106 protein-coding genes, 1 pseudogene and 1 riboswitch (2 of these 108 only partly in view) are annotated in these 111,791 nt (G+C 67.0%); of the genes and pseudogenes, 65 read left to right on the top strand and 42 right to left on the bottom strand.

From position 1 onward, the window contains the following. Positions 1-1,184, bottom strand: the 5' portion of a protein-coding gene (locus ACI2KI_RS04885) for a DNA polymerase IV (RefSeq protein WP_404618934.1). It extends 73 nt beyond the left edge of the window; the window shows 1,184 of its 1,257 coding nt (coding positions 1-1,184); the start codon lies at positions 1,182-1,184; the stop codon falls past the left edge of the window. Between the two features lie 165 nt (positions 1,185-1,349). Here ACI2KI_RS04885 and ACI2KI_RS04880 point away from each other — a divergent pair, with 165 nt between their 5' ends. After that, the gene (locus tag ACI2KI_RS04880; protein ID WP_184273318.1) at positions 1,350-1,715 is read left to right on the top strand and encodes a response regulator; all 366 of its coding nucleotides are present in this window, start codon (positions 1,350-1,352) and stop codon (positions 1,713-1,715) included. 6 nt (positions 1,716-1,721) lie between these two features. Further along, positions 1,722-3,086: a PleD family two-component system response regulator gene (locus tag ACI2KI_RS04875; RefSeq protein WP_292083268.1), complete on the top strand. Its 1,365-nt coding sequence runs from the start codon at positions 1,722-1,724 to the stop codon at positions 3,084-3,086. A gap of 103 nt (positions 3,087-3,189) precedes the next feature. Here the strand turns inward: ACI2KI_RS04875 and rpmG are convergent, their stop codons facing one another. Beyond that, entirely contained in the window at positions 3,190-3,357 is a 168-nt protein-coding gene (gene rpmG / locus ACI2KI_RS04870) for a 50S ribosomal protein L33 (RefSeq protein WP_003164451.1), read from the bottom strand. 126 nt (positions 3,358-3,483) lie between these two features. Between rpmG and ACI2KI_RS04865 the strand changes: the two genes are divergently transcribed. After that, on the top strand, positions 3,484-4,050 hold the full coding sequence (locus tag ACI2KI_RS04865; RefSeq protein ID WP_404618229.1) for a hypothetical protein: 567 nt from the start codon (positions 3,484-3,486) through the stop codon (positions 4,048-4,050). Positions 4,051-4,068: 18 nt separating this feature from the next. Here the strand turns inward: ACI2KI_RS04865 and ACI2KI_RS04860 are convergent, their stop codons facing one another. Beyond that, on the bottom strand, positions 4,069-4,779 hold the full coding sequence (locus ACI2KI_RS04860; RefSeq protein WP_404618227.1) for an NUDIX hydrolase: 711 nt from the start codon (positions 4,777-4,779) through the stop codon (positions 4,069-4,071). Beyond that, a complete protein-coding gene (gene rnr / locus ACI2KI_RS04855) occupies positions 4,776-7,091 on the bottom strand; it encodes a ribonuclease R (protein ID WP_404618225.1) in 2,316 nt (771 codons plus the stop codon). Before rnr ends, ACI2KI_RS04860 begins: the two co-directional genes overlap by 4 nt. A 114-nt stretch (positions 7,092-7,205) precedes the next feature. On the opposite strand from rnr, the gene ACI2KI_RS04850 reads away from it, so the two are divergent. The 3 genes from ACI2KI_RS04850 to ACI2KI_RS04840 are packed head-to-tail and all read left to right on the top strand — an operon-like array spanning position 7,206 to position 10,541. Beyond that, positions 7,206-8,609 (top strand): pyridoxal-phosphate dependent enzyme, encoded by a 1,404-nt coding sequence (locus ACI2KI_RS04850; RefSeq protein ID WP_404618223.1) that lies wholly within the window; start codon positions 7,206-7,208, stop codon positions 8,607-8,609. A 4-nt stretch (positions 8,610-8,613) separates the two neighbouring features. Then, positions 8,614-9,366, top strand: a complete 753-nt coding sequence (locus ACI2KI_RS04845) for an alpha/beta hydrolase family protein (protein ID WP_404618221.1) — start codon at positions 8,614-8,616, stop codon at positions 9,364-9,366. Then, positions 9,363-10,541 (top strand): trans-sulfuration enzyme family protein, encoded by a 1,179-nt coding sequence (locus ACI2KI_RS04840; RefSeq protein ID WP_404618219.1) that lies wholly within the window; start codon positions 9,363-9,365, stop codon positions 10,539-10,541. The genes ACI2KI_RS04845 and ACI2KI_RS04840 overlap by 4 nt, the downstream gene beginning before the upstream one ends. A 15-nt stretch (positions 10,542-10,556) precedes the next feature. Here the strand turns inward: ACI2KI_RS04840 and ACI2KI_RS04835 are convergent, their stop codons facing one another. From ACI2KI_RS04835 to ACI2KI_RS04810, 6 genes are all read right to left on the bottom strand, one after another. Continuing rightward, positions 10,557-10,817, bottom strand: coding sequence for a hypothetical protein (locus tag ACI2KI_RS04835; protein ID WP_404618217.1), 261 nt, complete (start codon positions 10,815-10,817; stop codon positions 10,557-10,559). Between the two features lie 101 nt (positions 10,818-10,918). Further along, positions 10,919-11,131, bottom strand: coding sequence for a cold-shock protein (locus tag ACI2KI_RS04830; RefSeq protein ID WP_114816421.1), 213 nt, complete (start codon positions 11,129-11,131; stop codon positions 10,919-10,921). 268 nt (positions 11,132-11,399) lie between these two features. Next, positions 11,400-11,612 carry a cold-shock protein gene (locus ACI2KI_RS04825; protein ID WP_003164457.1) on the bottom strand — a complete coding sequence of 71 codons (213 nt, stop codon included), beginning with the start codon at positions 11,610-11,612 and terminating at the stop codon, positions 11,400-11,402. Positions 11,613-11,784: 172 nt separating this feature from the next. Further along, a complete protein-coding gene (locus tag ACI2KI_RS04820; RefSeq protein WP_404618214.1) occupies positions 11,785-12,006 on the bottom strand; it encodes a hypothetical protein in 222 nt (73 codons plus the stop codon). Between the two features lie 53 nt (positions 12,007-12,059). Beyond that, a complete protein-coding gene (locus ACI2KI_RS04815; RefSeq protein WP_404618212.1) occupies positions 12,060-12,755 on the bottom strand; it encodes a TorF family putative porin in 696 nt (231 codons plus the stop codon). A 29-nt stretch (positions 12,756-12,784) separates the two neighbouring features. Next, a complete protein-coding gene (locus tag ACI2KI_RS04810) occupies positions 12,785-13,711 on the bottom strand; it encodes an NAD(P)H-dependent flavin oxidoreductase (RefSeq protein WP_404618210.1) in 927 nt (308 codons plus the stop codon). Positions 13,712-14,138: 427 nt separating this feature from the next. Here ACI2KI_RS04810 and queF point away from each other — a divergent pair, with 427 nt between their 5' ends. The 3 genes from queF to ACI2KI_RS04795 all read left to right on the top strand — a co-directional run bounded on the left by queF (position 14,139) and on the right by ACI2KI_RS04795 (position 17,051). After that, entirely contained in the window at positions 14,139-14,600 is a 462-nt protein-coding gene (gene queF, locus ACI2KI_RS04805) for a preQ(1) synthase (RefSeq protein ID WP_312065083.1), read from the top strand. A gap of 65 nt (positions 14,601-14,665) precedes the next feature. After that, positions 14,666-16,132, top strand: a complete 1,467-nt coding sequence (locus ACI2KI_RS04800) for a P-loop ATPase, Sll1717 family (RefSeq protein ID WP_404618208.1) — start codon at positions 14,666-14,668, stop codon at positions 16,130-16,132. An 85-nt stretch (positions 16,133-16,217) separates the two neighbouring features. Further along, on the top strand, positions 16,218-17,051 hold the full coding sequence (locus ACI2KI_RS04795; RefSeq protein WP_404618932.1) for a DUF817 domain-containing protein: 834 nt from the start codon (positions 16,218-16,220) through the stop codon (positions 17,049-17,051). On the opposite strand, the gene ACI2KI_RS04790 is transcribed toward ACI2KI_RS04795, so the two are convergent. Then, a complete protein-coding gene (locus ACI2KI_RS04790; RefSeq protein WP_404618206.1) occupies positions 17,048-17,644 on the bottom strand; it encodes a nitroreductase in 597 nt (198 codons plus the stop codon). The two genes, ACI2KI_RS04795 and ACI2KI_RS04790, sit on opposite strands and share 4 nt — an antisense overlap. 45 nt (positions 17,645-17,689) lie before the next feature. On the opposite strand from ACI2KI_RS04790, the gene ACI2KI_RS04785 reads away from it, so the two are divergent. The 3 genes from ACI2KI_RS04785 (at position 17,690) to ACI2KI_RS04775 (ending at position 19,470) form a co-directional block, all read left to right on the top strand. Next, entirely contained in the window at positions 17,690-18,319 is a 630-nt protein-coding gene (locus ACI2KI_RS04785) for an NUDIX domain-containing protein (protein WP_404618204.1), read from the top strand. Positions 18,320-18,345: 26 nt separating this feature from the next. Beyond that, positions 18,346-19,167 carry a serine O-acetyltransferase gene (gene cysE, locus ACI2KI_RS04780; RefSeq protein ID WP_404618202.1) on the top strand — a complete coding sequence of 274 codons (822 nt, stop codon included), beginning with the start codon at positions 18,346-18,348 and terminating at the stop codon, positions 19,165-19,167. Positions 19,168-19,260: 93 nt separating this feature from the next. Continuing rightward, positions 19,261-19,470 (top strand): DUF3126 family protein, encoded by a 210-nt coding sequence (locus ACI2KI_RS04775; RefSeq protein ID WP_105564438.1) that lies wholly within the window; start codon positions 19,261-19,263, stop codon positions 19,468-19,470. A gap of 86 nt (positions 19,471-19,556) precedes the next feature. Here ACI2KI_RS04775 and ACI2KI_RS04770 read toward each other — a convergent pair whose 3' ends face one another. Further along, positions 19,557-20,114, bottom strand: coding sequence for a hypothetical protein (locus tag ACI2KI_RS04770; RefSeq protein WP_404618200.1), 558 nt, complete (start codon positions 20,112-20,114; stop codon positions 19,557-19,559). A gap of 82 nt (positions 20,115-20,196) precedes the next feature. Between ACI2KI_RS04770 and ACI2KI_RS04765 the strand changes: the two genes are divergently transcribed. From ACI2KI_RS04765 to ACI2KI_RS04750, 4 genes and pseudogenes are all read left to right on the top strand, one after another. Continuing rightward, on the top strand, positions 20,197-21,063 hold the full coding sequence (locus ACI2KI_RS04765) for a 50S ribosomal protein L11 methyltransferase (protein WP_404618198.1): 867 nt from the start codon (positions 20,197-20,199) through the stop codon (positions 21,061-21,063). A gap of 175 nt (positions 21,064-21,238) precedes the next feature. Continuing rightward, entirely contained in the window at positions 21,239-23,062 is a 1,824-nt protein-coding gene (locus tag ACI2KI_RS04760; protein WP_404618196.1) for an aminopeptidase P family protein, read from the top strand. A 4-nt stretch (positions 23,063-23,066) separates the two neighbouring features. Beyond that, positions 23,067-23,432 (top strand): annotated as a pseudogene (locus ACI2KI_RS04755) (CidA/LrgA family protein). Beyond that, positions 23,429-24,121: an LrgB family protein gene (locus tag ACI2KI_RS04750; RefSeq protein ID WP_404618194.1), complete on the top strand. Its 693-nt coding sequence runs from the start codon at positions 23,429-23,431 to the stop codon at positions 24,119-24,121. Before ACI2KI_RS04755 ends, ACI2KI_RS04750 begins: the two are co-directional and overlap by 4 nt. Before the next feature lie 4 nt (positions 24,122-24,125). Here ACI2KI_RS04750 and ACI2KI_RS04745 read toward each other — a convergent pair whose 3' ends face one another. From ACI2KI_RS04745 to ligA, 3 genes are all read right to left on the bottom strand, one after another. Further along, positions 24,126-24,545, bottom strand: coding sequence for a DUF2147 domain-containing protein (locus ACI2KI_RS04745; RefSeq protein WP_404618192.1), 420 nt, complete (start codon positions 24,543-24,545; stop codon positions 24,126-24,128). A gap of 296 nt (positions 24,546-24,841) precedes the next feature. Next, positions 24,842-25,453, bottom strand: coding sequence for a 3'-5' exonuclease (locus tag ACI2KI_RS04740; RefSeq protein ID WP_404618190.1), 612 nt, complete (start codon positions 25,451-25,453; stop codon positions 24,842-24,844). Continuing rightward, positions 25,453-27,771: an NAD-dependent DNA ligase LigA gene (gene ligA, locus ACI2KI_RS04735; protein WP_404618188.1), complete on the bottom strand. Its 2,319-nt coding sequence runs from the start codon at positions 27,769-27,771 to the stop codon at positions 25,453-25,455. The genes ACI2KI_RS04740 and ligA overlap by 1 nt, the downstream gene beginning before the upstream one ends. Positions 27,772-27,912: 141 nt before the next feature. Between ligA and ACI2KI_RS04730 the strand changes: the two genes are divergently transcribed. The 3 genes from ACI2KI_RS04730 (at position 27,913) to ACI2KI_RS04720 (ending at position 30,155) form a co-directional block, all read left to right on the top strand. Further along, a complete protein-coding gene (locus ACI2KI_RS04730) occupies positions 27,913-28,875 on the top strand; it encodes a M28 family peptidase (protein ID WP_404618186.1) in 963 nt (320 codons plus the stop codon). Positions 28,876-28,968: 93 nt separating this feature from the next. Then, on the top strand, positions 28,969-29,592 hold the full coding sequence (locus tag ACI2KI_RS04725; RefSeq protein ID WP_404618184.1) for a methyltransferase family protein: 624 nt from the start codon (positions 28,969-28,971) through the stop codon (positions 29,590-29,592). Next, on the top strand, positions 29,589-30,155 hold the full coding sequence (locus tag ACI2KI_RS04720) for a hypothetical protein (RefSeq protein ID WP_404618182.1): 567 nt from the start codon (positions 29,589-29,591) through the stop codon (positions 30,153-30,155). Before ACI2KI_RS04725 ends, ACI2KI_RS04720 begins: the two co-directional genes overlap by 4 nt. Before the next feature lie 23 nt (positions 30,156-30,178). On the opposite strand, the gene ACI2KI_RS04715 is transcribed toward ACI2KI_RS04720, so the two are convergent. After that, complete coding sequence (locus tag ACI2KI_RS04715) at positions 30,179-30,643, bottom strand: peptidylprolyl isomerase (RefSeq protein ID WP_292083234.1); 465 nt, start codon at positions 30,641-30,643, stop codon at positions 30,179-30,181. Between the two features lie 79 nt (positions 30,644-30,722). Here ACI2KI_RS04715 and ACI2KI_RS04710 point away from each other — a divergent pair, with 79 nt between their 5' ends. Then, positions 30,723-31,445: an RlmE family RNA methyltransferase gene (locus ACI2KI_RS04710; protein WP_404618180.1), complete on the top strand. Its 723-nt coding sequence runs from the start codon at positions 30,723-30,725 to the stop codon at positions 31,443-31,445. Positions 31,446-31,515: 70 nt separating this feature from the next. Continuing rightward, entirely contained in the window at positions 31,516-32,544 is a 1,029-nt protein-coding gene (locus ACI2KI_RS04705; RefSeq protein ID WP_404618178.1) for a hypothetical protein, read from the top strand. Positions 32,545-32,568: 24 nt separating this feature from the next. Here ACI2KI_RS04705 and ACI2KI_RS04700 read toward each other — a convergent pair whose 3' ends face one another. Further along, positions 32,569-33,114 carry a DUF2061 domain-containing protein gene (locus ACI2KI_RS04700; protein ID WP_404618176.1) on the bottom strand — a complete coding sequence of 182 codons (546 nt, stop codon included), beginning with the start codon at positions 33,112-33,114 and terminating at the stop codon, positions 32,569-32,571. Between the two features lie 141 nt (positions 33,115-33,255). On the opposite strand from ACI2KI_RS04700, the gene guaB reads away from it, so the two are divergent. From guaB to ACI2KI_RS04655, 9 genes are all read left to right on the top strand, one after another. Beyond that, complete coding sequence (guaB, locus tag ACI2KI_RS04695; RefSeq protein WP_292083230.1) at positions 33,256-34,713, top strand: IMP dehydrogenase; 1,458 nt, start codon at positions 33,256-33,258, stop codon at positions 34,711-34,713. A gap of 67 nt (positions 34,714-34,780) precedes the next feature. After that, entirely contained in the window at positions 34,781-35,173 is a 393-nt protein-coding gene (locus ACI2KI_RS04690; protein ID WP_292083229.1) for an MAPEG family protein, read from the top strand. Positions 35,174-35,185: 12 nt separating this feature from the next. Then, positions 35,186-36,616, top strand: coding sequence for an RsmB/NOP family class I SAM-dependent RNA methyltransferase (locus tag ACI2KI_RS04685; RefSeq protein ID WP_404618173.1), 1,431 nt, complete (start codon positions 35,186-35,188; stop codon positions 36,614-36,616). Further along, complete coding sequence (locus ACI2KI_RS04680) at positions 36,613-37,347, top strand: 5'-methylthioadenosine/S-adenosylhomocysteine nucleosidase (RefSeq protein WP_404618171.1); 735 nt, start codon at positions 36,613-36,615, stop codon at positions 37,345-37,347. The genes ACI2KI_RS04685 and ACI2KI_RS04680 overlap by 4 nt, the downstream gene beginning before the upstream one ends. After that, on the top strand, positions 37,344-38,918 hold the full coding sequence (gene guaA / locus ACI2KI_RS04675; RefSeq protein ID WP_404618169.1) for a glutamine-hydrolyzing GMP synthase: 1,575 nt from the start codon (positions 37,344-37,346) through the stop codon (positions 38,916-38,918). Before ACI2KI_RS04680 ends, guaA begins: the two co-directional genes overlap by 4 nt. Positions 38,919-39,248: 330 nt before the next feature. Then, positions 39,249-39,755 carry an RNA polymerase sigma factor gene (locus tag ACI2KI_RS04670; RefSeq protein WP_404618167.1) on the top strand — a complete coding sequence of 169 codons (507 nt, stop codon included), beginning with the start codon at positions 39,249-39,251 and terminating at the stop codon, positions 39,753-39,755. Further along, on the top strand, positions 39,748-40,713 hold the full coding sequence (locus ACI2KI_RS04665) for a FecR family protein (RefSeq protein ID WP_404618165.1): 966 nt from the start codon (positions 39,748-39,750) through the stop codon (positions 40,711-40,713). The genes ACI2KI_RS04670 and ACI2KI_RS04665 overlap by 8 nt, the downstream gene beginning before the upstream one ends. A gap of 97 nt (positions 40,714-40,810) precedes the next feature. Beyond that, positions 40,811-43,963: a TonB-dependent receptor gene (locus ACI2KI_RS04660; protein WP_404618163.1), complete on the top strand. Its 3,153-nt coding sequence runs from the start codon at positions 40,811-40,813 to the stop codon at positions 43,961-43,963. Between the two features lie 14 nt (positions 43,964-43,977). Further along, positions 43,978-45,324 carry a fibronectin type III domain-containing protein gene (locus ACI2KI_RS04655; RefSeq protein WP_404618161.1) on the top strand — a complete coding sequence of 449 codons (1,347 nt, stop codon included), beginning with the start codon at positions 43,978-43,980 and terminating at the stop codon, positions 45,322-45,324. Between the two features lie 315 nt (positions 45,325-45,639). Here ACI2KI_RS04655 and ACI2KI_RS04650 read toward each other — a convergent pair whose 3' ends face one another. Next, positions 45,640-46,056 (bottom strand): TonB family protein, encoded by a 417-nt coding sequence (locus ACI2KI_RS04650; protein ID WP_404618930.1) that lies wholly within the window; start codon positions 46,054-46,056, stop codon positions 45,640-45,642. A 444-nt stretch (positions 46,057-46,500) separates the two neighbouring features. On the opposite strand from ACI2KI_RS04650, the gene ACI2KI_RS04645 reads away from it, so the two are divergent. From ACI2KI_RS04645 to ACI2KI_RS04625, 5 genes are all read left to right on the top strand, one after another. Beyond that, positions 46,501-49,068: a hypothetical protein gene (locus tag ACI2KI_RS04645; RefSeq protein ID WP_404618159.1), complete on the top strand. Its 2,568-nt coding sequence runs from the start codon at positions 46,501-46,503 to the stop codon at positions 49,066-49,068. Beyond that, the gene (locus ACI2KI_RS04640) at positions 49,065-50,168 is read left to right on the top strand and encodes a cytochrome-c peroxidase (protein WP_404618157.1); all 1,104 of its coding nucleotides are present in this window, start codon (positions 49,065-49,067) and stop codon (positions 50,166-50,168) included. Before ACI2KI_RS04645 ends, ACI2KI_RS04640 begins: the two co-directional genes overlap by 4 nt. A 159-nt stretch (positions 50,169-50,327) precedes the next feature. Then, entirely contained in the window at positions 50,328-52,496 is a 2,169-nt protein-coding gene (locus tag ACI2KI_RS04635; protein ID WP_404618155.1) for a TonB-dependent receptor, read from the top strand. Next, the gene (locus tag ACI2KI_RS04630) at positions 52,496-53,626 is read left to right on the top strand and encodes a PepSY-associated TM helix domain-containing protein (protein WP_404618153.1); all 1,131 of its coding nucleotides are present in this window, start codon (positions 52,496-52,498) and stop codon (positions 53,624-53,626) included. Before ACI2KI_RS04635 ends, ACI2KI_RS04630 begins: the two co-directional genes overlap by 1 nt. A gap of 269 nt (positions 53,627-53,895) precedes the next feature. Beyond that, on the top strand, positions 53,896-54,102 hold the full coding sequence (locus ACI2KI_RS04625; RefSeq protein ID WP_404618151.1) for a hypothetical protein: 207 nt from the start codon (positions 53,896-53,898) through the stop codon (positions 54,100-54,102). Between the two features lie 86 nt (positions 54,103-54,188). On the opposite strand, the gene chrA is transcribed toward ACI2KI_RS04625, so the two are convergent. Then, positions 54,189-55,304 (bottom strand): chromate efflux transporter, encoded by a 1,116-nt coding sequence (gene chrA / locus ACI2KI_RS04620; protein ID WP_404618149.1) that lies wholly within the window; start codon positions 55,302-55,304, stop codon positions 54,189-54,191. Continuing rightward, positions 55,276-55,563 carry a hypothetical protein gene (locus tag ACI2KI_RS04615; RefSeq protein WP_404618147.1) on the bottom strand — a complete coding sequence of 96 codons (288 nt, stop codon included), beginning with the start codon at positions 55,561-55,563 and terminating at the stop codon, positions 55,276-55,278. Before ACI2KI_RS04615 ends, chrA begins: the two co-directional genes overlap by 29 nt. 240 nt (positions 55,564-55,803) lie before the next feature. Between ACI2KI_RS04615 and ACI2KI_RS04610 the strand changes: the two genes are divergently transcribed. The 7 genes from ACI2KI_RS04610 (at position 55,804) to adhP (ending at position 66,228) form a co-directional block, all read left to right on the top strand. Then, entirely contained in the window at positions 55,804-56,466 is a 663-nt protein-coding gene (locus tag ACI2KI_RS04610; RefSeq protein WP_404618145.1) for an RNA polymerase sigma factor, read from the top strand. Beyond that, positions 56,378-57,340: a FecR family protein gene (locus tag ACI2KI_RS04605; protein WP_404618143.1), complete on the top strand. Its 963-nt coding sequence runs from the start codon at positions 56,378-56,380 to the stop codon at positions 57,338-57,340. The genes ACI2KI_RS04610 and ACI2KI_RS04605 overlap by 89 nt, the downstream gene beginning before the upstream one ends. Positions 57,341-57,432: 92 nt before the next feature. Beyond that, positions 57,433-60,705 carry a TonB-dependent receptor domain-containing protein gene (locus ACI2KI_RS04600; protein WP_404618141.1) on the top strand — a complete coding sequence of 1,091 codons (3,273 nt, stop codon included), beginning with the start codon at positions 57,433-57,435 and terminating at the stop codon, positions 60,703-60,705. Next, positions 60,705-62,282 (top strand): alkaline phosphatase D family protein, encoded by a 1,578-nt coding sequence (locus ACI2KI_RS04595; protein ID WP_404618139.1) that lies wholly within the window; start codon positions 60,705-60,707, stop codon positions 62,280-62,282. The genes ACI2KI_RS04600 and ACI2KI_RS04595 overlap by 1 nt, the downstream gene beginning before the upstream one ends. 226 nt (positions 62,283-62,508) lie before the next feature. Then, positions 62,509-63,477, top strand: a complete 969-nt coding sequence (locus ACI2KI_RS04590) for a GAF domain-containing protein (protein ID WP_404618137.1) — start codon at positions 62,509-62,511, stop codon at positions 63,475-63,477. A gap of 132 nt (positions 63,478-63,609) precedes the next feature. Beyond that, on the top strand, positions 63,610-65,127 hold the full coding sequence (locus tag ACI2KI_RS04585) for an aldehyde dehydrogenase family protein (RefSeq protein WP_404618135.1): 1,518 nt from the start codon (positions 63,610-63,612) through the stop codon (positions 65,125-65,127). Positions 65,128-65,196: 69 nt separating this feature from the next. Then, positions 65,197-66,228 carry an alcohol dehydrogenase AdhP gene (gene adhP, locus ACI2KI_RS04580; RefSeq protein WP_404618133.1) on the top strand — a complete coding sequence of 344 codons (1,032 nt, stop codon included), beginning with the start codon at positions 65,197-65,199 and terminating at the stop codon, positions 66,226-66,228. Between the two features lie 46 nt (positions 66,229-66,274). On the opposite strand, the gene arsH is transcribed toward adhP, so the two are convergent. The 5 genes from arsH to ACI2KI_RS04555 form a co-directional block, all read right to left on the bottom strand. Then, complete coding sequence (gene arsH / locus ACI2KI_RS04575; RefSeq protein WP_404618131.1) at positions 66,275-67,021, bottom strand: arsenical resistance protein ArsH; 747 nt, start codon at positions 67,019-67,021, stop codon at positions 66,275-66,277. After that, positions 67,021-68,106, bottom strand: coding sequence for an ACR3 family arsenite efflux transporter (gene arsB / locus ACI2KI_RS04570; protein ID WP_404618129.1), 1,086 nt, complete (start codon positions 68,104-68,106; stop codon positions 67,021-67,023). Before arsB ends, arsH begins: the two co-directional genes overlap by 1 nt. After that, complete coding sequence (arsC, locus tag ACI2KI_RS04565) at positions 68,106-68,528, bottom strand: arsenate reductase (glutaredoxin) (RefSeq protein WP_404618127.1); 423 nt, start codon at positions 68,526-68,528, stop codon at positions 68,106-68,108. Before arsC ends, arsB begins: the two co-directional genes overlap by 1 nt. Before the next feature lie 7 nt (positions 68,529-68,535). Further along, positions 68,536-68,871 carry an ArsR/SmtB family transcription factor gene (locus tag ACI2KI_RS04560; RefSeq protein ID WP_404618125.1) on the bottom strand — a complete coding sequence of 112 codons (336 nt, stop codon included), beginning with the start codon at positions 68,869-68,871 and terminating at the stop codon, positions 68,536-68,538. Positions 68,872-69,249: 378 nt separating this feature from the next. Next, complete coding sequence (locus ACI2KI_RS04555) at positions 69,250-71,682, bottom strand: TonB-dependent receptor (RefSeq protein WP_404618123.1); 2,433 nt, start codon at positions 71,680-71,682, stop codon at positions 69,250-69,252. Positions 71,683-71,826: 144 nt separating this feature from the next. Between ACI2KI_RS04555 and ACI2KI_RS04550 the strand changes: the two genes are divergently transcribed. Continuing rightward, entirely contained in the window at positions 71,827-72,480 is a 654-nt protein-coding gene (locus ACI2KI_RS04550; RefSeq protein ID WP_404618121.1) for a TetR/AcrR family transcriptional regulator, read from the top strand. A 19-nt stretch (positions 72,481-72,499) separates the two neighbouring features. On the opposite strand, the gene ACI2KI_RS04545 is transcribed toward ACI2KI_RS04550, so the two are convergent. The 4 genes from ACI2KI_RS04545 to cobU form a co-directional block, all read right to left on the bottom strand. Beyond that, the gene (locus ACI2KI_RS04545; protein WP_404618120.1) at positions 72,500-73,933 is read right to left on the bottom strand and encodes an aldehyde dehydrogenase family protein; all 1,434 of its coding nucleotides are present in this window, start codon (positions 73,931-73,933) and stop codon (positions 72,500-72,502) included. Continuing rightward, on the bottom strand, positions 73,924-75,072 hold the full coding sequence (locus tag ACI2KI_RS04540) for an SO2930 family diheme c-type cytochrome (RefSeq protein WP_404618118.1): 1,149 nt from the start codon (positions 75,070-75,072) through the stop codon (positions 73,924-73,926). The genes ACI2KI_RS04545 and ACI2KI_RS04540 overlap by 10 nt, the downstream gene beginning before the upstream one ends. A 9-nt stretch (positions 75,073-75,081) precedes the next feature. Next, on the bottom strand, positions 75,082-76,320 hold the full coding sequence (locus tag ACI2KI_RS04535) for a parallel beta-helix domain-containing protein (RefSeq protein ID WP_404618116.1): 1,239 nt from the start codon (positions 76,318-76,320) through the stop codon (positions 75,082-75,084). Between the two features lie 112 nt (positions 76,321-76,432). Then, positions 76,433-76,954 (bottom strand): bifunctional adenosylcobinamide kinase/adenosylcobinamide-phosphate guanylyltransferase, encoded by a 522-nt coding sequence (cobU, locus tag ACI2KI_RS04530; protein ID WP_404618114.1) that lies wholly within the window; start codon positions 76,952-76,954, stop codon positions 76,433-76,435. A 39-nt stretch (positions 76,955-76,993) separates the two neighbouring features. Then, positions 76,994-77,204: riboswitch (cobalamin riboswitch) on the top strand. Between the two features lie 131 nt (positions 77,205-77,335). Here cobU and ACI2KI_RS04525 point away from each other — a divergent pair. The 12 genes from ACI2KI_RS04525 (at position 77,336) to ACI2KI_RS04470 (ending at position 88,294) form a co-directional block, all read left to right on the top strand. Further along, positions 77,336-79,294 (top strand): TonB-dependent receptor plug domain-containing protein, encoded by a 1,959-nt coding sequence (locus tag ACI2KI_RS04525; RefSeq protein ID WP_404618112.1) that lies wholly within the window; start codon positions 77,336-77,338, stop codon positions 79,292-79,294. A gap of 4 nt (positions 79,295-79,298) precedes the next feature. Continuing rightward, positions 79,299-80,309, top strand: a complete 1,011-nt coding sequence (gene cobD / locus ACI2KI_RS04520; RefSeq protein WP_404618110.1) for a threonine-phosphate decarboxylase CobD — start codon at positions 79,299-79,301, stop codon at positions 80,307-80,309. Next, positions 80,306-81,166, top strand: coding sequence for an ABC transporter substrate-binding protein (locus ACI2KI_RS04515; RefSeq protein WP_404618108.1), 861 nt, complete (start codon positions 80,306-80,308; stop codon positions 81,164-81,166). The genes cobD and ACI2KI_RS04515 overlap by 4 nt, the downstream gene beginning before the upstream one ends. Next, positions 81,163-82,149: a FecCD family ABC transporter permease gene (locus tag ACI2KI_RS04510; RefSeq protein ID WP_404618106.1), complete on the top strand. Its 987-nt coding sequence runs from the start codon at positions 81,163-81,165 to the stop codon at positions 82,147-82,149. Before ACI2KI_RS04515 ends, ACI2KI_RS04510 begins: the two co-directional genes overlap by 4 nt. Continuing rightward, positions 82,146-82,922, top strand: coding sequence for an ABC transporter ATP-binding protein (locus tag ACI2KI_RS04505; RefSeq protein ID WP_404618104.1), 777 nt, complete (start codon positions 82,146-82,148; stop codon positions 82,920-82,922). Before ACI2KI_RS04510 ends, ACI2KI_RS04505 begins: the two co-directional genes overlap by 4 nt. After that, positions 82,912-83,856, top strand: coding sequence for an adenosylcobinamide-phosphate synthase CbiB (gene cbiB, locus ACI2KI_RS04500; RefSeq protein ID WP_404618102.1), 945 nt, complete (start codon positions 82,912-82,914; stop codon positions 83,854-83,856). Before ACI2KI_RS04505 ends, cbiB begins: the two co-directional genes overlap by 11 nt. Beyond that, positions 83,844-84,893: a nicotinate-nucleotide--dimethylbenzimidazole phosphoribosyltransferase gene (gene cobT / locus ACI2KI_RS04495; protein WP_404618100.1), complete on the top strand. Its 1,050-nt coding sequence runs from the start codon at positions 83,844-83,846 to the stop codon at positions 84,891-84,893. The genes cbiB and cobT overlap by 13 nt, the downstream gene beginning before the upstream one ends. Next, positions 84,890-85,657, top strand: a complete 768-nt coding sequence (locus ACI2KI_RS04490) for an adenosylcobinamide-GDP ribazoletransferase (RefSeq protein WP_404618098.1) — start codon at positions 84,890-84,892, stop codon at positions 85,655-85,657. Before cobT ends, ACI2KI_RS04490 begins: the two co-directional genes overlap by 4 nt. Further along, positions 85,654-86,178, top strand: a complete 525-nt coding sequence (locus tag ACI2KI_RS04485; RefSeq protein ID WP_404618096.1) for a tyrosine phosphatase family protein — start codon at positions 85,654-85,656, stop codon at positions 86,176-86,178. The genes ACI2KI_RS04490 and ACI2KI_RS04485 overlap by 4 nt, the downstream gene beginning before the upstream one ends. Then, on the top strand, positions 86,178-86,786 hold the full coding sequence (cobO, locus tag ACI2KI_RS04480) for a cob(I)yrinic acid a,c-diamide adenosyltransferase (protein ID WP_404618094.1): 609 nt from the start codon (positions 86,178-86,180) through the stop codon (positions 86,784-86,786). The genes ACI2KI_RS04485 and cobO overlap by 1 nt, the downstream gene beginning before the upstream one ends. Further along, positions 86,786-87,163: a DUF1636 family protein gene (locus ACI2KI_RS04475; protein WP_404618092.1), complete on the top strand. Its 378-nt coding sequence runs from the start codon at positions 86,786-86,788 to the stop codon at positions 87,161-87,163. The genes cobO and ACI2KI_RS04475 overlap by 1 nt, the downstream gene beginning before the upstream one ends. Before the next feature lie 246 nt (positions 87,164-87,409). Beyond that, on the top strand, positions 87,410-88,294 hold the full coding sequence (locus tag ACI2KI_RS04470; protein ID WP_404618090.1) for a glycosyltransferase family 2 protein: 885 nt from the start codon (positions 87,410-87,412) through the stop codon (positions 88,292-88,294). Here ACI2KI_RS04470 and ACI2KI_RS04465 read toward each other — a convergent pair. Next, positions 88,291-89,304, bottom strand: a complete 1,014-nt coding sequence (locus tag ACI2KI_RS04465) for a glycosyltransferase (protein WP_404618088.1) — start codon at positions 89,302-89,304, stop codon at positions 88,291-88,293. The genes ACI2KI_RS04470 and ACI2KI_RS04465 overlap by 4 nt on opposite strands. Then, on the bottom strand, positions 89,297-90,508 hold the full coding sequence (locus ACI2KI_RS04460) for an O-antigen ligase family protein (protein ID WP_404618086.1): 1,212 nt from the start codon (positions 90,506-90,508) through the stop codon (positions 89,297-89,299). Before ACI2KI_RS04460 ends, ACI2KI_RS04465 begins: the two co-directional genes overlap by 8 nt. A gap of 276 nt (positions 90,509-90,784) precedes the next feature. Between ACI2KI_RS04460 and ACI2KI_RS04455 the strand changes: the two genes are divergently transcribed. From ACI2KI_RS04455 to ACI2KI_RS04445, 3 genes are read left to right on the top strand one after another with little or no spacing between them, the layout of a single operon-like run. Continuing rightward, positions 90,785-91,705, top strand: coding sequence for a glycosyltransferase family 2 protein (locus ACI2KI_RS04455; RefSeq protein ID WP_404618084.1), 921 nt, complete (start codon positions 90,785-90,787; stop codon positions 91,703-91,705). Then, the gene (locus ACI2KI_RS04450) at positions 91,702-92,823 is read left to right on the top strand and encodes a glycosyltransferase (protein ID WP_404618082.1); all 1,122 of its coding nucleotides are present in this window, start codon (positions 91,702-91,704) and stop codon (positions 92,821-92,823) included. Before ACI2KI_RS04455 ends, ACI2KI_RS04450 begins: the two co-directional genes overlap by 4 nt. Next, complete coding sequence (locus ACI2KI_RS04445) at positions 92,820-93,863, top strand: glycosyltransferase family 2 protein (protein WP_404618080.1); 1,044 nt, start codon at positions 92,820-92,822, stop codon at positions 93,861-93,863. Before ACI2KI_RS04450 ends, ACI2KI_RS04445 begins: the two co-directional genes overlap by 4 nt. Here ACI2KI_RS04445 and ACI2KI_RS04440 read toward each other — a convergent pair. The 7 genes from ACI2KI_RS04440 to ACI2KI_RS04410 form a co-directional block, all read right to left on the bottom strand. Further along, the gene (locus tag ACI2KI_RS04440; protein ID WP_404618078.1) at positions 93,757-94,710 is read right to left on the bottom strand and encodes a glycosyltransferase family 2 protein; all 954 of its coding nucleotides are present in this window, start codon (positions 94,708-94,710) and stop codon (positions 93,757-93,759) included. The two genes, ACI2KI_RS04445 and ACI2KI_RS04440, sit on opposite strands and share 107 nt — an antisense overlap. Next, positions 94,707-95,963 (bottom strand): O-antigen ligase family protein, encoded by a 1,257-nt coding sequence (locus ACI2KI_RS04435; protein WP_404618076.1) that lies wholly within the window; start codon positions 95,961-95,963, stop codon positions 94,707-94,709. The genes ACI2KI_RS04440 and ACI2KI_RS04435 overlap by 4 nt, the downstream gene beginning before the upstream one ends. Positions 95,964-96,045: 82 nt before the next feature. After that, positions 96,046-98,262, bottom strand: a complete 2,217-nt coding sequence (locus ACI2KI_RS04430) for a GumC family protein (protein ID WP_404618074.1) — start codon at positions 98,260-98,262, stop codon at positions 96,046-96,048. 33 nt (positions 98,263-98,295) lie between these two features. Further along, complete coding sequence (locus ACI2KI_RS04425; RefSeq protein ID WP_404618072.1) at positions 98,296-99,564, bottom strand: outer membrane beta-barrel protein; 1,269 nt, start codon at positions 99,562-99,564, stop codon at positions 98,296-98,298. 31 nt (positions 99,565-99,595) lie between these two features. Next, positions 99,596-100,081 carry a hypothetical protein gene (locus ACI2KI_RS04420; RefSeq protein ID WP_404618070.1) on the bottom strand — a complete coding sequence of 162 codons (486 nt, stop codon included), beginning with the start codon at positions 100,079-100,081 and terminating at the stop codon, positions 99,596-99,598. Between the two features lie 464 nt (positions 100,082-100,545). Continuing rightward, positions 100,546-101,106, bottom strand: coding sequence for a hypothetical protein (locus ACI2KI_RS04415; protein WP_404618068.1), 561 nt, complete (start codon positions 101,104-101,106; stop codon positions 100,546-100,548). Beyond that, complete coding sequence (locus ACI2KI_RS04410; protein ID WP_404618066.1) at positions 101,103-101,867, bottom strand: transglutaminase-like cysteine peptidase; 765 nt, start codon at positions 101,865-101,867, stop codon at positions 101,103-101,105. Before ACI2KI_RS04410 ends, ACI2KI_RS04415 begins: the two co-directional genes overlap by 4 nt. A gap of 141 nt (positions 101,868-102,008) precedes the next feature. Here ACI2KI_RS04410 and ACI2KI_RS04405 point away from each other — a divergent pair, with 141 nt between their 5' ends. From ACI2KI_RS04405 to ACI2KI_RS04385, 5 genes are all read left to right on the top strand, one after another. After that, positions 102,009-102,590 (top strand): polysaccharide biosynthesis/export family protein, encoded by a 582-nt coding sequence (locus ACI2KI_RS04405; protein WP_292083171.1) that lies wholly within the window; start codon positions 102,009-102,011, stop codon positions 102,588-102,590. Positions 102,591-102,593: 3 nt separating this feature from the next. Then, on the top strand, positions 102,594-103,406 hold the full coding sequence (locus tag ACI2KI_RS04400; RefSeq protein WP_292083170.1) for a metallophosphoesterase: 813 nt from the start codon (positions 102,594-102,596) through the stop codon (positions 103,404-103,406). A gap of 63 nt (positions 103,407-103,469) precedes the next feature. Further along, the gene (locus tag ACI2KI_RS04395) at positions 103,470-104,522 is read left to right on the top strand and encodes a cell wall hydrolase (RefSeq protein WP_404618063.1); all 1,053 of its coding nucleotides are present in this window, start codon (positions 103,470-103,472) and stop codon (positions 104,520-104,522) included. A 361-nt stretch (positions 104,523-104,883) separates the two neighbouring features. Further along, a complete protein-coding gene (locus ACI2KI_RS04390) occupies positions 104,884-105,804 on the top strand; it encodes a glycosyltransferase family 2 protein (protein WP_404618061.1) in 921 nt (306 codons plus the stop codon). A gap of 1 nt (position 105,805) precedes the next feature. Next, positions 105,806-107,320: an oligosaccharide flippase family protein gene (locus ACI2KI_RS04385; RefSeq protein WP_404618059.1), complete on the top strand. Its 1,515-nt coding sequence runs from the start codon at positions 105,806-105,808 to the stop codon at positions 107,318-107,320. Here the strand turns inward: ACI2KI_RS04385 and ACI2KI_RS04380 are convergent. Then, complete coding sequence (locus ACI2KI_RS04380) at positions 107,274-108,278, bottom strand: glycosyltransferase family 2 protein (protein ID WP_404618057.1); 1,005 nt, start codon at positions 108,276-108,278, stop codon at positions 107,274-107,276. The two genes, ACI2KI_RS04385 and ACI2KI_RS04380, sit on opposite strands and share 47 nt — an antisense overlap. Before the next feature lie 113 nt (positions 108,279-108,391). Between ACI2KI_RS04380 and ACI2KI_RS04375 the strand changes: the two genes are divergently transcribed. Both ACI2KI_RS04375 and ACI2KI_RS04370 read left to right on the top strand, forming a co-directional pair. Continuing rightward, positions 108,392-109,213 (top strand): hypothetical protein, encoded by an 822-nt coding sequence (locus tag ACI2KI_RS04375; protein WP_404618055.1) that lies wholly within the window; start codon positions 108,392-108,394, stop codon positions 109,211-109,213. A 96-nt stretch (positions 109,214-109,309) separates the two neighbouring features. Further along, positions 109,310-109,507: a hypothetical protein gene (locus tag ACI2KI_RS04370; protein WP_292083163.1), complete on the top strand. Its 198-nt coding sequence runs from the start codon at positions 109,310-109,312 to the stop codon at positions 109,505-109,507. Between the two features lie 8 nt (positions 109,508-109,515). Here the strand turns inward: ACI2KI_RS04370 and ACI2KI_RS04365 are convergent, their stop codons facing one another. The 3 genes in view from ACI2KI_RS04365 to ACI2KI_RS04355 are tightly spaced (at most 4 nt apart) and all read right to left on the bottom strand, a layout consistent with a single transcriptional unit that may run on beyond the window. Further along, positions 109,516-110,103, bottom strand: a complete 588-nt coding sequence (locus ACI2KI_RS04365; protein ID WP_404618053.1) for an acyltransferase — start codon at positions 110,101-110,103, stop codon at positions 109,516-109,518. Positions 110,104-110,105: 2 nt separating this feature from the next. Next, positions 110,106-111,068, bottom strand: a complete 963-nt coding sequence (locus ACI2KI_RS04360) for an NAD-dependent epimerase/dehydratase family protein (protein ID WP_404618051.1) — start codon at positions 111,066-111,068, stop codon at positions 110,106-110,108. A 4-nt stretch (positions 111,069-111,072) separates the two neighbouring features. Continuing rightward, on the bottom strand, positions 111,073-111,791 hold the 3' portion of the coding sequence (locus tag ACI2KI_RS04355) for a methyltransferase domain-containing protein (protein WP_404618049.1). Its footprint extends 505 nt past the window's final position; only the last 719 of its 1,224 coding nucleotides appear in the window; its start codon lies beyond the right edge, outside the window; the stop codon is at positions 111,073-111,075.

The raw sequence follows: 111,791 nt of genomic DNA, 5'->3' as shown, positions 1-111,791 counted from the left end.
GCGGTCTCGGTCTTCAGGGCGCGGGTCTCAGGCGTCGCGAACAGGCCGGCGGGGGCGGCGGCGGCTTCTGCGATCTCGGCCAGGCCGATGCCGATCAGGCGATAGGGCTCGCCCAGTTCAGGTTTCAGCAGGTCGCGCCCGGCGGAAAACAGCGCCCGCGCCGTCTGCACCGGCTCGGCCAGGGTGATGCGGCGGGTGACGATTTTGAAGTCGGCCTTGCGCAGTTTCAGCACCACCACGCGGCTAGCCACGCCGTCGCGCCGGGCCTTGGACGCCAGCTTCTCGCATAGGGGCCACAACTCGGCCTCCAGGTCCTCGGCGCTGGTCAGATCGTCGTTAAACGTGGTCTCGGCGCTCATGCCGCGCCGGTCGTGGTCGGGTCTGACGGGGCGGGCGTCGCGCGCGTGGCTGAGGTCGTAGAGCCGCAGGCCCGTCTCGCCGTAGCGGCGGATCAGATCCTTGACGTCGGCGGCGGCCAGATCGCCGACCACAGCGAAGCCGTCCGAGCGCAGGGTGCGCCCGAACACGGGGCCGACGCCGGGCAGGATGTTGACCGGGCGCGAGGCCAGCAGGTCTTTCGCCTCCGTCGCGCCGATGATGGAGAAGCCGCGCGGCTTGTCCAGTTCCGAGGCGATCTTGGCCAGGAAGCGGTTGGGGGCCAGTCCGATGGAGACGGTCAGGCCGGTCTCGTCCTCGATCCATTTCTGCAGGCGGATCAGCTGGAAGGCGGGTGGGCCGCCGTTAAGGCGTTCTGTGCCCGACAGGTCGATCCAGGCCTCGTCCAGCGACAGGGTCTGGACCAGGGGCGTCAGCTTGCCGACGGCGCCGAAGATGCGCTCGCTCTCGGCCACGTATTTGCGAAAGTCAGGCTTGATGACGACGGCGTCGGGACAGGCCTTCAGCGCCTTATACATGGGCATGGCCGATCCGACGCCGTGCAGGCGGGCCACATAGCAGGCGGTCGAGACCACGCCGCGCTTGCCGCCGCCGATGATGACCGGCTTGTCGCGCAACTCAGGCCGGTCGCGCTTTTCCACCGACGCGTAGAAGGCGTCGCAGTCCAGGTGGGCGATGGTCAACTCACCGAGTTTCTCGTGGGCGATCACCCGGCGCGAGGCGCACGACGGACACCGTTCGACCTTGCGGTCGCCGGTCCACAGGCAGTCGCGGCAGACAGCCTTCAGGGGCAAATTGAACTCCGTCGGCGCTCAAGCAGTGCGAAGCACGATGGCGCAATGAGAAATGTCAGCTTCATCTCAACTTAAGACTGCGCGCGCCACAGTGCATCCGAAGAAGGCGAAAAGCCCTGCGCAGCGGCGCGAATTATTGGCGAAACAGCCGGGTGGCGGATGTCCAAGAAAGTCCTCATCGTCGAGGATAACGAGCTGAACATGAAGCTCTTTCATGATCTGCTCGATTCCCAGGGCTACGAGACCCTGCAGACCCGCGAAGGGCTGCAGGCGCTCGCCATCGCGCGCCAGCATCGTCCCGACCTGATCTTGATGGATATCCAGTTGCCGGAGATTTCGGGCCTGGAAGTGACCAAGTGGCTCAAGGACGACGAAGAGCTGAACCATATCCCCGTCATCGCCGTTACCGCCTTCGCCATGAAGGGCGATGAGGAGCGGATCAGACAGGGTGGTTGCGAGGCCTATATCTCCAAACCCATTTCGGTGGTGTCGTTCCTCGAGACCATCCGCAAGCATCTGGGGTAGGGCCGCATGAGCGCGCGCATCCTGGTGGTGGACGACGTCGAGACCAATGTTCGACTGCTCGAAGCCAAGCTGACGATTGAATATTACGACGCCCTGACCTGCGGTGACGGGCTTTCGGCGATCGCCTTGGCGACGTCCGAGCAGCCCGACCTGATCCTGCTGGACGTCATGATGCCGGGCATGGACGGGTTCGAGACTTGTCGGCGCCTGAAGGACGATCCCCGGACGCGGCATATTCCGGTGGTTCTGGTGACGGCGCTGGACGGACGGCATGACCGGATTCGCGGACTTGAGGCCGGCGCCGACGACTTCCTGACCAAGCCGCTGGACGACGTGATCCTGATGGCGCGGGTCAAGAGCCTGACCCGGCTGAAGATGGTCATGGACGAACTGCGCGAGCGCGAGGAGAGCGGGCGGCGCGTCGGCGTCGATACGGCGGGCGTAGCGCGGCTCAAGGGTTCCGGCGGGCGGGTTCTGGTCGTCGATGACAATGAGCTTCAGGCCGCCAAGGTGGCGCAGGAACTGGCGATCGAGCACAGGCCGTTGGTGGAGGCGGATCCCGTCGCGGCTCTGGAGGCGGCGCGCGGCTCGGTCGATCTGATGATCGTCAATGTGACGTCCGAAGGGTTTGACGGTCTGAGGCTGATCGCCCAAGCCCGTTCCAAGGAGCCGACGCGGCGGTTGCCGATCCTGGCTCTCGTCGATTCGCAGGACCGGCCCCGGCTGCTCAAGGCGCTGGAGCTCGGCGCCAACGACATCCTGACACGCCCGGTCGATCCCGAGGAACTGTCGGCGCGAGTGCGCACCCAGGTGCGGCGTAAGCGTTACGGCGACTTCCTGCGCGAAAAGCTGGACCACAGCCTGGAGATGGCCGTCACCGACGCCCTGACCGGTCTGCACAATCGTCGCTACATGACGAATCAGCTTCAGCCGCTGGTGGCGCGGACCAATCGCGGCGGCGAGCCGGTGGCGGTGCTGGTGCTGGACATCGACCACTTCAAGGCGGTCAACGACGGCTTTGGCCATGACGCCGGGGACGAGGTGCTGCGCGAGTTTTCCGTGCGGCTGGCGACCAATGTTCGCGCGGTGGACCTGCCGTGCCGCTTCGGCGGCGAGGAATTCGTGGTGGTCATGCCTGGCACGACGCTGGAGGACGCGCACCGCATCGCCGAACGGATACGGCGGGATGTCGGCGCCGCGCCGTTCCGCGTCATGGACGGAAACGCGCATCTGAACATCACCGTCTCGGTCGGTGTGGCCGCGACCATGGGAACGGAAGACACGCCGGAAGCCCTGCTGAAGCGGGCGGACGAGGGCGTCTATGAGGCCAAGGCCTCGGGCCGCAACAAGGTCGTGGCCCGCGCGGCCTGAGCGGTTCTTCCTGTTGCACGCACGACGAAAAACGCCCGGCTGAAAAGCCGGGCGTTTCGAATTCTGCAGTCAAGCGAGCCCTGAGGCTCGGGCGGTTAAGCCCTTACTTGATCTTGCCTTCCTTGAACTCGACGTGCTTGCGGACGACCGGGTCGTACTTCTTGACGACCATCTTTTCGGTCATCGTACGGGCGTTCTTCTTGGTCACGTAGAAGAAGCCGGTGTCAGCGGTGGAGTTCAGGCGGATCTTGATGGAAGCCGGTTTGGCCATCGGAATTACCTTTGCGACGGCGAAAGCCGCATGAAACGAGAGGCGCGGAACATACTCAGGCGCTGACCAAAGTCAACGCCCGCGATGTCGCGTTGAGGAAAGCCTCCTAACGGTTAGGGTGATGAAATGAAAGCCCTGACTTCGATCGCCCTCGCGGCCGCCGCCCTGACCCTGACGTCCTTGCCCGCCGCCGCCCGTGCGGACACGCCCCAGGACGCCTTCTTCAAGAATCTGAGCGCCCTGTGCGGCCAGAATTTCGAGGGTCGGGTGGTCACGACCGACGCCGCCGATTCGGATTTCGCCAGTCAGCGCCTGCTGATGCATGTGCGCGACTGCTCTGCCGAAGAGATTCGCATTCCCTTCTGGGTCGGCGCGGACCGCTCGCGCACCTGGGTGGTGACGCGCACGGCGACAGGGCTGCGGCTGAAGCATGATCACCGCCACGACGACGGCACGACCGACACGCTGCACTGGTACGGCGGCGACACGGCGGGCGCGGGCACGTCTGAGCGGCAGGAGTTCCCGGTCGATCAGGAATCCATCGATCTGTTCAACGCCAACAACGCTACGGTCTCGACCACCAACACCTGGGCGATGGAGGTCCATCCGGGCCAGATGTTCGCCTATGAGCTGCGTCGTCCCAACCGCCACTTCCGCGTCGAGTTCGACCTGAAGAAGCCGGTCGCCCAGTAGCAAGGCTTCTGCGGGCCGTCAGGGCCTGTGTTCGACCACATGACGGCCGCGCACCATGCGCACGAAGGGCAGGGGGCGGTCGGGGTGGGCCAGGCGCTCGGCCATCTCGCCCAGGACGAAGCGCGTGATGGCGGGCAGGTCCAGGGCGCGGGCTTCGTCTAGCGGGAGCCAGGCGATCTCGTCCAGTTCGCCGGAGCCCTCGATCCGGTCGGGATCGCGCAGAGCCTCGACCGGAGCCATGAAGAAGCGGGCGTCGAACCGGCGTGAGCGGCCCGGCGGCGTGATGGCGCGGGCGATGTATGAGAGGACCGACAGATCGGGCAGGGCGCCTGCCTGACGATACTCGCGCCACGGGCCTGCGACCGAGGCCGGCGCGGCGGGGCGACCCAGGATCAGGCCGGTTTCCTCGAAGGTTTCGCGCACCGCCGTCAGAGCCAGTGCGCGAGCGCGGCGGGCGGGCATTTCCGCCTCCAGCCGTCGGGCCGCGTCCGATGACAGTTCGCCAGTCGAGGCGGCGGTGAAGTCGGAGCGGTCGATGCGCCCGCCGGGAAAGACCCACTTCGACGCCATGAAGACATGGCCGGGGGCGCGACGACCCATCAACACTTCAGGCCGGTCTCCGCCGCGTGTCAGGATCAGGGTGGCGGCGTCCTTGGGCTTCTGGGCCACGCCCGTGCGCGGGGCGTCGGCCAGGTCTTGAGCGGAATCGAAGGGGGCGGCGGGCTTCACCGCCGCTTGCCCTTACGCACCCCCTTCAGGCCGCCGGAGGGCTTGGCGCCGTTGCGGGGCTTGGGACCGCCGGGGCGGCCTTTTCCGCGTGTCGGCGGACGGTCGCCGCCGCGTCCGCGCAAGCCGTAGCGCGGGGCCGGAGCATTGGGATCGCGCGGTTCCGGGTCGGACAGCATCTCCAGCACCAGACCGCCGGTGACCGGCGTGGCCTCCATCAACTTGACCTCGACCCGGCGGCCCAGGGTGAAGCGTTTGCCGGTGCGTTCGCCGACCAGGGCGTGGGCGCGGTCATCGTGAGTGAAATACTCGCTGCCCAGTGTTGAAACCGGCACCAGGCCGTCGGCGCCCGTCTCGTCCAGCCGCACGAAAAGGCCGAAGCGGGTGACGCCGGTGATCCGTCCGTCGAAGGTTGCGCCGACGTGGTCTTCCAGGAAGGCGGCGATGTAGCGGTCCATGGCGTCGCGCTCTGCGGCCATGGAGCGGCGCTCGGTTTCGGTGACGTGTTCGGCGATGCCGCCCAGTTCGGCGATCTCACGATCCGTCAGGCCGTCTGAGCCCAGGTTCAGGCCGCGGATCAGGCCGCGGTGCACGATTAGGTCGGAATAGCGCCGGATCGGCGAGGTGAAGTGGGCGTAGCGGTCCAGGTGCAGACCGAAGTGGCCGACGTTGTCCGGGGAATAGACGGCCTGCATCTGGGTGCGCAGAACGACCTCGTTGACCACCTCGGCGTGGGGGCCGTCGCGGGTTTCGTCCAGCAGCTTGTTGAACCGCTTGGTATTGGCCGGCTCGCCCTTGTTCCAGGGCTTGCCGATGGTATGCAGGAAGTCAGCCAGGTTGAAGATCTTCTCCTGGCTGGGCGCTTCGTGGACGCGATAGATCAGCGGCGTGCGCGTCTTCTCCAGCGTCTCGGCGGCGCAGACATTGGCCTGGATCATCATTTCTTCGATCAGGCGGTGGGCCTCCAGCGACTTGCGCGGCTCGATGGCGGCGATGCCGCCGCCCGGGGCCATGATGACGCGGCGCTCGGGGCTTTCGATGGCCAGGGGGCTGCGGCGCTCGCGGCCCTTCAGCATGGTCGAATAGGCGTTCCACAAGGGATAGAGGATGGCGTCCATGATCGGGCCCGTCACATCATCCTGCTGACCGTCGATGGCGGCCTGGGCCTGTTCGTAGCTGAGCTTGGCGTGGGACCGCATCAGGCCGCGCATGAACTTGTGCCCGGTTTTCTTGCCGTCATTGTCGAAGATCATGCGCACGGCCATGCAGGCGCGGTTCTCGCCCTGCTTCAGGCTGCACAGGCCGTTGGACAGGATCTCCGGCAGCATGGGCTCGACGCGGTCGGGGAAGTAGGTCGAGTTGCCCTTGTCGCGGGCCTCGCGGTCCAGCGCCGAGCCGGGACGGACGTAGGCGGCGACGTCGGCGATGGCGACCCAGACGATCCAGCCGCCCTCGTTCTTCGGATCGGTGTCGCGTTCGGCATAGACGGCGTCGTCGTGGTCGCGCGCGTCAGCCGGGTCGATGGTGATGAAGGGCACCTCGCGCAGGTCCTCGCGCCCCTTGAGCGTCGGCAGGGCCTGATCTTCGGCTTCGCGCTCGACCAGTTCCGAGAAGCCGGTCGGCAGGCCGTGGGCGTGGATGGCGATGATCGAGGCGGCGCGGGGATCATCCTCGCGGCCGATGGTCTCGAGGATCTTTCCGCGCTTGGGACCGTAACGGTGGTCGCCCTTTTCGATCGACGCCAGCACCAGGTCGCCGTCGCGCAGGTCGCCCGCCACCGCCGAGGGGATCAGCAGGACGTCCTTGGAGCGCTTGTCGACCGGCTCGACGCGGGTTTCGCGCGCCGACTTGCGGATCACGCCCAGGACGCGGTTGGTTCCGGCGTCCAGACGCTTGACCAGGCGCGCCTCCCAGCCCTCGGCGCCACGCGCGAACTTGACCAGCAGGCGATCGCCCAGGCCGGGCGCCGGCGCCTTGCCCTCTCGGTCCGGCAACAAAAGGGCGCGCGGCGCGTCCTCGCCGCCCTTGACCAACTCGACGTACAGCTCGCCGTCCGCGTCGCGGTCAACCACGTCGACCACGCCGACGGGGGGCAGGGCGCCGGCCTCGGAAAAGCCCTTGCGGCCGCGTTTGCCCAGTGCGCCTTCGGCCTCCAGCGTTTTCAGCATCTCGCGCAGCTGGCGGCGTTCCACGCCCTTCAATCCGAAGGCGCGGGCGATGTCGGCCTTTTGGGCCTCGCCGGCTTCCCGCAGGAAGGCGATCAGGGTGTCTTTGTCGGGCAGGCCCGCAGCGGGGCGTTTCGGCGTCTTGGTCATTGCGCCCTATGTAATGCGCTTCGGGCCAAATGGGTGAAAACTTGCGTGAGTTGACCATGAAGCCGACGACGCCCAGCTTCCGCATCTGAACACGCCTTCTCCGGAGCCTTCCGCATGTCCATGTCCGACGCCCCCGTCCTGTTTCGTCCTGTCGGCACGCTGCTGGACCTGATCGGCAAGACGCCCATGGTCGAGGTGACGCGGATCGACACCGGCCCCTGCCGTCTGTTCCTGAAGCTGGAGAGCCAGAACCCGGGCGGCTCCATCAAGGACCGCATCGCCCTGTCGATGATCGAGGCGGCTGAGAAGGCCGGCTGGCTGAAGCCGGGTGGAACCATCGTGGAAGCCACCGCAGGCAATACGGGTCTGGCCCTGACGCTGGTCGGCAAGCAGAAGGGCTACAAGGTCCTGCTGGTCATCCCCGACAAGATGTCGAAGGAGAAGATCCAGCACCTGCGCGCCATGGGCGCAGACGTGCGCCTGACCCGTTCGGACGTGCCGCACGGCCACCCCGAATACTACACCGACATGGCCGAACGCCTGGCCCAGCAGATTCCAGGCGGCTACTTCGTCAACCAGTTCGCCAACGACGCCAACACCGCGGCCCACTTCAAGACGACCGGCCCTGAAATCTACGAGCAGATGGACGGCCAGATCGACGCCTTCGTCGCCGGCATCGGCTCGGGCGGGACGATCACGGGGAATGCGCAATACTTCAAGTCGCAGGGCTCGAACGCCAAGATCATTTTGGCCGATCCGGTCGGCTCGGCCCTGGCGGGCCTGGTCAACGAGGGTGTGGCGGGGCCCGACGGCAGCTATGCCGTTGAAGGCATCGGCCAGAACTTCATGCCGGACACCGCCGATCCCGAACTGATCGACATGGCCTATTCCATCCCTGACAGCGAGGCGATCGCCACGGTTCGCGAGCTGCTGTTGAAGGAAGGCATCCTGGCGGGCTCGTCCTCGGGCACCCTGATCGCCACGGCCCTGCGCTGGTGCCGCGAGCAGACCGAGCCGAAGCGGGTCGTGACCTTCGTCTGCGACACGGGCGCCAAGTATCTGTCCAAGGTCTACAATGACGCCTGGCTGGCCGATCAGGGTCTGACCCAGCGCGAGCTGCACGGCGACCTGTCGGACCTGATCACCCGCAAATACGCCAACGGCGACGTGGTGGTGATCGGCCCCGACGACACCCTGGACACCGCCTTCAGGCGGATGAAGGGCGACGGCGTGTCGCAACTGCCGGTCATTCAGGACGGCCGCCTGGTCGGCATCCTGGATGAGAGCGACATCGTCCACATCATGAACACCGATGAGATCACCCGGAAGGAACGCTTCGCCAAGCCGGTGTCCTCGGCCATGACGCGCGATCTGGACACCCTGCAGGTCAGCGAGACGCTGGACGCTCTGATCCCGATCTTCGACCGCGACCGTGTGGCCATCGTCCTGGACGGCGAGACCTTCGTCGGCCTGATCGCCCGCACCGACCTGATCAACCACCTCAGCCTGAACCGGTAGGCCCGTGGAGACCCGTCGCGCAGCGGTGGGCGGACTAGGCGGCGTCGCGCTGGCGGCGTTTGCGGGAGGCGCGGTCGCTCAGCCGACGTTGTTCGAGGGCGTAACCTTCGACAGCAGGGGCGAGGCGATCCGGGCCATCTACTACCCCGCACAGGGGGATGTGCGGGGTTCAGGGGTCGTCATGATGCACGGATCCGGCGCTCGGATCCGAAGCGCCGGTCCCTGGCATGAACTGGCGTTGCGGTTCGCCGGAGACGGCTACGCCGTGTTGACTCCCCTGTACGTCGATGCAGCGCCCGATGACGGCCGCCGTCCCCCGACGGTCATGGCGGCCTGGCGACGGGTCGGACTGGACGGAGCCGACTGGCTGGCTGAGCGAGCGCCCGTGGAGCCTGAACGGATCGGCCTGTTCGGCTATTCTCTGGGCTCCTACGTCGCAGTGGACGGGGCCCTGGGCGCCGGCCATGCAGGCGCGGCGATTGGATTGGCGGGGGGCGTGGACGTCTATACGCCGCGCAATCCCCGACGACATATCCCGGTTCTGGTCATCCGGGCTGAGAACGACACCCATGTGAAGCCGGCCAATACGGCGGCCTGGGTCGATTTCATGCGCGATCACGACGTGCCGGTGCGGGTTCAGGTGCTGCGCGACGCCGACCATATCTTGAATACACAGCAATGGGCCGAGGTCTTCACCCGGTCCGCCGAATTTTTCGACGGCAACATCGGCCGTCGTCGAGACAGGATACGATCATGAGTTCGCTGAAAAACAGCCAGGGTTTCTCGACCCGCGCCATCCATGCCGGCCAGAAGCCCGACCCGACCACGGGCGCGGTGATGACGCCGATCTACGCCACTTCGACCTATGCCCAGGAAAGCCCGGGCGTGAACAAGGGTTATGAGTATGCGCGCGGCAAGAACCCGACGCGCGAGGCCTTCGAGGCCTGCATCGCTGACCTGGAGGGCGGGGTTCAGGCCTTCGGCTTCGGTTCGGGCATGGCGGCGACCTCGACGGCGCTGGAACTGCTGGACGCCGGGGCGCACATCGTCACCGGCGACGACCTCTACGGCGGTTCGTGGCGGCTGTTCGAGCGGGTGCGGCGGCGCTCGATGGGGCTGGACTTCAGCTATATCGACCTAACCGACCTCAAGGCAGTCGAGGCGGCCATCACCGACAAGACGCGGATGCTGTGGGTCGAGACGCCGACCAATCCGCTGATGAAGCTGGCCGACATCGAGGTCCTGTCGAAGATCGCCAAGGCCTACAAGCTGATCCTGGTGGTCGACAACACCTTCGCCACGCCGTGGAGCCAGCAGCCGCTGGCGCTCGGCGCTGACGTGGTCATGCACTCGGCGACCAAGTACCTGAACGGTCACTCCGACATCGTCGGCGGGGTTCTGGTGGCCAAGGACGCCCAGATGGCAGCCCAGCTGAAGTTCCTGCAGAACTCCATCGGCGGCGTCATGGGGCCGTTCGACGCCTTCCTGGCCAACCGGGGGCTGAAGACCCTGGGCCTGCGCATGGAGGCGCACAACGAGAACGCCCTGGCCGTGGCCCGCTGGCTGGAAGATCGGGCCGGTCAGAAGAATGGCGGCGTCGCCAAGGTCATCTATCCGGGCCTGATCAGCCACCCGCAGCACGAACTGGCCGCGCGCCAGATGAACGGCCGTTTCGGCGGCATGGTCACGGTGTTGATCGACGGCGACCTGGAGCGCACCAAGCGGGTGCTGGAGCGGGTGGAGGTCTTCACCCTGGCGGAGTCGCTGGGCGGGGTCGAAAGCCTGGTGAACCACCCGGCCATCATGACCCACGCATCCGTGCCCAAAGAGGTCCGCGAGGCGGGCGGAGTCACCGATAACCTGATCCGGCTGTCAGTGGGCGTCGAGGACGTGGAAGACCTGATCGCTGATCTGGATCAGGCCCTCAGCTGAAGCGTCTGACCTGAGTCAGGCCGTCTTGTCGGGCAGGGCGGTCTGATGGCCCGTGACGGGCGCCAGCTTCTTCTTGGGGGCTGCGCGCTTGCGCACGACAACGGGTTTGGGCGTGGCGGCGATTTCGGCCAAGCGGGCGTCGATCAGCGGAATGATGTCGGAAGCGGTGGTGACCTGAACGGGCGAGCCATGCTCGACCAGGCGGGCGGCGTTGGCGCGCAGGGCCTTGAGGTCGGCTTCGTTCAGGGTGGGGATTCTATCGGCCAGGGAAGTCATAGGCGTCTCCAGATGGCGTCAGGGCCGGCGCGCATGCGGCCGGCCCCTCAGCGAATAGAAAGCGATGTCGGCGGCCTGACGGTCGCCGATCAGGGCTGAGATTAGTCAGCAGCCTGAAGACGGCCGGCGGATTCTTTACCGCTGCGGCTGTCGCGTTCGATTTCGTAGGAGATCTTTTGACCTTCGTTCAGCATGCCGAGCGAGGACGCTTCGACGGCCGTGGCGTGGACGAAGACGTCCTTGCCGCCATCATCGGGCTGGACGAAGCCATAGCCCTTGGTGGAGTTGTACCATTTGACAGTGCCGGTAGCCATTTTCAGGACTCCCCGTTTGAGTAGCCGCAGGAAGGATATCCTGATGGCCTGTCGGGTCTGAATGGGATCGGCTTTGGACCTCGGTGCGCGATGCAAAGGGGCAGCAGCGTTTCGCAGAGAGATCGACAACCTAGAGGTGGGCGATTTGCCGCCCATTAGCAAGGGCAGGGCCTCAAAAGCCTCAAAGGATATTACATACGAAAACGGCGGCGACGACCGAAGCCGTCGCCGCCGTTCGAAATCCGCGCCGAATGAACGGCGCGAGAAATCAGCCTTCGGTCTTCAGTTGACCGGCCGATTCCTTGCCCGAGCGACGGTCGCGCTCGATTTCGTACGAGACCTTTTGGTTCTCGTCGAGGCCACGCAGGCCGGCTTGCTCGACGGCCGAGATGTGGACGAAGACGTCCTTGCCGCCGTCATCCGGTTGGATGAAGCCGTAGCCCTTGGTGGAGTTGAACCATTTCACAGTGCCGGTAGCCATTTTCAGGACCTCCGCTAGTCGTTGGCCTCAGGGAAGAGCCCCTTGGGCCTGTCGGGTCTGAATGGATCGGCCTAGTCCTCGGTGCGCAGAGCAAAGGGTCAGCAGCGTTACGCAGAGAGATCGACGGCGATAAAATGGACGGCATTCGCGTCCAAAGCAAGACCCCTTGGATTCAGGCGTCCTGTTCTTCCTCGGCGGGGGTGTCCGACCCGCCAAGGAAACTCTCCTGGCAGCGCTTGCGCAGGGCGGCGGTGATGGTGCCGCCGTACAGGCTGTCCTGAATGCGGTCGTAGCCCTCGCTCTGGAGGGCCTGTTTGACGTCGCTGACCGTGCGACAGGCGCCGCTCTCAGCCAGTTGATAAGCCCGTTCAAGGGTCGTGGGGCGGAAAGTCATGGCCTTAACCTAGGGACTTTCCGCCGAATGGCCACCTTTCAGCGGTCAGGAAATCAGAACGAGAAGTTGATCCCGGCCACCAAGGCGCCCTTGTACTGCTCGCCCGGGACGTCGGCGTCGGTGTCGTACCAGCGCAGCTCCAGCTCGGTCTTGGGCGTCAGGGCGTAGGCGCCGCCGATGTTCCAGCCGGTGTAGTCGATGCTGTTGTCCTGATCGCGACGGCCGACCTCGGCCGAGACGTTCAGCTTGTCGGTGAAGTCCCAGCCGCCGCGCAGCGCCACCCAGGTCCAGGCCTTGGTCGAGCCCGTGCCGTCGGGCGAGTGCTGCAGCCGCAGGCGGGCGCTGGCCGGGCCGACCGAGCGCTTCATGTCGGCGGTGAATTCCCAGGCGTCGTTGTCATAGCCGGGATCGGCGTCGAAGCGGTTCTTGTGGGCGACGTTCAGGTCAAAGTCGAAGCCGGCGAACTCGGGGCGGACGCCCGCCACCAGCTCGGACTCCAGCTTGGAGCCGCCGCCGTCGATGGTCTCCAGACCGCCCGAACCATAGAAGAGGCCGCTGGCGCTCTCCCATTCAGCCGCCCCATAGACGAAGGGGTTGCCGTCGGACTTGGACGCGTCCTTGGAGCGGTTGTCGGTCGCAGCGCCGGCCGAGAAGGACCATTTGCCCGCATCCTGGGCGTGGGCCCCGGAGGCCAGCAGGACCAGGGGGGCGGCGGCGAGAAGAGCGGCGTTCGTCAGGGTGCGGAGCATGAGGGGCCTCGTTAAGCGACGGCCCGCCTCTAAAGCCGCTTCTTATCGAATTTGTCACAGGCTTGCGAAAATTCATCCGTCAACCGCGCCACAAGCTGGGCCGTTGTGGGGCTGTCGTGGATCGAGCCGGAGCCTTGGCCAGCGGACCAGATGGTCTTCCACGCCTTGGCTTCCTCGCCCATGTCCAGCTTGTGCGCGGGCAGGGCGGCGGGGTCGATCTTGTTCTCGACCAGGGACGGGGTCAGGAAGTTGGCGGGGATGCCCGAGACGGCGGGCGTATAGGTGATGTCGGCCGAGCCCGAGGCGACGATCAGGTCCTTGTAATGCGGCTGGGCCGCGCTTTCCGCCGTGGCGATGAAGCGGGTGCCCATATAGGCGAAGTCGGCGCCCATCATCAGGGCTGCGGCCACGTCCTGACCGGTGGAGAGACAGCCCGCCAGGATGATGGTCCCGTCGTAGAAGCTGCGGACCTCGTTGATCAGGGCGAAGGGGTTGACCACGCCTGCGTGACCGCCCGCGCCGTTGGCGACCAGGATCAGGCCGTCCACGCCCGCCTCGGCGGCTTTGCGCGCATGGCGGACGTTGGCGATGTCATGGAAGACCACGCCGCCGTAGCCGTGGACCGCGTCCACCACGTCGCGCACCGCGCCGAGCGAGGTGATGATCAGCGGCACCTTTTCCTCCACCGAGACCATCATGTCGGCCATCAGGCGCGGATTGGTCGGGTGGACGATGTGGTTGACGCCAAAGGCGGCGGCGTCGGGCTTCAGCCGCGACTTGATCTCCTGCACCCAGTCCCGATAGCCCTCGGTCGTGCGCTGGTTCAGCGAGGGGAAGGTGCCGATCACGCCCGCATTGCAGGCCTCGACCACCAGATCCGGGCCGGACACCAGGAACATGGGCGAGGCGATGACCGGCAGCTTCAGGCCGGACTGCAGGGAAGCGGGAATGGCCACGGATCGTTTCCTGGGATGGTTTCTGCGGGTTGTTTTAAGGGACGCTAACCGGGTGTCGCGGGGGAAGGCAAACGTTCAACTTCCTTCTCCCCTTGTGGGAGAAGGTGGCAGGCGGAGCCTGACGGATGAGGGGTGTGAGCGCCCCGGCGTCTAGTCAGGTCTCTGGTCCAGCTGGGGGCCAAGTGTCGCGCCGCCACCCCTCATCCGAGCGCCTTCGGCGCCCACCTTCTCCCACAAGGGGAGAAGGGAGGGGTTCGGCGCGCCAAAAAAAGAGTCCAATTCGTCTGAATCGTCTGAAATCCCCCTCAAGGCCCATCCGTCCGCGAGCCGCATCCTACCACGGCGGGCAGGGGCGCCAGGTCGATTGTCGAAAGGCCCGCGCGGCGGCAGGATTTTCTTTGGCGGGCCAAACGCCTAAATGGCGGGCATGACGCACTATACCGACAGCCTGTCCCAGCTCGGCGCCCAGACCGCCGCCCCGACCAATCCCGAAGAGGCGGTGCTGGAACGCGTGCCCAATCCGCACGCTGACACCAACTATGTGGCGCGCTTCACCGCGCCCGAGTTCACCAGCCTGTGCCCGGTGACGGGCCAGCCGGACTTCGCCCACATCGTCATCGACTATGTGCCGGGCGACTGGCTGGTCGAGAGCAAGAGCCTGAAGCTGTACCTGACCAGCTTCCGCAACCACGGCGCCTTCCACGAGGACTGCACCGTCGCCATCGGCAAGCGCCTGGCCGACCTGCTGCAACCGAAATGGCTGCGCATCGGCGGCTACTGGTACCCGCGCGGCGGCATCCCCATCGACGTCTTCTGGCAGACGGGGGCGCCCATCGAGGGGGTCTGGCTGCCGGATCAGGGCGTCGCGACTTATCGCGGGCGGGGGTGAGGGGCGGGTTTGCTTGTCGGTTGCCTGCCTGCAAGTATAAGTTAGTCTAAAGATGTGGGGGCTCAATGAGCGGAAAAATTGTTAGTCTTAGTGGGTTCGATAGCTTCGGCGACGTTGCTGCCGAGGATGATGCTGTCTTAAATTACTTCCTGTCTACAAAAGCTGTTGAAAACATTGAGAAAAATTCAGTGTTTATGGCTCTGGGGCGCAAGGGGACGGGAAAGACGGCGTTGGTGCGGTACTTTACGGAGGGGCCGGGTGTTGGGCAGGCTTCCAAATCTCTTAACCTTCGGGGTTATCCTTGGAATGTTCATGCTGCCCGAATGGATCATGGTGCCTCCCCCATAGAAGCCTATGTTTCTTCGTGGAAGTACTTGATTGCGGTCGAGTTGGCCTCTTTGGTTTTGTCCCATAAAGACAGTTGGAAGAGCCTGCATTCTAAAACGCTAACTCAATTTTTGAACGACAACTACGGAGGGACAAGTCCTGCTCTCGCTGAGATATTGCGTCCTCAACGTCTCACGCTCAGCAAGCTGTCGTTTAATCCATCTGTGATGGGGAATGCTCTCGGTGGGGTGGATTTGGAGCGTTCGGGTAAGGATCATAGATTTGGCTTGGAATTAAATGCCCTGAGTAGTTCTATTATGAGCGCTGTTGTAGAAGTGGCTAGGGACACAGGGCAGAGACATATTAAGCTTCACTTCGATGAGCTCGATCAGGGTATGTCGAAGCTGGAAGATGACCGAGCGCATATGTTGATTGGGTTGGTTCTTGCGGCACGGGAGGTCCGGCGAGGTAGCGGCGAGGGGGGTGTCGAAGTCACGCCGATCGTATACCTGCGCACCGATCTTTGGGATGAGCTGCAATTTTCTGACAAAAACAAAATCAGCCAAACCGTGGCGCTTAATATCGTTTGGAATAGTAACAACCTTTTGGAGCTCGTGGAGGCTCGACTTCAATCAAAGCTGGGGTCTGGCGTTGCCTGGACTGATATTGCAGAAGCCGACCTTATGCGTGGTTCGCAGAAGAAGTGGGATCATATATTAGCTAGAACCTTCCTTCGACCTCGCGATGTTATTCAGTTTCTGAATATCATATTGGCAGAATCTAAGAAGCGCTCTGTAGAGCCAACGCACTTTACAAATCAAGATATCATAAATTCTCGAGATGAATATTCTCAATACCTTAAGCGTGAACTTGACGACGAAATAGGTTCTCACTGGCCTCAGTGGGAGGAGGCTGTTCAAGCATTGTCTGCAATTAGCACTATTACATTTGGGCGGAGTGAGTTCGAAAAAGAATACTCAAGCCGAAAATCAAAAGTGAACGATGTTTCATCTGATGATGCTTTAGCACTTTTGTACAGATTTTCTGTAATAGGTTATCAGCGCAGGAGTGGATATGGAGGATCGTCTTGGGCTTTTCAATACACCGATCCTGAGGCGGGGTGGGATAACGGGGCAAATCGATTTAAAGTTCACCCGGGACTTAAGGAATACGCCAAATTGAGAGAGAAGCGCGGCAACGACTGATGGAGTCGAGGCTAGGATTTGGATTGTACACGCGCCCATGACCCCATCCCCCCGTCTCCCGCTCGAAGCCTGGGGCCGACGCTTGATGACCCGCGCGGAGGCGTGGGCGGATCGGGGGCGGTGGCGGGGGTATGCCTATGAGTTCCTGTGGTTCGGGCTGAAGCAGGGGTGGGCCTGTCTGTTCGGCGGGGCCATGCTGGTGCTGTTGGTCGGGACGCATCTGTTGTGGCCGGTATTCTGGCCTGAGGGCGGGGCGCCGGTGGCGCGCTATGACGTGCTGGTGATCGGGGCGCTGATCATTCAGGGGCTGATGCTGGCCTTCCGGCTGGAGAGCTGGGAGGAGGCGCGGGTCATCTTCCTGTTCCATGTCGCCGGGACGATCATGGAGCTGTTCAAGACCTATCACGGGTCGTGGTTGTACCCTGAGGACTCGCTGTTGCGGATCGGGGCGGTGCCGCTGTTCTCGGGCTTCATGTATGCGGCGGTGGGCAGCTATATCGCGCGGGTGCAGCGCATCTTCCATATCCGGGTGAGGCGCTATCCGCCGCTGTGGACGACCTGGGTTCTGGCGGCGGCCATCTACGTCAACTTCTTCGCCCACCACTGGCTGCCGGACGTGCGGATCGCGCTGTTTGCGGCGACGGTGCTGCTGTTCGGGCGAGGCTGGTTCTGGTTCACGACGGACCGGCGGCGGCGGGGGATGCCGCTGCTGCTGGGCTATGGGCTGGTGGCGCTGTTCATCTGGTTCGCCGAGAACCTGGGCACGTTCGCGCGGGCCTGGGTCTATCCGGGGCAGGCGGACGGCTGGGAGATGGTCAGCCTGAACAAGCTGGGGGCGTGGTTCCTGCTGATGATCATCTCGGTGGTGCTGGTGTCGCTGGTGCACCGGCCGGAGGAGGAGCCCCGCGCTTCGGCCTAGGGCCTGCGTTCGACCTTGTGCGCCATGACAGGGCGGGGGCGTTCCAGGGGGGCTTCGGTCAGAGTTCCGAGGTGGATAAAGCCGGCGATGGTCTCGCCGTCCCGGACGCCGAACAGGGCGACGGCGGCGGGGTCATAGGCATACCAGTCGGTGATCCAGCTGGCCGAATAGCCCATGGCGTCGGCGGCGTGTTCCAGGTTCATGCAGACGGCGCCGGCGGACAGCTGCTGTTCCCAGACCGGGACCTTGTGGCCCTGAACGGGGGTCGAGACGACCATGATGGTCAGGGGCGGGTTGGCCAGCTTGGCCAGGACGGCCAGATCCTTGTCGACGCGGCCTTGGGTTTCGGCCAGGACGGCGAGGACCTCGGACAGTTCGGTGCGGCTCTGCGGGCCCAGGACCACGAAGCGCCAGGGGAAGAGCTTGCCGTGGTCGGGGGTGCGGGCGCCGAGATGCAGGATCTGCTCGATCTCGGCCTCGGACGGGCCGGGAGCGTTCAGCAGTTGGGCCGAGGCCGAGCGGCGGTTCGCCAGACGGGTCAGCATGGCGTCGGAGCGGACGGGCAGGGGCAGGGCGGCGTTCAGATCGGTCATGCCGTCTAGCTAGGATTTCGCAGCGCCCGGCGCCATAGCGGAAGCATGCACGATATTCCCGACATCAAGCCGCGCTGGGCCGTAGACCTGCCGGAGACGCCGAAATGGGTCAGTCACGGCGACAGCGTCCTGATCGACACGCCGTGGATGTCGGTGACGCGCCATCCGGCGACGGCCCCGACCGGGGCGCCCGCCGACTATGTGGCCATGCGGCCCAAGAATGTCGGGACCGGGGTGCTGCCGCTGCACGAGGACGGGACGGTGACCCTGGTAGGGCAGCACCGCTTCACCCTGATGCGCTATTCCTGGGAAATGCCCGAGGGCGGGGCGCCGATGGACGAGGACCCGTTCGACGCCGTGCGCCGCGAACTGGCTGAGGAGGCCGGGCTGGCGGCGGAGCACTGGCGCGCGGCGCTGGACATGGACCTGTCCAACTCGATCACCGACGAACGGGCCATGACCTGGGTGGCCTGGGGGCTGAGCGCGGTGCCGGTGGACCCTGACCCGACCGAGGTGATCGTGGTGGTGCGGGCGCCTTTCCGCGAGCTGTTGCGCGAAATCGAGCGCGGGGCGGTGCGGGACAGCCTGACGGTGGCGACGGCCTACAAGGCCTACCATATGGCGCACGAAGGCGTGCTGCCCGCCGCGCTGGCGCAGGCCATGCTGGGGGCGTAGGATCGCCGCCAGAGAACGGAGGGCCGATGGCCAAGCTGGAAATCGTGCCGCAACAGCCGGACCTGTGGACGCAACTGCGCGCCGCGGCCGAGGACGCCGCGCGCGAAGAGCCGAGGCTGGCCTCGCAGCTGAACGCCGTGGTGCTGGCGCATGATGATTTCGCAGGCGCGTTGAGTTTCCAGATCGCGCGCAAGCTGGGCGACGCCGAACTGGGGGCCATGTCGCTGCGCGAGGTGGCCCTGTCGGCCTTCGCCGCCGATCCCGGCATCCTGGCGGCGGCGGAAGCCGACCTGAAGGCGGTGCAGGACCGTGACCCGGCGATCCGGTCCCTGTTGCAGCCCTTCATGTATTTCAAGGGGTTCCAGGCGCTTCAGGCCTGGCGCGTGGCCCATTGGCTGTGGGGGCAGGGGCGCGACACCCTAGCGTTTCACTTCCAGAGCCGGATTTCAGAACTGTTCCAACTGGACATCCACCCGGCGGCGCGGATCGGCTCGGGGGTCTTTCTCGACCACGGCACCGGGATCGTCATCGGCGAGACGGCCGTGGTCGGCGACGAGGTGTCCATGTTGCACGCCGTGACCCTGGGCGGGACCGGGGCCGAGCGCGGCGACCGTCACCCCAAGATCGGGCGCGGCGTCCTGCTGGGGGCCGGGGCCAAGGTCCTGGGCAATATCCAGGTCGGCGACTACGCTAAGGTGGCCTCGGGCTCGGTGGTGCTGAAGCCGGTTCCGGCCGGCTGCACCGTGGCCGGGGTGCCGGCGAAGGTGGTGGCCTGTCCGACCGACGCGGCGCCCGCGCGGACGATGGACCATACCCTGGCCGACATCGCCTATGACTATGTGATCTGAGGCTGCTGCCTGTGGACGCCCGATACGCGGGCTTCCCATCAGGGGGCGGCTTCTCTAGGTTCCGCCGTCAACGACACCAACGAGGCTACCCCCGTGAAAGAATCTGATCTGAAGCGCGTCGAGACGCACCTGAAGCGCACCTTCAACCACGGCGGCATCAAGGTGAAGGCCCGCAAGGTCGCCGACTCCGCCGAAGTCTATGTCGATGACGAGTTCATCGGCGTGGTGTTCGAGGACGAGGACGAGGCCGGCTCGTTCATGTTCGAGATGGCGATCCTGGCCGAAGACCTGCCGCAGGACTAAGGCCGCGCCTCCAGGGTTTTCTCTGGCAAGCACGCACGAAAAAGGCCGGAGGGGCGAACCCTCCGGCCTTTTGTCGTTTCAGGCGATCACCAGCCGAACAGGCGAGCGAAGAAGCCCTTTTTCTTTTCGGGCTGGGGCGCAGCGGCGGCGGGCGCCGGTTGCGGAGCCGGAGCGGGCTTGGGCGCTTCGACCGGCTTGGGCGCCGGTGCGGGAGCGGCGGCGGCCGGAGCGGGCGTCGGAGCCGGGGCGGGAGCAGCCGGAGCGGCGGCCACGGGAGCGACGGCGGGCTTGGGCGCCTCGACCGGCTTTGCGGCGGCCTTCGGAGCCGCGGCCTTCTTCGGCGCGGCGGGCTTGGCGGCGGCCTTCGGAGCGGCCTTGGGCGCTGCAGCCTTTGTCGCCGGTTTTGCAGCGGCCTTTACAGCCGGAGCCTTGGCGGCGGGTTTCGCCGCAGCCTTCGGAGCGGCCGTCTTGGCGGCAGCGGGCTTGGCGGCGGTCGCCTTGGGCGCGGCGGTTTTCGGCGCGGCCTTCGGTTTTGCAGCGGCCTTGGGCGCCGCAGCGCTCGACTTTGCCGCCGGTTTCGGCTTGGAAGCGGCAGGCGCCGCTTTCGGTGCAGCAGATTTCGACTCAGACGGTGCTTTAGCCATGGATACCCCGACCCCTAGATGGACACGGGCATTCCGTACGCCCGCACGCGTTGCGATTCGTCATAATAACGGTGTTTGAGAAATGTCCGAGTCCGCAGTTCAGGTGATCGCACGCGGCGATCGCGCCCCGGCCGAAGCCGCCGCCGCCTTGATCGACGCCAACCCCATGCTGGAAAACGCGACCTACTCGATCCTGGAAGAGGATGAGGACAAGGGAATCTGGCGCATCGACGCCTTCCCGACGACCGACGATGAGGCCGAAGGCATCGCCGAGATCCTGCGCGCGACGCCGGGTCTGGAGGTCATTGTCGAGAAGCTGGCCGACGCCGACTGGCTGGCCATGAGCCTGTCGGGTCTGCCGCCGGTCGAGGCGGGACGCTTCTTCGTCTACGGCGCGCACGACCAGGGCAAGATCCCCGAGGGCCGGGTCAATCTGAAGATCGACGCGGGCGCCGCCTTCGGCACCGGCCACCACGGCACGACGGTCGGCTGCCTGGAGGCCTTCGACAAGCTGCTGGCGACCGAGCGCTTCGAGAAGGTGCTGGACGTCGGCTGCGGCACGGGCGTGCTGGCCATCGCCGCCGCCAAGACGGGCTCGCCCATCGCCGTCGGCACTGACATCGACGAGCCCTCGGCCCGCATCGCCAACGAGAACGCCCAGATCAACGACGCCAAATGCGAGTTCTATTTCGCCGACGGCCTGAGCGATGCGCGCATCGCCCAGCATGCGCCCTATGATCTCGTGTTCGCCAACATCCTGGCCGCGCCCCTGGTGTTTCTGGCGCCCGAGATCGCGGCTGCACTGAAGACGGGCGGGGTCGCCATCCTGTCGGGCCTGCTGCGCACACAGGAGGAGCGGATTCTGGAGGCCTATCTGCCGCTGGGCTTCGTGGTCGAGCAGACGATCCAGCACGACGCGTGGAGCGCGCTGCAACTGCGCAAGAAGTAGGCGGCGCAAAATTCTCCCTCCCCGTTCTGGGGAGGGTGGCCGAGCCGATAGGCGAGGTCGGGTGGGGGCGCTTCGGCTGATCAAGCGTCACGCCCGGCATCGCCTGGCCCTCCCCACCCGGTCGCTGCGCGACCACCCTCCCCATGAAGGGGAGGGAGATGATACGGATGCTTTCATGCGCCAGACATTCGACGAAACGACCGATCCGTCCTTCGGGGCCAAGCACCTGCCTCTGCTGCGCGCCGAGATGGCCAAGCAGGGCCTCGACGGCCTGCTGGTCCCGCACGAGGACGAGCATCAGAACGAATACCTGCCCGACGCCAGCGAGCGTCTGGCCTGGATCAGCGGCTTCACCGGCTCGGCCGGGGCGGGCGTGGTCCTGATGGACAAGGCGGCGGTCTTCGTCGACGGCCGCTATACGGTTCAGGCCAAGGCCCAGACGGATGCGGCCCTGTTCGAGCGGGTCGAACTGAACAAGCTGGCCGCCTGGCTAGAGACGCTGAGCGCCGGTTCGGTCATCGGCTATGACCCGCGCCTGCACAGCCCCGACGCCCTGGCGACCCTGCGCGCGGCGGTCGAGAAGGCGGGCGCGACCCTGAAAGCCGTGGAGCCCAATCCCATCGATCTGGCCTGGGGCGACGCCCGCCCGGCCCAGCCGCAGGCGCCGGTGGTCCCGCACGAGGACCGCTATTCCGGCGAGAACGCCGCGCTGAAGCGCGTCCGCATCGGTCAGGCGATCGCCGCCAAGGGCGCCGAGGTGGCGGTGCTGACCTCGCCGTCGTCGCTGGCCTGGCTGTTCAACATTCGCGGCGGCGACGTGATCCGCACGCCCCTGCCGCTGGGGCAGGCGGTGGTGAAGGCCGACGGGACGGCCAAGGTCTTCCTCGATCCCGTCAAGATCACCAACGAACTGCCCGGCTGGCTGGGCGACGCCGTGACGCTGGAGCCGCCCGAGGCGCTGCCCGCGGCCCTGGACGCCCTGTCGGGCTGCAAGGTGCTGATCGACCCCGCCGTGTCCTCAGCCTGGTATTTCGATCGTCTGGAGGCGGCGGGCGCCGCCATCGTGCGCGGCATGGACCCCTGCGCCCTGCCGCGCGCCCAGAAGAACGACGTCGAGATCGAGGGCAGCCGCCAGGCCCACATCCGCGACGGCGCGGCCCTGACCCGCTTCCTGCACTGGGTCGATACGGTCGCGCAGAGGGAGTTGCCGGACGAGCGGGCGGTGGTCGAGGCGCTGGAGGGCTTCCGCGAGGCGACCGGGATGCTGAAGGATCTGTCCTTCGACACCATCGCCGGGGTCGGTCCGAACGGCGCCCTTCCGCACTACAAGCCGGTCGGGGCCAAGATCCGGCCGATGGAAGCGGGTTCGCTCCTGTTGGTGGACGGCGGCGGTCAGTATCTGGACGGGACCACGGACGTGACCCGCACCATGGCCATCGGCGAGGGGACAGCGGACCAGCGCCGGATGTTCACCCTGGTCCTGAAAGGCCACATCGCCATGGCGGTGATCCGCTTCCCCGCCGGGACCAGCGGGCGCCAGTTGGACGCCATCGCGCGCCAGCCTCTGTGGAACGCCGGCTTCGATTTCGACCATGGCACGGGCCACGGCGTGGGGTCGTATCTGGGCGTCCACGAGGGGCCGCAGCGCATCGCGGGCTGGGGCACGGACCAGCCGCTTTTGACGGGCATGATCCTGTCGAACGAGCCGGGCTATTACCGCGAAGGCGAGTGGGGCATTCGCATCGAGACGCTTCAGGTCGTGACCGCCCCGGCCCAGGTTCCGGGCGGCGAGCGGCCCATGCACGGTTTCGAGCAACTGACTCTGGCGCCGCTGGATCGTCGTCTGATCGACGTGGAACTGCTGACGGCGGACGAGCGGGCCTATGTGGACGCCTATCACGCCGAGGTTCTGGCCAAGGTCGGGCCTCTGCTGGCCGAAGGTGTGCAGAAGGATGAGGCGGCGCTGCAATGGCTGAAGGCGCAGACGGCGCCGCTCTGATCCGATGATCGGCGCCATCGCCCTGCTGCTCGTCTGCCAACTGGCGGGCGAGGTGATCCACCGGCTGACGAGTCTGCCCCTGCCGGGATCGGTGATCGGCATGGTGCTGCTGCTGGGCTGGCTGGGCCTTGTGCCGAGGGAGCGGCTGACGCTGACCCAGGTGACGGGCTGGCTGACGGCGCATCTGTAGATCATGTTCGTGCCCGCCGCCGTCGGCCTGATGGAGGAGGGGGCGATCCTGTCGCGCTACGGCCTCGGCATTGTCGTGGCGGTGGTGGTCTCGACCCTGCTGACCCTGGCGGTGACGGCCCTGGTGTTTCGCGCCGTGGCGGGGCGTGAGCCGGACAGCGACGCGGAGAGTGCGTCGTGAGCGATCTGATCGCGACGCCCCTGTTGTGGCTGGCGGGAACGCTGATGGTGTTCGAGGCGGCGGATATCCTGTCGCGGCGTAGCGGGAGGCATCCGCTGTGCCATCCGGTCTTGCTGGCGACGCCGGCGCTGATCGGCGTTCTGCTGGCGACGAAGACGCCCTATGCGACATACGCCGAGGCGACGCAGGTGCTGGGCTTCCTGCTGGGACCGGCGGTGGTGGGGTTGGCCGTGCCCATCTGGGCGCAGCGGGCGACGATCCGGCGTCTAGCCAGGCCGCTGACCTGCGCCCTGCTGGCCGGGGCTGTGACGGCCATCGTCAGCGCCGTGGGCATCGTCTGGCTGTTCGGCGCGCCGGCCGAGATCATGGCCTCCATCGCCCCGCGCGCCACGACGACGCCGGTCGGCATGGCCGTGGCCTCTCAGTTGGGCGGCATCCCGGCCCTGGCGGCGGTGATCGTGCTGATGTCGGGCGTGATCGGGGCGATGACGGCGACGCCGGTGCTCAACCTGCTCAAGATCAGGGACTGGCGGGCGCGGGGCTTCGCGGTCGGTGTGTCGGCGCACGGTTTCGGCGCGGCGCGGGCCTTTCAGGTGGACCAGACAGCTGGCGCCTTCGCCAGCCTCGGCATGGCGCTGAACGCCGTGGCGACGGCGACCATCCTGTCCATTGTGGCCGCCGTCGTCTGAGGGCCTACTGGATGCGGGTCCAGGTCTGGGTCTTGCACAGGGGGGCGACGATGCAGCCGCGCAGGCGCAGGGCGTTGTCGCCGGTCATGGTGATGGTGCCGCGATAGGTGCCGCCGTCCGCCGGATTATAGACCGAGCCGCCGCGCCATTCGGTCGGGCCGCCGGTGAAGCCGCTGAGCATGGTCAGGCCGCGCAGGGTGCGGTTGCGCTGGCTGGCGTCCTTGTTGTGCTCGTCGCGGGCGTTGGGCTCGCGTCGGATATGATCCGAGGTGACGAGCGTCCCGCACAAGGCCTGGCCGCAGCGGGCGATGCGGACCTGACCGCCATTGGTCGGGGTCTGCCACAGGCCGGTCGGGTCGCTGGCCACGGCGGGCGAGGCCAGCGCGGCGACGACGGCTGCGGCCGCCAGGACGGAGAACTTCATCGGGCGTATTCCTTCAGACGGATCGTTGGGCCGATCCTTGTCGATGAAGGGTGACCCCGGTTTCGGTCCGAAACAAGGCCCGAATTTGTGACGTTCGATCAATGATTACATGACCTTAGGTCAATGTTTGGGCGTGGTGAGCGACTAAGCGGTGGATTTGGGCGGCATTTTCCTCCCCATTTCATGGGGAGGTGGATCGGACGCGTAGCCGACGAGACGGAGGGGCTGCTTGTTTTGGCCGCTCTAGCCCCTCCACCGCTGCGCGGTCCCCCTCCCCACAGAGTGGGGAGGAAAAGTCAGCTGCGCGGACGGCGCGGGCGCGAACCGGCGGAGGAGCAGGGGCTGTAGCCGCCTGTGTGCAGCCGTCCGAGGCTGATCCCCGTCGCGCTTGCGAGTGTGTCGGCGCAGGTCGCCTCATGCATCCGCAGCGTCTCAAGCGCCACCGAGGCGCAGGCGAAGGCGTCTTCGGCGGCGTCGTGGTGTTTGAACCGGATGCCCAGCTCGGCGCAGACGTTGTTCAGCTTGTGCGAGGCGAACTCGGGCCAGGTGATCTGGGCCAGCTTGACGGTGCAGAGGTAGTCGAATTCGGGATAGGTCAGGCCGTAGTGGTCGCAGGTCCCGCGGATGACGCTGACGTCGAAGGCGGCGTTGTGGGCCAGGACCGTCCGGCCTTGCAGGCGCGGGGCGATGGCGGCCAGGACGGCCGGGAACTCCTCGGCGTCCTCGACCTGTTCGGGACCGATGCCGTGGAAGGCGATGTTGAAGCTGGCGAAGCGCATGCCGGGCGGACGGATGTAGTGGTGCTCGACGGACTCGATGACGCCGTCGTTGATCCAGGCCAGGCCGATCGAGCAGGGGCTGGAACGCTGCTCATTGGCGGTTTCGAAGTCGATGGCGACGGCGTGCATCAGGCGATCAGCTCCAGCCACTCGTCCTCGGTCAGGACTGTGACGCCGTGCTTCTCGGCGTCCTTCAGCTTGGACCCGGCGCCGGGGCCGGCGACGACGTAGTCGGTCTTTTTCGACACCGAGCCCGAGACCTTGGCGCCCAGGCTTTCGGCGCGGGCCTTGGCTTCGTCGCGGGTGAAGCGTTCCAGCGAGCCGGTGAAGACCACGGTCTTGCCAGCCACGGGGCTGTCGGTCACGGGGGCGGCGACGTCCTCGACCGCATCCAGTTCGGCCAGCAGGGCCTCCATGACGGCGCGGTTGTGCGGCTCATGGAAGAAGTGGGCCAGGGCCTCGGCGGCGACGGGGCCGACGCCGGAGACGCCCGCGATCTGGTTCAGCATCTCGGACGGGCCTTCTGTGCGGGCGACCTTGGCCCAGCGGGTCAGGTCGGCCCAGCCGCTTGAAATCTCGGCCAGCGAGCGGCGGGCGGGCGCGGCCATGCCGGGGAAGGCGAGGGCGATCTTCTGATCCATGGGCGCCTCGGGCCAGGGATCGTCGGCGGGCGGGCTCGCCTCGGCCATCAGGGTCAGGACGCGGGTCGAGATGGCGTGGGTGGCGGCCAGCCGCTTCCAGTCGTCGCCGGCCAGACCGTTGGAGGCGGCCATGCAGGCGTCGCGGAAGGCGGTCCAGCTGCCGAAGGCGCGCGACAGGACCAGCGAGGTCTGTTCGCCGATGTCGGGCACGCCGAGGCCGAAGATCAGGCGGTCCAGGCTGATGGTCCGCCGGGCGTTGATCCCGGTGATCAGGTTGCGGACGCTGGTCTCGCCATAGCCGTCCTCGTTGCGCAGCAGGGCCAGCTTTTCCTCGTCGCGGGCCAGGCGGAAGATGTCCGCCGGCTCCTTGATCCAGCCGCGCGCGTGGAAGGCGATCAGCTGCTTTTCACCAAGCCCTTCAATGTCGAAGGCGCGGCGGCTGACAAAGTGCTTTAACCGTTCGACGATCTGGGCGTCGCAGATCAGGCCGCCGGTGCAGCGGCGCTTGACCTCGTCGCCCTCGCGCACGGCTTCCGAGCCGCAGACCGGGCAGACGTGGGGGAAGGCGAAGGGGACGGCGTCCGCGGGGCGCAGGTTTTCGACCACGCCGACGATCTGCGGGATGACGTCGCCGGCGCGTTGCAGGATGACCGTGTCGCCGATGCGCACGTCCTTGCGGGCGATCTCGTCCTCGTTGTGCAGGGTGGCGTTGCGCACCACGACGCCGCCGACGGTGACGGGATGCAGGCGGGCGACGGGGGTCAGGGAGCCGGTGCGGCCGACCTGGATGTCGATGCCTTCCAGAATGGTGGTAGCTTGCTGCGCCGGGAACTTGTGGGCGATGGCCCAGCGGGGGCTGCGGGCGATGAAGCCGAGGCGCTGCTGCCAGTCCAGCCGGTCGACCTTATAGACCACGCCGTCGATGTCGTAGCCGAGGCCGCTGCGGTCGGTTTCCAGTCCGCGATAGACCGCGATCAGCCCTTCGGCGCCCTCGACGCGGGTGGAGCGCTCGTTGACCTGAAAGCCCCAGGCGCGGAAGGCCTCAAGCGCGCCGTGCTGCGTCTCCGCGAACGGCGCCGAGGTCTCGCCCCAGGCGTAGGCGAAGAAGGTCAGGGGGCGCAGGGCGGTGATCTTGGGGTCCTTCTGACGCAGCGAGCCGGCGGCGAAGTTGCGCGGGTTGGCGTAGGTGCGGCGGCCCTCGGCCTCGGCGGCGGCGTTGAAGGCGTCGAAGGCGTCGTTGGGGGCGTAAACCTCGCCCCGGATCTCGATGACGTCGGGCCAGCCCGAGCCGGTCAGGGTCTGGGGGATGCTGTCGAGCGTGCGCAGGTTGGCGGTCACGTCCTCGCCGGTCTTGCCGTCGCCGCGCGTGGCACCCTGGACCAGAACGCCCTTTTCATAGCGCAGGCTGGCGGACAGGCCGTCGATCTTGGGCTCGGCGACGAAGGCGATGGGCTCATCGCCCGGCAGTTTCAGGAAACGGGCGATGCGGGCCACGAAGTCGCGCACCTCGCCCTCGTCGAAGGCGTTGTCCAGCGACAGCATGGGCACGCCGTGGCGGACCTCGGCGAACTGGCTGGAGACGGGGGCGCCGACGCGCTGGGACGGCGAGACGGGGCTGGTCAGGGCGGGGAAGGCGGCCTCGATGGCCAGGGCGCGTTGCTTGAGCTCATCGTAGTCGGCGTCGGAAATCTCGGGCGCGGCGTCGGCGTAGTAGAGGGCGTCGTGGCGGGCCAGTTCGGCCGACAGATGCGCCAACTCCTCGCGGGCCTGGTCTTCGGTCAGGGTTTCGACGGGAGTTTCGGACATGGGAATCGCGCGGTCAGCCTTCATCAGTCGCGCTGTTTAGCACCGGCGGCGGCGGGATCGCAGCGTCCATGACAGAAACGTAATCTGACGCGACAAGCTTGGCCCGCTAGCGTCCCGCCGACTGATATTCTGGAGCCCTCCATGCGTCCTGTTCTCGCCAGCCTGACCGCCATCGCCGCCGCCCTGACGCTGGCCGGCTGTGAGACCATGACGCCCGAGGCGGCTGCGACGGCGCCCGTAGCGGCGACCGCCGCTGACTACACTCAACTGATGGACGACCTGCGCATCCTGTCGGCGGACGACATGCAGGGGCGCGACACGGGGTCGGAAGGCGGGGCCAGGGCGCGTGAATACATCGTAGCGCGGTTGGAGGCGCTGGGTGTTCAGCCGTCGCCGATGGGGCGGCTGCAGCCGTGGGAAATGCAGGGCCGCACGCGCGAGGGCGTAAAGACCTTCAACGGGACCAACATCATCGGCGTCATTCCCGGCACGCGCGTGTCGGATAAGTACATCGTGGTGACCGCCCACTACGACCACGTCGGGGTCAACAACGGCGAGATCTACAACGGCGCCGACGACAACGCCTCGGGCGTGGCGACCATGCTGGAGTTGGCCAAGCGGCTGAAGGCCAACCCGCCGGAGCACAGCGTCCTGATCGTCGCCCTGGACGGCGAGGAGCGCAGCCTGCTGGGGGCCAAGCATTTCGTCGAGGCGCCGCCGGTGCCGCTGTCGTCGATCTCGATGAACCTGAACTTCGACATGACGGCGCGGGCCGACAGCGACGGGAAGCTGTGGGTCACGGGCACCTATCAGCATCCCTATTTCCGCCCGCTGCTGGAACGCATCGCGCCGCGCGGGGCCGTATCGCTCGCCTTCGGCAAGGATACGCCGGAGGACAAGGGCGCCGACAACTGGGTCGAGGCGTCCGACCACGCCGCCTTCCACCGCGCGGGGCTGCCCTTCCTCTATTTCGGCGTGAACTATCACCCCGATTATCACCGCCCGAGCGATGACTTTGAAAAGGTGGTTCCCGCCACCTTCCAGTCCTCGACCGAACTGGCGATCGAAGGCTTCCGCGCGCTGGATCAGTGGCTGGATCAGTGAAGTTTTGCGAGCGCGAAACGCTTGCAAACATAGGTCTTGAAACCGCCTTCGGAGCGGCGTTCTGTCGCACCCTCATCAGTCGAGGAAATACAGATGTCGGCGGTTCAGGGTTTTGATCTTCAACGGGTGCAGAAGCTGCGCAAGCTGGCGCTGCTGGTCGGCATCCTCGGCGTGGTGGCCCTGGCCTTCTTCACGCAGTCGATGGGCGGCGAGACGGCGCTGCACGAGGGGCTGGAGGCCTTCGGCCTGGCGCTGATCGCCGTCTGCATCGTCGGGCGGGCCTGGTGTTCGCTCTATATCGGCGGGCGCAAGAAGGCCGAGATCGTGGATCGCGGGCCCTATTCGATCAGCCGCAACCCGCTCTATGTCTTCAGCTTCATGGGAGCCTTCGGCGTCGGCGCCCAGACGGGCAGCGTGACCCTGGCGTGCCTGTTCCTGCTGCTGACTTTCGCCGTCTTCTACTTCACGGTGAAGCGCGAGGAGGCCTGGCTGGCGGAGGCCTTCGGCCAGACCTATCTGGACTATTACGCGCGGACGCCGCGCTTCGGGCCGGACTTTTCCAAGTGGCGCGACGCCGAGTCGCTGGACGTGCGGCCGCGCTTCTTCCTGACGACGCTGCGCGACGGTCTGGTCTTCCTGCTGGCGGCGCCGCTGTTCGAGTCGATCGAGAAGCTGCAGAATATCGGCTGGCTGGCCGCCTTGATCCATCTGCCGTGAGCCGAGGTTTCGTGAAGAATTCGGGTTTGGCCGCCGTTGCGGCCCTGACGGGATTGCTGGCGCTTACGGCCTGCGATCGAGCGGCGCAGTCGCCGGAGGCTCCGGCGGCGTCCAAGTCGGCGGCTTTCAAGCATGACCTGCCCGAGGACGTGTCCGGCTACTATCTGCCGACCGAAGAGGTGCGGATCGACAACTGGCGGCTGCACCATGTCTTCATGGGGCAGGTCCCGGACTTCATCGCCTGGCAGGGCGGCGAGCGGCCCGCAGGCTTTGCGCCAGTGATGATCGAGTTCGAGGACATGGTCGGGCCGCCGCTGGAAAGCGGGAACCGGCGTCGGCTGCGCCTGATTCCGGCCACCTATGACGTGACCGAGAGCCGTGTGCGCGTTCAGGCCCTGTCGGGAGGCCTGGGGGCGGTGTCATTCGATGGAAAGCTCGACCAGGGCGCGCTGGCGACGGCGCGGCGCAATCTGGGAGATCAGGGTGTCGTCCTGAAGGGGACGCTCAAGGTCGGAAACCGGACCTTCAATAACGTGTCGATGCGGTGGTGGGCGGGGGACTGATCCCCCGCCGCTGATACCGATCCTTAGGCGACGGTCGCCTTGACGATCTTGCCCGGAGCACGGGGCGGCTCGCCCTTGGGCAGGGCGTCGACGTGTTCCATGCCTTCGATCACCTCGCCCCAGACCGTGTACTGCTTGTCCAGGAAGCGGGCGTCGTCGAAGCAGATGAAGAACTGCGAGTTGGCGCTGTCCGGGTTGGCGGTGCGGGCCATCGAGCAGACGCCGCGGACGTGGGGTTCAGCCGAGAACTCCTGCTTCAGGTTCGGCTTCTTGGAGCCCGAGGTGCCGGTGCCGGTCGGGTCGCCGCCCTGGGCCATGAAGCCCGGGATCACGCGGTGGAAGACGACGCCGTCGTAGAAGCCTTCCGAGGCCAGGTCGGTGATCTGCTTGACGTGGTTCGGCGCCAGGTCGGGGCGCAGCTTGATCACGACGTTGCGCTCTTCGCCGTCGCCGGTGTCGAGGGTGAAGGTCAGGGTTTGGTCGGCCATGAGGCTCTCCTTGGGGTGTGCGGACTAGAATTGTGCGCGGGTCATAGCGGCTGAACGCTGTCACGGCTATGTGGGAAGCATGACTGACGACGAAAAGCCCTCCGACAAGCCGCCGGAACGCCGCCGGATGGTGCGCCCGCCTACGGGCGGCACCGCCGCGGGGCGCGGCATGGGCCAGAAGATCAAGACCGCCGACAAGAAGACCCTCTCCAGCCAGGCCTGGATCAAGCGCCAGCTGTCGGACAAGTGGTCCGAGCGTGCGCGCGCCGAGGGCTGGCGCAGCCGCGCGGCCTTCAAGCTGATCGAGATCGACGATCGCTTCCGCCTGATCAAGAAGGGCTCGCGGGTCATCGACCTGGGCGCGGCGCCGGGCGGTTGGGTGCAGGTGGCGCTGGATCGCGGCGCGGCGGCGGTGGCGGGCGTGGACCTGCTGATGATCGAGCCGATTCCCGGCGCGACGCTGATCCAGGCCGACTTCACCCATCCCGGCGTGGACCAGCAACTGATCGACGCCATCGGCGGACGGCCGGACCTGGTCCTGTCGGACATGGCGCACAACACCGTGGGCCACCGCCAGACGGACCACCTGAAGATCATCGCCCTGATCGAGATCGCCGCCGACTTCGCCATCCGCACGCTGAAGCCGGGCGGGGCCTTCGTGTCCAAGAACTTCCAGGGCGGCGACGCCGGGGGCGTGCTGGCGCGTCTGCGCGAAGAGTTCGAAACGGTGAAGTACGTGAAGCCGGAATCGAGCCGCAAGGGCAGCGCCGAGGTCTTTCTGGTGGCGCTCAACAAGCGGTAGGCTTTGCCTTTCCGTTCCGTCGTGATCTTCTAGCCGCGCGTCGCGCCGCCGCGACGGGACGGAGCCGGACATGATCGCCCATGTGATCGCCGCCGTGATCTGGACGGGCGCCGCGAACGGGCCGGCGGCTTCGGCTGTTCCTGTCGCGGATCTGCACGGGTTGAGCGTATCCGATGCGGCCAGGCGGCTGGGGGCGACGCGCGATCCGGCGCCGGCCATCAGCATGACCGGACCGCATGGGCGGGTTGATGTCTATCCGGTGCAGGCATTGACGCCGATCGCGCCGCACGGCGAGGTCTGCGACGTTCGACTGGTTCCGCCCGAACGGGCCGATGATCCTGTTCAACTCTATGGACCGAACGCCTGGGCCGGGGCCTATCCGCGCACGGCCGCCGTCTATGTGGTCGCGCGCGAGGGCAGGGTGGTCGAAGTGCTCAATCCGCCGATGCGCGCGCAGCCGCCGCGCGTCGAGGGCGAAAGCGCCGAACGCTACACCGGACGACTGATGCTGGAGGGTCGTGATCCCTGGCTGTCCGTCGCGCCCGGTCGTCTGCCGCTGTCGGATCTGGACAGCTTTCTGGAGCGGCGTCCTGATCTTGCGGCGCCCGCCGAGGCCGTGGTGAAGCGGGCCTGTCGCCCGGCGCCGATCATCTTGGCGGAACCCAGGTTGGATAAGACGGGCGTGCTGCAAGGTCTGGCCCTGCTGCCTTTCGCCTGGCGTCTGCCGGCCCTGAACGAGCAGCGACGCGAGGCTCAGGTCCGGGGTTCGGCCCTGTTCGCGCGAATGAGGTTGGGGGAGGTCGTCCCGGGCGGCGGCGCCCGTTTCGCGGCCGAGAACCCCGGCGTGCGTCGCTATGTCGATGCCGAAGACCCGACCTATGAGGTGCTGTCGATCGACATGGGGGCGGAGGCCAGTAACAACCTGGCGCGCATGAACGCCGCCGCCCTGGTCGGTCTGCGCGACGGGCGGGTGGTGTGGCTGGCCGACGGCGGGGCTGCCGCCGGCCTGGGCCTGTTGGCCGCGATGTGCGTGGATCGGTCGGCACGGGCAGGCGAGCATCGTCCGGGCTGCACCGATACGGGGTACTTCTATCCTTGAGCCGAGGCCGGACGCTGCGGATGATCAGGCGGTCGCCGCTTCCGCCGCCCGACGGGCCTTGTTTGCCTCGATGCGGGTCCAGATACGGTCGTGCAGGGTGAAGAAGACCGTCTGAACCAGAGGCTCGACCGTGCCGATGGCCAGGGCGATGCGCCAGTCGCGGGTCAGGGCGAAGGCGACCAGGACCGCCACGGTGAAGTGCATGACGCCATAGGTCATGGTCTTCAGCGCCACCTGTTTCAGGCTGCGGGGCAGGGCGTGGCTGTGGCCGTGACAGCCGTGGTGGTTGTGGGCGCGGTTCTGCTCGTGGGCGTTCATCAACTCGAGGCGGGCAGTGACGGCCTCGGCGGTTTCCTCGAAGCCCGACAGCACCCGGCGCTGCTCGATGCGATGCCAGACGCGGTCGTGGATCGAATAGGCCAGGGTCTGAACGATCGGCTCGGCCACCCCGACCGCCAGGGCGATGCGCCAGTCGCGGGTCAGGGCGAAGGCCACCAGAATCGCGACGATCAGGTGCATGACGCCATAGCTCGCGATCTTGAGCGCGAGACGACGGGCCGTGCTGATCAATATGCGAACCATTCGCAGAATGTGGGTCTGGACGCGCCGAAGCGCAAGGCAATTCCTCTTATCCTGTCCATAGGTCCGTCTTGGGGTTGCGGTTCCCCGGCATGGGGCGTTATACGCGGCCCGCAAAACGGAGACTCCCCCATGGAGATACGCGAAGGCCTTACCTTCGACGATGTTTTGCTCGAACCCGGCGCGTCCGAGATCATGCCAGCGATGGCGGATGTCTCGACCCAGCTGACGCGCAACATCAAACTGAACATCCCCCTGCTGTCGTCCGCCATGGACACGGTGACCGAAAGCCGTCTGGCGATCGCCATGGCCCAGGCCGGCGGTCTGGGCGTGCTTCACCGCAATATGACCATCGAGGAGCAGGCCGAGCAGGTCCGCACCGTCAAGCGCTATGAAAGCGGCATGGTCATCAACCCGGTGACCGTCTCGCCCGACACGACCCTGGGCGAGGTTCGCCAGATCGTCGCCGCCAAGAAGATCACCGGCTTCCCGGTGGTCGATCCGGCGACGGGCAAGCTGGTCGGCATGCTGACCAACCGCGACATGCGCTTCGAAGGCGATCCGTCGATCAAAGCCTCGGCCCTGATGACGACCGGCGACCTGATCACCGTGCGCGAAGGCGCAGGTCGTGAAGAGGCGTGGAACCTGCTGCGCACCCGCAAGATCGAACGCGTCATCGTCGTGGACGAGGACTATCGCGCGGTCGGCCTGATCACCATGAAGGACATCGAGAAGGCCCAGGCCTTCCCGAACGCCGCCAAGGACGAGCAGGGTCGCCTGCTGGTCGGCGCCGCCTCGACCGTCGGCGACGCCGGTTATGAGCGCGCCATGGCCCTGGCCGAAGCCGGCGCCGACGTGGTGGTGATCGACACCGCCCACGGCCACTCAGCTTCGGTGGCCCAGGTGGTCGAGCGCATCAAGCGCGAGAACAACCGCCTGCAGATCATCGCCGGCAACGTCGCCACCTATGACGCCACCCGCGCCCTGATCGACGCGGGCGCTGACGCCGTGAAGGTCGGCATCGGCCCGGGCTCAATCTGCACCACCCGCATCGTGGCGGGCGTGGGCGTGCCGCAGCTGACGGCCATCATGGATTCAGCTCGCGCCGCCAAGGGCACGGGCGCCACGGTCATCGCTGACGGCGGCATCAAGTATTCGGGCGACATGGCCAAGGCCATCGCGGCCGGCGCCAGCGTCGCCATGATGGGCTCGATGTTCGCCGGGACGGATGAATCGCCGGGCGAGGTCTTCCTGTACCAGGGTCGCAGCTACAAGTCGTACCGCGGCATGGGCTCGGTCGGCGCCATGGGCGCGGGCTCGGCGGACCGCTACTTCCAGAAGGAAGTCTCGTCCGAGAAGCTGGTGCCGGAAGGCATCGAGGGCCAGACCGCCTACAAGGGGCCGATCGCACCGGTCATCCACCAGATGGTCGGCGGCCTGCGCGCCTCCATGGGCTACGTCGGCGGCGCGACCATCAAGGACTTCCAGGAACGCGCCCGTTTCGTGCGCATCACCAATGCGGGCCTGCGCGAAAGCCATGTCCACGACGTGATGATCACGCGCGAGGCGCCGAACTATCGTCAGGGCTGATCCTGATCCGCTCCCGATCTTCGGATCGGGAGCGGTTTCGTTTTGACTGGATGTGGAGGGCTGGAACGTGACGACTGAACTGACCTATCTGGCGGCGACCCTGGTCCTGGCCCTGGTGCAGATTTTTCTGCCCGCCGGGGCGCGGACGATGGAGTTCGGCTCCAAGTGGAACGCCGGCGCTCGCGATCAGACGCCTGTTTCGCAAAACCCTGTCGTCGGTCGCCTCGAAAGAGCCCAGTCGAACCTCTATGAGACCCTTCCGCTGTTCATCGGCGCTGTTCTGATCGCCCACGTCACGGGCGCGGAGAGCGCCCTGACCCTGTGGGGCGTCGCCCTCTATTTCTGGGCGCGCGTCGCCTATGTTCCGCTTTACGCCCTTGGCGTGCCCTACATCCGGTCGCTGGTCTGGCTGGTCTCGCTCGCGGGACTGATCATGATCCTGGCGGCCCTTTTCATCTGATCCGAGACCCGATTGACCCCTGCAGCCCGCCTCGCCGCCGCCGCCTCCGTCCTCGACAGCATCGCCCACAGCCGCCAGCCGGCCGAGGTGGTGCTGAAGGCCTGGGGCGCCGCCAACCGCTATGCGGGGTCCAAGGATCGTCGCGCCATCGCCGACCGCGTTTACAAGGTCATCCGCGCCCGTGGGCGTCTGGTCTGGGCCATGGGCGGGCGTGAAGACGGTCGCGCCCTGGTCATCGGCTCGCTGTCGCTGATCGACGGCCTGCCGCTCGACGAGATCGAACTGCTGCACTCGGGCGAGGGCTTCGGCCCGCGCCCGCTGTCGAAGCAGGAGCGCGGCCGCATCACCGCCGCGCCGGGCGAATTGCCCGGCTGGGTCGCCGCCGGCCTGCCCGAGTTCGTGGTCGAGGACTTCAAGACCACCTTCGGCGACCGTTGGACCGAGGAGGCCCACGAGCTGATGGCGCCGCGCGCGCCCATCGACCTGCGCGTAAACCTGGCGAAAACCACGGTCGAAGGCGTCGAAGCGGAACTGGTCGAGGCCGGTCTGTCGCCCGAGCGCACGCCCTGGTCGGCCGCGGGCCTGCGTCTGTCGGCCGAGCCGCCGCCGAACGTCCAGGCGCTGGAGGCCTTCAAGCAGGGCCATATCGAAATTCAGGACGAAGGCAGTCAGGTCGCCTGCTGGCTGACGGGCGTTCAGCCTGGCATGACCGTCGTCGACTATTGCGCCGGCGGCGGCGGCAAGACCCTGGGACTGGCCATGCTGGGGCAGCCGGTCGCCGCTCAGGCCGCCGTGGCCGAGGCGCCCGCCGCCCCGGTCGCCGTCTGGTCGCCGGTCGGCGGGGACGGGCAGGGGGCCGTGGTCCAGCCGAAGCCCAAGGCCAAGCCGGTCGCCGAGATGGGCATCCGGCTGTTCGCCTATGACGTGGTGCAGAAGCGGCTGGACAATATTCGTCCGCGTCTCGCCCGCGCCGGCGTTTCCGCCGACCTGCGTCTGCTGGGTCAGAACGGCGGCGGGGTCGAGGATCTGGTCCGTCAGGCCGACGTGGTGCTGGTCGATGCGCCGTGCAGCGGCTCGGGCACCTGGCGCCGTCGCCCCGAGGACGCCTGGCGTCTGAAGCCGGAAGAGGTCGAGCGTCTGCACGCCTTGCAGGTCAAGATCCTGGGCCGCGCCGCCGAACTGGTGAAGCCGGGCGGGCGTCTGGTCTTCGTCACCTGCTCCATGCTGCGCGGCGAGAACGAGGCCACGGCCGACGCCTTCGAGGAAAACCACCCCGCCTTCGCCCCGGTCCCGGTGGCCGAGGCCCTGAAGGCGGCCAACCTGACCGATGCGGCGCGCGAGCGTCTGGGCCAACTGGCCGATGGCGGTCATCGCCTGCGCCTGTCGCCGGCCTCGACCGGCACCGACGGCTTCTTCGCCGCCGTCTATGAGCGGACGGCATGAGCGACGGGCGATCAGAGGACATCTACGGCCTGACGGTTCTGCCCGTCATGGCGGCGCCGGCGGAGTACGGCGCCGCCCTGCAGGCGCGGATCACGCCGCTGATGACCGGCATCGGTCCGGTCGAGGCGGCCATCGCCCTGACCGCCGCCCTGACGCGGCTGGAGGCCGACGACGCCCTGCCGGACCTGATCGTGTCCCTGGGCTCATGCGGGTCGCGCGATCTGGAACATGCCGCGGTCTATCAGGCCTCGTCCGTGTCCTATCGCGACATGGACGCCAGCCCGTTGGGGTTCGAGAAGGGCAGGACGCCTCTGCTCGACCTGCCCGCCGTCCTGCCTCTGCCTTGCCCCATCCCCGGCGTGCCGACCGCGGCCCTGTCGACGGGCGCCAACGTCGTTTCGGGCGCCGCCTATGACGCCATCGACGCCGAGATGGTGGACATGGAGACCTTCGCCCTGCTGCGCGTGGCCCAGACCTTCGGCGTGCCTCTGGTGGCGCTGCGCGGGGTCAGCGACGGCAAGAGCGAACTGTCGAAGCTGGAGGACTGGACCGAGTATCTGCATCTGGTCGACGCCAACCTGGCCGAGGCCTGGGACCGTCTGGCCGAGGTGCTGACGACGCAGGGTCTGGCCGCCTTGGCCGATGTTCCCGCATCGCGACTTGATCCCGACGTCTTCACCCGTCAAGAACCCGCCCCATCAACGCCCGCTTCGGATTCTGAGCCCTCATGACCGCGACCGACACTCCAGCCTTGGCGCATGAAGCCGTCCTGATCGTCGATTTCGGCAGTCAGGTGACCCAGTTGATCGCGCGGCGCCTGCGCGAAGCCGGCGTCTATTGCGAGATCCATCCGTTCAACAAGGCGGGCGAGGCGCTGAAGGCGGTGTCGCCCAAGGCCATCATCCTGTCGGGCGGCCCCAACTCGACCACCGACGCCGACAGCCCCAAGGCTGACCACGCCCTGTTCGAGGCCGGTGTGCCGGTGCTGGGCATCTGCTACGGCGAACAGACCATCTGCGCCGAACTGGGCGGCAAGGTCGAGAGCGGCCATCATCGCGAGTTCGGCCGCGCCGAGATCGTCATCACGCGCGAAAGTCCGCTGTTCGCCGGCATCGGCGCCGTCGATCACCGCGAGACCGTGTGGATGAGCCACGGCGACCGCGTCACGGCCATCCCCGAAGGCTTCCACGTCATCGCCACGTCGGAAGGCGCGCCCTACGCCGCTATCGCTGACGAGGAGCGCAAGATCTATGGCGTGCAGTTCCACCCGGAGGTGATGCACACCCCGCGCGGCGCCGTGATCCTGAAAAACTTCACCCACGGCATCGCCGGCCTGACCGGCGACTGGACCATGGCCGCCTATCGCGACGAGCAGATCGCCAAGATCCGCGAGCAGGTCGGCTCGGCCAAGGTGGTCTGCGGTCTGTCGGGCGGGGTGGACAGCTCGGTCGCCGCCGTCCTGATCCATGAAGCCATCGGCGATCAGCTGACCTGCGTCTTCGTGGACACCGGCCTGCTGCGCAAGGACGAGGCCAAGCAGGTCACGGAACTGTTCCGCGAGCACTATAACATTCCGCTGGTGCACGTTGATGCGTCGAAGGAATTTCTTGGCGAGCTGGCCGGAATTTCGGACCCGGAGACCAAGCGCAAGACCATTGGCCGCGTCTTCATCGAGATCTTCGACCGCGAGGCCGCCAAGATCGAAGGCGCCGAGTTCCTGGCCCAGGGCACCCTCTATCCCGACGTGATCGAGAGCGTCTCGGCCTCGGGCGGCCCGTCGGCGGTGATCAAGAGCCACCACAACGTCGGCGGTCTGCCGGACTTCATGAAGCTGAAACTGGTCGAGCCGCTGCGCGAGCTGTTCAAGGACGAGGTCCGCGCCCTGGGCCGCGAACTGGGCCTGACCGACGCCTTCGTCGGACGCCACCCCTTCCCGGGGCCGGGCCTGGCCATCCGCATTCCCGGCGAGATCACGCCCGAAGCGGTCGCCACCCTGCAGGACGCGGACGCCATCTATCTGGAAGAAATCCGCAAGGCCGGTCTGTACGACGATATCTGGCAGGCCTTCGCCGTCCTGTTGCCGGTCAAGACGGTCGGCGTCATGGGCGACGCCCGGACCTATGAAAAGGTCCTGGCCTTGAGAGCTGTGAGTTCGACCGACGGCATGACCGCCGACTTCTACCAGTTCCCCTGGGACATCCTGGCCAAGACCGCCACGCGCATCATCAACGAAGTCCGCGGCGTCAACCGCGTCGTCTACGACGTCACCTCCAAGCCCCCCGGCACCATCGAGTGGGAGTGAGGGGCCAAGCATACGGCCGCAGCCTCTGGCGATGTGGTTTCGTTGAATTCAACGAGCGCGATCCCGCAAGTCTGCGGTAGTAGATCTAGGGACGCGGTTGGCTCTATGCGGCTCGTTATGAAGGTCAGCTTCTGACTCTTGGCTGACATTGGTGAGGTCCGCTCTCAGGAGCGATGCCAGACTAGTCCTGCTTTTATCGGACCTGCCCTAAAGATGGGGACGTCGGCTAGTCATGAAAGTGGTGGCGTCCTGACTTTAAACTGACACCAAACTTCATCGTCGCTGACACGAGTGGTCCCTATAGCCACGCTCCGTCAGGGGGCGTCGCGTGTGATCAGTCATGAGCAGGAGGTGGGGCGGACGCTGGCGGCGCAGAACCGCGTCCTGCTGGCTTATGTTCGGCGACGCTCGGCAAAGGCAGGGGACGCCGAGGACGTGGTGCAGGAGGCGATCATGCGCGTCCTGGTGCGGGCGCGCGAGACCCTGATCACCGACCCGCTATCCTACGCCATGCGCGCGGCGCGCAACATTCTGATCGATCGTGGCAGGCGCATCGTCAACGTGCAGATCGATGATCTGGAAGAGGCGGATCACCCCGTCGACAGCGGGGCCACGCCGCTGGAAGCGCTGGATATGAGCGAGCGGTTGAAGTTGTGCCAGAGGGCGTTGGAGGCTATGCCGCCGTTGCGGCGCGAGGTCTTCGTGCGTCGCCGGGCCGGCGAGGAGTCCTACGAGACGATTGCGCGCGACCTGAGGCTGTCGATCGAGGCGGTGCAGAAGCATTACAGCCGCGCCGCACAGACGTTGCGCCGGGCGGCGGAGGGCCGCCATGTCTAGGACATTCAAACCGAAGGACGATCGCGAGGCCGCGTTGTGGGCGGATGCGCGACGCGACAAGGCCTGGTCGCCGCAGCAGCAGGCCGCGTTGGAGCAATGGCTGCGGGGGCGGCCTGATCGAGCGGACCTGCTGCGCCGACATGATGCCTTGATCGAAGACGCCGCCGTCATCTGGGCGACGCAGCGCGCGGCAAGGGCGCGGCCGGGTCAGTCCCGGCTCCGGCTTTGGCCGCAGGGAGCGTTTGTGGGCGCGGGACTGGCGGCCGGGGTCGGGGTGATGGTTCTGATTGGCGGCGTTTTGGCGCCGCGCGGCGACCTGATCACAGGCAAGCCCGGCGCGACGCAACCTATCGCCCTGGCGGACGGATCTGCGATCCGACTGAACGGCCGGAGTCAGGTGCGGGTGGACCTGGGCGCACAGGAGCGCCTGCTGCGCCTGGAGGGCGAGGGCTTTTTCGAAGTCGCTCCCGACAAGAGCCGCCCCTTCTCGGTGGAAGTGGACGGGGTGCGCGTCACCGCTGTCGGCACCCGCTTCAATGTCGATCAGCGCCAGACGCCTGACGGCAAGGCGGTCGAGGTCGTGGTCTTCGAGGGGGTCGTCAAGGTCAGGTCCGCGCGGGGCATGACGATGATGGTTCAGGCGGGCCAAAGGGCGACGGTGTCCGGCGGCGTGGTCGAGCGCACCAGCCTGATCCGGCCGGAAGCGGAAACCGACGTGCCGTCCTGGGCCAAGGGCTGGCTGGAGTTCAACGAGGCCAGCATGGCGAGCGTGGTCGAGGATCTTGAACGCGCGACGGGGGTCAAGGTCAGACTGGTCGGCGCCCCGGTCGAACGGGCCTTGATCAGCGGGCGCTTCTCGGCGGATCAGCCGGAGAACGCCCTGGCCGCCATGGTGCGGCTTCATGGTTTCAAGCTGACCCGTCAGGGTGCGGATCAATTTGAAATTTCAGAAGGTTAGGCGACCTTTAGGGCAAGTTTTCGTGACAGGTGTCAGGACGTCGTCGGCCGCCGTCTAACCCCGTAACGATCATGTTCGATCGCAGGGGATTTATCGAATGCGTATGCACAAGACCGGCCTCCTCACGGCGGCCGCTGTCGCCGTTCTGGCCTCCGTCGCCGCGCCCGCTCATGCGTGGCAGGCGAGCAGCAGCGCCGAAGCGCGCGTCGCCGTTTCCATTCCGTCTCAGGATCTGGGGCAAGCCTTGCAGACTCTGTCGCGCGACACGGGACTGCAGATCGTCTTCGACCCGGCGTTGACGCGCGGGCGGACATCCAACGCCGTGTCCGGCGCCATGGCGCCGCGCGAGGCCCTGCGTCGCATGATCGCCGGATCGGGCGTCGAGGCGCGCGAGGTGCGCGGGGTTCTGACCCTGGTGCGCCAGTCGGCCGAGGCCGCCGTCGCCGCGCCGGACGCCTTTGAGGTCGAGGACGTGCAGGTGGTGGGCTATGCGGCGGGTCTGCGTCGTTCGCTGGACGCCAAGCGCAAGGCGGACTTCATCTCGGACGTCATCAGCGCCGACGACATGGGCGACCTGCCGGCCAACAACGTGGCCGAGTCCCTGTCGCGCCTGCCCGGCGTCAACGCCGTGCGCAACCACACGACGGGCGAAGGCGACCGCATCACCATTCGTGGTCTGTCGACCGAGCTGAACAACTACACCATGAACGGCGTCCGCATGGGGGGCGCGGGCTCGCCGGGCGACAACTTCTATCGCGGCGTGCGTCTCAGCTTTCTGCCGCCCGAAGGTATCGACTCAATCACCGTCATCAAGAGCCTGACGCCGGACCGCGACGGCGACGCCCTGGGGGGGACCATCGACATCCGCACCCCGACCGCCTTTGACCACGACCCGGTCTATGGCGTCGTGTCGGCCTCGGCGGGGATGCTGGACAAGTTCGACGACGAAAAGTCGGGCGAAGTCTCCGGCTCGTTCGGACGCCAGTTCAACGACAACTGGGGCCTGTTCGTCACCGGCAGCTGGTCGCGTCGCAAATCCCAGTTCGAGCAGAACGGCGTGGACGGCGATAACCAGCCGTCGGTCTGGTACGCCGACAGCGAGACCATGGGCTGGGACACCGATACCTTCGTCATGCGGGGCATGAACCTGGGCTTCGGCGAGACCGAGGTTGAACGCCACGGTCTGAACGCCAGCCTCGACTACCGCGGCGTGGACCACGACTTTCATCTGCGCGGCCAGTTCAACGAGTACACAAAGGACGAGTTCGGCAACCGCCTGAACTTCCGCAACGACACGAGCCGGAACTCGACCCGCTTGAGCCAGGTCGACAAAAGCATGACCGGTCTGCTGCGTCCCGACGACGCCGTGATCGGCACGGACGCGAAGCTGGGGCGAATTTACAGCTACACCACGGCCCAGATCGTGGACCGGGACAAGGACGGCCGCATCACCGACGCCGACCGTTCAACGCGCTCCTATTACACCCTGGACGGCGCCTCGGGGACCTGGGACCCGCAGGGCTTCCGTCTGCGTCGCTTCTGGGAAGGCTCGCGCGAGACGGGCACGGTGATGTCGCTGAACCTGGGCGGCGTCAGCCGCGTGGGCGACTTCACGGTCGACTACGACGTCTCCTACGCCAAGTCGGAGGACAACACCGACGACAGTTACGAGATGGAGTTCCGCAGCGACAAGTACGGCTGGCTGGGCAACAAGGGTGTCAATGTCACCAACTTCGGCGACAGCCGCTTCCCGAAGTGGGTGCTGAACGACGCCGGCATGGCGGCGATCCACGACAACGGACAGTATGATTTCAGCGGTCTGTCCGGCGAGATCGGCGGCGCGCAGGAAGAGCTGTGGCAGGGCCAGTTCAACGTCGAATGGCGTCCGGTCTCGACCTGGCTCGAGGCGGTCAAGGCGGGCGGCAAGTACTATAGCTCGAAGCGTTCGACCTATAGCGGCGAGTTCATGGATCTCGACGCCAGCGGGACCCTGGCCGACTTCTCGCGCTTCTACGGCAAGGAGGTCGCCAGCCTGTTCGACGGCGAATACTCGGGTCTCTATCGCCTGGGCACGGTGATCGACAACGACGCCATGCTGGCCGAGCTGCAGCGCGCCATGGAGGGCAAGAGCGACTTCTTCGACGGCTTTGCCACCGACCCCGGCAACGCCGAGCTGAGCGGCGAGGACAGCTTCACCTTCCAGGAGGATATCTTCGCCGGCTACCTGATGGCCACGGCCCGCTTCGGTCAGGCGCAGATCCTGGGCGGCGTCCGGGTCGAGAGCACCAATAATGAGATCGACGCCTACATCCTCGACGAGGTTCAGGGCGCGCACTTCGCCACGGACAAGAGCGACTTCGTCAACGTCCTGCCGTCCATCCATCTGAACTACGATCTGGACGACCGCACCAAGGTCCGCGCCGCCATCTGGACCAGCTTCGCCCGCCCCGACATCGCCCGCATGTCCTCGGCGCGCGAGTACGGCTACGACAGCGACCCGGACGGCGACGGAAAGGTGAACCCGAAAAGCGAATGGGTCCTGGTCGCCATCGAGCAGGGCAACCCGGACCTGAAGCCGATGAAGGCGATCAACTACGACCTCTCGGTCGAGCGCTATAACGGCGACACTGGCGCCTATTCGCTGGGCCTGTTCTACAAGGACATCGAGAATTTCCTGTACCGCTCCTCGTCGTCGAACATCCGCGACGGGACGTCGGGCGTGAACGTCGGCCCCGACGGCGTGACCGTCTCCATGCCAAACAACGGCAAGTGGGCGCGGGTTTACGGCGTCGAGATGAGCGCCCAGCAGGTCTTCCACTGGTTGCCGGGTCCGTTGTCGTCGCTGGGCGCCAGCGTGAACCTGACGCTGCAGAAGTCCGAGGCCGAGACCGGCATTTCCTGGCACCCGGAGGGTTACACCCTGCCGCTGATGGAGACGCCCGAGGCGGTCGCCAACGTCCAGATCTTCTGGGCGCGCGACGGCTGGGAGGCCTACGCCGCCTACAGCTACCAGTCGGAATTCCTCGAGGGCATCCAGGACTTCGGCAACAACCCCTATGAACAGGACTACGAGTTCGTGGACCTGAACGTGCGGCGCAAGCTGTGGGACGGGGCGACGGCGTCGCTGCAGGTGCAGAACCTCTTCGACAACCACACCTACTGGTACACCGCCGGGGCGAGCACCAGCTCCAGCCGGGCCTACATCAAGAACGGGCGGTCGATCTCGGTCGGCCTGACCTACGTCTTCTGATCGGGGAGGGAAGCATGAAAACGACCCACGCCCTGATGCTCGGGGCCGCGCTTGCGGCCCTGGGCGGACAGACGATGGCCCAGACGGCCGAACGGCCGTTGCGGCCCGAGCCCGCGCCGGTTCAGGCTTCGGATCGGCCGGTGGTCCCGCCGACCGAGCAGCCGGAACGGATCATCCTGAATCTGACCGCCGATCCGGCGCATGAGATGGCCGTGACCTGGCGCACGGCGCCGGGCGCCGTCGGCTTCGTTGAATACGCCGAGGCTCAGGACGGTCCGGACTTCATCCAGCAGGCGGTCCGCGCAGCCGCAGTTACCGACGACGCGACCATCGCCGTGCGCGAGGCGGCGGAGTTCCGGGCGGCCTATCATTCGACGGTGCTGAAGGGGCTGAAGCCGGAGACGGTCTATGCCTATCGCGTCGGCGACGGCGCGCGGTGGTCAGAATGGCTGCAGTTCCGCACTGCGGCGACGACGGCCGAGCCCTTCACCTTCCTCTACATGGGGGACATGCAGAACAATATCCTCAGCGAGGCGTCGCGCACCATGAGGATGGCCTTCCGCAAGGCCGGGGACGCCGCCTTCGTCATCCACGCCGGCGACCTGATCAACCGGCATGACAGCGATAACGAGTGGGGCGAATGGTTCGCCGCCGGGGGCTTCCTCTACGCCCAGACGCCGCAGATGCCGACGCCGGGCAACCACGAGTATGGGCGCGGCCCGGTGCTGAATCCGCAGTGGCGGCGTCAGTACACCCTGCCGGAAACTGGCCCGGCGGGCGTGGAGAAGCTGAAGGAAACGGCCTGGACCGTCGACTATCAGGGGTTGCGCCTGATCTCGGTCGACGCCCCCCTGTTCCACGGCGACGAGGCCATGCGGGCTGAGATGGTGCGTTGGCTGGACGGGCTGCTGGCGAACAATCCGAACCGCTGGACGGCGCTGTTCCTGCACTTCCCCCTGTTCTCGATCGACCCGGATCGAGACAATGCCCGTGTGCGCGACGCCTTGAAGCCGCTGATCGACAAGTACGGCGTCGATCTGGTGCTACAGGCCCATGATCACGGCTATGCGCGCGGGGCCATTGGGACGGGGCCCATGCTCAATGCGGGACCGGGCCAGCCGTCGGATCACGGTTCGACCTATGTGGTCTCGGTCGCGGGGCCCAAGATGTATCCGGTCGCCGACCTAGGCTGGGCCTCGCGGTCGGCCTCGCGGACACAGACCTTCCAGACCCTGGAGGTGTCGCCCGAAGCCGTTGTCTATCGCGCCTTCACCGCGACGGGCCGCGAACTGGACGCCTTCCGTCTGACCAAGGGCGCGGACGGCGTCACGCGGGTGGAAACCCTGGCCGTGGCGAAATAGGTGACGACCGGGACTGAATGGCAGCGCCTGTGAGGGGAAGGCTCCAACTTGACTGGCTCAGCTTCTCGAGACTGGGGCGTCGATCGTCATCGCGTCAGCTTCAAACGCGCCAGATCGAGAGGATCCACCGTCGCGCAACAATAGCAGCGCCGAGCAGACCGGCGCCCAAAACGACTGAGGGTGGGTGGATGTTCACCAATCCGGCCGCCAGAAGAAACAGGCCGAAACCGACCCATCCGATCGTTAGAAGGGCCAGGAAAGCTCGCAATAGACGGCGGCTGGCGGCGCATTTTCCTGAGAGGGTCATGTGCCCGCCTATCCGTTTGCTCGAAGCGAGCGGAAATCCAATCGAACGGTGAAGTCCCGTGTCCGCCAGGATGTGTCGGAAGGCGGACGAGGGAAGGGCGTCGCCTCCTGGAGTTGCGACAGCGCCGCCCGCTCCAACCGCTTCTCACCGTCGCCCGAAACAACCGATGAGGCGAGGAGGCGTCCGCGCCGGTCCAGGGTGAAGCGTACGACGATGCGGCCCGCGATCCCGCCTGGATGGCGTTTGTGCTGCTCCAGCCAGGCGATCACCTGAGCCTCATAGGGATCTGCCGCCCGATCTGCCGATGCGCCCTTGAGGGGCGCGCCCGCGCCAGGGCTGGGGCTCGCCGTACTCGCTCTCACGGCTGGAGCCGGTGCAGGCGCGGCTTCCGCCGATGTCGCCGAAGACGTTGAAGCCGGTCCCATCGTCGACGTCGCGGGCCTTGATAGAGGGAGGGTCGGAGTTGACGCCGGCCGTGAAGGCGCCTGCGTCGTCGAATGAGGGCTTGCGACGTCTTTTGGCGCCGTCGCCAGGGGCTTGGCAGATGGAGCTTCGACGGGCTTCGGGCGTGCATCCTGATGCGGGGAGGCCAGACCGGCGAAGCCCTGACCTTCGAGCGTGACATGGATGACCGGAGCGCCGCCATGAACGGCTTTCTCCGTCGTGAAAGCGGCTCCCATGCAGGCGATGATCGCGATGTGGACGGCGCATACGAGGCCTCCCGGCAGGACGCGGCCGACAATAGGCGGGGGCGGTGACATGACGGCGGAATACACCGCCTCCCATCAACCTACAAATGAGAATCAGTTGCATTATTAGTTTGTGAGCGGTAGGGCGGCCCCGTTGTTCAGTCAGAGGGCGTTCATTCGATGCACAGGTATCTGCAGGGCGCGGCGGCCGCCGCCTTGGCCATGGCGGCTTTCCCGGCCTCCGCTCAGGTTGTCGGTGCTGCAGATGGCCGGACCCCTTCCTCAGACGCCGCCAATGCGCCCACCATCGTGCTGCAGGACCAGCGTCCGGCATCCCGCAGCTATCATTTCGGCGAAGCGGTCGATTCCGGTTCCAGCACTTTCAGGCGGGAGGCCGTCGAGGATCAGGCGCCGGGATCCGGCGACGCCAATGAGGTGCTGAAAGCCCTCCCCACGGTGCAGTTCTCATCGACCCAGGGTCGCGCGTCGCGAGCTGAGCTACAGGATCTGCGGCCGGAGAACATCTCGATCTCCGGGGGATCCATCTATGAGAACCTGTTCGTGCTGGACGGGGTAGGCGTGAACTCACGTCTGGACGTCAGCAACGACGGGGCCAGCCATTACATCGAAGGCAATGCGGCGGCCTCGGCGCAGACGGTCTGGGTGGACGCCAATCTGATCGGCGAGATCATCGTTCGGGATTCCAACGTATCGGCCGAGTATGGTCAGTTCACCGGCGGCGTCGTTGAGATGGCCACGCGGCGTCCCGGTTCTGTTTTCGGGGTGGAGACCCACTATGGGGAAACCAGTCCGGCCCTGGCCCAGTTCCGCATGTCGGACAAGGTGCGGGACGCTCTGAACGGCGCCTATCCGGACGAGCCGGACTATATGAAGCGACGCTATGGGGTCGCCGTCGATCTTCCGCTGAATGATCGCATCAGGACCCTCTGGGCCTACACCCGCTCAGAAGCCGAGGTGACGAACTACAGGGGCGCCAACTGGGTTCAGTATGGCGACTACGGCCAGAAAAGCCTCAGCCAGACCCTGATGGTGAAGGCGGAGGCGGATCTCAAGGACGATCTGCTGCTCACCGGGCAGGTCACCTGGAGCCCTTATGAAAGCGAGTTCTCGCACCCGAACGGCATCGACAACTGGGTCTTCCTCAACGGCGGCGGGCTGACCGGGCGCGTGGGACTGGAAGGACGCAGGGGCGAGGCGGAATGGACGCTGGATCTGACCCATGCCTGGTCGAACAACGACCGCGACAGCGAACGTCCCGGCACCGTCAACGTATCCACGACCGCGGGCATCGACTGGTGCTCTGGCTCAAGCTGTTCGCTCGGCGGACCCGGGATCCTGTGGCAGGAGCAGAACGACACCACGCTGAAGGGGCGCTGGACGCAGCCGCTGGGCGTGGGTCGCCTGCGGGCCGGTTTCGAGATCGCCAACATCTCGGCGGAAAAAGGCCAGCCCTACAGCGCCGCCTTCCGGCATGTCAGCAGCACCGCCGCTCAGCTTCGGGTGGAGGTCGGGCCGCAGACGGTCTGCCTGGATCCGGCCGAAGCGGCGGCGGGAACCTGTGTGACCGGCGCCTACGCCCTGGCGCAACGAAACGACACGATCGCCTTCGACACCCAGGTGGATCTGCAGTCCTACAGCCTGTGGGGTGAGTACGACTTCGACTGGGCGGGCTTCATGGTGCGCGCCGGTCTTCGATACGACTACGAGAGCTTCCTGGAGAACCATAATTTCGCGCCGCGTCTGTCGGTCAGCCGCGACCTTCCGTTTGCAGGGATAAACCTGACAGGAGGGCTCAACCGTTATTTCGGCCGAAGCTTCCTGGGATACGCCCTGAGGGAGAACTATCCCGGAAACCGGATCTATCGCCGGTCGCCGACGGTGGTGAACGGCCAGAACGTCTGGGCGAATGAATGGACGCTGTATTCGCACAGCGAGACGGCGCGCTATTCCAGCGCCGACCTGGACACACCCTATACGGATGAGTTCACCGTGGCCCTGCGCGGACCGATCGCCTGGATCGGAGGCGAATACCGGATCAAGGGCATCGTGCGCGAAAGCCGCGATCAGTTCGCCAGCTCGGAGTCGACTTCGGAGGTTTATGACGTCGAGACTGGCGGCGTCTCGACAAGGCGCGTCTATACCGTGACCAACGACGGCGAGCGCTCCTATCGCGGTCTGTCGCTGGAGTATGTGCGGGAGTTCGGTCGGGACCATGCGCTGAGTTTCAGCACCAACTGGTCCCATACCGACGCCACCAACATCAGCTACTTCGACATCTCCGATGAGACCGAATTCGAAGGCGAGTACGTCTATTATCAGGGTGAGGTCGTGCCCAAGCTGCGCGCGCTGGCGGATAATCAGCTTCTGGATTTCGCCTCACCGCTCATCGTCAATGGCTCCTGGTCGGCGCGCTGGCTGGACGGACGGTTGCGCACCAACGTCAACGCCCGCTGGCGCGACGGTTTCAGCCGGGTCGACGACACCCTGGTGAACTTTACCGTCAACGGGGTGCGCTACGACGTCTATGACAAGGTCGAGTACAAGGCCTCGGTGGACGTCAACCTGGCGGCGACCTTCGAACTCGCCAAAACCCGCTATGGCGCTGCGGCCCTGGACCTGCGCGTCAACAACCTCTTCAACAGCGTCCTGAACCAGGAATATTCCACCGCTTCCCAGCCGTACCAGCTGGGCCGCAATCTCTGGGTCGGCCTGAAGTACCGCTATTGACCTTCTGGCGCGACATCGGCGCGCTCGCCCTGATCGTCGGCGTGCTGCATGCCGGGGCAGGGGCGGCCGTCTCTCGGGTTCAGTCGCCGGAGACGGCCGTGGAGCTTCGCGCGGCCTATGCAGGCCCTCCCGAATCCTGGCCCAGGCCCATACTCCACCAAGGGGCGGTGTTCACCGAGTTCGGCCCTCTGCCGCCGGTGGCGCATCCCGCCGCCAATCCGACGAATGAAGCCAAGGTCGCGCTGGGCGCGCGGCTGTTCGACGATCCCCGCCTGTCGAAGTCCGGCCAGATCGCCTGCGCTTCCTGCCATGCCCGGGAGCTGGGGTTCGGCGACGCCCTGCGGACCTCCTTCGGCCATGACCGCCTCAGGGGGCGCAGGAACTCCCAGCCCCTGATGGTCGCTGGCTGGATGCGTCCTCTCTTCTGGGACGGCCGCAGTCCCGATCTCGAAGCCCAGGCGCTTCATCCGCTGATCGATCCCAGGGAGATGGCGGTCGACGACATGGAGGCGGTGGTGACGCGGGTCGCCGCCGACCCGGGCTATGTCGACGCCTTCCAGGCGGCGTTCGGCGATCAGGTTATCGACCTGGAGCGTATCTCCATGGCCCTGGCGGCCTTCCAGCGCAGCTTGAGTCCGCCACGCGGGCGCTTCGAGCGATTTGTGAGGGGCGACGTCCGCGCGCTCAACGACGAACAACTGCGCGGCCTGCACTTGTTCCGCACCAAGGCCGGATGCGCCAACTGCCACGACGGCCCTCTGCTGACCGACGGCCGCTTTCACAACCTCGGACTGCATTTTTATGGGCGGGAACTGCAGGACCTCGGGCGCTATGAGGTGACCCGCGCGCCGGAGGATGTCGGTCGTTTCCGCACGCCGAGCCTGCGGGGCGTCAGTCGCACAGCGCCCTACATGCACAACGGGATCATGCCGCGACTGGACGGCGTAGTGACTTTCTATAACGCCGGCGCGGCCCGTCCGCGGCCCCGGCCGGATCAGGCGGACGATCCTCTTTTCCCCGTCACCGACCCTCTGCTTCGTCCACTCGAGCTGACCCGCGAGGAGAGGGCCGCTTTGACGGCGTTTCTCGAAACGCTCTGAAGGTCTGGGCGGCGTCATGCTGGGCGAAGGAGGAAAGACGCTTCCTCGACTGACGGCGCGGGCTTTCTACAGGGGGCGCAAACCTGGTCTGTGAGGAAAATGTTTGCAAATCGCTCGCAATTGCAGCTAAGCGCGGGGCCTTCCTCAGGAGCCTCCCCCATGCCCTTCGCCTCGCCCGCCTTGTCGCTGCGCCGATCGTCCGGCCTTGTCGCCGTCTCGGCCCTGCTGGCGGGAACCGCCTTCGCTTCGACCGCCGCCGCCCAGACCACGCGGCAGGATCCGGAGGTCAGCACGGTGGCGGAGGTGGTGGTGACGGCGGCGCGCACGGTCTTGCCGGCCAGCGCCCTGCCGATGACGGTGGATGTCATCGACCGCAAGGCCCTGTCGGAACAGGTGGCCATCAGCGGCTCGGTGATCGACGCGGTCGCGACCCTGTCACCGTCCTTTTCGCCGACGCGGCAGAAACTGACCGGCTCGGGCGAGAGCCTGCGCGGGCGCTCGCCGCTGTTCGCCATCAACGGCATTCCGCAGTCGACGCCGATCCGGGACGGCTCGCGCGACGGCTATACGATCGACCCCTTCTTCGTGGACCGGGTCGAGCTGATCTACGGCTCCAACGCCCTGCAGGGCATCGGCGCCACCGGCGGCGTGGTCAATCAGGTGACGGTGGGCGCGCCGAGCGAGGATGGGCTGACGGGACGGATGCTGGCCCAGGTGTCCAGCTCGGGCGGACCGGAGGGCGACGGGATCGGGGCCAAGCTGGGCGGTCTGGCCGCCTATCGCCAGGGCGACTTCGACGGCGTCTTCGGCGTGGCCTATGACCAGCGCGGAGCCTTCTATGACGCCAACGGCCGCCGCGTCGGCGTCGACAACACCCAGGGCGAGGTGCAGGATTCCAAGGCTCTGTCCTTCTTCGGCCGCTTCGGCTGGGACCTGACGGACACGGTGCGCCTGGATCTGCTGGCCAACCGGTTCGAACTGAAGGGCGACGGCGACTATGTCCGGGTCCCGGGCGATCGCAGCATCGGCCGTCCGGCCAGCAGCGAGCGCGGCCAGATCGAGGGCGAGCCCGCCGGGAACCGGGTCGAGACGGTGTCGGCCTCGCTGACCGACAGCGACCTGTGGGGCGGCGATTTCAGCGCCCAGGTCTTCTTCAACCGCACGCGCGACACCTTCGGCGGCGACCGTTCCGCCACCATGCAGGACGCCAGCATCGCCCCGATCGGGACCCTGTTCGATCAGTCGTCGAACCGCTCGCGCAAGCTGGGCGCGCGCGCCAGTTATGAGCGGGCCGTGCCGGGCGTGCCGGGCCTGACCGCCACCCTGGGTCTGGACGCCCTGAAGGACCGCACGGAGCAGCTTCTGATCGCCACCAACCGCGCCTGGGTGCCGCCGACCGAGTTCCAGAGCGTCGCCCCCTTCGTTCAGGCCAACATGCGTCTGTTCGACGGCAAGGTGCGTCTGGCCGGCGGCGTGCGTCAGGAAAACGTCGAGCTGTCGGTCGACGACTTCACCACCCTGGCCTCCTACGGCTCGCGTCGGGTGACGGCCGGAAAGCCCAAGTTCGAGGCCACCCTGGTCAACGGCGGCGTGGTCTATGAGCCGATGGACGGGGTGCGGGCCTACGCCAGCTACGCAGAGGGCTACACGGTGCCGGACGTCGGCCGCATCCTGCGCTCGATCAACGTGGACGGGGTCAAGGTCGACAGCTTCCTCGACATCAGTCCGGTGGTTTCGGACAATCAGGAGATCGGCCTGGAGGTGAAGCGCGGGCCGTTCGAGGCTGGGGCGACCTATTTCTGGTCTTCGTCGGACCTGGGGCAGTTCCTCATTCGCAACCCTGACGGCGTCTATGACGTCCAGCGTCAGGCGGTCGAGATCGAGGGGCTGGAGCTGAACCTGCGCGCCCGCACGCCGATCGAGGGGCTCACGGTCTCGACCGGCTATGCGCGTCTGCGCGGCCAGACCGACACCAATGACGATGGGCGGGTGGACCAGGACCTGGACGGGGCCAATATCTCGCCGGACCGGATCAACGCCGCAGCCGTCTACGCCAACGGCCCGCTGTCGGCGCGTCTGCAGGTCCAGGCCTATCTGGCGCGGGACTTCGAAGGCGGCGATGCGCGCAACAATTTCGAAGGCTACACCGTGGCTGACGCCTATCTGCGCTATGATTTCGCCTTCGGCGGCGTGTCGCTGGCGGTGCAGAACCTCTTCAACGAGGACTATGTGACCTATAGCTCCGACACCAGCAATCCGACCGACAACCTGCGCTACTTCGCCGGCCGGGGCCGTTCCTTCACCCTCGGGTGGGACCGTCGCTTCTGATGCGTCTGGTTCGACTGGCGCATCGCTGGACCGGGGGGCTGCTCGGCCTGCTGCTGTTCGTTCTGGGGCTGACCGGAACCCTTCTGGTGTTCAAGGACGACTGGCTGCGCGCCGTCGTGCCTCACGCGACCGAGACGCGCGTGGCGGACCCAAAGGTCATAGGCGCGGCGCTGGAACAGGCCTTTTCGGCGCCGGATCGGCCGCGTTCGGTCATCCTGGCCGACGACCGGCTGGGCGTTCATCGCCTGAACTATGAAGACAAGACGCGCGGCGCCTATGCGACCCAGTCGGGTCACGTCGTGGCGCGTTGGGACAGCCTGTGGGCGCGGCCGGAACTGTGGCTGTTCGACCTGCACCACTATCTGCTGATCGGCGATGTCGGAAAGACCATCGCCGGGATCGCGGGCTTGGCGGGTCTGGGCTTTGTCATCACGGGGGTGATCCTGTGGTGGCCGACGCGGCGGACCTTCGTCTTCGCCCTCCTGCCCAGGACGTGGAAGCGGGCGGGGATCGTCAAGCATCACCGCGACATGGGCGTCTGGGCCGCGCCGGTGCTGGCGGTGGTCCTGACGACCGGGGCCATCCTGGCCCTACCGCTTTACGAAGGTCTGGCCATGGCCCTGTCGCCGGGCAAGGACCTGAAAGCCATCATGGCCGCGCCTGAGCATGAGGGCGGGGCCCTGTCGTCCGATCTGGACTGGCCGGCCATGATGACGGCGGCGCAAGGCCGTTTCCCCGACGCCGAGCCGCGCATCCTTTCCCTGCCGACCAAGCCGGGCGGTTTGATCAGCCTGCGGCTGCGGCGGGCCGCGGAATGGCTGCCCAATGGCCGCACCCAGGTCTGGTTCGACCCAGCCGACGGCCGCATCGTCGGCACGCGTGACGCCCTGGCCCTGCCGCTGGGGCTGCGGGTGGCCAACGCCCAGTATCCGATCCATGCGGCCAAGGTCGGGGGACTGGCTTATCGGCTGGTGGTCGCCGCCTCGGGCGTGGCCCTGACCCTATTGGGCTCGCTCGCGGTTTTCACCTTCTGGGGCAATCCCAGCGGCTTGCCGAAACGGCGGCGGCGTAAACCGGCGACCTGGGCGGGCTCGTTGGCCGTCAGCCGGGCTCGCGAGCGGGCTCGGTAAACGTCGCCTAAGGGTGGAAAGCGGAGGTGTCCAAGTGACTTTTCTGCGTAGGGCGATATCCTACGCGTATGATTGAGATCGACCCTCAAGAGCCGCCCGCAATCATCGAGTTGCACAACGATGCCCAAGTCATTGCCCAGTTGAGGCTCTACGGTGACGACTGTGCCTTGATGGGCTAGATTGGGGATTACAAGAGCAGTGCGCCCGTAGCCGCATTTCTGGCAAAGGCTGAAGCTTCGAATACCGACGCCGCCAAAGCTGTCGAAATCTTGCTCGAGCAGACGAGCGAAGCATTCTACCACTGGCGTCTGGAATTTCTCGAACAAGATACGATGAAGCTCGCTGAGTTTCTTTCGATCACCTGCCCAGACCTGAACCAGCGCTTTCCAGATTTTCTCGTGGCGGATGGCGATGAGCCAAAGACGCCCCAGCAATTCCAGATGAAATTACTCAGCTTCGTAATCAGGCTGTCTTAGCGGCAACTCCGCCCCGCCGAAGTTGGGGTACGCGTGTCCGCAACGGGTCGATTCCGGTCCTGGGCCTTCGCGCTGAAAGCGGACGTTCAGATAAGTGCGAAACCGACACCGCACGCGGCAGTCAGCACAACGACGATCCACGGCGGGCACTTCCACGCCGTGAGCAGGACGAAACCAACGAGCGCCACGGCAAAGTCGGCGGGACTCAGAATCGCGCCTGTCGCCACAGGACTATAAAGCGCCGCCGCCAAAATGCCGACGACCGCCGCGTTCGCGCCGCGCATCGCTGCCTGCGCCAATGGGCGGATACGCACAAGGTCCCAGAACGGCAGGACGCCTGTCACCAGAAGAAGGCCCGGCGCAAAGATCGCGACCAGACAGATCGCGGCGCCGGCTATTCCATTGGGTGAAGGCTCCATGGCGGCCCCAAGAAAGGCGGCGAATGTGAACAGCGGGCCCGGAATGGCCTGCGCCGCCCCGTAGCCGGCGAGAAATTCGCTGGGACCTATCCAGCCTGGCCGCACCACGCCTTCTTCGAGCAGGGGCAGGACGACATGACCGCCGCCAAATACGAGCGCGCCGGCGCGATAGAAGGTGTCGAACAACGCCATGCCATGCGCCCCGGTCGCCATGTAGGCGAGCGGCAACCCTCCGAGAAGCGTGAAGAACGACGCCAGAGCGATAAGGCCTACAGGCCGTGAAATCGGGAAGGCCAAATGGCCTGAGGGGGCAACACCCGTCACCCGGCAAAAGCCGATTCCCGCCAAGCCGCCCATCAGAATCGCCGAAATCTGGCCTGCCGCGCCGCCCCAAAAGACGACAATCAGAATGGCCATGAGCGCGATGGCCGCCTTCTGCTTGTCTGGCGTGAGGGAGCGCGCCATCCCCCATACCGCCTGGGCCACGACCGCCACCGCGACCAGTTTCAGTCCATGAACCAAGCCCGCTCCGACCCGCCCCTCAAAGTAGGAGGCGCCGATGGCGAACAATACCAAAAGCACGGCCGACGGTAGCGTAAAGGCGCACCACGCAGCCAGCCCGCCCAACGGTCCGGCTCGCAGCAAACCCAGCGCAAATCCGACCTGACTCGAAGCCGGCCCTGGCAAGAACTGACACATGGCGACAAGGTCGGCATACCCGGCTTCGTCGATCCAATTGCGTCGTTCGACCAACTCATTTCGGAAGTATCCGAGATGCGCCACAGGCCCCCCGAACGACGTCAGGCCAAGCTTTAGAAAGGCGCGAAAGACCTCGCCGGGTGAGCCCGCTATCGGCGCCGAAGGCTCCCTGTTCGTCATGTTTGGCCTCTTTATCGAACTCTCGGCCAATCGCCAGCGCATCTACCGCGACCTTGATCGTGGAGCTTTCGGTCGTGCCGAGCGCGCCAGTGACGAGCACACCGGCGCACCCGTCGATCATCAGTTCCGCCTGCTTAAGCGCGATCAGGTTGTCGGCCAGCATGGGGCTGCGCTGTTCCTGAAAATATCAACGTCCAGTGCATGTAGGCTGATCCGGGCTACGGCGCTTCTATGCCTTTTCGGGAACGAAGTAGAGCGTCTGCTTTCCGGCTGGATCTCAAGGTTTGCTCTTTGGCGCATAGCACGCGCTAGATCAGCAACGTCGCAGTTTTGTCGCAACCTGGTGACCCTGGCGCCAAGCTTGGCCTCTAGGAGAGGAGCGCTTCCGAGGAAGGGCCCGAGCGTGGCGCACCACTTTGACGAAGGGCGGGCGCGCTGGCTGTTGCGAGAAGTGCTGCCGCACGAACCGGCCTTGCGCGCCTGGCTGATGCGCCGGCGCGTGGACGGACTGGAACCGGAGGATGTGATCCAGGAGTGCTACAGCCTTCTGGCGGCGCGTGAACGGGTGGACGACATCCGTCATCCAAAGGCCTACCTGTTTCAGACGGCGCGTTCGCTGGTTTCGGGGCACGTCAGACGGGCGCGGATCGTCCCGTTCCAGTCGCTTGACGACCTCGACGGCGGGGACATGACCGAGGATGCGCCGACGCCGGAGCGCATCGTCTCCGACCGGGACGCCTTGCGGCGTCTGGCCCAGGCCATCGCCGCCCTGCCGCCGCAGGCGCAACGCGCCTTGATCCTGCGACGCGTCCACGACCTGTCTCAGCAGGAGATCGCCCGGCGCATGGGGCTGTCTGAGAACACGGTCGAAAAACATATCGCCCGGGGCTTGCGATTGCTGATCGCCTGGCGAACGGGTGGCGGAAAGGCGCCGTCCCAACCCTCTTCCTTCATGCAATCAATCACAGGCGCTCCCGATGGGCGAAAGACCGACCAGCCGACAGATCGACGACCAGGCCGCAGACTGGGCCGCCCGCCGCGACCGGGCCGTCCTGTCAGAGGCTGATCGCGTCGATCTGAACGCCTGGTTGGCGAACGACGCGCGCGCGGCGGGCGCTCTGTTGCGCGCCGAGGCCGTGGCGCTGGACACGCGATCGGCGAGGGCCTTGGGGACGGACTTTGATCCCGGCCGATTTGTCGGCGCCGCAGGATCGACGGCGCCCTCACGGCGTCGGCTGTTGGCCTGGGGCGGGGCCGCGGCGGCTTCCCTCGCCGTCGGGGTTCTGGCGGTTCCCTTGCTGACGGCCGGAGAGGCGCACGCCACGGCGGTGGGCGAGGTGAGACTGGTGCCGCTGGCGGATGGCTCGACCATGACGCTGAACACCGATAGCCGCGCCGTCGTGCGGTTCGACAAAGGCCGCCGCGAGGTCGAGATCACTCAGGGCGAGGCCTATTTCTCGGTGGCGCGCGACGCCGCGCGTCCCTTCGTTGTAAAACTGGGCGCGCGTTCGGTGCGGGCCGGCGGCGGCGCCTTCACCGTGCATCGCCTGGATGCGCGTCGTTCCGAGGTGACGATCCAGAGCGGCGACGTGCGGCTGGATACAGCCGGGGCGGGCCGCCCCGTGGGCGCCAATGCGCGTGTGGTGTTCGGCGCCGACGGTGGGGCCGAACTGGTCGCGGTGGCGGCGCGCGACATCGATCGGTCGCTGGCCTGGCGCGAGGGCAAGCTGGCCTTCGAAGGCGAAACCCTGGCCCAGGCGGCGGCGGCCTTCGCGCGTTACGGCGGGCCGCGCATCCTGGTGACGGATCCCGCACTGGCGCAGGAGCCGATCACCGGCCTGTTCGCCGCCAATGATCCGGTGGGCTTCAGTCGCGCCGCCGCCCTGGCCCTGGACGCTCGAGTCCAGCCGTCGGACGGGGGGCTGGTGATCGTTCGGTAAAGCCCCGGCGAAAGTTTCGTGACGCATGGCGGAGGCGTCGCCCTGCCGCCTCTTCGTCCCTGAAAGCGCCGCCGGCGCACCGGGGAATATCCATGCCTTCCAATCGTAGCCTTCTGTCGTGCGGCGCGGCCGCCGTGGTCCTGTGCGTCGCGTCCCAGGCCGCGGCCCAGACGCGCAGCTTCAATCTTCCGGCTCAACCCGCGGTCTCGGCCATTCCAGAGTTCGCCCGTCAGGCCCAGATTCAGGTGGTGGCGCCCGCTAGGGATCTTGAAGGAGTGCGAACCCCGGCCGTCAGCGGGGATCTGGACGTGCGCGAGGCTCTGGCGCGTTTGATCGCCGGCACGCCATTGCGGGTGGCGGCGCACCAGGGCGGGGTAGTGACTCTGCGTTCATCGGCTCCGGCGGGGGCGCCCGGCGTCCTGGCCGGACGGGTGCTGGACCCTGCGACAGGTCAGTATATGCCCAACGCCGTGATCCGGGTGACCGACGCCTCGGGCGAACGCCGCACGGTGGTGGCGGGGGAGCGCGGCGAGTTCCGTCTGACAGGCGTGGCGGCGGGCGAGGCCGAGGCCAGCGTCAGCTTCACCGGTTACGCTGAACAGACCGTCGTCGTCGCGATCCGATCCGGCGAGACGGCGCGTCTGGACTTCGATCTTTTTCGCCCGGGCACGGAAGGCGAGGCGATCGCGGTGGCCGATGTGGTGGTAACGGCCTCGTCGCGGGATGGCGACGCCCGCGCCATCATGAGCCAGCGCCGCGCGATGGACATCAAGAACAGTCTGTCGTCGGAGTCCTTCGGCTCGATTGACGAGGGCAATGTCGGCGAGTTCATCCGCTACATGCCGGGCGTGGACGCCGAGGGCGAAGGCGACGACACGGTGCGTTATGTCCGCTTGCGCGGTCTGCCGCCCGAATACGCCTCGATCACCGTCAACGGGGTCAGCATGGCGGCGGCCGACGCCAACGCCGGCTCCTCGACCTCGCGCTCCTTCAGCTTCGAGCAGGTGTCGCTGAGCAGCATCGACGCCATCGAAATCTCCAAGACGGTCAGCGCCGACGTGGACGCCAACGCCCCGGCGGGGACCATCAACCTTCGCACCAAGCGCGCCTTCGACCGTAGAGGGCGACGCATCAGCGCCTCGGTCTCGGGTTTCAGCCATTCGGATATGTGGAACGACCGGGTGACGGGGCCGGGCGAGGGCGAGCACGACGCCCGCGTCGTGCCCAGCGGTCAGATCGAATATTCGGACGTCTTCTTCGACCGTCGTCTGGGCGTGGTGGCGTCGATCAGCCAGTCGAACACCTATACGGAGATGGAGCAGTCCTATTATCCGCGCTCCTACGTCCCCAATGCGGTCAGCCCCGACCCGATGGCGATGAACAGCATCTACGTCCACATGCGCGGGCAGGAGGTGTCGCGCTTCGCCGGGTCGCTGACCCTGGACTGGAAGGCCACGGACCGGCTGATCCTGTCGCTGGCCTCGATCTACAACAACTCCTACCTGTGGTCCGGCCAGCGCAACTACAGCTTCACGACCGGCGCCCGTACCTATGGCGTGATCGGCGATGCAGCGCTGGATTTCACCACTCGCCAGCCGGCGAGCGCCGAAGGGGTGTCCGCAGGCTCGAACATCATCGCCAAGCGGGGCGAAGGCACGACCTTCGTGCCCAGCTTCGAGTATCAGGGCGACCGCTTCATCCTGGACGGAAACCTGTCCTATTCAGACTCGACCAGCACCTATGATCCGTTGAAGGAAGGGGCGATCTACAGCTTCGTCACCGCGCCCTCGGCCAGCGGCAACTTCAGCGCCTTCCGCCCCGGTCTCGACAGCACCCAGTTCCGGATCGAGCAGATCAGCGGTCCCGACTGGGCCGATCCGAGGAGCTTTTCGCGCGCCAACAGCCTGACCTTCAACACCGAGGACGGCCGCTTCGCCAGCACTGAGCTCGTCAACGGCGGGCTGAACCTGACGGTGGACGTCAACACCCCGGTCGCGCCGGTTACCTTCAAGACCGGGATCAAGGCCAAGCGCTCGGTCTATGATTTCGGCAATGAACGCGTGGCCCATCAGTACCGTTATGTCGGCCCCCTGGGCATGGCGGACTTCATGGCCGAGCACGCCAGCGCCAATGTGCTGAACTTCAACGACATGGGCATCGAGTACGCCTCGCTGTCGGGCTCGAAGACGCTGTTCATGCCCAGCAATTACAAGATCGGCGCCCTGTTCCAGAGCCGCCCGGATCTGTTCCAGCACGTGCTGACGGCGGCCAACTACTACACCGCCTATATCGCCAACCGCCGCCACTTCGAGGAGGACTCGAACGCGGCCTTCATCATGGCTACCTCGGAGCTGAATGATCGGCTGACGCTGCGGGCGGGCCTCCGCTGGGAAGAGACCCTGACCCGTTCGCGCGAGGTCGACGCCCTGAGCGCCGACGAGGTGCGGGCCGCGGGCCACGCCGTCTCGACCTCGACCGGGCGAGCCACGACCATCGACGGTCTGAAGTATCAGTTCGAAAGCCGCCCCCAGGTAAACCGCAAGGGCGAGTACGATCACTTCTTCCCCAGCGCCTCGGCCAAGTTCGCCATCAACGACAGCATGGACCTGCAACTGGGCTACAGCCGCACCATCCGGCGGCCTGAGGTCAACGTCCTGGCGGGGGTCTGGTCGGTCAACGACGAGGAGCGGATCGTCACGGCGCCCAATCCGGGTCTGGAGCCGGAGATTTCCGACAACTTCTCTGTGCGTCTGGCCAGGTATTTCGAGCCGGTCGGCCTGGTGGCGGTCAACTACTATCGCAACGAGGTGAAGGGCCTGTTCCAGACTGAGGAGATGACGGCCGAGGAGTTCGGCTACACCGGCGCGGAATACGCCGGCTACACCTTCCGCACCACGCAGCGGGTCAGCGGCGAGGCCATCAGCATCGAGGGCTATGAGTTGGAGTTCAACCACAGCCTGACCTATTTGCCAGGGCCACTCGACGGCCTAACGGTGCGCGGCTCCTTCACGCACAACAGACCGCAGATCCCCATCGCCGGTTCGGCCGAAAACTTCGGCGCCCTGTCGCTGGCCTATCAGAAGGGGCCGCTGCGGCTGAACCTGAACACGGCGTGGACCGGCGACAAGCTGAACAGCGCCGCGACCGGCTCCTATATCAGGGCGCGCACGGCCATGAACCTGTCGGGATCGTGGAACCTGCGCCGCGGCGTCAGCGCCTTCTTCTCGGTGCGCAACCTGCTGAACGAGCCCATGCACATCATGCTGCCGGGCGTGGATACGCCCAACGGCCGCATCCCGGATCACGCGGGCGACTATCGCGAATACGGCATGAGCGGCAGCTTCGGCGTCCGGGCGGTGTTCTGATGGGGGGCTTGCTGACCGACCGCCGTCGCCTGCTGGCGACCGGCGGGGGATGGCTGCTGGCGTCTGGCTTGCCTGTCAGGCTGTCGGCGGCGCCGCGGCTGGGCGACTATCCCTTCAGCCTGGGCGTGGCGGCGGGCGATCCGGCGCCGGACGGCTTCGTCATCTGGACCCGGCTGGCGCCGCGCCCGCTGGACGAACACGGCGGCATGCCGATGCGTCCGGTCGCCGTGCGCTGGGAGGTGGCCGAGGACGAGCGCTTCACCCGCGTCGCGCGCGTGGGGGAGGCGGTCGCGCGTCCTGAACTGGGGCACAGCGTCCACGTTGAGGTCGAAGGCCTGAAGCCGCGTCGACCCTACTGGTACCGCTTCCGGCTGGAGGGCGGCGACGCCAGCCCGGCCGGCATGGCGCGCACGACGCCGGCGGCTGGCGACAATCCGGATCGGGTGCGTCTGGCCGTGGCCGGCTGTCAGCACTATCAGGGGGGCTGGTTCGACGCCTGGCGTCATCTGAGCTGCGAGCCCGACCTGGACGCCGTCTTCCACTACGGCGACTATATTTATGAGGGCGGGGCGGTCGCGAACCCGCCGGTCATTCTCGACGCCCGGGGACGTCCGGCGGACCGGCGCCATGTCGGCGGCGAACTCTACAGCCTGGACGACTACCGACGCCGTTACGCCCAGTACAAGACGGATCCGGACCTGCAGGCCGCCCACGCCGCCGCCGCCTTCATCGTCAGCTTCGACGACCACGAGGTCGACAACAATTGGGCTGGCGACTTCGATCAGGACGGCACGCCGCCCGAGGCCTTCACCCTGCGCCGCCGCTCGGCCATGCAGGCCTGGTATGAGCATATGCCGGTGCGTCGGGCCCAGATGCCGGGCGCGCACGGCCTGACCATGCACCGGCGGCTGGACTATGGGCGGCTGATGCGGATGCACGTGCTGGACACCCGATCCTATCGCAGCGACCAGCCGTGCGAGCGGCCGGACGAGCGCCACTGTCGTCCGGCCGGCGCGCCCGACGTCACCATGCTGGGCGCGGCGCAGGAGACCTGGCTGGCGGACAGCCTGCGCGGCGGGGCGGCATGGAACCTGATCGCCCAGCAGGTCTTCGTCATGCCGGTGCTTCGCCGGATGCCCGACGGCCAGGTGCGGACGGGCGCGGGCGACACCTGGGGCGGCTATCCCGAGGCGAGGGCGCGGCTGGTCAAGACCATCACCGACCTGAACCTGACCAACGTCGTGGTGGCCTCGGGCGACGCCCACATCCACGCCGTCGGAACCGTGCCCCTGCGCGACGACGAGCCGGACGGCCCGGCCGTCGCCGTGGAGTTTCTGTCCACCTCCATCGCCTCGGGCGGGGACGGCTCGGCCGAGACCGAGGGCACGAAGGCCATGCTGGCCGGCAGCCCGCACATGAAGCTGGTCAACGCCCAGCGCGGCTATCAGACCTTTGACGTGACCCCCGGGGAATGGCGCACGGATCTCAAGGTGCTGGACCGCATCCAGCGTCCGGGCGGCGCGCTGAGCAAGCTCGCCACCTTCACCGTGGAGCCTGACCGGCCGATGCTTGAGTGAAGCGGATTGGTTGACGATGGCCCGCAGCGGCCAGTTGCGTGAGCCTTCGATCCGCTTCCGCTCTGTCCTCTATGTGGCGCGATCCAAATGACCGCTCCTGGCGCGCAGGGGGGCCTCGCGTTGCAAATGGAATCGACTGGGTGAAGTTGACTTGTCGTGGGCGCCCGTTGACGTTCGGCGAGGAGAGGTTTCATCTCGAGTTGAGGTGACGCCTTGGAGACTGATCATGGGCGAGCGGGAGCGTAGGGATCACGGCAGTCTGATCCGGCAGGCGCTGGACGAAGGGGCGGGTGCGCGTTCGGCCCTGGCCGCTTCGTGGCGGCGGTCTATGTCCCTCTATGGTCTGGACCCTGTCGAGCATGGCCGGGTCGAGACCGTCACCGAGCAGCAGTTGCATGAGGCGCGGCAGGCGATGGAGCCTTTGACGCGTGCGGCCGAGGGGGTGCTGGACCGGCTGTTTCTGGCGGTGGGCGGCGTGGGGTGCTGCGTCCTGCTGACCAATGCCGAGGGGGTGCCGGTCGAGCGGCGAGGGGCGGTCGCGGATGACGAGACCTTCCACCGCTGGGGGCTGTGGCCTGGCGCGGTCTGGTCCGAGGCGGTCGAGGGCACCAACGGCATCGGCACGGCCCTGGCCGAGCACCGGGCCGTGACCATCCACCGCGAACAGCATTTCCACGCCCGCAACACTGGCCTGAGCTGCATCACCCATCCCATTCACGACCACATGGGGCGGCTGGCCGGAGCGCTGGACGTGTCCTCCTGTCGCGCTGACGCGACCGAGGCCATCCTGGGGCTGATCTCGGCGGCCGTTTCGGATGCGGCTCGCGCCATCGAGGCCCAGACCTTCCGCCAGGCCTTCGCCGATGCACGCATCGTGCTGGCGGGCGGGGCCAGCGAGCGCAATGCGGCGGCCCTGCTGGCCGTCGACCGCGACGACCTGGTCATCGGCGCCACGCGGGCGGCGCGTCTGTCCCTCGCCATCACTGATGAGCGCATCGCGGCTCAACTGCCCGCCTCCGACCTGCTGACGCCGGGCGGGACCGAGCTCGATCTGCTGGAGGCCGAGCGCGGGGCGGTACGCCGCGCCCTGGCCCGCACCGGGGGCAATGTCTCGGCGGCGGCGCGGGCGTTGGGCGTCAGCCGCGCCACCCTGCATCGCAAGCTGCATCGTCTGGGCCTGATCGACCTGCACTGACCTGTCGCAATCCTGCGACAGGTTTGCGGCGCACCATTGCGCCGCCGTCTGGCGCTGCGCCTCCTGCCGACCAAACTGGTCTCAAACGACGCCGGACAATCGGCGCCCGAGGAAACCAGCAGGAGGCCTTTCGTGACCAAGCCCGAATTCATCCGCGCCGTGACGCCCAAGTACAAGGCGCGCTACGACAACTTCATCGGCGGCCAGTGGGTGCCGCCCGTCAACGGCCGCTATTTCGAGAACACCTCCCCGGTGAATGGCCGCGTCCTGTGCGAGGTGGCTCGCTCGGACGCGGCCGACGTCGAACTGGCGCTGGACGCCGCCCACGCCGCCAGGGACGCCTGGGGCAAGACCAGTGTCGCCCAGCGCGCCCTGATCCTGAACCGCATCGCCGACCGGATGGAGCAGAACCTCCAGGTCATCGCCGAGGCGGAGACCTGGGACAACGGCAAGCCGGTGCGCGAGACGCTGGCGGCCGACATCCCGCTGGCCATCGACCACTTCCGCTATTTCGCCGGCTGCATCCGGGCGCAGGAAGGCGGCATTTCGGAGCTGGACCACGACACGGTCGCCTATCACTTCCATGAACCGCTCGGCGTGGTCGGCCAGATCATTCCGTGGAACTTCCCCATCCTGATGGCGGCCTGGAAGATCGCCCCGGCCCTGGCTGCGGGTAACTGCATCGTGCTGAAGCCGGCCGAGCAGACCCCGGCCTCGATCCTGCTGCTGACCGAACTGATCCAGGACATCCTGCCTGCTGGCGTGCTCAATATCGTTTCGGGCACGGGGATCGAGGTCGGCGAGCCTCTAGCCACCAACCCGCGCATCGCCAAGATCGCCTTCACCGGCTCGACCGCCGTCGGTCAGAAGATCATGGAATACGCCACCCGGAACATCATCCCGGTGACGCTGGAGCTGGGCGGCAAGTCGCCCAACATCTTCTTCAAGGACGTGATGGACGCGGACGACGCCTTCCTCGACAAGGCGCTGGAAGGCTTCGCCATGTTCGCTCTGAACCAAGGCGAGGTGTGCACCTGCCCCAGCCGCGCCCTGATCCACGAAGACATCTACGAGGCCTTCATCGAGAAGGCGATCGCCCGCGTCGAGGCGATCAAGCAGGGCGACCCGCTGGACCCGACCACCCAGGTCGGCGCCCAGGCCTCGGACCAGCAGTTGAAGAAGATCCTGTCCTATCTGCAGATCGGCAAGGATGAGGGCGCCGAGGTTCTGACCGGCGGCGATCAGGCGGTGCTGAAGGACGACCTGGCGGGCGGCTATTACGTCAAGCCGACGGTGTTCAAGGGCACCAACGACATGCGCGTCTTCCAGGAAGAGATCTTCGGCCCGGTCCTGGCCGTGACCACCTTCAAGACCCTGGAGGAAGCCATCGCCATCGCCAACGACACCGAGTATGGCCTGGGCGCCGGGGTGTGGTCGCGCGACATGAACACGGCATACCGCGCGGGGCGGGCTATCCAGGCGGGGCGCGTCTGGACCAACTGCTACCACCAGTATCCGGCCCATGCGGCCTTCGGCGGTTACAAGAAGTCGGGCATCGGGCGTGAGAACCACCGGATGATGCTCGACCACTATCAGCAGACCAAGAACCTGCTGGTCAGCTACAGCCCCGACAAGCTGGGCTTCTTCTGATCCATTTGAGGGCGCGGGCGTTTAGCCCGCGCCCTTTGTTTTTGACCAGACAGGCGAGGAGACGTGGACATGGCTGCAACCATGAAGGCCGCCGTCGTACGTGAGTTCGGCAAGCCCCTGGTGATAGAGGACGCGCCGATCCCGACGCCGGGTCCGGGTATGATCCAGGTGAAGATCGAGGCCACGGGCGTCTGCCACACCGACCTGCACGCGGCCGAGGGCGACTGGCCGGTCAAGCCGAACCCGCCTTTCATTCCGGGCCATGAAGGCGTCGGCTACGTCTCGGGCGTCGGCGCCGGGGTCAAGCACGTCAAGGAAGGCGACCGCGTCGGCGTGCCCTGGCTCTACACCGCCTGCGGCCACTGCAAACACTGCCTCGGCGGCTGGGAGACCCTGTGCCACGAGCAGCAGAACACCGGCTACTCGGTCAACGGCAGCTTCGCCGAATATGTGGTCGCTGATCCGGACTTCGTCGGCCACCTGCCGTCCAATATTGGCTTCGAGGAGATCGCGCCGATCCTGTGTGCGGGGGTGACGGTCTACAAGGGCCTGAAGATGACCGACACCAAGCCGGGCGACTGGATGGTGATCTCGGGCGTCGGCGGTCTGGGCCATCTGGCCGTGCAGTACGCCAAGGCCATGGGGCTGAACGTGGCGGCAGTCGATATCGACGACGCCAAGCTGGATCTGGCCCGGCGGTTGGGTGCGACGGTGACGGTCAACGCCAGAACCTCCAACGACCCCGCCGCCGACATCAAGCGCCAGACCGACGGCGGCGCCCAGGGCGTGCTGGTCACCGCCGTCTCGCCCAAGGCGTTCGATCAGGCGCTGGGCATGACGGCGCGCGGGGCGACGGTGGCCCTGAACGGCCTGCCGCCCGGCGATTTTCCGCTGTCGATTTTCGACATGGTGCTCAACGGCACGACCGTGCGCGGCTCGATCGTCGGCACGCGGCTGGACCTTCAGGAAGCGCTGGACTTCGCCGCCGACGGCAAGGTGAAGTCGATCAATACGGTCGAGCCGCTGGACAACATCAACGATATCTTCGCGCGGATGCGCAGAGGGCAGATCGAGGGGCGAGTGGTCATGTCGCTCGGTTGACAGGGTACCGGCGCGTTTCGAGAGGGATCGTGTGGTCTGCTCGCGGCTAAGCAGACCTGGTCGCGATCGCGGACAGGTCGTTGGCCGCATCGATCGGCACCCCTGACGCCTTCCGTTCGGAATAGCGGTCCACCAACTGGTCCGCATGGTTACGGGTCAGGACGGTGAAGCGCACCAGTTCCTCCATCACATCGACGATACGGTCGTAGTAGCTGGACGGCTTCATGCGGCCGTTCTCGTCGAACTCCATGAAGGCCTTGGCGACGCTGGACTGGTTGGGGATGGTGATCATCCGCATCCAGCGGCCTAGCAGGCGCAGGGTGTTGACCGCGTTGAAGCTCTGTGAGCCGCCGGAGACCTGCATGACCGCCAGGGTGCGGCCCTGGGTCGGGCGCATGCCGCCCATGCTGAGCGGCAGGTGGTCGATCTGAAGCTTCATGATCCCGGAGATCTGGCCGTGGCGTTCCGGGCTGCTCCAGACCATGCCCTCTGACCACATGGCGTGCTCGCGCAGTTCGTGGACGGCGGGGTGGTCGTCGTTGTCGACCTGATCCGTCAGAGGCAGGTCGGAGGGATCGAAGATGCGGGTCTCACAGCCCATGAAGCGCAGAAGACGGGCGGCCTCCTCGACGCACAGGCGGGAAAAGGATCGATCCCGCAGCGACCCGTAGAGCAGCAGGATGCGCGGCGGATGGTCGTTCGGGCCGAGGCCCAGCGCGGGCTGGCTGGATAGGTAGGCCGGGTCGAGCGCGGGCAGGTGGTCCGGATCGGGCAGGTCGCGAAGACGGGTCATCAGCAGGCGTCTTTCTTGGGGGCGGTCGCGGGGAAGTAGCGGCGGCCCAGCCACAGGGCGACCGACACCAGCAGGATCAGCACCGGCACCTCGACCAGCGGGCCGATGACCGCCGCGAAGGCGACCGGCGAGGCGAGTCCGAAGGCGGCGATGGCGACGGCGATCGCCAGTTCGAAATTATTGGAGGCGGCGGTGAAGGCCAGCGCCGTGGTGCGCGGGTAGTCCGCCTCGATCAGCCGACCCATCAGGAAACTGACCACGAACATGACGAAGAAGTAGATCGTCAGCGGGATGGCGATGCGCAGGGCGTCCAGCGGCAGGGCGACCACCTCGCCGCCCTTGAGGCTGAACATGGCGACGATGGTGAACAGCAGGGCGATCAGGGTGATCGGGGCGATGCGCGGCAGGAAGCGCGTCTCGTACCAGTCGTTCCCCTTCCTGGCGACCAGCGCCCGCCGGGTCAGGAAGCCTCCGAGGAAGGGCAGGCCCAGATAGACCAGAACGGCTCCGGCGATGGTCCAGACGCTGACATCGACCACGCTGCTCTCCAGTCCGAAAAGGGGCGGCAGCACGGTCAGGAACAGCCAGGCGTAGAGGCTGAAGAAGGCGATCTGGAAGAGCGAGTTGAAGGCGACCAACCCTGCCACATACTGATTGTCGCCGCGCGCCAGCTGGTTCCAGACCAGCACCATGGCGATGCAGCGGGCCAGACCGATCAGGATGACGCCGGTCATGTATTCCGGCTGGTCGCGCAGGAAGATGACCGCCAGGGCGAACATCAGCACCGGCCCCAGCACCCAGTTCTGGAACAGGGACAGGGCAAGCACGCGCCTGTCCGCGAAGACGCGCGGCAGTTCCTCGTACTTCACCCGCGCCAGCGGCGGATACATCATCAGGATCAGGCCGATGGCGATGGGGATGTTGGTTGTCCCGACCCGCAAGCTGTCGATCCAGCCGGGAAGGCCTGGTACAAGCGTGCCCAGCAGCACGCCCAGCGCCATGGCCGCGAAAATCCACAGCGTTAGCCAACGGTCGAGGAAGGACAGGCGGCGCTTTGGCTGTTCAGTCATCACGACGTCGACCATCAGCGGACCCTCCGGCCTGCGGCGTCGATGACGACTTCGCCGTCCTCCTTGGTGAAGGGCGTCAGACCCTCGGACGGCAGAATGTCCAGGACCGCTTCGGACGGCCGGCACAGCTTCACGCCCAGCGGCGAGACCACGATCGGACGGTTCAACAGGATCGGATGCGCCTCGATGGCATCCAGAAGTTGGTCGTCCGTCAGGGCGGGATCGCCGAGTTCCAGTTCAGCGAAAGGCGTGCCCTCCTCGCGCAGCAGGCTGCGTAGGGGAATGCCCATGCGCTCAACCAGGTCCAAGATCATCGCGCGGCTGGGCGGCGTCTTCACATATTCGACGACGTGGGGCTCGATCCCGGCGTGCCGGATGAGGGCCAGGGCGTTGCGCGACGTCCCGCAGGCAGGATTGTGATAGATGACGACGTCCATGAGGTCCTCAGGCGCGGCAGGGCGCGAGTTCGGCCAGAAGCGGCTCGCACAGTTCGGCGCGGCCCTGGCAGCAGTCCTTCAGCAGGAAGACGACAAGCGCCTGAAGGCGGCTCAGATCGGCGCGGTAGATGATCGACCGGCTGCGGCGCTCCGAACTGATCAAACCGGCGCGGGACAGGACCCCGAGGTGCGCCGACATGGTGTTGGCGGGTACCGCGAGGGCATCTGCGATCTCCCCGGCGGGCAGGCCGTCCGGTTCGTGCCTGACCAGCAGGCGGAAGGTCTCAAGCCGGGTGGGCTGCGCCAGAGCGGCGAGGGCGAGGATGGCGGATTCTGATTCCATAATTCCAAGATAATGGAATTAATGGCGCTGTCAATCAAGCTGGTGACGGTAAGGCCGAGGCGTCCAGAAGCGAGATAGACGCGTTCTGATCCACCCACGGGATGGTTCCCAACGATCAGGAGAAGGCGATAGTCTGCAGAACGCACGCGACCGTGATGAGTGTAATTTCCCCTCAGGAATTCAAAAGGCTCCGCTGAGAAGCGGCTTGCTGAGAGGCATCGCTCAGGCGAGGCTTATCATTCTCTTTTTGATATCAGATGCTTGCGAGAGTTTTGGCGCCGTCGAGTGGGAATAGTCCACTGACGGGCATGGGAAATCGAAGAGACCCTCCGAAGGCTTTCGGAGGGTCTTTCTTTCAGGGCGCCGTGGCTGTGGCGATCAGTAGGCGTAGGTCAGGTCTACGCCCCACATGCGGGGTTCGGTCAGGCCGACGAAGGGCGTGCCCAGGGTGGTGGCGGTGATGTTGTTGACTCCCGTCACATACTGATTGTCGAACAGGTTGTTGACGTAGACGCCCAGCTGATAGCGCTGGTTCGCGGTTCGCCAGTAGAGGCGCGCGTCAGTGCGGTTCTGGGCTTCGGACGGGTCGAACCAGGGGGTTTTCAGGCACGAACCCTGGCCCGTCGAGGTGGTGTTGCAGCGACCCTCGCCGCGATAGGCGTGGACGACCTGCATGTCGAGCGAACCTGCGCCGCCCAGGTCTTGGCGATAGGAGACGCCGGCCGAGGCCGACCACAATGGCTCGCCCGTGGGTTGCCCGGCCAGATCCCCGGCGTCAGTGATTTTCCGGTTGTAGGTGGCGTCGATGTATTGGGCGTTGGCGAACAGGTTCAGGCCCTCGATGGGCTGCACGTCCAGTTGCATGTCGAGGCCCCAGGCCGTGTCGTCGCTGGTTTCGACCAGATACTGAGGTACGCTGGAGCCCGCCGGCACGACCAGGCGGATCGATTGCTTGCCGTCATAGTCGTACTGGAAGGCCGAGAGATTGAGTCGGGCGTTGGCGCCGAGGTCGCTCTTCAGCCCGATCTCGAAATTCTGGACGTCCTCGTTGTCGAAGCGCGAAGCGACCTCGACGCTGTTGAAGCCTCCGGCCTTGTAGCCCTTGGCGTAGGAGAAGAAGACCATCGCGCTGTCGGTCAGGTGATAGTCGGCGACGAAGCGCGGGCTCAGATCCTCCCACGAATCCGACAGCTTGCAGGTCACCCCTTCCTGGACCGTGACGCCGTTGTCGCACGGCACGCCGGCCAGGGCGGACAGGTCGAAAATGTAGTCGGCGTAGAGGTAGCCTAGGGCCGGGCCCATGTTGTCGTTCAACACGAAGTTGATCGTCGGATCGTTGAGCACGGCGTCGAGTTCCGGCGCCATGCGTCGACCGTTCAGCCACTGGAACGACTTCTTGTCGCGGGTGTAGCGCAGGCCGAACGTCAGGTTCAGGCGATCGGAGGCGGCCCAGATGACGTCGGCGAAGACGGCCGTCGCGTCGAAGTCGCCCTCGTTGATCATGTCCTCCTGCCAGCTGTGGCCCAGGGTGCTGGCCGGAATGCCTGCCATCCCCAAGATCATGTCGGCCAGCGAGAACAGCGGGGCGCCGGCCGCATTGGTCAGGATGGTGTTGATCGTGTCAGTGGTGGCGTAGGTGTCGCTGCGCTGCTTGGCGTTTTCGGAGTAGTAGCTGGCGCCGGCGATCCAGTTGAACGCGCCGGTTTCGCCGGCGAGGCGGAATTCCTGATACCAGGACCGGTTCTTTTCCCGGTTGTTGGTGTCGAAATACAGGTCCGGGCGGTTGGTGCCGTCCTCGTCCTCGCGGTTCTCGGTGGTGAACTGCCGGACCGAGGTCAGGGAGGTGAAATCAATGTCGCCAAAGGCGTGGGTGATGGTCAGCACGCCCTCGTCGAGGCGGCGCGTCTCGTGGTTATCGATGACGTCGTTGAAGACGCGCTTCTCGAACGGATTGGTGTAGTCGGCGGGATCGGACGGAAAGGCGGGCAGGCCCGGCGCCGCCGGGATGGGCGCGACGCCGATGGCTGGGCGCGCATCCTGATCGATCTCGTCATGGCTCCAGCTCAGGATGGCCTGGGTCCGGGGCGTGACGTCCCAGCGCAGGGCGGCGCGGGCCGCCCAGTTGTCTTCGCGGTCATAGTCCTCGCCGGTGGCGCTATCGATCAGCCAGCCGTCGCGGCGGTTCACCAGGGCGTTGACCCGCAGGGCCATGGCGTCGTTGATCGGCAGGTTGATCAGCCCCTCGAGGCGGCGCTTGTCGTATTCGCCGAGGCGAAGGCCCAGCCGGGCCTCGAACTCGTCGCTGGGCTTGTTGGTGGTGATGGAGACGGCGCCCGCGGCGCTGTTGCGGCCGAACAGGGTGCCTTGCGGCCCCTTCAGCACCTCGACCCGCGCCACGTCGCTGAAGGCCAGCAGGGCCGCGCCCGAGCGGGCCGCATAGACTCCGTCGACATAGACCCCGACCGCCGGATCGGTGCCGACGCCGAAGTCCGAGGTCGCGACGCCGCGAATGCTGTAGCGCGCCTGGGTCGGGCTGGTGTTCGAGACCGACAGACCGGGCACGAAGACGGCCATGTCGCCGATGTCATCCGCCGCCAGGGCCTCCAGCGCCTCGGCGGTGACCACATTCACCGTGATCGGCACTTCTTGCAGGCTTTGCTCGCGCCTCTGTGCGGTGACGATGACGTCGTCCAGCGACGTCGCATCCTGCGGCGCCGCGTCCTGCGCCCAGGTCAGCCCCGGCGCGGCCAGCGCGGCCAAGGCCACGCCGACGGCCAGCGTCGCCTTGCGGCGGAATTTCATCTTGGTCATAGCGGCCCTCCCAAACCCCTGTTCCCTAGACTTCACGAAACAGAATATTATTCCGTTTGACAAGGGGGAGAGCGCCTGGACGGCTTACAGGCGCGTCCAGTCGTGTTAGACGGCCTGAGGATTGGGGCGGAGAGGATGACGTCAGTGGGCCCGCGCGCGCTGCAAGAAACGACCACACCGGCGAGTTCGCTGGGACGGCGCACGGCGCCGATGCAGAAGCGTGCGCGCGACCGGATCGACAGCGTGCTGGCGGCGACCGAGCGTCTTCTGGCCACGACCTCGGTCGACACGATCACCACCAGCAGCATTGCGGCCGAAGCCAATGTGCCGGTCAGCTCGATCTATCGCTATTTCCCGAACGTCTTCGCCATCTACAAGGAGCTGTTCGAGACCCTGGTGGCGCAGCTTCACACCCGCATCGCCGAGATTCTCGAGAATGCCCAGTACACGTCGTGGCGCGAGCGCCATCTGGCGGTCATGCTGGCCTTGCGAAAGACGCTGAACGAAGATCCGGCCTATCGGCCGCTATTCCACCTGATGCTGACGACGCGCGAGCTGCGGATCGTCAAGGAACACGCCAACGCGCAGATCGCGGCCTATCTGGCGGCGCGCTGGGAGCGGGGGCTCGACGGCTTCCACGGCGGCGCGCCTCTGGCGGTCGCCCGCATGGCCACCGAAATCTTCACTTCGTTCGAAACCCTGACCAGCGGTGAAGCCCATTCGGAATGGACCGACCGTCTGTTCGCCGAGGCCACGGTGGCCCTGGAACGGTATCTCTCAGCCTATCTGGAAGACTAGTAGCGGGGCCTGCACGGCTTCAGGCCATGCGTCGCAGCAGCGCCAGCCTGGCCCTGGTGAAGGGTGGATAGCGGACGCTGGCGTCCAGGGCGAAGCTGCGCTTCAGCACGGCGCGGCGGTGGCTGAAGGTCTCGAAGCTGAATCGTCCGTGATAGGCGCCCATGCCGCTGGCGCCCACGCCGCCGAACGGCAGGTTGGGGTTGGCCATGAAGACCACCGTGTCATTGATGGTCGCCGAGCCTGATCGCGTCGAGGCGATGATCCGGTCGGCGGTCGCCTTGTTCCTGGTGAAGGCATAGAGGGCCAGGGCGGGCGAACGGGCGTTGATGGCCGCCAGCGGCGCATCCAGCGTCTCGTAGGGCAGGACCGGCAGGATGGGGCCGAAAATCTCCTCGGCCATCACCGGCGCATCGGGCGAGACCTCGGTCAGGATCGTGGGCGCGACATAACAGGCCTCGATATCGGCCTGGCCGCCTGTGACGGCGCGGCCGTCGGCCAGCCGGGCCTGCAGGCGCGCGGCGTGGCGCGGGTTGATGATGCGCCCGAAGTCAGGGCTCGATTTGGGATCGGGGCCGAACATGGTCTTCACCGCCTGCTTCAGCGCGTCCAGCAGTTGAGCCTCGACCGAGGCGGCGACGTAGACGTGATCCGGCGCCACGCAGATCTGACCGGCGTTGAGGAAGCGGCCCCAGACGATGCGCCGGGCGGCCACCGCCAGATCGGCGGTCTCGTCGACGATGCAGGGATTCTGGCCGCCCAGTTCCAGCACGACCGGGGTCAGATGTTTGGCGGCGGCCGTCATCACGACGCGACCCACCCGTTCGCCGCCCGTGTAGAAGATCAGGTCGAAGCGTTGGTCGAGCAGGGCGGTCGAGACCTCCGCATCGCCCTCGACCACGGCGAAGGCGCGCGGGTCCAGGTACCGTTCCACCAGCTGCTTCAGCAGGGCCGACGACCTTGCGGCCATTTCGGAGGGCTTGATGACGGCGCAGTTGCCCGCCGCGATCGCTCCGACCAGCGGCCCCAGAACAAGCTGGAAGGGATAATTCCACGCCCCGATGATCAGGCTCACGCCGTAGGGCGTGGTTTCGATGAAGCTCCGGCCCGGCTGGATCGCGAGCGGCGTTGCGGTGCGTTGCGGTCGAGCCCAACGGCGGAGGTGTTTATGCGCGTGCGCCGCTTCCTTGCGGACGAAGTCGATCTCGGCCGTGCAGGCCTCGCCGAAAGGCTTGCCCAGGTCGGCCGCCAGGGCCTCGGCGATTCCGGCCTCGTTCTCGATCATCATCCGTTCGAGTGCGGCGAGTTGGCTTCGGCGCCAGGCCAGATCGCGCGTCAGGCCGCTTTCGAAGCTTGCGCGCAGGGTCTGGACGACCGAGGCGACCTCGGGAGCGGGAGCGGGAGCGGGAGCGGGAGCGGGAGCGGGGGCAGGGGGCCGCAGGGGCTCTACCGACATGATCCCTCCATTGAATCGATCCAGAAGCGGACAAGGGCCACACCCTCGGCATGGGCGGTCGAGCGGCCGATCTCGGGCATCATCACCGCGGGATTCGTCGAGGCCATGCGATAGGGGATGATCGACGCCTTGGCGTCGCCCGGCACGATGTCGAAACGAAGATTGCCCGTGCCGGGGCCGGCCGCCACAGGCAGCTTGCAGACGCCGGTCGGCCCCGAAAGCGGCGTGGCGGCGTTCAGATAAAGACCCGAGGTGTCGGCCGGCCCCTTGGGATTGTGGCAATGGCCGCAGTTGACGTCGAGATAGGCCCGCGCCCGCGCCTCGAGCGGTGCGCCGGCGTCCGTCCACGACACGTCCTTCGGGGCGTCTTTCGGATCGGCGAGGCCGCGCAGATAACCGGCCTTGGTCAGGCGGGTCAGCTGGTTCTCGGTTCCGTCCGCATAGGCGAAGTCGCGGTTGAGCAGCCGAGGCTTGGGGCCGATGGGTTGGATGACGCGCGTGGCCACATTGGTCGCGTGGCAGGCCGAGCACTGGGTCACGTTCGGCACGATGTAGGAGAAGGCCTGGTCCTCGCCGTCCGCACGCGCCAACTTGAGCGGGACCACCGCGCCGACCCGGTGCAGGACCGCCTCGGTCTGGGCCTCGTTCCACAGATAGGTGAGGGCGGCCCAGCCCTCGGGTCGATGGATCAGCAGCCGGGTCTCGACCATGCGAACCTTCTTCAGGTTCAGCCCCTCGCCGTCGTGGATCAGGGCCTGGTCGGCCTGTTGCAGCACCCGGCCGCCGCGTCCGGTCTGATAGAAGAAGGTCTTGGTGATGACCGCCCCGACCGGGAAGGACAACTCGTCGTCGCCGGGCTTGTAGTCCGCCGCAGCGCCGGGCGGCATCCAGATCGTCCGCAGCTTCTGCGCATGGTCGGTGAACAGCGGCGTCGTGACGTCATAGGGGGTGACGCGCTGGCCCAGAACCAGGGCGTCGCCCGACACCTGGACCATGCCCCAGTCCCGCAGGGACCTGGGGTTCTCCGTGGCGAAATAGGCCGGATCGACCAGGGGCTGCGGGGGCGGCGACGGCCGGGTGCAGGCCGCTGCCCCGGCGACCAGCGCCATGCAAAGGGTGAACAGACGAAACCGTGTCATGAGGCCGCGTCAGGCTCCCGGCAGGACGACGGGCGACAGACGCGGCAAGGTGCATTTGTGCGGCGTCATGTCGGTGTTCGGATTGGCGTACTTGTTCGGGCCGTCGACGTTGAGGACGCCCGCCTCGCCGTTGTCGATGCAGATGCGCAGGGCGGCGGGCATCTGGCCGTTCACCAGGCGCTTGGGATTGACGTAGCCGTCCCAGACGATGTCGGGGAAGCGGCCCGTCGGGCCGAACTTGGCCACGCGCAAAGCTTGCAGGTCCATGCCGTCGGGCGAGTTGCCGCCGCCGCTGAAGCGGTTGTCCTTGATCAGGATGGCTTCGGGATAGGGGTCGAAGTCGCCGTTCATGGCGCTGTCGGAATAGCCGGCGGAAAACAGGCTGGAGATGATGATGTTGGCGGTCTTGTTGTCGGCGATGTCGTTGTCGAATATCTCGACCTGATCATTGGAGTTGACGATCACGCCCGTGCCTGCCGGAACGCTGGCGACCGGGGTGCCGGCGTGGCCGAAGTTGCGGGTGTTGTTGGCGACCGAACGGTTCTTGTAGACGCGCGTCCGGTATCCCGCCTGCTGCAGTTGAGGCATGTTGAAGACCAGAATGCCGCCGGTGTTGTTGGTGGCCAGGTTTTCATAGACGTCGGCGTCGATGCAGTTCTCGATCTCGATCCCGGCGACGTTGAACTCCGCCCGGTTACGGCGGACCACCACGTTCTTCGACTGGCCGACATAGATGCCGGCGTCGGACGCGCCGATCGCCACGCTGTCCTCGATCAGGACGTTCTTCGTCTGCACCGGATAGATGCCGTAGGCGCCGTTCTCGGTCTTGGGCCCTTGCGTCCATTCCGTGCGGATGCGGCGCACGACGATGTTCTCGCCCTCGTTGATCTTCAGGGCGTCGCCCTTGGTGTCCTCAAGCGCCAGGTCCTCGATGGTGAAGTTGCTGGCCGTGACCAGCAGGCCCTGCGCCCCGGCGGCCTGATTGCGGAAGTTCAGGATGGTCTTGTCCATGCCCTGACCGCGAATGGTCACGCCGTCGACGGCCAGGCTCAGGCTGGTGTCGATGGTGAAGACGCCCGCCGGGATTTCGATGACCGTGCCGGGCCTGGCGTCGATCAGCTTCTCCATCAGCTCGTTCTGGTAGGTGGTGTTGGCCTTGGAAAGGTCCGTGCCCTTCTCGGCGGGCTTGGCCCCGCAGGCCCCCAACACCAGCATCAATGCGACCGACAGCCATGTGCGCGCCATCATGAGTTCCCCTCCAGAACGCTCGTGAGTGTTTCCCCATCATGAGGGTTTCATAACGGCGTCATTCCCGCAAGACGAAAACGAAACTGTTTCCGTTTTGAGGGCGCGTCCGGGGCTATGCGCGCTGCAGGTCCAGCTTCATGCCGGCCACGATCAGGCAGGCGCTGTCCGCGATTGACGCGATCCGCTGGTTGAGCCGGCCGGCTTCGTCGCGGAAGCGGCGTCCGAGCGCGTTGTCGGGGACCAGGGACCAGCCGACCTCATTGCTGACCACCCAAAGGGTGGCGGGGCAGACGGAAAACGCCAGCGCCAACTCATCGACGGCGGCGGAGAGGTCGCGGTCGGCCAGCATCTGATTGCTGAGCCACAGGGTCAGGCAGTCGACGACTGCAATGTCGTCAGCCCTCAGGTCGCGCACCGCCGCAGGCAGTTCGAGGGGCGCTTCCAGCGTGCGCCAGCCGTCGCCGCGCTCGGTCCGATGGCGGTCGATGCGATCGCGCATCTCTTCGTCGAAGGCCTCGGCGGTGGCGATCATCAGGGGCGGGCGGCCGGTCGCGGCCGCCGCCTGTTCAGCCTGTCTCTGGGCATAGGCGCTCTTGCCCGAGCGGGCGCCGCCGAGGACCAGGGTGATGGCCATGTTGCGTCTCTCCGGTTGACCTCTGGGGCGCGCGGTCCTACTGCCACGGTCGCGTCAGGTTCCCCGAAAGGGGATTGAAAGGGAACGGAGTGTGAAACTCCGGCTGTTCCCGCAACTGTAAGCGGCTAGCCCGCGCGTCATACGCCACTGGCGGTCCGGAAGGCCACGGCCTGAAACGACTTCTGGGAAGGCGACGCGCACCGGCCTTGATCCGCGAGCCAGGAGACCTGCCTGTCGCCGTCGTTCTCCGTGCGGTCGGGATGTGCCGGGCGGTCGAGGCAACTCGTGTGACGACAGTCGTAAACCAGCCGCGTCAGCGGCCGCTTTCGCTCATCCGGGCGAAGGCCGGTCCGGCGCGGCGTCGTCATATGGAGAACCGGAATGAACCGGACCGCATTCGCCACCCTGGCCGCCGCCAGCCTTCTTGCCGCCGCCCCCGCCTTCGCCGCCGAAGTCACCGACCAGCAGGCCGCCGCGCCTGACGTGGCCGGCCGCGCCGGCGCCACAGCCGTGGCCGACGTCATCGTCACCGCCAACCGTTCGGCCCAGCCGATCGAGCGCGTCGGCGCCTCGGTCACCGTCCTGACCCAGGCCGCCATCGACGCGCGCCAGACCCCCGCCGTGGCCGAGCTTCTGGCCCAGACGCCGGGCGTCAGCTTCACCCGCAACGGCGGCGTCGGCACGTCGACGGGCGTCAATATTCGTGGCGCCGAGAGCCAGCACACCGTCGTCCTGATCGACGGGGTCAAGCTGAACGATCCTTCCTCGACGCAAGGCGGCTTCAACTTCGGCAATCTGCTGGTCGGCGACACGGCCCGCATCGAGGTGCTCCGCGGCGCCCAGTCGACCCTGTGGGGCAGCCAGGCCATTGGGGGCGTGGTCAACATCGTCACCGCTGAGCCGACTGAAGCGCTGCAAGGCAGCTTCGACGCCGAAGCCGGCGCGCGCGGCACCACCTATTTCCGTGGCGGCGTCGGCGGCGCCAATGACCGCCTCAGCTGGCGTCTGGCCGCCAGCCGTTACCACACGGACGGCTTCTCGGCCTTCGCCAAGGGGACCGAGGATGACGGCTACACCAACACCGGCCTGTCGGGCCGCCTGAATCTGAAGATCACGGACGCCGTCTCGCTGGACCTGCGCTCGGTCTGGTCCAATGGCCAGAACGACTTCGACGCCTTCAACGGCGACAGCCGCGAGTACGGCAAGACCAAGGAACTGGTCGGCTACGCCGGGCTCAATTTCGACCTGCTGGACGGCCGTTTCCGCAACCGGATCGGCTATGCCTACACCGACACCAACCGCCTCAACTACAACCCCGCCACTACGGCCCAGCCGTTGACCTTCGACGCGGCGGGCGAGAACCGCCGTTGGGAATATCAGGGCACGTTCGCCGTCACCGAGGCGCTGAACACCACCTTCGGCATCGAGAGCGAGCGTTCGGAAATGCGTACCCGCTCGCCGTCGGCCTTTAACCTGAACCCCGCGTTTGCACGTGGTCAGGCGGATCTCGACAGCGCCTATGCCCAGGTCCAGTGGACGGTGCTGGAGGGTCTGACCCTGACCGGCGGCCTGCGCTACGACGACCACGCCCAGTATGGCGACAACCTGCTGGGTCAGGTAGCGGCGGCCTGGGCGTTGAACGACGGCGACACTGTGGTGCGCGCCAGCTGGGGCCAGGGCTTCCGCGCGCCGGGCCTGTATGAGCTCTACAGCGAATACGGCAATCTGACGCTGCAGCCGGAAGAGTTCGACAGCTGGGAAGTCGGCGTTGAGCAGCGCCTGTTCGACCGCGCCGTGGTCTCGGCGACCTACTTCAACCGTCAGGCCGACAACGAGATCCGCTACAACGGTTGCTCGACCCCCTCGACCGACCCGCTGTGCACCGTCAACGGCGTGGGCCGCTGGGGCTATTATCGCAACGTCCAGAAGACCGAGGCGCAAGGCGTCGAACTGATCGGCCGCGTGGACGTGACGGAGCGGTTGAACCTCAGCGCCAACTACACCTGGACCGACGCCAAGAGCGCCTCGGGCGCCACGGACGGCAAGCGTCTGACGCGTCGTCCGGAGCACATGGGCAACTTCGCCGCCGACTACGTCTGGCCGGTGGGGCTGAAGACGGGCGTGGCCGTGCGCTATGTGGGCGAGACCTTCAACAACGACGCCAACACCGTGGTCGTGGACGCCTACACCCTGGTCGACATCCGCGCCTCTTATCCGATCAACGACAACCTCGAAGTCTATGGCCGGATCGAGAACGCCTTGGACGAAGAGTATCAGACGGTCCTGAACTACGGCACGCCGGGTCAGGGCGTGTTCGGCGGCGTTCGCGTCCGGTTCTGATCCCATGCATGACGCCGCGTTTTTGACGACGGCGACCCGGCACGGCGGCGGTCTGATGAAGGCCGCCGCCGCCTATCCCGACGCGCCGAGGCCCTGGCTGGACCTGTCCACCGGGATCAATCCCGAGCCGTGGCGCGGTCCGCGCGCCCCGGAGGCGGAGTTGAACCGTCTGCCCGATCCCAGCGCCCTGGCCGCGCTAGAGACGGCGGCGGCGTCCGCGTTCGGCAGTGCGCCGGAGCGGACGGCGGCGGCAGCCGGAGCCGAGGCGGCGATCCGCCTTCTGCCCTTGCTGCTGGGCGTGCGTTCGGTTGAGATCGTCGGTCCGACCTACGGCGCCCATGCCGAGGCCTGGCGGGCGGCGGGCGTGGCGACGCGCCTGATCGCTCCCGATCAGGCGGCGACGTCGCAGGCAGGCGTGCTGGTCATCGTCAATCCGAACAATCCCGACGGCCGTCTGACCCGGCGGGCCGACCTGATCGCCATGGCGCGCGAGCGTTCGGCCGCGGGACGCTGGCTGGTCGTGGACGAGTCCTTCATCGAATGCGCGCCGGGCGACAGCGTGTCGGACCTGGTCGAACCCGGCTTGATCGTGCTGCGCTCGTTCGGCAAATTCTATGGATTGGCCGGGGTGCGGCTCGGCTTCATGCTGGCCGCGCCGGATCTGATTGCGCGTCTGCGCGCCCTGCTGGGCGACTGGCCCGTCGGGGCCGACGCCTTGATCATGGGGCGGGGGGCCTATGCCGACGCGGATTGGCGGCGGCGCACCGAGGCCGCCCTGGCCGAGCGGGCTGACCGGCTGGACGACCTGCTGGCCCGCGCGGGCTTCGAGATCATCGGCGGGACCAGCCTGTTCCGCATGACCCGCACGCGGAACGCGGCGCTATGGTTCCAGCATCTGTGCCGTGCGGGCGTCCTGACCCGACCCTTCGATCATACGCCGGACGGTCTGAGGTTCGGCGTGCCGAGCGAGCGCGACCTGCCGCGCCTGATGCATGCGCTGGAGGCCTTTGCATGAGGACGACGCGGCGACAGGCGCTGGCGGGCGCTCTGGCCGGCGCGGGGGCGGCCATGGTCGCCGGCCCCGCCGCGGCGGACGCCGTCCCGCGACGGGTCGTGTCGCTGAACGCCTGTCTCGACGCCATTCTGGTTCATGTCGCCGACAGGGGGCAGATCGCGGCCCTCAGCCACTATGCGCGAGAGCCGGTCGGCTCGACCATTTCCGAGGTGGCCAGGACGCTGCCCTTCACCTGGGAGACGGCGGAAGAGGTCATCGCCCTGCGGCCCGATCTGGTGCTGACCAGTCGTCACAGCGCCCTGGCCACCCGCAACGCCCTGGGCCGCATGAACATCCCGACCGAGCTGTTCGCCGTCCCCGACAGCGTGGCGGCCAGTCTGGATCAGGTGCGGGAGGTGGCCCGTCTGGTCGGTCGCCCAGCGCGGGGGGAGGCCCTGATCGCCCGCATTGAGGTCGCCATCGCCGCCGCCGCGCCGCCGCCCGGATCACGACCGTTGAAAGCCCTCGTCTATCAGCCCAACGGCTTCGCCGCCGGGCGCGGCACCCTGATGGACGAGATGATGTCCCGCGCCGGGTTCGAGAACGTCGCCGGACGCTATGGCCTGGGCAAATGGGGCAATGTGCCGGTCGAGCGTCTGCTGGCGGATCCGCCGCAGGTCCTGCTCAGCGGCGTACCTGTTCAAGGATCGCGGACCTGGGCCGACCGGGTGATGCGTCACCCGGCCCTGGCCTCCCTGTCCGGTCGGATGGTGCAGGCGCGACTGGAAGAGAAGCTGCTCTACTGCGGCGGCCCGGTGCTGATCCAGACCGCCGCCGCCCTGGCTCAGGCGCGCCGCACGGCGCTGGAGGCCCTATGAAGACCTTGCCGCGTTCCTTGATCATGGTCGGGCTGCTGGCCCTGATCGCGGTCCTGTCCGTCGCCAGCATGAGCGCGGGGCGCGTCTGGGTGCCGTGGAGCGATTGGGCCAGCCGGCAAGGCGATCCCGCCTGGGCCATCCTGTTCGAACTGCGCCTGCCGCGCACCATTCTGGCCCTGATGGTCGGGGCGGTCCTGGGCCTGACGGGGGCGGCCTTGCAAGGCTACACGCGCAATCCTCTGGCCGATCCGGGCATGCTGGGGGTCTCGACCATGGCGGCGCTGGGCGCAGTCATGACCTTCTATCTAGGCGCGGCGGCCAGCGCGCCCTGGGTGCTGCCCGGCGCGGCCATGATAGGGGCGGGCGCGGGAGTCATCCTGTTGTTGGCGCTGGCGGGGGCGACCAGCAGCGTCGTCACCTTTATCCTCGCAGGCGTGGTGATCCAGACCATGGCCGGGGCCGGGGTGGCCTTGGCGCTAAACCTGGCCCCCAATCCCTGGGCGGTGAACGAGATCGTCAACTGGCTGATGGGGTCGCTGGCCGACCGCAGCGTCGTCGAGCTGAAGCTGGCGGCGCCGGGCATGATCCTGGGCTGCCTGCTGCTGATGACCCAGGGACGGACGCTGGATGCCCTGACTCTGGGCGAGGCCGGGGCGCGCTCGCTGGGGGTTCGGCTGGACGCCGGGCGGTTGATGCTGGTGCTCGGCGCAGCTTTGGCGGTCGGTTCGGCGGTGTCGGTGACCGGTTCGATCGGCTTCGTCGGCCTGATCGTCCCGCACCTGCTGCGGCCCCTGATCGGGGCGCGGCCCGGCGGCCTGTTGCTGCCCTCCGCGCTGGGCGGCGCGGCGCTTGTTCTGGCGGCGGATATTCTGGTGCGGCTGACGCCGTCGGCGGCCGAGATCAAGCTGGGCGTGGCCATGGCGGCGCTCGGCGGGCCCTTCTTCCTGGCCCTGTTGATCGGCATGAGGAGGAAGCTGGCATGAGCCTTCTGAGCGCGGAAAATCTGTCGATCAGTCTGGGCGACAAGGCGGTGCTGAACGGCGTCGGCGCGGCCTTTGCGCCGGGACTGGTGACGGCGGTTGTCGGACCGAACGGGGCGGGCAAATCGACGTTGCTGGACTGTCTGGCGGCCTTGAGGAGGCCCGACGCCGGGCGGGTGACGCTGGACGAACGCGCCCTGAGCGACCTGCCATCGCGAGAACGGGCGCGCCGTATCGCCTACCTGCCCCAGAACGCCGAGATCGCCTGGGCGGTGGATGGCCGCACCTTCATCGGTCTGGGCCGCACCCCCTGGGTCGGCGCCTGGGGGCTGACCGCCGAGGACCGGGCGGCGGTGGGCCGCGCCATGGCGGTGACGGGGGTAGAGGACTTTGCTGACCGCATCGTCTCGACCCTGTCAGGCGGCGAACGGGCGCGGGTGTTGATCGCGCGAGCCCTGGCGGGCGACCCGCAGTGGCTATTGGCCGACGAGCCTCTGGCGGGGCTGGACCCGGGCCATGTGCTGGATGCCTGCGACCTGTTCCGGCGGCTGGCGGATGAAGAGGGGCGGGGCGTCATCCTGACCCTGCACGACCTAGACGCGGCGCTGCGCGTGGCCGACCGGGTGATCGTTCTGGTCGAGGGGCGCGTGCTGGCGGATGCGCCGCCCCGCGAGGCCTTGTCTTCCCAGGTGCTCAAGACGGCCTACGGCGTGGAGGCGCACACTCTGGCCGGCGTGCGCGGTCCGGTGCTGGAAATGGTCGGCCGTGCCCGCTAGCGCGCCAACGCCATGGATTGTCGCCGGAGCTCTCTTGCTTGAGGGCACGGTCGGCTGGCCGCCCCGCCTATCGCATCCGGTGGTTTGGGTCGGCGGTCTGATCGCGGGGATGGAGCGAGCCTGGAACGGCCCGGAGCGTTCGGCGAAGGCACGACGGGCGCTCGGCGTCGCGACCCTTCTGATCCTGATCGCCGTGGCGGGCGGCGCCGGGTGGGGATTGGAACGGCTGGCTGCGTCCGCGCCCTTCTGGCCGGGCCTGGCGATCGTCGTCATCTGGGGGGCGACGGGCCTGGCGGCGCGCAGCCTGTTTGATCACGTTCGCGCTGTCGCCAGGCCCCTGGCGTCAGGCGACCTTCCGGCCGCGCGTCTGGCGGTCAGCATGATCGTCGGTCGCGACGTCGAGGCGATGGACGAGGGCGGGGTCGCGACCGCCGCTCTGGAAAGCCTGGCCGAGAGCTTCTGCGACGGCGTGGTGGCGCCCGTCTTCTGGTTCGTGGTCGGCGGTTTGCCGGGGCTGTTCGTCTACAAGGCCGTGAACACCGCTGACAGCATGATCGGCCATATGGAGCCGCGCTGGCGGGCCTTCGGCTGGGCGACGGCGCGGACCGACGACGTGATGAACTGGATCCCGGCCCGGATCGCGGGGGCGCTGATCGCGCTGGGCGGCTGGCAGGGTTGGCGCATCATGTGGCGTGACGCGGGCAAGCACGCCTCGCCCAACGCCGGCTGGCCCGAAGCCGCCATGGCGGGGGCGCTGAGGGTGAGGCTGGGCGGGCCGGTTCGCTACGACGGGATCACCACCCACCGCCCCGACTTCGGCGACTGGGCGCCGCCGCGCGCCCATGATCTGCGACGTGGTCTTCGTGTCTATGGCGTCGCTTGCGCCGTCCTGATGCTGCTTTTGATCGCCGGAGGCTTCGTATGGCCGCGTTGAGGTTGAATGACCTGTTCGCCATTTCCTGGTTGGATCGGACCCTGGAGCCCGCCTTGCAGACAGCCCTCGACGGCAAGGCCAAGCCGCCGGGCGCCCTGGGCCGGATCGAGGAACTGGCGCTGACGCTGGGCCTGATCCAGCGAGGGTTGAGACCCGCTGTCGAGCGTCCCGTCCTTCTGGTCTTCGCGGGGGACCATGGTCTGACGCGCTCGGGCGTGGCGGCCTTTCCGTCCGGCGTCACCGTAGCCATGGTCGACACATTGCTGGCGGGCAAGGCCAGCGCCAACGCCTTCGCCCGCGTGGTCGGGGCCGAGGTTCGGGTGATCGATGCGGGCGTGGCGGCGGACCTGTCGGACCGGGTGAGGCTGATCCACGCCAAGATCGCGCCGGGCACGGCGGACGCCTCGGTCGCCCCGGCCATGACGCCTGCTCAGGCCGAGGCGGCGCTGTTGGCCGGCGCACGGGTGGCCGAAGACGCCATCGCCAGCGGCGCCGACCTGATCGCCCTGGGCGAAATGGGCATCGGCAACAGCGCCTCGGCGGCCCTGCTGATGCACCGGTTGGCGCCTGCACCGCTGGATGATTGCGTGGGACAGGGGGCGGGTCATTCGCCGGAGGGCATGGCGCGAAAGCGCGCGGTTCTGGCTCAGGCGGCGGCGCGGTCGGACGCGACGGCGCCGTTTGAGGTGCTGACCCAGTTCGGCGGCTATGAGATCGCCATGATGGCCGGGGCCGTGCTGGCGGCGGCGCGGGCAGGGGTTCCGGTTCTGGTTGACGGCTTCATCGGCACGGCGGCGGCCTTGCTGGCCGTCCGCCTGGCGCCCGCCGCGCTGGGCTATTGCCTGTTCGCCCATGCCTCGGCCGAGGCGGGGCATCGCCTGATGCTGGAGGCGTTGAACGCTCGGCCCTTGCTGGGGTTGGACATGAGGCTGGGCGAAGGGACCGGCGCCCTGCTGGCCGTGCCTCTGGTTCAGGCGGCCTGCGCCCTGCTGTCCGAGGTCGCGGAACTCTCCGACGTGCTGGAGGCGGCGGGATGATCCGGCAAGAAGCACGGCTGTTCATCTGTGCGGTGCAGTTCCTGACCCGTATCCCGACGCCGCAACTGGCCGGCTTCCAGCCGGAATGGATCCAGCAGAGCGCGCGCTATTACCCGCTGGTGGGCCAGATCGTCGGTGGGCTGTCGGCCCTGATCCTCTATGGCGCGGCCCAGGTCTGGAGCCCGTGGATCGCGGCCCTGCTGGCCGTCGGCGCGGGGATCGCCCTGACCGGCGGCTTTCACGAGGACGGGCTGGCCGACACGGCGGACGGCCTCGGCGGCGGTCTGACCCGCGCGCGGCGGCTGGAGATCATGAAGGACAGCCGACTGGGCTCCTATGGCGCGCTGGCGCTGGGGCTGACGATGGCCTTGCGGGTGGCGGCGCTGGCCATGCTGACGCAGGTCTCGCCGCTGTTCGCCGCTATCGCCTTGCTGGCCTCGCATGGCCTGGGACGCGCGGCGGCGGTCGCGGCCATGACGATCATGCCCTATGGCGGCGACCCCGGCATGGCCAAGGAGGGCAAGCCCGATCGCGCCTCAGTCGCCGGGCTGACGGTGGCGGTTCTGATCGCCCTGTGGCCCCTGGTCTTCTTCGCGCCGGTCACAGCAGCAGGGGGCGTGGCGCTGGGCCTGCTAACCGCCGCCGTTCCGGCCTGGCTGGCGTGGCGGCTGATCGGGGGCCGCACCGGCGATGTTCTGGGCGCGGTCGAGCAGGCGTTCGAGGTCGGCTTCCTGCTGGCCGTCGCCGGGCTGGCGGGCGGATGAAGCTGATCGTCGCCCCTCTGCACGAGGTCGCGGAGTTGGTGGCCGCGCATCAGCCGTCGCATCTGATCAGTCTGGCCTCGCCGGGTCATGTCGATGCGCCGCTGGCCCACGCGCCACCGTATCGTCTGGACCTGCGGTTCAACGACATCGCCGCGCCGCGCGAAGGGCTGACGCCGCCGAGCGACGCCGACATCGCCGCCCTGCTGGCCTTCGCCGAGGGCTGGGACGGGACGCGACCCATGCTGATCCAATGCTGGGCGGGGGTCAGTCGTTCGACGGCGGCGGCCTATGTCGTCGCCTGCGCGCGCTCCGAAGGGGGCAGGGAGCAGGCGTGGGCTGAGCGCCTGCGCGCCGTCGCCCCGACCGCCACGCCCAACCCCCTGATCGTGGCCCTGGCCGACCATCTGTTGAACCGCCACGGCGACATGGTCCGCGCCGTCGCCGCCATCGGGCGCGGGGCCGAGACCGCCTGGGGCGCGCCTTTCGAACTGGACCTGTCGCCGCAAGGAGTCTCGCGCTGATGACCGAAGCCGATCTGAACACTCGTCACGCCGAGAAGATGAAGAAGGTTCAGGCCGCTCGCGCCCGGATGATGGCGAGCAAGACGGTCGAGCGCGGCCTGGTCATCGTCCATACCGGGACCGGGAAGGGCAAGACGACGGCGGCCCTGGGCATGGTCTGCCGCATGATCGGCCACGGCATGAAGACGTCGATCATCCAGTTCATTAAGGGGGCGATGGAGACGGGTGAACAGAACCTGTTCGACGCCTTTCCCGACCTGGTCGAGATGCGGCCCATGGGCGAGGGCTTCACCTGGGACACTCAGGACCGCGCGGCCGACATCGCCAACGTCCGCCGCGCATGGGACGCTGCCAAGGCCCGCATTATGGACCCGGACTGGAAGATGGTCGTCTGCGACGAACTGAACATCGCCCTGCGCTACGACTATCTGCCGGTCGAGGAGGTGCTGGCGGTTCTGGCCGCGCGCCCGGCCGACACCCACGTCGTCATCACCGGCCGCAACGCCCCGCCCGAACTGATCGAGGCGGCGGATCTGGTCACCGATATGCAGATGGTGAAGCACCCGTTCCGCAGCGGCGTGAAGGCCCAGGCCGGGGTGGAGTTCTGATGCCGGCGCGTCTGGTGGTCTGCACGACCTGCCGCTTCTCGAGCGAGGTGCCGGTGGACGCCGCCGGCCTGACGGGCGGGCAGTTATTGTTCAATGCGGTTGAGGCCGCTGTCGCGGCTGTCGGCGCCGGTCAACTGCGGGTCGAGCCGCAGGCCTGCTTGTGGGCCTGCTCCAGTCACTGTTCGGTCTATCTGAGCCAGCCCGGCAAGCCCGCCTATCTGGCCGGACGTTTCGCGCCGACCGATCAGGACGCTCAGGCCATCATCGACTTCGCCCGTCTCTATGCAGACAGTCCGGAGGGGGCGGTGCCCTATCGGGACTGGCCGGAAGGCGTGAAGGGCCATTTCATCGCTCGTCTGCCCGCAGATCCGGCCTGACGCGGCATCGATCCTGCCCATTTCCTTCAGGCAAGGCGCGAACCCTTGCGGGCAGTTAGGCGTTGCTCGGGAAGCAGGCCTTCATGCCGCCGCTTGCGGAGGCGCAGGAACGAGGGGAACGCCTTGGCTTACGTCATAGCCTTGCCCACCGTCCTGCTTCTGCTCGCCTGCTTTGCATGGCCTTCCATATCGTCGCGGCTCAAGCGTCGGTCGCGGCGGCGTAACAACCGGTACTGGCGCTGATCGATGGGGGCGCCTTTTCTTGTCGACGTCTGCGTCTGTACGTTCCGACGGCTCGGTCTGGCGGCGACGCTGGCTTCATTGAAGGCACAGACGCTGCCGGCTGATCGCTTCCGGATCATCGTCGCGGACAATGATCATGAGCCCAGCGCGCGGGCCTTGGTCGAGCAGGCTCTCCAGGCCTGGGGCGGCTTCCTTTATCTCCATGCGCCGGCTCGCAACATCTCGGTGGCGCGCAACGCCTGCATCGACGTCGCCACGGCCGACTATGTCGCCTGGATCGATGACGACGAGGTGGCGGATCCCGACTGGCTGGAACGTCTGATCGAGGCCCTCGAAGAAAACGACTGCGACGCCGTGTTCGGCTCTGTTCACGCTCTCTATCCGGACGATGCGCCGCCCTGGAGCGTGTCCGCTGACCTCCACTCCATCCGCCCGGTGCAGACGCGGAGGGGCGTCGATACAGGCTTTACGTCGAACGCTCTGGTGAAGCGCGTCGTAATCGGCGAGCGACGCTTCGACCCGGACCTGGGACGGTCCGGCGGCGAGGACACGGATTTCTTCACTCGCCTGCACGCGGACGGGGCGCGGTTCGCGGCTGCGCCCGGGGCCGTGGTCCGGGAGACGGTGGGGCAGGAAAGGCTTCGCCTGTCGTGGCTGCTGAGCCGCGCCTTCCGTTCCGGTCAGACGCACGCGCGGCGGCATCTGACGCCGGGAAGCCGACGAGTGATGCAGGCCGGGTTCGCCTTGGCCAAGGCCTGCGCCTGCGCCGCGATGGCGCTGCTCCGTCTCGCCAGTCCGGCGGGGTGGCGACGGGCGCTCACGCGCGGGGCGCTCCATGTCGGCGTGGTGGCGCGTCTGGCGGGCATGCGCGAAGGACAGCTGTACTAGACGGCGCCCGCGTGTACCTGTTCATAGAGCGACAGATAAAGGCGTCCGGACGCCTCCAGCCCCAAGGTTTCCTCGACATAGGCGCGCGGCTGGAACGTCTCGCGTCGAGCCCAGAAGGCGTCGAAACCCGCCTCCATGTCCTGAAGTTTGAACAGGGCGCCGCAACGGTCGTCGAAATAGGGCGCGGTGCTGACCGCCAGGCCGGGCGGTGCGCGGGCGGCCAGGATGGGGTCGACCAGTTCGCCCTCGTCCCACGCGAAGACCGGCAGACCGGACGCCAGGGCTTCCTGATAGGCGATGCCCTGAGTTTCGTGCTCGCACAGGAAGATCATGGCCCGGCTGCGGGCCAGGGCGGACCGGAAATCAGCGATATGGTGCGCGCCGTACCGCACAACCTCCCAGTTCAGGCCGCGCGCCTTCAGATGGGCCTGACATCGCTCAAGAACGGCCGGCACGCGCTCATCACGGAACCAGCGGATCTTGTCATAGATCACCACATCCGTGGTTTTGGGCCGGGACGACAGATCGGGCCAGGCCGCGGTGTCGATGCCGGCGAACCAGAGGGCGGACTTCGGGCCGACCCAAGGCTGATTGAAGTCGATCGCCCATTGGGACGGCTGGATCAGCAGCTTGAAGCGCGATTGGCCCGCCACGCGCGCGGCCTCCTCGCACAGGCCGTAGTCGCCGGGACCGAAGATGACGGGGTTGGGCAAATCCACCTTGGCCACGACCGAGGGATAGCCTGCGACGCCGATGGGTTGTTTTGGATTCCGGCGGGCGGCGGCGAAGTCATTGACCCGGACGCGCCAGCCGACAGCTTCGAGGGATTTCTTGAGGCCGAGGAAGGCGGTGTAGAAACCAGTGTGGGTCTGCTTGCGCCTCAAGCTTCTCCAGGCGAAGCGCGCGCCGCGCCGCAAATGGGAACAGGTCTGTCCCACCAGTCCCGGCGCGGCCCTGAGCTCATAGCCGTCGTAGAACAGCAGCATGGTGCGCGGCGGCATCCTAGCCATGTCCGTGCCGAGGCGAGGGAGTCTGTCTCCGAAGATGGATCAGGCCGTAGGCGACCGCCGCCACGATGATCACCGTCGAGGAGTTGAACGGACCGAACAGGTTCTCGACCTTGGCGCGCGCGGCGAAAACGATGCCGATCGAGGCGAGGAAGAGCCAGCCGGGCGTGCTGACGGGCGACATGGCGCGCAGCACGGTCCGCGCCAGGCCCGTGAACATGACGACGGCGATCAGTCCGCCGCCCGCATAGCCGAAATCGACCAGCCATTCGCGATAGTTGTCATGGAAGCTGAAGCCCGCGCCGCTGGTCAGTCCGGCCCAGCGCAACAGGCCGATCGTCTCGGCCCCGCTGCCGAGCCAGGTGGAGCGGAAACCGTGCCCGAGAAGCGGTCGGTCGGTGATCAACCGGTCGGCATAGGCCCAAAGGTAGTCTCGCCCCGTCAGGCCCACATCCTTGTGCAGGACATTGACGACGAAGTCCTCCCACATCGCGACCAGATCCGCCCGGAGCATCCAGAGGGGCACGGCGAAGGCCAGCAGACACAGAACCAGCAAGACGCGGATCGCCGGCGGGGTCCGCGCGGCCAACGTCAGAACGACGAAGACTCCCGCGAACATCAGGGTCGCGAGAACGGCGCCGGCGGAAAAGCCGGTCAGCAGGACGAACAGGGCCGTGGCGCCGACCGGCAGGGTCGAGAGGCGCAGCCATCGCGGCTGCGATCCGTCCACCGCCAGGGCAAGGCCGCTGCACAGCAGCAGGTGGGTCAGCCCGCCCATCTCGTTCTTGGAGCCCAGGACGCCGATCAGGACAGGCCCCGCCAATGATGGTCCCTGGCGGCCCGAGAGCAGGCAGAGGGTCAGGATGACGGTGCTGCTGAGGAAGACGGCGCGCATGAACCCGTCCGGCCGCAGGACGCTGACCATCAGAACGGCGGCCAGGATGGTGATCCCGAGCTGTGATCCATAGCGAAGGCTGACCGAGGGGGCGGTCGCCCACAGGGCGGACAAGACGGCCAGGGCGGCGACGAGCAGCAGCGGCCAGCACTGAAACACGCCCGCCATGCTTTCGCGTGGCTTCAGCACGACCAGGGCCGCTGCGCAGACCATGATCATCAGCGGCGCGACGGGTCCGAAGCCGCCCAGCCAGGTCGCGGTCAGCAGAAGGGCGGAAGCCGCACCGGCCAACAGATCGACCGGCGGGGCCAAGCGCGCCCTCGCGGGCCATCGCTCCCTTCTTGCTTCGATCAAGGTCCCAGCCCGCATCGCGATCCTCGCCGCCCAGCCACGGCCCGATTTTGCAGGCAGAAGCGCCAGTAAAGCGCGGCCGCGCCCGGGCGGGTTGCATGACACAAAGAGAATTCGCACGACGTGATAGGCTGAACCTCGGTAAAGTCCTCGCCGGCGGCTCAGGAATTGCTTGGGCTGGGGTCTGGAAGTGGAGGTCGGATGCAGCCTTCGTCAGTCTCGCCGGTTCGCGTCAGCGTGATCATGCCGGCCAGGAATGCCGCGCCCTTCATCGACGAAGCGCTCCGGTCTGTCCGCGAGCAGTCGATGGCGGACCTCGAGATCCTGGTCATCGATGACGGCTCGTCCGACTCCACGCCCGTGATCGTCGAAGGCCATGCTCGCGAGGATGATCGTGTGCGCCTGTTGCGCGGCGCGGGGCGGGGACCGGCGGCGGCGCGCAACATCGGCCTGTCCGCGGCGAAGGGCGCCTGGGCGGCGATGGTGGATGCGGACGACCTGATCCTGCCGGATCGCTTGCAACGGCTGCTGGACGGCGCCGAAACCGCAGGCGCGCAGATCGCCGCCGACAATCTGATGGCTTTCCATGACGACGGCAGGGTTGATCACGTCTGGCTGGCGGGGCCACCATGGGCGCAGACGCGACGGCTCGACCTGGCGACCTTCCTCGCCTGCGGCGAAGGGACGGGCCGTGACGAGGGGCTGGGCTATCTGAAGCCGATTTTCCGACTGGACTGGCTGAGGGAGAAAGACCTGCTGTACGACCAAAGCCTGACTATAGGCGAAGACTTTGATTTCGTGTCGCGGGCCCTGGCGGCAGGCGCCGTCTATGTCTTTCAGCCGTTCGCGGGCTATCGCTATCGGCGACGGTCCGGTTCTGTTTCTCATCGGGTTTCGGCCGCTCAGTTAGAGGCCATGATCGCCGCCGCGCGACGGCTGGCGGCCAAACTCGACGGCGATGCGCGCCGCGAAATGGATGGGCGGATCGCGCGAATGGAGGAGGACCGACATTTCGTCGTCCTCGTCGAGCGGCTGAAAGCCGGGGATGTTTGGGCGATGGGGCCTCTGGCGCAGTCGCGGGAACAAAGGGCCCGTTTCGGCCAGGCCTTGGCCGAGGGTCTGGCCCGCCGCCTTCGGCCACAACGGTCTCCGGCATGACGACCGATCCGACCATCCTCTATCTGGTTCATGACCTGAATGACGCCGCCGTGGCGCGCCGCGTCAGGATGTTGCGTGACGGCGGCGCGGCCCTGGTTCTGGCGGGGTTTCACCGGGGAGCCGCGCCATGCGAGGTCGAAGGCGTCGAGGCTGTTCCTCTGGCCCAGACCTTCGACGGCGCCCTGCGTCAGCGGATGCTCGCGGTCGCGGCCCAGGTGACGCGGCCATGGCGGCTGATGAAGCTGGCGCGGCGCGCAGATGCGGTGATGGCGCGCAATCTGGAAATGCTGCTGCTGGCCCAGGTGGCGCGTGCGGGACGCGGGATGCCGCTGACCTACGAATGCCTCGATGTCCATCGGTCCTTGCTGGGGCGAGGGTGGCGCTCTCGGCTGCTGCGCGGGCTGGAGAACCGACTGCTGCGGAGTGTGGATCAGATCATCGTCAGTTCGCCCGCCTTTGCGTCCGACTACTTCGCCCACCGGCGCGGCTCGGCGTCAATGAGGGTGGTGGAGAACAAGGTCTATGCCCCGCGCGGCGACCCCGAGCCTGAAGGTGAGATCCCGCCGGGGCCGCCGTGGCGCATCGGCTGGTTCGGCATGATCCGCTGTCGCCGCAGTCTGGCCATGCTCGCCCGGCTGGCCGAGACCTTGCCTGGACGGATGGTGGTGGAGGTCCGGGGCCGCCCGTCGCCGGCGGTGTTCGAGGACATCGAGGCCCTGACGGCCACCATGCCGGGCGTCAGCTTCATGGGGTCCTACGAGGCCGGGGATCTGCCCGCTCATTACGACGGGGTCCATTTCGCCTGGGGGGTGGACTTCTTTGAGGAGGGGCTCAATTCGCGCTGGCTCCTGCCGAACCGGCTCTATGAGGGCGGAGCACGCGACCGCCCCATCATCGCCCAGGCCGACGTTGAGACCGGGCGCTGGCTGGCGCAGCGCGGCTGCGGCGTGCTGTTGCATGACGTGGAGGCTGACCTGCTTCGGTTCTTCGAGGGGCTGACGGCGGCGGGCTATGATGATTTGGTCCAGCGATCGGCGGCCGTGCCGCGCGGCGACCTGATCGCAGACACTGAGGACAGTCGGGCCCTGGTCGATCTGGTGACGGGACCGGGCGAATGAGCCGGCAGACCTCGGGACCGCTGATCGTCGTGCCCTGCCTGAACGAGGCGGCTCACTTGCCCCATCTACTTCGGCGGTTGCTGGCCGATCCGGGCGCCGAGGAAGCGCTGGTCGTGGTGGCGGACGGCGGCAGCGCCGACGGTAGCCAGAGGATCGTGGCCGAGATCGCGCTCTACGAAAACAGATTGAAACTGATCGACAACTTGTTGAAAATTCAGAGCGCAGGCGTCAACGCCGCCGTTCGGCGTTTCGGCGAAGGACGGCGGTTTCTGGTGCGGATCGACGCCCATGCCGACTATACGGCCGACTATGTGGCCCGCCTGCTTCAGGCCGCCGAGGCGACCGGCGCCGCCTCGGTGGTGGTCCCGCTGGCCTCGCGGGGCGAGGGCTGTTTCCAGATCGCCGCCGCCGTGGCGCAGAACTCGAGGATCGGCACAGGCGGGGCGGTCCACCGTGTCGGCGGCGCCAGCGGCTGGATCGACCACGGTCACCATGCTCTGATGCGGATCGAGGATTTCGTCGCCGTCGGCGGCTATGACGAAGGCTTCAGCCACAACGAGGACGCCGAGCTGGATCTTCGACTGGCCCAGGCAGGCGGCCGCATCTGGATGCAGGCTGACCTGGCCGTCGGCTATTATCCGCGGGCCACGCCCGGCGCGCTGTTCCGTCAGTATGTTCACTACGGCCAGGGACGCGCCCGGACGGTGCGTCTGCATCGGACCCCGCTCAAGTTGCGACAGGCGGCGCCGCTGGCCGTCGCGCCTGCTGTCGCGCTCGCCGCCCTTTCGGCGCCTCTGACGCCGTTGAGCAGCGTCGCCGTGCTGGGGGGGCTTCCAGCGGCGGTCTGGGCGGGCGTCTGCCTTGCGGCGGGAGCCTGGGCCGGGATGAAGTCGCGCTCGGTCTGCGGGCTGGCGTCCGGCTTCGCCGCCATGATCATGCATCTGGGCTGGTCGTTGGGATTTCTGAGCCAGACCATCCGATCCGGCGGGCGCTTCTCAGCCAGGCCTGTTCCGCCAGCCGCGCGATCAGGGACAGGCTGACGCGGGGCGAGGTGAAGGCGCTGAGGCCGCGCCCCGGATCGCGGGCCTTCACCGCTTCGATCAGCCGTCGCCACTGGACGCGGGCGTCGATGCTCTGATGGTGGGCGCGGATCGCGCGGCGTTCGGACGGTGTGAAGCAGCGAAGACCGGCCAGCCGCAGGTCACAGTCCCGCAGCGCCTCCAGATCGGTTACGTCGTGCCGGGCGCTGAGGGAGTCCGCGCGCGTCACGGCGCAATAGCCCATGGGCGGCAGCAGGTGCAGGCGCGCCCCCAGGGCCAGGGCGCGAGCGTAGAGGTCGTAGTCCTCGCCCAGCCGCATCCCTTCGTCATAGGCAAGGGCGTGAGCCGCGAGGAAATCCCGTTTCATCAGGGGCTTGATGAAGCCCATCTCCTCACGGGAGCGGCCCGGCCGGGTGATGTTGGCGCGAACGAACTGCTCGAAACTGATCTGTTCGGGCGCGGCCTGATCCTGCCTGACCCAGGCCGCGTCGTCGCGCAGGGGGCGGTCGGCGATCAACTCGGCCTCGCCGCCGGCGCGCAGCATCCGGCCGATGCGACCGGGCAGGAAATGATCGTCTGCGTCCAGCACGCAGACCCAATCCGCTGTCGTCAGCGACAGGGCCTGATTGCGGGCGGCGGCGGGGCCGTGATTGACCGACAGGGCCAGCATTCGGAGCCGTCCGGAGCCGTCGTCATGGCGGCAGGCCTCGGCTGCCGTTTCATCCCGCGAGGCGTCGTCCACGACCCAGACTTCCGCGACCTCGGGCTCGGCGAGGGCGGAACGCACCGCGCGCCCGATGGTCCGGGCGGCGTCATGGGCGGCGATGACGACGGCGACGCTGGTCATGTGGTCGTCTCCGGCCCGCGCTTCTGATCAGGGCGCACGGCGATACCTGTCTGAAGGCCCAGCAGCAGCGCCCACATCATGGCCACGGAAGGAATCTGGAGCGGATAGTCCACCAGCCCTTGCAGCAGAAAGACCAGGTCGGCGGCGAAGAAGGGGACGAGGCTCTGGAAGGCGCCGCGCGTCGCGCCCTTCACCGCGACGGCCAGAAGGCAGGCGAGCGTGGCGAACATCAGGACGGCGCCGATGAGCCCGCCCTCGACCAGCCATTGCAGATAGACATTGTGGACGGCGCGGATGTTCCACAGGGCGTCATAGGTGTCCGGCGTTACGGACATCTTGGCCAGGACAGGCGCCGAGCCGAGGCCAAATCCGTACAGGGGCGATTGCAGGAAGGCCGATCCATAGGCGCTCCATATGGCCCAGCGGTCGGCCGTATCGAGGCTCGTGTCCGCCAGCCGGCTCAGGACGGTGCGATCCGTGGCGAAGGCCAGCAACGCCAGACCGACGCCGCCGACGACGCCTGCACCCGCGATCCAGGCCCGCTTCTCCCGACGGGCTCGCCAGAACCGGGCGCCGATCAGCAAGGGGCCGAGCGCGACCGCAAGGGCCAAGGCCGAGCGCGAAGCCGTCAGACTCAGGCAGAGGGTGATCAGGGCGGCGTAGGCGGCGTAGGGCGCGGCGCGGATACCCTTGTCCAACGGGTGACTGCGCCGTTGGGTCAGTGGTCGGGCAGCTCGCCCCAGCGCCAGAAGGAAAAGGCAGAGCAGGAGACATCCAGCCGTGTTCGGGCTGACGAACAGGCCGCTGAGGCGGGTCTGGCCGGCGGCGAGAAACCCGCCCAGCGCCGTCAGGGTCCAGGCCAGACCCAAGGCGAGGATCAGATTGATCGCTCGGCGCGCCTGCAGCGCCTCGCTCCCGATCTGGAACCCGCAGATGACGGCGGCGGCGAGACCGGCCAACTTGATCAGCTCCAGCTGGGTCTGGTCCGGGGCGATGGCGACGCGCGATGATCCGACGAGGGCGGCCAGAGGCCCTTGCAGCAGACGCGAGGACGGCGCCCAGGCTGTCCAGGCGACGAAGGCCAGAAGCACGATGAAACAGACCGCCGCCGCATAGAGCGGGCGGTAGTCCAGCGACCGGCCGAGCGTCCCGCGCCAGACGGTCACGCCCGCCGCCGACATCGCGGCGATCAGGATCAGACCGGCCTGGGCGCTGGTGGCTCCACCGAGGCCATGCGCGACAAAGACCGTCAAGACGGCAGGGGCGAGAAGGGCGTACTCGATCCAGGCTGAGCGGCTGGACCTGGCGCTGCCCGCCGCGCCCCTGTGACCCGCCTCAAGCGGCGTAATAGTTCTTGTAGCTGGAGTAGTAATAGCCCGGGTCTCCATAGCCGTAGCGGGCCTGTTCGTTGACATCGACCTGGGTCAGGACGACGCCGGCGATAGTGGCGTCCGATGACCGAAGCGCCTGGAGCGCCGCCTCGGCCGCCTTGGCGGGGGTCTTGCGCCAGCGCATCAGGAAGACGACGGCGTCCGACTGGCTGGCCAGGACGCGGGTCTCGGCGATGGCGAGCAGGGGGGCGGTGTCGAGGATCACCAGGTCGAACTGCTGGCGCAACTGCTTGAGCAGGTTGTCCATGGCCGGGGTGTTGAACACCTCGTGCGGGGTGAACTCGCGCTTGGCTAGGGGCAGGATCCAGGCGCCCGAAGCTTCGTCCAGCAGCATGGTCTCCTTGAGCGTGGCCGACCCTTCGAGCACGTCGAGCAGGCCCTTGTCGGCGCTGACGCCCAGCAGGCGGCTGACGTTGCGGCGACGGATGTCGCAGTCCACGACCAGGACGCGCGATCCGGCCTGGGCCGCCGAAATCGCCAGGCAGACCGAGGTGGTCGTCTTGCCCTCGCCGGGCAGGGCGGAGGCCACCGCCACGACCTTCACCGCCTGTCCGAGGCGGGCGTAGAGGATGGAGGTCCGCAGGCCGCGGAACGCCTCGGCGAAACCGGACAGCGGGCGGCTCAGCAGGTAGTCGGTCGGCGGCATGTGCCGATCCCTGCGCTCGGCGATCGACATCAGCAGGGGCACGGAACCCAGCGTCGGCAGACCCAGACGGGCCTCCACGTCGTCGGCCGTCAGCAGGCCGTCGTCGAGCATCTCGGTCAGCACCACGGCGGCCAGCCCCGCGCCGATCGCGAAGATCAGGCCGAAGACGAGATTGACCGGGATATTGGGCGAACTGGGCGAGCCGGGCGCCTTGGCGGCGGCGATGATGCGGCTGTCGGCGGTTTCGATGCCCGCGCGCGAGGTGGTTTCCTGGTAGCGGTCCAGCAGCCCCTTGTAGAGGGTCCGCACAGCTTCGGCGTTGCGTTCCAGTTCATTCAGGCGAACCGAGGCGGCGTTGTTGCCGGCCAGGGCGCCGCGCGCACGGCCGATGCTGCTCTGGACCGAGTTGGTGCGGTCGCGCGCGACCTGGACCCGGGCCTCCAGATTGGATATGACACGCTGGATTTCGGCCTGGATCTGGCCGTCAATGGCGGCCAGTTCCTGCTGGGCGCGAAGCATCTCTGGGTGGCGCGGGCCATAGCGGGCCTGAAGGTCCGCGACGCGGGCGGTGACGACGGCGCGCTGGGCGCGAAGTTGACCGACGACGTTGGACTGCAGGGCCTCGCCGACATCATCGCCGCTGGACCCGCGCGCCAGCTGGCTGCGCGCGGCGCGCAGGCGGGCTTCCTCGGCCGCCTGTTCCGCCTGGGTGGTGGCCAGCTGTTGGTTGTAGCTGGAGATTTCCTGCTCGGTCAGGGTCGCGCCGGATGAGGTCAGCAGGTTGTTGGCGGTGCGGTACTGCTCAACCGCCGCCTCCGCGGCCAGGACCTCGCCGCGAAGTTGGTTCAGACGCGTGTCGAGGAAGCTGTTGGCCTGGTTGTTGGCGGCGTACTTGGCCCCGATCTGGTTCTGGACGTAGGTCTCGGCATAGGCGTTGGCGATCTGGGCCGCCTTTTCCGGGTTAAGCGACGTATAGGCGATGACGATGATGTAGGTCAGGCCCGCGCGGCGCACCGCCAGGCCGCCCTGCAGCGCCGAAGCCGCGCGTTCGCGGCCTTCGCGGATTTCGGCGGGCGTTCGGGGCGGCGACGGCGGGGCGGTCGAGCGGCCCTGCAGGCGAGACAGCAGGGCGCTGAAGCCGGTGTCGGGCCGCAGGGCCCAGTTGAATTCGGGATCGCGTTCGAGCTGGAGTTTCTCGACGACCTGTCGCGCCAGGTCGCGCGACTGAAGCACCTCGACCTCGGAATCGATGACGCCGGATTCGGCGGGCAGGTTGGACAGCACCGCCTTGGTGTCGACCACCTGCTCCTGCCGGGTGTTCAGCATGACCTGGGCCTGCGCCGTGTAGCGCGGGGTGGTGCGGGCGGTGATGACCAGGGCCGCCAGGAAGACAATGAGCACGATGGCGGCGAAAAGGCGCAGGCGCCGACGGAAGACGGCCAGCAGGTTCCTCAATCCGAAGGTCTCGGAGGGAGGCTTGGAGAAGGCGGCCGGAGCTTCAATCGTCGTGGACATGAGGGGCCGTACAGTCTGTTCCTGGGCTGCCCGTTAGTATTGGGCGACAAGCGAGAGCACGAAGCGGTGGGTGTTGAAGTCGTTGGTTCGGTCGAACCCGGACGAGCGGCGGTTCTCGAAATCGTAGGCGGCGGTGACGCCCAGCCGCCGGTTGAGCAGGTAGGTGGCGCGCACGCCGCCGAACCAACGGTCGTTCTGGCGGTCGATGGCGTCGAAGTCTTCCTGGGCGAAGCCGGCCCGCGCTTCGACGATGACGTTCCGGCGAAGCTCGTAATCCGCCGTCAGCTGGACCGTGGACGACAGATAGCCGCCGGACCCGGGCACGCCGGAATCGCCGACAGACCGGTCTGCGTTCAGGCCCAGGGTCAAAAGCTGGGTAGGGAAGTACTCCAGGCGAACCCGCGTGCTCAGGCCGCTGGTTGAACCATAGAGCGGATCGTCGAACGACTGGTCCAGATAGCCGACGCCCGCTTCGCCCCGGATGAGATTGGTGAGCTCGAAATCGACGCCGACGATGGCGTTGACCCCGCTGGAATCCCGCTTGGGCGTCAAGGCTGTCCCGGCGGCGTCATAGGACCGGTCGTTGAACGACACCCGCGCGAAAACCGCCGTCGCGGGACTGACGGCGTAGTCGGCCCGGCCAGTGATCTCATAGGTGGTCTGGTCGCGATCGGACTGCGGCACCGGAACCCCGGCAAGCGTGACCCCGTCGTGATAGTCGTAGGAGCGGACATCGCCGCGTCCGGAAAACCGCAGGCGATTGAAGGAGTGGCTTCCGGTCACATAGGCCTGCGCCCGGTTGTAGCGAATGGGCTCGGCGATCGACTCAGGCGAGTTGGACGAGGTGCGGGGCTCGACTTCGCGAGCATAGTCCATGCCGCCGCCCAGATTGGTGCGACGGCGCAGATCGAGGCGCCCGGCAGTCCCTACCGACCAGGTTTGATAATTCTCGCTGCCGTAGCTGGCTGACCAGGTCGATTGGCCTTTGGCGAAGGCGGTCAGCGAATGACGCGACCAGTCGGACTCGACCTCGACGCCGGGGGCGAGCCTGATAAGGGTGTCCGACTGTTCGTCGGTGTCCGTGGCGAAGATATTGCTGTCGTAGCCGATGTCGGCCTGGACGCGAGGGTAGGCGCGGAAGGAGCCCCAGCGCACGCCGAGAGCCTCATATTCCGGGTGGGGCCGATCCTTCACCGAGACGTTGCGGTCGCGTGCGAAATAGTCGGTCTGGGCCTGGGCGCTCACCGACGGCAAAGCCAGAGCGCCGCCCGTCGCCAGCACGGTGAGCAGTCGAAGTTTCATGCGGTCCCCCATGTTCATGCCTGTGCAGGTGTCAGTTGCCGCGTCGGTAGTCTGATCCGCCGCCGCCGCTGGTCGGCGGAGGGACACCCGGGCCGGCGATGCCGCCATTGCCGCCCGTCGCGCCGGGGCCTTGCAGTCCGGCGCCCACCGCCATCGAGACGCGGTTCAGGCCCTCGCAGCCGACATGGCTCCAGGTCTGATCGTCGCGCAGCAGGCAGTGTTCCCGCGCCATGGCCAGCCGCAGGGCGGCCTGCACCACCATGGGATCGGCGCCGCTGGCGCTGATGACGTCTTCGACCGCCTGGGACACGGCCAGTTCGATCTCGCTGCTGTCGCGACCCCGGTTGTTTTCGATCGCAGCCGCCATGGCCGCCCTGATCCGGGCGGTCAGGGCTTCCACTTCGGGCGAGGGTTGATCGGATGGCGCCGGGGCCTGTTGCGCGGGTGTCGAGGTCGCGGCGGGGGTCGCCAGGCAAAAGGCGACGATGGCGAACAAGCAGGTATGTTTCATCGTCATTCTCGATCTCGGCGGTGCAAAAGAAAATTTCGCATGAAACTGTCCGATCGATGTTGCCTGACGTCTTTTACCTACTCAAAAAGGCCGTTTATACTCATTTAGTTGATCTAATGATTATTCTGATCTAGGCGTTTTCGTCCCGTATCATGGGCTTTATCATTCATGGAGCCTCAAGAATTCAGGAAGCGGTGGATCGATAGTTGTGACCCGGCAACGGAAAGCAGTATCGATGACTCCAGGATAGAAGGCGTGGGCGAACGGCGACCGACGACCAAACAACCGTCCGTTCGGCAACCGGTACGCTTGAGGCCAAAATATGTTCCAGATTCTGACAGCGACCTGCATCGCGAAGGAATTCGCCGGGCCTTGTCACGGGCTATGATCGCCGTGGCGGTCTTCTTCGTCGCCTTGGTCGTCCTGGGCGTCATTCTGGACTATCTGCCCGCCTATCTGCGGACCTATGTCTATGATCGCTGACGCGTCGCGCCGGTCAGATCCGTCTCTGTCCTGAGCCGCGAGAAGGCGATGAAGGCGATCATTCGTCCGCGCGGATTTCGGATGGTCGATGGCAGATCCCTGAGCGCCCAGCCGTGGCGCGGGAAGACGGCGGCCAGTTCATTCATCGCCTTGCCCTGCAGCGCTGGAGACAGGGCGTCCCAGTTTTCAAAGAGGAAGCTCAGCCGCCACCGTGTCAGTTCGGGGCCGAGCGGCTCCAGCTCGTATGAGCGCAACACATGGGCCTGTGCGCGTTGAGACAGGGGCGAATGCCGGGCCCGATCGATGTAGGCCAGGCGCAGCCAAGCCGAGGCGTCGCTTGGGCGCTGGGCGATGTAGTCGTCGGTCAGTCTGGTCGCCCGCCGAAGGTCTTCGGACGCGGGGACGGGCGCCTGCAACCCTTCGACGGCTGCGGCCTCCTGGCGGTCGAGGGGGAGGGGGCCGATCGACCCCATCAGGCCCAAGAGCGCCAGAGCCAGTGCGAACAGACTGATCAATCCGGGCAGCCAGACGGCCCAACGCCGGCTCACTCGGCGGCGACGTGCACCCATGTCAGCATCTGGCCCGGCGCCTGGCGTTCGCGCCATGTCAGTCTGGCCTCCGTCCAATGCACCACCCAGGGGGTGAGATTGTCGAGAACGTATTCCCCCTGATCCGTGGCGACAAGGAGAACGGCGTGGCTCAGCCCCGTCCGCGTCGTGACCAGGGCGATGGACAGGGCCTCGGCGGGGACGCCCTGCGCGATCAGGCGTTCGCGCTTGGTCAGAGCGAAGTCCTCGCAGTCGCCAACGGGCCTGGCGCGGCCGGTCGCACGCGGGATCGTCCAGTAGTCGGCCTGTCGATAGGCGCGCAGATCGTCCTCGGCGCGAAGGGCGGCGTTGACCTCGGCGTTGACCGCCGTCACCGCGCTCCACTGGGGGCTGCGCCGCTGGACAAGCGCGCCGCTGGTTGTCGTCGTAGGGCGACGAGGCTCGACCTCGGCTGGCTGGCCAGCGGATCCTGACGCCAGTGAGGTGGCGCCCGGCGGCGATGCCTGATGCGAGCGGTCAAACAACTGTCGCCAGTAGACTCGCGCCGCCGCCTGGATCAGGGCCTCGACATCCGCGACCGTCGAGCCGGGCGTGCGGCAGGCCTCTGGATCACGGCGGCAGTAGTCGATCACCCCCGCAGGCGGGGCCGCTTCGGCGCCCAGGGGCATGGCTGAACGAGACTGGGCGCAGGCGGGGGCCGCCGCCACGCACAGGGCGATGAACGCCGACGACGGCGCGAGCCGGAAACTGGGTCGCGACATTCCTTTGAGCCCTGCACGGATGGGTGGTCGCGACGTTGCGGCTGCGGTCGTCAAGATTCCGTAAGCTGACTCGTCCGAAATTTTGAACGCGAAACCTGCTGCGTCGTTAGAAGCGAAGCTGTGCAGACTGGGATGGCCGACATGATCTCTCGTCGTCTGGTGTTGCTGACCTTGCCGGTCCTCGGTCTGTCGGGGTGCGCGACTGCGGCACCCCTGAGCGCGGGCGAGACCTCCGGGGCTTCCGGGTCAAGCGATCGCGTGGTTGAGGACTATCGTCTGGGGGCGGGTGACAAGGTCCGCGTCAATGTCTTCGGCGAGCAGGCGCTGACCGGCGAGTTTCAGGTCAGCGGCGCCGGAATGATATCCCTGCCCCTGATCGGCGACATCCGGGCGGCGGGTCTGACGGTGGCCGAGTTTCAGCGCTCGGTCGAGGAGGGTTTGAAGCAGGGCTATCTGCTGGACCCCAAGGTCAGCGCCGAGGTTCTGACCTATCGGCCCTTCTTCGTCCTGGGGGAGGTCGGGGCGCCCGGCACCTATCCTTACAGCACGGGACTGACAGTGTTGAACGCGGTCGCGACGGCCGGGGGCTTCACCTATCGCGCCGACACCAAGCGGGTTTTCATCCGTCGCGCCGGCGGCGGAGACGAAGAGGTCTATCGCCTGACCACAGGCACCATGGTGGCCCCTGGCGACACGATCCGGATCGGAGAACGGTTCTTCTGAGCGATGTTCTTCAGCGCACGCCCCAGAATTGCGGATGACCTGTCGCAGCGCGGCGTGCCTTCGGACACCCTGATATGGGCGATAGGCGACGTGCACGGTCAGGCGGATTTGCTGGCCTGTCTGACGCGGGCGATCGTCACAGACCTGGGCCAGAGCGCCTGCAGGCGGCGGATTTTGCTGCTGGTCGGCGACTATGTCGACCGTGGGCTTCAGTCGCGCGAGGTGATCCAGCACGTTCTCGACCTGGAAGCTGAGCTGGAGGCTGAGGGAGGCGAGGTCGTCTGCCTCAAGGGCAATCACGAGGAATTGCTGCTGAGATTTCTCGAGGATTCCGCCATCGGTCCCGACTGGGCGGCGCTGGGCGGCAAGGAGACGCTGATCTCCTACGGCGTGGAGCCGCCGCCCTTGGGCGCGAAGTCGGACCAGTGGCAGCGCGCCTCCACCGCCCTGCTGGAGCACATGCCCAGGGACCATCTCGAGTTTCTGCGCTGCCTGCACATCTCGGTGACGCTGGGGGACTTTCACTTCGTCCATGCCGGGGTCAGGCCTGGCGTGCCGCTGGAGCAGCAGACCGAGGCGGATGCCCTGTGGATCCGCGACGCTTTTCTGGCCGACGAGACGGCTCTGCCCAAGGTGGTGGTCCACGGTCACACCCCGGTTCACGAGGTCCACGTCGATCATCGGCGGATCTGCATCGACACCGGCGCCTATGCGACCGGCGTGCTCAGCGCCCTTCGGCTTGAGAGCCGGACCCGGATGCTCATGCGCGCCGAGCGCAAGGGGAGGGAACTCGGACTGTCCTTCGGGCGATTGTAGTGGTTGAGACGGCGTCGCTTGGCGTGACCTTGGCGGTCTGACAGGACGTCGGGAGGGAGAAGGGTGGAGGAGCACGCAAGGGCTTTGGCCGCCTATGGCGGAGAAGTGTGGCGGCGCGGTCTGGCGACGGCTGCGGTGCTTGCCCTGCTGGCGGCGACCGTCTTCATCGGCCAGAGCGTGCTTCAGGCCTGGAATGAGCGCCATCTGCGGGTGTTTCACCCCATCGCCGGTCTGGACTACGAGCGGCCCCTGGTCGACGTCGCCGCCACCACGCCAGACAATCCCGTGCCGATGGCGTTCCAGAAGATCAGCGCCAATGACGCCTACCGCTACAACGCCTCCGTTCCGGTGGTTTCGGGCGCGCTGACGACGGCGCGCCCCTTCTTTCTGCCGGTGATGGCGGGGGTCAGCAACGAGCGCGCCCTCTATTGCCTGACGGCCGCTGTCTATTACGAGGCGGCTTCCGAGAGCGCCGCGGGTCAGCAGGCCGTCGCCCAGGTGGTTTTGAACCGGGTGCGCCATCCGGCCTTCGCCAACAGCGTCTGCGGGGTCGTCTTTTCGGGATCGCAGAGGGCGACGGGATGCCAGTTCACCTTCACCTGCGACGGGGCCATGGCGCGTCGGCCCAGCATCGCCGGCTGGGCGCGGGCGCGTTCGGTCGCCCAGGCGGCATTGAATGGCTACGTCTATCCGGGCGTCGGCACGGCGACCCACTATCACACCCTGTGGGTGGCCCCTTACTGGAGCCCGTCGCTGACCAAGGTGGCCAATATCGGAGCCCATACCTTCTATCGGTGGAAGGGCGGCAACGGCCTGCCGGCGGCCTTCACGTCGCGATACGCCGGCTTCGAGCCCGCGCCGACGCCGGGCGGGCGGGCCGAGGTCGTGCTGGCTGCGGCGGTCCCGGCCCCGGTTGAGGTGCTGGACGTGACCCCGGCCAAGTCGGCCCTGCCGCCGCCCCAGGAGGCGGCGTCGATCCCTGCGCCGCCGATCATTCCAGCCCCGCTGCCGACGGTCGTCGTGGAGGAGGCGCCCGTTGTCGCCGCTCCGCCGCCGCCTCAGGTTCTTGTCGAGAATGACCGGCCCCGGCGTCGGATCGCCAAGCCCAGCTGGTAGGTCAGAAGAGCATCCAGATGACCGTGATGATCCCGGCCCAGAGCACGATCGAAGACGCGACCACGAACGCCAGCGTCCGGCGGGCGGACCAACGGGGGTCGGCCGGTCCAGGTTCGGCGCACGGAGTCGATGTCGGCAGGGAGGAGGCGGTCACCGAGGTTTCCTCTGGCGTGTGCAGATCAATCGAACGTAACGCCGCCTTGCGGCCTGTTTGGGGTTCGGATCTGTTCAAGGTGCGACAGGCGGCAGGGGCGAGACCTTATGAACTCGTCTCTCTGCCTAGGGAGATTCTTCGCCCGTCGCCAATCGGGCGGACGCTTTCGATCACGCGCCCCCCACGCCTTGCTGGCTCGGGGTTCAGATGACGGACTGCTCCATCATCGTCTGCACGCGCAATCGCCTCGAGGCGCTTCAGCCCTGCCTCGCATCGATCATTCAGGCCGTCGGCGCAGCGGATGACGCCAGCTGCGAAATCGTCGTCATCGACAATGGCTCGAGCGATGACACGGCGCGATGGGCCGTCGACTATCTGTCGCAAACGGCTGTGGCCTTTCGTGTCGAGCGAGAAGAGCGGCCGGGTCTTGCGGCGGCGCGGAATGCGGGTGTCCGCTTCTCCTCGGGCCGTATCCTGGTTTTCACGGACGACGATTGCCGTCTGACCCCGGACTATGTGCGCAAGGCCCTGCATTATCATGCGGCGGATGCGGCGCCGGTGATGCGGGGCGGGCGGGTGGATCTGGGCGACGCCAGAGACCTGCCTTTCACCGTGATCGCCGACCAGCGCCCACGGCGCTACGATCCGGAGCAGAAGACCCAGAGTCTGGGCGGCTTCATCCTGGGCTGCAACATGAGCGCGCCCAAGACCCTGCTTGAGGCCGTCGGGCCGTTCGACGAGCGTTTCGGCGTCGGCGCGCCGTTCCGGGCGGCGGAGGACACGGACTACCTGTACCGCATCCATCTGGCCGGCTTCGGCGTCGAATACGTCCCGGACATGGTGATCCGCCACCATCACGGCCGCCGCAGCGTCGGCGAACTGCGCCGGGTCATCGACTACTACAACGAAGGGGAGGGGGCGATTTACGCCAAATACCTGTTCGGCCCCCGCGCCTTCTTCCGTCAGCTGCGGTGGGATCTCCGCGACGCTCTGGCCGAGACGCTGATGCGGCGGCCGATCCGGGACGTCTTCGGTGTGGGCAAGCTGACCAAGTTGAGGTCGAACGCCGTGGGCTTCTGGCGCTACCTGACCTACCCCGGCGTCGGGCCCGAGCGGCCAGGTTTCTGAGATGACGCCTGCCCCGAACGTGACCTCGAAACCCGGCGCCCTGGGGCGAACCACAGTCGGCGGGGTGGCCTGGCTGCTGGCCCAGACCCTGGCCAATCGCGGCGTCGGGGTGATCAGTCAGATCGCCCTGGCCTGGTTGCTGATCCCGGCGGACTTCGGTCAGTTCGGCCTGGCCCTGTCCATCGTCCTGGTGGTGGGGCCGCTGACCAGCTTCGGCGTTGACGACGTGCTGTTGCAGCGGTCAGCCAGGTCCCGCGCCTGGGCGCCGCCGGCCTTCTGGACCGGCCTGATTGCGGGGCTGGTCAGCATGATGTTGGTGCTGATCGCGGCGCCCTTCCTGGGCGAGGCCTATCGCGCGCCCCGGATCGTCGGCGTCATGGCGGTGCTTGCTGTCGCCATTCCGGTGGCCTCGCTGTCCACGGTGCCGATGGTGACCCTTCGCGCCCAGCTTCGCTTCAAGACCCTGGCCTGTATCGGCACGGCCGAGTTCGCGGGTCAGCAGGCCCTGACCGTGGCCCTGGCGGCGGCGGGGATGGGAGCCTACGCCTTCGCCATTCCGGCCTTGGCGGTGGCGGCGATCAAGGCGGCGGTGCTGTGGCGCATGGCGCGACCGTCCTTGAAAGTGGGGCGTCTCGGTCTGTTCCGGCTGCTGGCTCAGCGCGGTAGCTCGGTCTTCCTCTCCCGTATCCTGATAGCCCTGCGGCATCAGGGCGACGTCGCCATCCTGGGGCTGTTCGCCACCCAGGTTCAGGTCGGGCTCTACTTCTTCGCCCTGCGGATCGCGGCCCAGCCGGTCCAGATGTTCGCCGGCAGCCTGAACACGGTCCTGTTTCCCGCCCTGGTGCATCTGAGCGGCGACCGCCCGCGCCAGCTGGCGGCCTCGCTCAATGCGGCGCGGATCCTGGCCTTCCTGATCACCCCCATCTGCTTCATGCAGGCGGCGGTGGCCGAGCCCCTGCTGACCCTGCTGTTCGGCGCCAAGTGGGCCGGCGCGATCCTGCCGATCCAGTTTCTCAGTCTCGGTCTGGCCTTCGACGGCGTCGCCTGGGTGGCCGGAGCGCTGTTGACCGCGCGAGGCCATTTCAAACTGGGAGCCATCTACAACGCCGTCATGCTGGCGATCTTTGTCGCGGTCGTTCTGACGAGTTCGCTCCCAGGCCGCGCCGCCTATGCAGCCCTGGCCGTGGGGGGATTCTACGCCGTCGTGCCGCCCGCCTATTCATGGCTGGTGTTCCGCCGATACGGCGCCGCGTCGCGCGACGTCCTCGGTCTCTACTTCAGGCCGACCTTGATCGCGGGCGCGGCGGTCGGGACGGCATGGGCCGCGTCGCGTCTGGGGCCGTGGGGCGCGGACCCCTTCTGGACCTGCGCGGTGGTCGGACTGGTCGGCGTCGCCCTATATGCAGGCCTGACGCGCTGGTTGATGGCCGACCTGTTCGCCCAGACCCTGGCAAGGCTGCTGGGACGATTCAGCCGTCCGGGCCGGATCGCCGTCGCCGTGCCTGATCGGCCATGAAGGCGTCGAAGGCCGTGTCCGACCGGCCCAGCAGCCGGATGGCCAGACCGCGCAGGCTCAGGTTTATGGCCTGCTTGAGCGGCAGCATGGATAAAGCCTGCGGCCCGGCCAGAAGCGCCTTGGTCAGGCCTTTCGCCCGGTCGATGCGGCTGGCCGGAAAGTCCGGCAGGCTCAGGTAATCGCGGCGGCGTTCAGCCCCAGCCAGTCGCCAGGCCTGTCGCTGCAGCCTCTGGGTCCGGTGCTTAAGGTCCAGTTCGCGGCGCAGATAGGAGGCCTTGTTCCCCACGTCGCGGGTCGTCTGCTCGCCATTCTCGGCCCAGACGGCCAGCGGCTCCATGGCGACCAGGATGGGCTCGTCCACCGCGAAGGTCCGCATGTATTCCTGGCTGGTCGCGGTGCAGGGGCCGATCTCCAGCGCGCTCCTCACATCTCGCGTCCAGAACAGACCGCCGTTGGAGACGCCGATCCCGGTCAGCAGGACCAGCCGGAACAGGTCCGGTTCGTACAGCCCCTCGATGAGCTGTCCGTCCAGCACCCCGCCATCGCTCAGGCGCGCCTGAGCCGTGCCGCTGGCCAGTTCGACGAACTGGTTGCGCAGGATCAGGTCGACCTTGCGCGTCCGGCACAGTTCGATGTTCCGTTCCATGAAGCGGGGCAGCAGAGAGTTGTCGTCTTCAACCACGCAGAAATAGTCGGCGTCATTCGGGTTGGCGGACGAGAAGCACTGGTCGATGTTGGCCGAGGCGAACTTGCGCGGTCGGTTGGTCGTGTAACGGATGCGCGCGTCGTTCAGGGCCGCGCAGACCGCACGCCCGCTCTCGTCGGGATCGTCGTCGAAGACATCGCAGATCCAGTCGGTCCAGGTCTGGGCCAGCAGAGACTCCAGACAGCGCTTCAGCGCGACGGGGCGTCGGTAGGTCGGCGTCCGAACCTGAACCCGTCCTCCGTTCCGCTCCACCCGGATGCTCCCTCAAGCCTGACCGGATCATCGGCGCGCATGACGCCGTTATCAACATGGCTGGCGTCGAAACCTGTTCAGGCGGATAGTTGGCGCGGGGCTCGGGAGACGCCATGAGGCCGCACTCGCCTGCGTTGAGAAGCCTGTTGCGCTTCGCCCTGGTCACGCCCCTGTGTGGGCTGGCGTCTTTCGCGCGGCGATCCTCACGGCAGGATACGGGGGCTTCATCAGCCTCCGCCGCGCTGATCCCGACGCCGATGGACCGCGCCTTGCCGGACTGGCGCGGCGTGACTCTGCGGGTCAATCGCTGGCGCACCCACCTTTTCAATCCCTCGTACTGGAGCGAACCCAAGCTGGGGCCTTATGCCTGGAGCCCGCGCAATGCGCTGGTTTCTGACGGCGCCTTGAAGCTGCGCGTCAGCGAAAGGGCGTCCGGTCAGATTCAGGCCTGGGATCGGGCCTTCGCCACCCGCGCCCTGTGGGAGGTGGACGTCACCTTGCCGGCCATGGCCCCCGGCCTGATCGCCGCGCCGCTGTGGACCTACAACCGCACGACGCTGGAAGAGAGCGACTTCGAGGTCGTCGGCGTCAAAGGCCTGTTCGTGACGCTGTGGGCCAAGGTCGGCGGCCGGCAGGTCGCCGTCTGGGACAACGGCGGGGCGCCGATCATTCCAGGCGATCTGTCAGGACGGCGGCTGCGCCTGGGCATGGCCTATGAGGCCGGGCGCGCGGTCGTCTACTTCGTCAACGGGCGCGAGGTCGCGCGCGCAACCCCGGCCGACACTCGCGACGGACGCTTTCCGACCGGACCGCAGAAGGCCTATCTGGACCTCTGGGTCGCCGCGGGGCTGGATTCCGGCTGGGCGGGGGTCTGGCGCCCCATGCCCGAGGGGCGGCGGCTTGAAATGGTAGTCCACGGCTATCGCCAGGCCTGAACGCGACAAGCAGGAATTTCAGAGTTTTATCGGGAACCGGCGTTCTTCGTGCGCGTCTAGCTTGATAGGGTGTGCATTCAGGAGCGGGCGCGGGTCATGTCGTCCAAGGATATCGCGGATTTCGCCATTGAACTGAGGTTCGAACCGGTCGCGGACTGGCTGTGGGCCGTCATCGACGCCGAGGGCTTGACCCTGACCTCGGGCAGTTCGACGTCGCGAACCCTGGCCTGGCGAACCGCGACGCGCGCGGCCGAAACCCTGCAGCAGGCGCGTCAGCCGTCCCAGGGACGGTAACCGCCAGCCTATTCGATGGTCTTGATGTAGCGGGCGGGCACGCCGCCCCACAGTTCGCCGGCAGGCACCTCGCCGCGCACAACGCTGCCGGCGGCGATCACTGCATTGTCGCCTATGCGGGCTCCCGGCAGGATGGTGCAGTTCGCTCCGATCCAGACGTTGGCGCCGATCTCCACGCCGCATTTGACGTCGTCCCAGGGCGTATGGAAGCGCGGGACGCCCGGCTCGATCTTGTGGTTGGAGCCGACCAGGACGCAGTGCTGGCCGATGCCGGAGCGATCACCGACGCGGATGACGCCGCCCGCCGCGCGGATATTGCAGCCGGTCGAGATGACGACGGCGTCGCCGAGGACCAGCCCGCCTTCGACCGGGCTGTGCCTGGCATGACGTTGCACCAGCACCTCGGTGAAGGCGTAGACCCGCACCCCCTGACCCAGCTGGATGGCGTCGACGTCGCGATAGCCGTAGTCCCAGATCACGGTCGGGTCGCTGAACAGCGTCGGGTTCCGCAGGCGGACGCGCAGCGCCAGCACCCACCGGGTCGCGCGCAAGCGGCAGTCGCTGACGAGAACGCGCACAAATCCTCCGATGCTCATGCCTACGCCTCCACCCTCAGTTCATGTCGATGCCAGGCAATGGTCTGGTTCAGGCCCTCATCCAGCGAGACCTGGGTGCTCCAACTCAGCCGCTTGCGCGCCTGCGTTGCGTCCCCGACCAGATCGAAAATCTCCGTCGCCCGGTCCGGGGCGCCGCCGATCTCTAGCAGGGCGGTCGCATCCAGCATCCCGGCGATCCGGCTCGCGATGTCGCGGATCGTATGGCCCTCGCCGCTGGCGATGTTGAGGACGGCGCCTCTCAGGTCATCATGCGCGGCGGCGGCCAAGGCGGCGGCCACGAAGTCGTCGACGTGCAGCAGGTCGCGCTTCTGGCGCCCTTCGGTAAGGGTGAAGCGACGCCTGCGCAGCAGCGACCGGATCAGGCTGGGGATCAGGAAGTCGCTGGACTGGTCCGGGCCATAGATCAGCGTCGGTCGCAGTGTCACAACGGCGAAGGGCAGGTGGGGCTGCATCATCTGGCTCAGATGCGCCCCCGCGACCTGGGCGAAGGAGTAGGGCGAGCAGGGGGCTTCGCGCTGGCTCTCGACAAAGGGCGAGGGACCGGCGCCGTATTCCTCCAGTCCGCCGGTGCGCACGAGGCAACGCAGGTCCGGCGCCGCCTCGTTCGCCGCGCGCAGCAGGTTCATCAGGCCGCCGACGCCGCCGCTCACGGCGCGCTCGATGCTGCCCCAGTCGCCGGCAAGGGCCCGTAGGCTGGTGTCGCCCGCCAGGTGAAAAATCGCCTCGGGCCGCGCGCCTCGGCAGGCGTGCAGCACCGCGGCGAAGTCGGTCACGTCGCCGATCCAGACGGTCAGGCGGTCTCGACAAACTCGCAGCCGTCGAAAGTCGCTGTCGGGTCGCGCCAGGACATGAACCTTATGATCCAGCGCCAACAGGCGCCGCGTCAGATGCGACCCCAGAAAGCCCGTCGCGCCGGTGACCAGAACAGAGCCGCCCCCCGCCATGGGCTCAGCCGATGATGCGCGGCTGGGGGATGGGCAGGATGAACTGACCGCCCGCCGCTCGATAGGGTTCCAACTGCTCCATGATCTCGTCGGCGAAGTTCCAGGCCAGGATCAGCAGATAGTCAGGCCGGGTCTCGGCGATGACCTGGGGCGAGACGACGGGTATCCGCATCCCCGGCGACCATCGACCCTGCTTCAGCGTGTTGCGGTCGGCCAGATAGTCGAGCAGGTCCGGCCCGATGCCGAAGTAGTTGAGCAGGGTGTTGCCCTTGGCCGGGGCGCCATAGCCCGCCAGCCTCTTGCCCTGCTGTTTCAGGTCGTGGAGCAGGGCCATCAGCGACTGCCGCATGACCTCGACCCGGCCGGCGTGGGCGACATAGGTCTCGCGCTCGAACAGGCCCGCCTCGCGCTCGCGTTGCAGCCACTCGGCCACCACGGGCTTGGCCGGGCCGTGACGCCGCAGATAGAGCCGCATCGACCCGCCGTGGATCGGCAGGTCGTCGATATCCACGACCTGCAGCCCGTGCGGGCGGCCGATGGCCTCGACCGAGGCGACGCTGAAGACCGACAGATGCTCGTGATAGACGGTGTCGAACTCGTTGAGCTCGACGCAGGTCAGGGCCTGAGGAACCTCGATGACGAAGGTCCCGTCCGGCGCCAGCAGGGTCTCGATCCCCTCCATGAAGCCGTGCAGATCGTCGATGTGGTTCAGGGTGTTGGTGG

Source organism: Brevundimonas sp. NPDC046655, from assembly GCF_044901625.1.
Taxonomy (GTDB): domain Bacteria; phylum Pseudomonadota; class Alphaproteobacteria; order Caulobacterales; family Caulobacteraceae; genus Brevundimonas.
The sequence above is the reverse complement of the archived record's forward strand: the minus strand, read 5'-3'. Positions and strand labels throughout refer to the sequence as shown.

What these genes read in the sequence shown, in the direction of transcription:
- ACI2KI_RS04615 (WP_404618147.1), bottom strand. Translation starts at nt 55,563, where the DNA reads ATGCTGGCCGACAACCTGATCGCGCTTAAGCAGGCGGAACTGATGATC.
- ACI2KI_RS04635 (WP_404618155.1), top strand. Translation starts at nt 50,328, where the DNA reads ATGCCCTTCGCCTCGCCCGCCTTGTCGCTGCGCCGATCGTCCGGCCTT.
- guaB (WP_292083230.1), top strand. Translation starts at nt 33,256, where the DNA reads ATGGAGATACGCGAAGGCCTTACCTTCGACGATGTTTTGCTCGAACCC.
- ACI2KI_RS04470 (WP_404618090.1), top strand. Translation starts at nt 87,410, where the DNA reads ATGGGGGCGCCTTTTCTTGTCGACGTCTGCGTCTGTACGTTCCGACGG.
- ACI2KI_RS04650 (WP_404618930.1), bottom strand. Translation starts at nt 46,056, where the DNA reads ATGGGACCGGCTTCAACGTCTTCGGCGACATCGGCGGAAGCCGCGCCT.
- queF (WP_312065083.1), top strand. Translation starts at nt 14,139, where the DNA reads ATGACGCACTATACCGACAGCCTGTCCCAGCTCGGCGCCCAGACCGCC.
- ACI2KI_RS04790 (WP_404618206.1), bottom strand. Translation starts at nt 17,644, where the DNA reads ATGACCGATCTGAACGCCGCCCTGCCCCTGCCCGTCCGCTCCGACGCC.
- ACI2KI_RS04840 (WP_404618219.1), top strand. Translation starts at nt 9,363, where the DNA reads ATGAGTTCGCTGAAAAACAGCCAGGGTTTCTCGACCCGCGCCATCCAT.
- ACI2KI_RS04600 (WP_404618141.1), top strand. Translation starts at nt 57,433, where the DNA reads ATGCCTTCCAATCGTAGCCTTCTGTCGTGCGGCGCGGCCGCCGTGGTC.
- cobU (WP_404618114.1), bottom strand. Translation starts at nt 76,954, where the DNA reads ATGGCCATCACCCTGGTCCTCGGCGGCGCCCGCTCGGGCAAGAGCGCC.
- ACI2KI_RS04705 (WP_404618178.1), top strand. Translation starts at nt 31,516, where the DNA reads ATGATCGCCCATGTGATCGCCGCCGTGATCTGGACGGGCGCCGCGAAC.
- ACI2KI_RS04710 (WP_404618180.1), top strand. Translation starts at nt 30,723, where the DNA reads ATGACTGACGACGAAAAGCCCTCCGACAAGCCGCCGGAACGCCGCCGG.
- ACI2KI_RS04365 (WP_404618053.1), bottom strand. Translation starts at nt 110,103, where the DNA reads ATGAGCATCGGAGGATTTGTGCGCGTTCTCGTCAGCGACTGCCGCTTG.
- arsC (WP_404618127.1), bottom strand. Translation starts at nt 68,528, where the DNA reads ATGGACGTCGTCATCTATCACAATCCTGCCTGCGGGACGTCGCGCAAC.
- ACI2KI_RS04430 (WP_404618074.1), bottom strand. Translation starts at nt 98,262, where the DNA reads ATGTCCACGACGATTGAAGCTCCGGCCGCCTTCTCCAAGCCTCCCTCC.
- ACI2KI_RS04490 (WP_404618098.1), top strand. Translation starts at nt 84,890, where the DNA reads ATGATCCGGCAAGAAGCACGGCTGTTCATCTGTGCGGTGCAGTTCCTG.
- ACI2KI_RS04375 (WP_404618055.1), top strand. Translation starts at nt 108,392, where the DNA reads ATGAGGCCGCACTCGCCTGCGTTGAGAAGCCTGTTGCGCTTCGCCCTG.
- rnr (WP_404618225.1), bottom strand. Translation starts at nt 7,091, where the DNA reads ATGACCAAGACGCCGAAACGCCCCGCTGCGGGCCTGCCCGACAAAGAC.
- ACI2KI_RS04680 (WP_404618171.1), top strand. Translation starts at nt 36,613, where the DNA reads ATGAGCGACGGGCGATCAGAGGACATCTACGGCCTGACGGTTCTGCCC.
- ACI2KI_RS04760 (WP_404618196.1), top strand. Translation starts at nt 21,239, where the DNA reads ATGCGCCAGACATTCGACGAAACGACCGATCCGTCCTTCGGGGCCAAG.
- cobO (WP_404618094.1), top strand. Translation starts at nt 86,178, where the DNA reads ATGACCGAAGCCGATCTGAACACTCGTCACGCCGAGAAGATGAAGAAG.
- ACI2KI_RS04505 (WP_404618104.1), top strand. Translation starts at nt 82,146, where the DNA reads ATGAGCCTTCTGAGCGCGGAAAATCTGTCGATCAGTCTGGGCGACAAG.
- ACI2KI_RS04525 (WP_404618112.1), top strand. Translation starts at nt 77,336, where the DNA reads ATGAACCGGACCGCATTCGCCACCCTGGCCGCCGCCAGCCTTCTTGCC.
- ACI2KI_RS04390 (WP_404618061.1), top strand. Translation starts at nt 104,884, where the DNA reads ATGACGGACTGCTCCATCATCGTCTGCACGCGCAATCGCCTCGAGGCG.
- ACI2KI_RS04630 (WP_404618153.1), top strand. Translation starts at nt 52,496, where the DNA reads ATGCGTCTGGTTCGACTGGCGCATCGCTGGACCGGGGGGCTGCTCGGC.
- ACI2KI_RS04515 (WP_404618108.1), top strand. Translation starts at nt 80,306, where the DNA reads ATGAGGACGACGCGGCGACAGGCGCTGGCGGGCGCTCTGGCCGGCGCG.
- ACI2KI_RS04360 (WP_404618051.1), bottom strand. Translation starts at nt 111,068, where the DNA reads ATGGCGGGGGGCGGCTCTGTTCTGGTCACCGGCGCGACGGGCTTTCTG.
- adhP (WP_404618133.1), top strand. Translation starts at nt 65,197, where the DNA reads ATGGCTGCAACCATGAAGGCCGCCGTCGTACGTGAGTTCGGCAAGCCC.
- ACI2KI_RS04740 (WP_404618190.1), bottom strand. Translation starts at nt 25,453, where the DNA reads ATGCACGCCGTCGCCATCGACTTCGAAACCGCCAATGAGCAGCGTTCC.
- ACI2KI_RS04440 (WP_404618078.1), bottom strand. Translation starts at nt 94,710, where the DNA reads ATGACCAGCGTCGCCGTCGTCATCGCCGCCCATGACGCCGCCCGGACC.
- guaA (WP_404618169.1), top strand. Translation starts at nt 37,344, where the DNA reads ATGACCGCGACCGACACTCCAGCCTTGGCGCATGAAGCCGTCCTGATC.
- cobT (WP_404618100.1), top strand. Translation starts at nt 83,844, where the DNA reads ATGGCCGCGTTGAGGTTGAATGACCTGTTCGCCATTTCCTGGTTGGAT.
- ACI2KI_RS04715 (WP_292083234.1), bottom strand. Translation starts at nt 30,643, where the DNA reads ATGGCCGACCAAACCCTGACCTTCACCCTCGACACCGGCGACGGCGAA.
- ACI2KI_RS04745 (WP_404618192.1), bottom strand. Translation starts at nt 24,545, where the DNA reads ATGAAGTTCTCCGTCCTGGCGGCCGCAGCCGTCGTCGCCGCGCTGGCC.
- ACI2KI_RS04820 (WP_404618214.1), bottom strand. Translation starts at nt 12,006, where the DNA reads ATGACTTTCCGCCCCACGACCCTTGAACGGGCTTATCAACTGGCTGAG.
- cobD (WP_404618110.1), top strand. Translation starts at nt 79,299, where the DNA reads ATGCATGACGCCGCGTTTTTGACGACGGCGACCCGGCACGGCGGCGGT.
- ACI2KI_RS04410 (WP_404618066.1), bottom strand. Translation starts at nt 101,867, where the DNA reads ATGTCGCGACCCAGTTTCCGGCTCGCGCCGTCGTCGGCGTTCATCGCC.
- ACI2KI_RS04645 (WP_404618159.1), top strand. Translation starts at nt 46,501, where the DNA reads ATGCACAGGTATCTGCAGGGCGCGGCGGCCGCCGCCTTGGCCATGGCG.
- ACI2KI_RS04830 (WP_114816421.1), bottom strand. Translation starts at nt 11,131, where the DNA reads ATGGCTACCGGCACTGTCAAATGGTACAACTCCACCAAGGGCTATGGC.
- ACI2KI_RS04450 (WP_404618082.1), top strand. Translation starts at nt 91,702, where the DNA reads ATGACGACCGATCCGACCATCCTCTATCTGGTTCATGACCTGAATGAC.
- ACI2KI_RS04665 (WP_404618165.1), top strand. Translation starts at nt 39,748, where the DNA reads ATGTCTAGGACATTCAAACCGAAGGACGATCGCGAGGCCGCGTTGTGG.
- ACI2KI_RS04815 (WP_404618212.1), bottom strand. Translation starts at nt 12,755, where the DNA reads ATGCTCCGCACCCTGACGAACGCCGCTCTTCTCGCCGCCGCCCCCCTG.
- ligA (WP_404618188.1), bottom strand. Translation starts at nt 27,771, where the DNA reads ATGTCCGAAACTCCCGTCGAAACCCTGACCGAAGACCAGGCCCGCGAG.
- ACI2KI_RS04385 (WP_404618059.1), top strand. Translation starts at nt 105,806, where the DNA reads ATGACGCCTGCCCCGAACGTGACCTCGAAACCCGGCGCCCTGGGGCGA.
- ACI2KI_RS04765 (WP_404618198.1), top strand. Translation starts at nt 20,197, where the DNA reads ATGTCCGAGTCCGCAGTTCAGGTGATCGCACGCGGCGATCGCGCCCCG.
- ACI2KI_RS04605 (WP_404618143.1), top strand. Translation starts at nt 56,378, where the DNA reads ATGGGCGAAAGACCGACCAGCCGACAGATCGACGACCAGGCCGCAGAC.
- ACI2KI_RS04540 (WP_404618118.1), bottom strand. Translation starts at nt 75,072, where the DNA reads ATGACACGGTTTCGTCTGTTCACCCTTTGCATGGCGCTGGTCGCCGGG.
- ACI2KI_RS04770 (WP_404618200.1), bottom strand. Translation starts at nt 20,114, where the DNA reads ATGGCTAAAGCACCGTCTGAGTCGAAATCTGCTGCACCGAAAGCGGCG.
- ACI2KI_RS04725 (WP_404618184.1), top strand. Translation starts at nt 28,969, where the DNA reads ATGTCGGCGGTTCAGGGTTTTGATCTTCAACGGGTGCAGAAGCTGCGC.
- ACI2KI_RS04445 (WP_404618080.1), top strand. Translation starts at nt 92,820, where the DNA reads ATGAGCCGGCAGACCTCGGGACCGCTGATCGTCGTGCCCTGCCTGAAC.
- ACI2KI_RS04660 (WP_404618163.1), top strand. Translation starts at nt 40,811, where the DNA reads ATGCGTATGCACAAGACCGGCCTCCTCACGGCGGCCGCTGTCGCCGTT.
- ACI2KI_RS04875 (WP_292083268.1), top strand. Translation starts at nt 1,722, where the DNA reads ATGAGCGCGCGCATCCTGGTGGTGGACGACGTCGAGACCAATGTTCGA.
- ACI2KI_RS04485 (WP_404618096.1), top strand. Translation starts at nt 85,654, where the DNA reads ATGAAGCTGATCGTCGCCCCTCTGCACGAGGTCGCGGAGTTGGTGGCC.
- ACI2KI_RS04800 (WP_404618208.1), top strand. Translation starts at nt 14,666, where the DNA reads ATGAGCGGAAAAATTGTTAGTCTTAGTGGGTTCGATAGCTTCGGCGAC.
- ACI2KI_RS04595 (WP_404618139.1), top strand. Translation starts at nt 60,705, where the DNA reads ATGGGGGGCTTGCTGACCGACCGCCGTCGCCTGCTGGCGACCGGCGGG.
- ACI2KI_RS04560 (WP_404618125.1), bottom strand. Translation starts at nt 68,871, where the DNA reads ATGGAATCAGAATCCGCCATCCTCGCCCTCGCCGCTCTGGCGCAGCCC.
- rpmG (WP_003164451.1), bottom strand. Translation starts at nt 3,357, where the DNA reads ATGGCCAAACCGGCTTCCATCAAGATCCGCCTGAACTCCACCGCTGAC.
- ACI2KI_RS04400 (WP_292083170.1), top strand. Translation starts at nt 102,594, where the DNA reads ATGTTCTTCAGCGCACGCCCCAGAATTGCGGATGACCTGTCGCAGCGC.
- arsB (WP_404618129.1), bottom strand. Translation starts at nt 68,106, where the DNA reads ATGGTCGACGTCGTGATGACTGAACAGCCAAAGCGCCGCCTGTCCTTC.
- ACI2KI_RS04425 (WP_404618072.1), bottom strand. Translation starts at nt 99,564, where the DNA reads ATGAAACTTCGACTGCTCACCGTGCTGGCGACGGGCGGCGCTCTGGCT.
- ACI2KI_RS04590 (WP_404618137.1), top strand. Translation starts at nt 62,509, where the DNA reads ATGGGCGAGCGGGAGCGTAGGGATCACGGCAGTCTGATCCGGCAGGCG.
- ACI2KI_RS04420 (WP_404618070.1), bottom strand. Translation starts at nt 100,081, where the DNA reads ATGACGATGAAACATACCTGCTTGTTCGCCATCGTCGCCTTTTGCCTG.
- ACI2KI_RS04795 (WP_404618932.1), top strand. Translation starts at nt 16,218, where the DNA reads ATGACCCGCGCGGAGGCGTGGGCGGATCGGGGGCGGTGGCGGGGGTAT.
- ACI2KI_RS04475 (WP_404618092.1), top strand. Translation starts at nt 86,786, where the DNA reads ATGCCGGCGCGTCTGGTGGTCTGCACGACCTGCCGCTTCTCGAGCGAG.
- ACI2KI_RS04825 (WP_003164457.1), bottom strand. Translation starts at nt 11,612, where the DNA reads ATGGCTACCGGCACTGTGAAATGGTTCAACTCCACCAAGGGCTACGGC.
- ACI2KI_RS04865 (WP_404618229.1), top strand. Translation starts at nt 3,484, where the DNA reads ATGAAAGCCCTGACTTCGATCGCCCTCGCGGCCGCCGCCCTGACCCTG.
- ACI2KI_RS04465 (WP_404618088.1), bottom strand. Translation starts at nt 89,304, where the DNA reads ATGGCTAGGATGCCGCCGCGCACCATGCTGCTGTTCTACGACGGCTAT.
- ACI2KI_RS04405 (WP_292083171.1), top strand. Translation starts at nt 102,009, where the DNA reads ATGATCTCTCGTCGTCTGGTGTTGCTGACCTTGCCGGTCCTCGGTCTG.
- arsH (WP_404618131.1), bottom strand. Translation starts at nt 67,021, where the DNA reads ATGACCCGTCTTCGCGACCTGCCCGATCCGGACCACCTGCCCGCGCTC.
- ACI2KI_RS04545 (WP_404618120.1), bottom strand. Translation starts at nt 73,933, where the DNA reads ATGTCGGTAGAGCCCCTGCGGCCCCCTGCCCCCGCTCCCGCTCCCGCT.
- ACI2KI_RS04535 (WP_404618116.1), bottom strand. Translation starts at nt 76,320, where the DNA reads ATGATGGCGCGCACATGGCTGTCGGTCGCATTGATGCTGGTGTTGGGG.
- ACI2KI_RS04880 (WP_184273318.1), top strand. Translation starts at nt 1,350, where the DNA reads ATGTCCAAGAAAGTCCTCATCGTCGAGGATAACGAGCTGAACATGAAG.
- ACI2KI_RS04850 (WP_404618223.1), top strand. Translation starts at nt 7,206, where the DNA reads ATGTCCATGTCCGACGCCCCCGTCCTGTTTCGTCCTGTCGGCACGCTG.
- ACI2KI_RS04555 (WP_404618123.1), bottom strand. Translation starts at nt 71,682, where the DNA reads ATGACCAAGATGAAATTCCGCCGCAAGGCGACGCTGGCCGTCGGCGTG.
- ACI2KI_RS04655 (WP_404618161.1), top strand. Translation starts at nt 43,978, where the DNA reads ATGAAAACGACCCACGCCCTGATGCTCGGGGCCGCGCTTGCGGCCCTG.
- ACI2KI_RS04370 (WP_292083163.1), top strand. Translation starts at nt 109,310, where the DNA reads ATGTCGTCCAAGGATATCGCGGATTTCGCCATTGAACTGAGGTTCGAA.
- ACI2KI_RS04835 (WP_404618217.1), bottom strand. Translation starts at nt 10,817, where the DNA reads ATGACTTCCCTGGCCGATAGAATCCCCACCCTGAACGAAGCCGACCTC.
- ACI2KI_RS04785 (WP_404618204.1), top strand. Translation starts at nt 17,690, where the DNA reads ATGCACGATATTCCCGACATCAAGCCGCGCTGGGCCGTAGACCTGCCG.
- cysE (WP_404618202.1), top strand. Translation starts at nt 18,346, where the DNA reads ATGGCCAAGCTGGAAATCGTGCCGCAACAGCCGGACCTGTGGACGCAA.
- ACI2KI_RS04510 (WP_404618106.1), top strand. Translation starts at nt 81,163, where the DNA reads ATGAAGACCTTGCCGCGTTCCTTGATCATGGTCGGGCTGCTGGCCCTG.
- ACI2KI_RS04730 (WP_404618186.1), top strand. Translation starts at nt 27,913, where the DNA reads ATGCGTCCTGTTCTCGCCAGCCTGACCGCCATCGCCGCCGCCCTGACG.